At 59.8% G+C, this 111,874-nt stretch carries 125 protein-coding genes (1 of these 125 cut by a window edge); 56 read left to right on the top strand and 69 right to left on the bottom strand.

Going from position 1 to position 111,874, the window contains the following annotated elements; translation table 11 throughout:
* On the bottom strand, positions 1-123 hold a 123-nt coding region (locus V8J85_RS15685), incomplete at its 3' end, for a GTP-binding protein (protein WP_339954888.1).
* Positions 124-308: 185 nt separating this feature from the next.
* Here V8J85_RS15685 and V8J85_RS15690 point away from each other — a divergent pair.
* Entirely contained in the window at positions 309-683 is a 375-nt protein-coding gene (locus V8J85_RS15690) for a VOC family protein (protein WP_339954709.1), read from the top strand.
* 307 nt (positions 684-990) lie between these two features.
* The gene (locus V8J85_RS15695; protein ID WP_339954710.1) at positions 991-2,079 is read left to right on the top strand and encodes a CAP domain-containing protein; all 1,089 of its coding nucleotides are present in this window, start codon (positions 991-993) and stop codon (positions 2,077-2,079) included.
* A 43-nt stretch (positions 2,080-2,122) separates the two neighbouring features.
* On the opposite strand, the gene V8J85_RS15700 is transcribed toward V8J85_RS15695, so the two are convergent.
* The 4 genes from V8J85_RS15700 to V8J85_RS15715 form a co-directional block, all read right to left on the bottom strand.
* On the bottom strand, positions 2,123-4,012 hold the full coding sequence (locus V8J85_RS15700) for a PhoX family protein (RefSeq protein WP_339954711.1): 1,890 nt from the start codon (positions 4,010-4,012) through the stop codon (positions 2,123-2,125).
* A gap of 136 nt (positions 4,013-4,148) precedes the next feature.
* Complete coding sequence (locus V8J85_RS15705) at positions 4,149-5,453, bottom strand: PepSY-associated TM helix domain-containing protein (RefSeq protein ID WP_339954712.1); 1,305 nt, start codon at positions 5,451-5,453, stop codon at positions 4,149-4,151.
* A 41-nt stretch (positions 5,454-5,494) separates the two neighbouring features.
* Complete coding sequence (locus V8J85_RS15710) at positions 5,495-5,866, bottom strand: hypothetical protein (protein ID WP_339954713.1); 372 nt, start codon at positions 5,864-5,866, stop codon at positions 5,495-5,497.
* A gap of 36 nt (positions 5,867-5,902) precedes the next feature.
* Positions 5,903-8,242: a DNA topoisomerase IV subunit A gene (locus tag V8J85_RS15715; RefSeq protein WP_339954714.1), complete on the bottom strand. Its 2,340-nt coding sequence runs from the start codon at positions 8,240-8,242 to the stop codon at positions 5,903-5,905.
* 151 nt (positions 8,243-8,393) lie between these two features.
* Between V8J85_RS15715 and V8J85_RS15720 the strand changes: the two genes are divergently transcribed.
* The 6 genes from V8J85_RS15720 to V8J85_RS15745 all read left to right on the top strand — a co-directional run bounded on the left by V8J85_RS15720 (position 8,394) and on the right by V8J85_RS15745 (position 12,902).
* Positions 8,394-8,885: an SH3 domain-containing protein gene (locus tag V8J85_RS15720; protein WP_339954715.1), complete on the top strand. Its 492-nt coding sequence runs from the start codon at positions 8,394-8,396 to the stop codon at positions 8,883-8,885.
* 40 nt (positions 8,886-8,925) lie between these two features.
* Complete coding sequence (locus tag V8J85_RS15725; protein WP_339954716.1) at positions 8,926-9,753, top strand: SDR family NAD(P)-dependent oxidoreductase; 828 nt, start codon at positions 8,926-8,928, stop codon at positions 9,751-9,753.
* Positions 9,754-9,813: 60 nt separating this feature from the next.
* Entirely contained in the window at positions 9,814-10,020 is a 207-nt protein-coding gene (locus V8J85_RS15730; protein ID WP_339954717.1) for a twin transmembrane helix small protein, read from the top strand.
* 3 nt (positions 10,021-10,023) lie between these two features.
* Positions 10,024-10,596, top strand: a complete 573-nt coding sequence (locus V8J85_RS15735) for a cob(I)yrinic acid a,c-diamide adenosyltransferase (RefSeq protein WP_339954718.1) — start codon at positions 10,024-10,026, stop codon at positions 10,594-10,596.
* A 3-nt stretch (positions 10,597-10,599) separates the two neighbouring features.
* Positions 10,600-11,487 carry a sulfotransferase domain-containing protein gene (locus V8J85_RS15740; protein ID WP_339954719.1) on the top strand — a complete coding sequence of 296 codons (888 nt, stop codon included), beginning with the start codon at positions 10,600-10,602 and terminating at the stop codon, positions 11,485-11,487.
* A 203-nt stretch (positions 11,488-11,690) separates the two neighbouring features.
* Complete coding sequence (locus V8J85_RS15745) at positions 11,691-12,902, top strand: C4-dicarboxylate ABC transporter substrate-binding protein (RefSeq protein WP_339954720.1); 1,212 nt, start codon at positions 11,691-11,693, stop codon at positions 12,900-12,902.
* A gap of 259 nt (positions 12,903-13,161) precedes the next feature.
* Here V8J85_RS15745 and V8J85_RS15750 read toward each other — a convergent pair whose 3' ends face one another.
* Positions 13,162-15,012, bottom strand: coding sequence for an extracellular solute-binding protein (locus V8J85_RS15750; protein WP_339954721.1), 1,851 nt, complete (start codon positions 15,010-15,012; stop codon positions 13,162-13,164).
* Positions 15,013-15,235: 223 nt separating this feature from the next.
* Between V8J85_RS15750 and V8J85_RS15755 the strand changes: the two genes are divergently transcribed.
* Together V8J85_RS15755 and V8J85_RS15760 are read left to right on the top strand one after the other, a co-directional pair.
* Positions 15,236-15,994 carry an electron transfer flavoprotein subunit beta/FixA family protein gene (locus V8J85_RS15755; protein WP_339954722.1) on the top strand — a complete coding sequence of 253 codons (759 nt, stop codon included), beginning with the start codon at positions 15,236-15,238 and terminating at the stop codon, positions 15,992-15,994.
* Positions 15,994-16,920, top strand: a complete 927-nt coding sequence (locus tag V8J85_RS15760) for an electron transfer flavoprotein subunit alpha/FixB family protein (protein ID WP_339954723.1) — start codon at positions 15,994-15,996, stop codon at positions 16,918-16,920. Before V8J85_RS15755 ends, V8J85_RS15760 begins: the two co-directional genes overlap by 1 nt.
* A gap of 50 nt (positions 16,921-16,970) precedes the next feature.
* Here V8J85_RS15760 and V8J85_RS15765 read toward each other — a convergent pair whose 3' ends face one another.
* On the bottom strand, positions 16,971-17,819 hold the full coding sequence (locus V8J85_RS15765; protein WP_339954724.1) for a DUF6473 family protein: 849 nt from the start codon (positions 17,817-17,819) through the stop codon (positions 16,971-16,973).
* 157 nt (positions 17,820-17,976) lie between these two features.
* On the opposite strand from V8J85_RS15765, the gene V8J85_RS15770 reads away from it, so the two are divergent.
* From V8J85_RS15770 to V8J85_RS15805, 8 genes are all read left to right on the top strand, one after another.
* Entirely contained in the window at positions 17,977-18,852 is an 876-nt protein-coding gene (locus V8J85_RS15770) for a 3-hydroxybutyryl-CoA dehydrogenase (RefSeq protein WP_339954725.1), read from the top strand.
* A 149-nt stretch (positions 18,853-19,001) separates the two neighbouring features.
* Positions 19,002-19,334 carry a hypothetical protein gene (locus tag V8J85_RS15775; protein WP_339954726.1) on the top strand — a complete coding sequence of 111 codons (333 nt, stop codon included), beginning with the start codon at positions 19,002-19,004 and terminating at the stop codon, positions 19,332-19,334.
* Positions 19,331-19,534 carry a hypothetical protein gene (locus V8J85_RS15780; RefSeq protein ID WP_339954727.1) on the top strand — a complete coding sequence of 68 codons (204 nt, stop codon included), beginning with the start codon at positions 19,331-19,333 and terminating at the stop codon, positions 19,532-19,534. Before V8J85_RS15775 ends, V8J85_RS15780 begins: the two co-directional genes overlap by 4 nt.
* 309 nt (positions 19,535-19,843) lie before the next feature.
* A complete protein-coding gene (locus V8J85_RS15785) occupies positions 19,844-20,221 on the top strand; it encodes an HNH endonuclease (RefSeq protein ID WP_339954728.1) in 378 nt (125 codons plus the stop codon).
* A 15-nt stretch (positions 20,222-20,236) separates the two neighbouring features.
* The gene (locus V8J85_RS15790; protein WP_339954729.1) at positions 20,237-20,755 is read left to right on the top strand and encodes an SMI1/KNR4 family protein; all 519 of its coding nucleotides are present in this window, start codon (positions 20,237-20,239) and stop codon (positions 20,753-20,755) included.
* 44 nt (positions 20,756-20,799) lie between these two features.
* A complete protein-coding gene (locus V8J85_RS15795) occupies positions 20,800-21,078 on the top strand; it encodes an HNH endonuclease (protein WP_339954889.1) in 279 nt (92 codons plus the stop codon).
* Between the two features lie 39 nt (positions 21,079-21,117).
* The gene (locus tag V8J85_RS15800) at positions 21,118-21,636 is read left to right on the top strand and encodes an SMI1/KNR4 family protein (protein ID WP_339954730.1); all 519 of its coding nucleotides are present in this window, start codon (positions 21,118-21,120) and stop codon (positions 21,634-21,636) included.
* Positions 21,637-21,639: 3 nt separating this feature from the next.
* Positions 21,640-22,380, top strand: coding sequence for a hypothetical protein (locus tag V8J85_RS15805; protein WP_339954731.1), 741 nt, complete (start codon positions 21,640-21,642; stop codon positions 22,378-22,380).
* Positions 22,381-22,468: 88 nt separating this feature from the next.
* Here V8J85_RS15805 and V8J85_RS15810 read toward each other — a convergent pair whose 3' ends face one another.
* The 10 genes from V8J85_RS15810 to V8J85_RS15855 all read right to left on the bottom strand — a co-directional run bounded on the left by V8J85_RS15810 (position 22,469) and on the right by V8J85_RS15855 (position 29,969).
* A complete protein-coding gene (locus V8J85_RS15810) occupies positions 22,469-23,179 on the bottom strand; it encodes a hypothetical protein (RefSeq protein WP_339954732.1) in 711 nt (236 codons plus the stop codon).
* A complete protein-coding gene (locus V8J85_RS15815) occupies positions 23,179-24,054 on the bottom strand; it encodes a Tox-REase-5 domain-containing protein (RefSeq protein WP_339954733.1) in 876 nt (291 codons plus the stop codon). The genes V8J85_RS15810 and V8J85_RS15815 overlap by 1 nt, the downstream gene beginning before the upstream one ends.
* A 70-nt stretch (positions 24,055-24,124) precedes the next feature.
* Complete coding sequence (locus V8J85_RS15820; protein WP_339954734.1) at positions 24,125-24,319, bottom strand: hypothetical protein; 195 nt, start codon at positions 24,317-24,319, stop codon at positions 24,125-24,127.
* Positions 24,320-24,612: 293 nt separating this feature from the next.
* Complete coding sequence (locus V8J85_RS15825) at positions 24,613-25,491, bottom strand: lysophospholipid acyltransferase family protein (protein WP_445285914.1); 879 nt, start codon at positions 25,489-25,491, stop codon at positions 24,613-24,615.
* Between the two features lie 31 nt (positions 25,492-25,522).
* Positions 25,523-25,792 (bottom strand): HPr family phosphocarrier protein, encoded by a 270-nt coding sequence (locus V8J85_RS15830; protein WP_339954735.1) that lies wholly within the window; start codon positions 25,790-25,792, stop codon positions 25,523-25,525.
* Positions 25,789-26,184, bottom strand: a complete 396-nt coding sequence (locus V8J85_RS15835) for a PTS sugar transporter subunit IIA (protein ID WP_339954736.1) — start codon at positions 26,182-26,184, stop codon at positions 25,789-25,791. The genes V8J85_RS15830 and V8J85_RS15835 overlap by 4 nt, the downstream gene beginning before the upstream one ends.
* A complete protein-coding gene (gene rapZ / locus V8J85_RS15840) occupies positions 26,181-27,098 on the bottom strand; it encodes an RNase adapter RapZ (RefSeq protein WP_339954737.1) in 918 nt (305 codons plus the stop codon). Before rapZ ends, V8J85_RS15835 begins: the two co-directional genes overlap by 4 nt.
* Positions 27,095-27,565, bottom strand: a complete 471-nt coding sequence (locus V8J85_RS15845; protein WP_339954738.1) for an HPr kinase/phosphorylase — start codon at positions 27,563-27,565, stop codon at positions 27,095-27,097. The genes rapZ and V8J85_RS15845 overlap by 4 nt, the downstream gene beginning before the upstream one ends.
* Positions 27,531-29,264, bottom strand: a complete 1,734-nt coding sequence (locus tag V8J85_RS15850; protein WP_339954739.1) for a sensor histidine kinase — start codon at positions 29,262-29,264, stop codon at positions 27,531-27,533. Before V8J85_RS15850 ends, V8J85_RS15845 begins: the two co-directional genes overlap by 35 nt.
* 3 nt (positions 29,265-29,267) lie before the next feature.
* Positions 29,268-29,969 (bottom strand): response regulator transcription factor, encoded by a 702-nt coding sequence (locus tag V8J85_RS15855; RefSeq protein WP_339954740.1) that lies wholly within the window; start codon positions 29,967-29,969, stop codon positions 29,268-29,270.
* Between the two features lie 294 nt (positions 29,970-30,263).
* On the opposite strand from V8J85_RS15855, the gene V8J85_RS15860 reads away from it, so the two are divergent.
* Together V8J85_RS15860 and V8J85_RS15865 are read left to right on the top strand one after the other, a co-directional pair.
* Positions 30,264-31,862 (top strand): phosphoenolpyruvate carboxykinase, encoded by a 1,599-nt coding sequence (locus tag V8J85_RS15860; RefSeq protein WP_339954741.1) that lies wholly within the window; start codon positions 30,264-30,266, stop codon positions 31,860-31,862.
* A gap of 63 nt (positions 31,863-31,925) precedes the next feature.
* On the top strand, positions 31,926-32,465 hold the full coding sequence (locus V8J85_RS15865) for a DUF3859 domain-containing protein (protein ID WP_339954742.1): 540 nt from the start codon (positions 31,926-31,928) through the stop codon (positions 32,463-32,465).
* Between the two features lie 76 nt (positions 32,466-32,541).
* On the opposite strand, the gene V8J85_RS15870 is transcribed toward V8J85_RS15865, so the two are convergent.
* The gene (locus V8J85_RS15870) at positions 32,542-33,312 is read right to left on the bottom strand and encodes a sulfite exporter TauE/SafE family protein (protein ID WP_339954743.1); all 771 of its coding nucleotides are present in this window, start codon (positions 33,310-33,312) and stop codon (positions 32,542-32,544) included.
* Positions 33,313-33,456: 144 nt separating this feature from the next.
* Here V8J85_RS15870 and V8J85_RS15875 point away from each other — a divergent pair, with 144 nt between their 5' ends.
* Both V8J85_RS15875 and V8J85_RS15880 read left to right on the top strand, forming a co-directional pair.
* A complete protein-coding gene (locus V8J85_RS15875; RefSeq protein WP_339954744.1) occupies positions 33,457-35,142 on the top strand; it encodes an acyl-CoA dehydrogenase family protein in 1,686 nt (561 codons plus the stop codon).
* Between the two features lie 47 nt (positions 35,143-35,189).
* A complete protein-coding gene (locus V8J85_RS15880) occupies positions 35,190-36,215 on the top strand; it encodes an NAD-dependent epimerase/dehydratase family protein (RefSeq protein WP_339954745.1) in 1,026 nt (341 codons plus the stop codon).
* On the opposite strand, the gene recO is transcribed toward V8J85_RS15880, so the two are convergent.
* The 13 genes from recO to V8J85_RS15945 form a co-directional block, all read right to left on the bottom strand.
* Positions 36,207-36,935, bottom strand: coding sequence for a DNA repair protein RecO (recO, locus tag V8J85_RS15885; protein ID WP_339954746.1), 729 nt, complete (start codon positions 36,933-36,935; stop codon positions 36,207-36,209). The two genes, V8J85_RS15880 and recO, sit on opposite strands and share 9 nt — an antisense overlap.
* A gap of 261 nt (positions 36,936-37,196) precedes the next feature.
* Positions 37,197-37,523, bottom strand: a complete 327-nt coding sequence (locus V8J85_RS15890) for a DUF1491 family protein (RefSeq protein WP_339954747.1) — start codon at positions 37,521-37,523, stop codon at positions 37,197-37,199.
* A gap of 42 nt (positions 37,524-37,565) precedes the next feature.
* The gene (gene era, locus V8J85_RS15895; protein ID WP_339954748.1) at positions 37,566-38,480 is read right to left on the bottom strand and encodes a GTPase Era; all 915 of its coding nucleotides are present in this window, start codon (positions 38,478-38,480) and stop codon (positions 37,566-37,568) included.
* Positions 38,477-39,157 (bottom strand): ribonuclease III, encoded by a 681-nt coding sequence (gene rnc, locus V8J85_RS15900; protein WP_339954749.1) that lies wholly within the window; start codon positions 39,155-39,157, stop codon positions 38,477-38,479. The genes era and rnc overlap by 4 nt, the downstream gene beginning before the upstream one ends.
* Positions 39,154-39,990, bottom strand: a complete 837-nt coding sequence (gene lepB, locus V8J85_RS15905) for a signal peptidase I (protein WP_339954750.1) — start codon at positions 39,988-39,990, stop codon at positions 39,154-39,156. The genes rnc and lepB overlap by 4 nt, the downstream gene beginning before the upstream one ends.
* 54 nt (positions 39,991-40,044) lie before the next feature.
* Positions 40,045-40,446, bottom strand: a complete 402-nt coding sequence (gene acpS, locus V8J85_RS15910; RefSeq protein ID WP_339954891.1) for a holo-ACP synthase — start codon at positions 40,444-40,446, stop codon at positions 40,045-40,047.
* A 109-nt stretch (positions 40,447-40,555) separates the two neighbouring features.
* Positions 40,556-40,864, bottom strand: a complete 309-nt coding sequence (locus tag V8J85_RS15915; protein WP_339954751.1) for a Dabb family protein — start codon at positions 40,862-40,864, stop codon at positions 40,556-40,558.
* Positions 40,861-41,343 (bottom strand): nucleoside deaminase, encoded by a 483-nt coding sequence (locus V8J85_RS15920; protein ID WP_339954752.1) that lies wholly within the window; start codon positions 41,341-41,343, stop codon positions 40,861-40,863. The genes V8J85_RS15915 and V8J85_RS15920 overlap by 4 nt, the downstream gene beginning before the upstream one ends.
* A 37-nt stretch (positions 41,344-41,380) precedes the next feature.
* The gene (locus V8J85_RS15925) at positions 41,381-41,857 is read right to left on the bottom strand and encodes a hypothetical protein (protein WP_339954753.1); all 477 of its coding nucleotides are present in this window, start codon (positions 41,855-41,857) and stop codon (positions 41,381-41,383) included.
* A gap of 176 nt (positions 41,858-42,033) precedes the next feature.
* Positions 42,034-42,660, bottom strand: coding sequence for a LysE family translocator (locus tag V8J85_RS15930; RefSeq protein ID WP_339954754.1), 627 nt, complete (start codon positions 42,658-42,660; stop codon positions 42,034-42,036).
* Complete coding sequence (locus tag V8J85_RS15935; protein ID WP_339954755.1) at positions 42,657-43,412, bottom strand: pyridoxine 5'-phosphate synthase; 756 nt, start codon at positions 43,410-43,412, stop codon at positions 42,657-42,659. The genes V8J85_RS15930 and V8J85_RS15935 overlap by 4 nt, the downstream gene beginning before the upstream one ends.
* A complete protein-coding gene (locus V8J85_RS15940) occupies positions 43,402-44,040 on the bottom strand; it encodes a DUF2062 domain-containing protein (RefSeq protein WP_339954756.1) in 639 nt (212 codons plus the stop codon). Before V8J85_RS15940 ends, V8J85_RS15935 begins: the two co-directional genes overlap by 11 nt.
* Entirely contained in the window at positions 44,021-46,180 is a 2,160-nt protein-coding gene (locus V8J85_RS15945; RefSeq protein WP_339954757.1) for a RelA/SpoT family protein, read from the bottom strand. The genes V8J85_RS15940 and V8J85_RS15945 overlap by 20 nt, the downstream gene beginning before the upstream one ends.
* 470 nt (positions 46,181-46,650) lie before the next feature.
* On the opposite strand from V8J85_RS15945, the gene V8J85_RS15950 reads away from it, so the two are divergent.
* A complete protein-coding gene (locus tag V8J85_RS15950; RefSeq protein ID WP_339954758.1) occupies positions 46,651-48,285 on the top strand; it encodes a phosphate ABC transporter substrate-binding/OmpA family protein in 1,635 nt (544 codons plus the stop codon).
* Positions 48,286-48,364: 79 nt separating this feature from the next.
* Here the strand turns inward: V8J85_RS15950 and rpoZ are convergent, their stop codons facing one another.
* Positions 48,365-48,718: a DNA-directed RNA polymerase subunit omega gene (rpoZ, locus tag V8J85_RS15955; protein WP_339954759.1), complete on the bottom strand. Its 354-nt coding sequence runs from the start codon at positions 48,716-48,718 to the stop codon at positions 48,365-48,367.
* Positions 48,719-48,800: 82 nt separating this feature from the next.
* Positions 48,801-49,391, bottom strand: coding sequence for a 2-amino-4-hydroxy-6-hydroxymethyldihydropteridine diphosphokinase (folK, locus tag V8J85_RS15960; protein ID WP_339954760.1), 591 nt, complete (start codon positions 49,389-49,391; stop codon positions 48,801-48,803).
* 113 nt (positions 49,392-49,504) lie between these two features.
* Between folK and V8J85_RS15965 the strand changes: the two genes are divergently transcribed.
* Positions 49,505-50,083, top strand: a complete 579-nt coding sequence (locus V8J85_RS15965) for a LabA-like NYN domain-containing protein (protein ID WP_339954761.1) — start codon at positions 49,505-49,507, stop codon at positions 50,081-50,083.
* Positions 50,084-50,100: 17 nt separating this feature from the next.
* Here the strand turns inward: V8J85_RS15965 and V8J85_RS15970 are convergent, their stop codons facing one another.
* Entirely contained in the window at positions 50,101-50,832 is a 732-nt protein-coding gene (locus V8J85_RS15970) for a class I SAM-dependent methyltransferase (protein ID WP_339954762.1), read from the bottom strand.
* A gap of 181 nt (positions 50,833-51,013) precedes the next feature.
* Between V8J85_RS15970 and ispH the strand changes: the two genes are divergently transcribed.
* The 8 genes from ispH (at position 51,014) to V8J85_RS16010 (ending at position 56,003) form a co-directional block, all read left to right on the top strand.
* Positions 51,014-51,964, top strand: coding sequence for a 4-hydroxy-3-methylbut-2-enyl diphosphate reductase (ispH, locus tag V8J85_RS15975; RefSeq protein WP_339954763.1), 951 nt, complete (start codon positions 51,014-51,016; stop codon positions 51,962-51,964).
* Positions 51,965-52,077: 113 nt separating this feature from the next.
* Positions 52,078-52,692, top strand: coding sequence for a LysE family translocator (locus V8J85_RS15980; protein WP_339954764.1), 615 nt, complete (start codon positions 52,078-52,080; stop codon positions 52,690-52,692).
* On the top strand, positions 52,689-53,141 hold the full coding sequence (locus V8J85_RS15985; RefSeq protein WP_339954765.1) for a YdeI/OmpD-associated family protein: 453 nt from the start codon (positions 52,689-52,691) through the stop codon (positions 53,139-53,141). The genes V8J85_RS15980 and V8J85_RS15985 overlap by 4 nt, the downstream gene beginning before the upstream one ends.
* Positions 53,138-53,587 (top strand): DUF3429 domain-containing protein, encoded by a 450-nt coding sequence (locus tag V8J85_RS15990; RefSeq protein WP_339954766.1) that lies wholly within the window; start codon positions 53,138-53,140, stop codon positions 53,585-53,587. Before V8J85_RS15985 ends, V8J85_RS15990 begins: the two co-directional genes overlap by 4 nt.
* A complete protein-coding gene (locus V8J85_RS15995) occupies positions 53,587-54,183 on the top strand; it encodes a class I SAM-dependent DNA methyltransferase (RefSeq protein WP_339954767.1) in 597 nt (198 codons plus the stop codon). Before V8J85_RS15990 ends, V8J85_RS15995 begins: the two co-directional genes overlap by 1 nt.
* Positions 54,176-54,619, top strand: coding sequence for a ribonuclease HI (gene rnhA / locus V8J85_RS16000; protein ID WP_339954768.1), 444 nt, complete (start codon positions 54,176-54,178; stop codon positions 54,617-54,619). Before V8J85_RS15995 ends, rnhA begins: the two co-directional genes overlap by 8 nt.
* Positions 54,616-55,311 carry an alpha/beta fold hydrolase gene (locus V8J85_RS16005; protein ID WP_339954769.1) on the top strand — a complete coding sequence of 232 codons (696 nt, stop codon included), beginning with the start codon at positions 54,616-54,618 and terminating at the stop codon, positions 55,309-55,311. Before rnhA ends, V8J85_RS16005 begins: the two co-directional genes overlap by 4 nt.
* Entirely contained in the window at positions 55,296-56,003 is a 708-nt protein-coding gene (locus V8J85_RS16010; RefSeq protein WP_339954770.1) for an RraA family protein, read from the top strand. Before V8J85_RS16005 ends, V8J85_RS16010 begins: the two co-directional genes overlap by 16 nt.
* Positions 56,004-56,092: 89 nt before the next feature.
* Here the strand turns inward: V8J85_RS16010 and V8J85_RS16015 are convergent, their stop codons facing one another.
* The 3 genes from V8J85_RS16015 to V8J85_RS16025 all read right to left on the bottom strand — a co-directional run bounded on the left by V8J85_RS16015 (position 56,093) and on the right by V8J85_RS16025 (position 58,295).
* Positions 56,093-56,554 (bottom strand): NUDIX hydrolase, encoded by a 462-nt coding sequence (locus tag V8J85_RS16015; protein WP_339954771.1) that lies wholly within the window; start codon positions 56,552-56,554, stop codon positions 56,093-56,095.
* Positions 56,555-56,558: 4 nt separating this feature from the next.
* Entirely contained in the window at positions 56,559-57,530 is a 972-nt protein-coding gene (locus tag V8J85_RS16020; protein ID WP_339954772.1) for an NAD(P)H-quinone oxidoreductase, read from the bottom strand.
* 66 nt (positions 57,531-57,596) lie between these two features.
* A complete protein-coding gene (locus V8J85_RS16025; RefSeq protein ID WP_339954773.1) occupies positions 57,597-58,295 on the bottom strand; it encodes a COQ9 family protein in 699 nt (232 codons plus the stop codon).
* A 104-nt stretch (positions 58,296-58,399) separates the two neighbouring features.
* Between V8J85_RS16025 and rpsU the strand changes: the two genes are divergently transcribed.
* The gene (gene rpsU / locus V8J85_RS16030) at positions 58,400-58,606 is read left to right on the top strand and encodes a 30S ribosomal protein S21 (protein WP_008231221.1); all 207 of its coding nucleotides are present in this window, start codon (positions 58,400-58,402) and stop codon (positions 58,604-58,606) included.
* A gap of 303 nt (positions 58,607-58,909) precedes the next feature.
* Here rpsU and V8J85_RS16035 read toward each other — a convergent pair whose 3' ends face one another.
* Positions 58,910-59,455, bottom strand: coding sequence for an acyloxyacyl hydrolase (locus tag V8J85_RS16035; protein WP_339954774.1), 546 nt, complete (start codon positions 59,453-59,455; stop codon positions 58,910-58,912).
* Positions 59,456-59,910: 455 nt separating this feature from the next.
* Here V8J85_RS16035 and V8J85_RS16040 point away from each other — a divergent pair, with 455 nt between their 5' ends.
* The 6 genes from V8J85_RS16040 (at position 59,911) to V8J85_RS16065 (ending at position 67,209) form a co-directional block, all read left to right on the top strand.
* Positions 59,911-62,133 (top strand): glycoside hydrolase family 9 protein, encoded by a 2,223-nt coding sequence (locus V8J85_RS16040; protein WP_339954775.1) that lies wholly within the window; start codon positions 59,911-59,913, stop codon positions 62,131-62,133.
* A gap of 183 nt (positions 62,134-62,316) precedes the next feature.
* Positions 62,317-62,706: an adenosylmethionine decarboxylase gene (gene speD / locus V8J85_RS16045; RefSeq protein ID WP_339954776.1), complete on the top strand. Its 390-nt coding sequence runs from the start codon at positions 62,317-62,319 to the stop codon at positions 62,704-62,706.
* A gap of 12 nt (positions 62,707-62,718) precedes the next feature.
* On the top strand, positions 62,719-63,999 hold the full coding sequence (locus V8J85_RS16050; RefSeq protein WP_339954777.1) for a rhomboid family intramembrane serine protease: 1,281 nt from the start codon (positions 62,719-62,721) through the stop codon (positions 63,997-63,999).
* Between the two features lie 48 nt (positions 64,000-64,047).
* Complete coding sequence (locus V8J85_RS16055) at positions 64,048-64,635, top strand: hypothetical protein (protein WP_339954778.1); 588 nt, start codon at positions 64,048-64,050, stop codon at positions 64,633-64,635.
* Between the two features lie 81 nt (positions 64,636-64,716).
* Complete coding sequence (locus V8J85_RS16060; RefSeq protein ID WP_339954779.1) at positions 64,717-66,282, top strand: polyamine aminopropyltransferase; 1,566 nt, start codon at positions 64,717-64,719, stop codon at positions 66,280-66,282.
* Between the two features lie 60 nt (positions 66,283-66,342).
* Complete coding sequence (locus tag V8J85_RS16065; RefSeq protein ID WP_339954780.1) at positions 66,343-67,209, top strand: mechanosensitive ion channel family protein; 867 nt, start codon at positions 66,343-66,345, stop codon at positions 67,207-67,209.
* A gap of 1 nt (position 67,210) precedes the next feature.
* Here the strand turns inward: V8J85_RS16065 and V8J85_RS16070 are convergent, their stop codons facing one another.
* The 4 genes from V8J85_RS16070 to V8J85_RS16085 all read right to left on the bottom strand — a co-directional run bounded on the left by V8J85_RS16070 (position 67,211) and on the right by V8J85_RS16085 (position 73,225).
* Positions 67,211-67,498 (bottom strand): hypothetical protein, encoded by a 288-nt coding sequence (locus tag V8J85_RS16070; RefSeq protein ID WP_339954781.1) that lies wholly within the window; start codon positions 67,496-67,498, stop codon positions 67,211-67,213.
* A 130-nt stretch (positions 67,499-67,628) separates the two neighbouring features.
* On the bottom strand, positions 67,629-70,487 hold the full coding sequence (locus V8J85_RS16075) for a DNA translocase FtsK (protein ID WP_339954782.1): 2,859 nt from the start codon (positions 70,485-70,487) through the stop codon (positions 67,629-67,631).
* A gap of 12 nt (positions 70,488-70,499) precedes the next feature.
* Positions 70,500-71,702 carry an aminotransferase class I/II-fold pyridoxal phosphate-dependent enzyme gene (locus tag V8J85_RS16080; protein WP_339954783.1) on the bottom strand — a complete coding sequence of 401 codons (1,203 nt, stop codon included), beginning with the start codon at positions 71,700-71,702 and terminating at the stop codon, positions 70,500-70,502.
* Between the two features lie 194 nt (positions 71,703-71,896).
* Positions 71,897-73,225: an amidase gene (locus V8J85_RS16085; RefSeq protein ID WP_339954784.1), complete on the bottom strand. Its 1,329-nt coding sequence runs from the start codon at positions 73,223-73,225 to the stop codon at positions 71,897-71,899.
* A 44-nt stretch (positions 73,226-73,269) separates the two neighbouring features.
* Between V8J85_RS16085 and V8J85_RS16090 the strand changes: the two genes are divergently transcribed.
* Positions 73,270-74,517, top strand: coding sequence for a UbiH/UbiF/VisC/COQ6 family ubiquinone biosynthesis hydroxylase (locus tag V8J85_RS16090; RefSeq protein ID WP_339954785.1), 1,248 nt, complete (start codon positions 73,270-73,272; stop codon positions 74,515-74,517).
* A gap of 65 nt (positions 74,518-74,582) precedes the next feature.
* Entirely contained in the window at positions 74,583-76,010 is a 1,428-nt protein-coding gene (locus V8J85_RS16095; protein WP_339954786.1) for an FAD/NAD(P)-binding protein, read from the top strand.
* Here V8J85_RS16095 and V8J85_RS16100 read toward each other — a convergent pair.
* The 3 genes from V8J85_RS16100 to V8J85_RS16110 form a co-directional block, all read right to left on the bottom strand.
* A complete protein-coding gene (locus V8J85_RS16100) occupies positions 76,007-76,453 on the bottom strand; it encodes a MarR family winged helix-turn-helix transcriptional regulator (RefSeq protein WP_339954787.1) in 447 nt (148 codons plus the stop codon). The two genes, V8J85_RS16095 and V8J85_RS16100, sit on opposite strands and share 4 nt — an antisense overlap.
* Positions 76,446-77,549, bottom strand: coding sequence for an Acg family FMN-binding oxidoreductase (locus V8J85_RS16105; protein ID WP_339954788.1), 1,104 nt, complete (start codon positions 77,547-77,549; stop codon positions 76,446-76,448). The genes V8J85_RS16100 and V8J85_RS16105 overlap by 8 nt, the downstream gene beginning before the upstream one ends.
* Positions 77,550-77,627: 78 nt before the next feature.
* A complete protein-coding gene (locus V8J85_RS16110; RefSeq protein WP_339954789.1) occupies positions 77,628-78,053 on the bottom strand; it encodes a MarR family winged helix-turn-helix transcriptional regulator in 426 nt (141 codons plus the stop codon).
* 139 nt (positions 78,054-78,192) lie between these two features.
* Between V8J85_RS16110 and hmgA the strand changes: the two genes are divergently transcribed.
* Genes hmgA through V8J85_RS16135 form a run of 5 tightly spaced genes read left to right on the top strand, consistent with a single transcriptional unit; the run spans position 78,193 to position 83,185 of the window.
* A complete protein-coding gene (hmgA, locus tag V8J85_RS16115; protein WP_445285916.1) occupies positions 78,193-79,479 on the top strand; it encodes a homogentisate 1,2-dioxygenase in 1,287 nt (428 codons plus the stop codon).
* Positions 79,480-80,442 (top strand): fumarylacetoacetate hydrolase family protein, encoded by a 963-nt coding sequence (locus V8J85_RS16120; RefSeq protein ID WP_339954791.1) that lies wholly within the window; start codon positions 79,480-79,482, stop codon positions 80,440-80,442.
* Complete coding sequence (locus V8J85_RS16125; protein WP_339954792.1) at positions 80,439-81,389, top strand: MBL fold metallo-hydrolase; 951 nt, start codon at positions 80,439-80,441, stop codon at positions 81,387-81,389. The genes V8J85_RS16120 and V8J85_RS16125 overlap by 4 nt, the downstream gene beginning before the upstream one ends.
* Before the next feature lie 5 nt (positions 81,390-81,394).
* Positions 81,395-82,999 (top strand): FAD-dependent oxidoreductase, encoded by a 1,605-nt coding sequence (locus V8J85_RS16130; RefSeq protein WP_339954793.1) that lies wholly within the window; start codon positions 81,395-81,397, stop codon positions 82,997-82,999.
* A gap of 3 nt (positions 83,000-83,002) precedes the next feature.
* A complete protein-coding gene (locus V8J85_RS16135) occupies positions 83,003-83,185 on the top strand; it encodes a DUF2783 domain-containing protein (RefSeq protein WP_339954794.1) in 183 nt (60 codons plus the stop codon).
* A 9-nt stretch (positions 83,186-83,194) separates the two neighbouring features.
* Here V8J85_RS16135 and V8J85_RS16140 read toward each other — a convergent pair whose 3' ends face one another.
* Genes V8J85_RS16140 through V8J85_RS16150 form a run of 3 tightly spaced genes read right to left on the bottom strand, consistent with a single transcriptional unit; the run spans position 83,195 to position 84,951 of the window.
* Complete coding sequence (locus tag V8J85_RS16140) at positions 83,195-83,374, bottom strand: Trm112 family protein (protein WP_339954795.1); 180 nt, start codon at positions 83,372-83,374, stop codon at positions 83,195-83,197.
* Positions 83,371-84,012: an LON peptidase substrate-binding domain-containing protein gene (locus V8J85_RS16145; RefSeq protein WP_339954796.1), complete on the bottom strand. Its 642-nt coding sequence runs from the start codon at positions 84,010-84,012 to the stop codon at positions 83,371-83,373. Before V8J85_RS16145 ends, V8J85_RS16140 begins: the two co-directional genes overlap by 4 nt.
* Positions 84,013-84,039: 27 nt before the next feature.
* Entirely contained in the window at positions 84,040-84,951 is a 912-nt protein-coding gene (locus V8J85_RS16150; protein WP_339954797.1) for a co-chaperone YbbN, read from the bottom strand.
* A 103-nt stretch (positions 84,952-85,054) separates the two neighbouring features.
* On the opposite strand from V8J85_RS16150, the gene V8J85_RS16155 reads away from it, so the two are divergent.
* Positions 85,055-85,477 carry an NUDIX hydrolase gene (locus tag V8J85_RS16155; RefSeq protein WP_339954798.1) on the top strand — a complete coding sequence of 141 codons (423 nt, stop codon included), beginning with the start codon at positions 85,055-85,057 and terminating at the stop codon, positions 85,475-85,477.
* Here V8J85_RS16155 and V8J85_RS16160 read toward each other — a convergent pair.
* Genes V8J85_RS16160 through rbfA form a run of 3 tightly spaced genes read right to left on the bottom strand, consistent with a single transcriptional unit; the run spans position 85,474 to position 86,914 of the window.
* Positions 85,474-85,749: a hypothetical protein gene (locus V8J85_RS16160; protein ID WP_339954799.1), complete on the bottom strand. Its 276-nt coding sequence runs from the start codon at positions 85,747-85,749 to the stop codon at positions 85,474-85,476. The two genes, V8J85_RS16155 and V8J85_RS16160, sit on opposite strands and share 4 nt — an antisense overlap.
* Positions 85,750-85,799: 50 nt before the next feature.
* A complete protein-coding gene (locus V8J85_RS16165; RefSeq protein ID WP_339954800.1) occupies positions 85,800-86,522 on the bottom strand; it encodes a phosphodiester glycosidase family protein in 723 nt (240 codons plus the stop codon).
* Positions 86,522-86,914 carry a 30S ribosome-binding factor RbfA gene (gene rbfA / locus V8J85_RS16170; protein ID WP_339954801.1) on the bottom strand — a complete coding sequence of 131 codons (393 nt, stop codon included), beginning with the start codon at positions 86,912-86,914 and terminating at the stop codon, positions 86,522-86,524. Before rbfA ends, V8J85_RS16165 begins: the two co-directional genes overlap by 1 nt.
* 97 nt (positions 86,915-87,011) lie before the next feature.
* Here rbfA and dapB point away from each other — a divergent pair, with 97 nt between their 5' ends.
* From dapB to V8J85_RS16185, 3 genes are all read left to right on the top strand, one after another.
* Entirely contained in the window at positions 87,012-87,821 is an 810-nt protein-coding gene (gene dapB, locus V8J85_RS16175) for a 4-hydroxy-tetrahydrodipicolinate reductase (protein ID WP_339954802.1), read from the top strand.
* A 70-nt stretch (positions 87,822-87,891) separates the two neighbouring features.
* Positions 87,892-88,251 carry a dihydrodipicolinate reductase gene (locus V8J85_RS16180; protein ID WP_339954803.1) on the top strand — a complete coding sequence of 120 codons (360 nt, stop codon included), beginning with the start codon at positions 87,892-87,894 and terminating at the stop codon, positions 88,249-88,251.
* A 227-nt stretch (positions 88,252-88,478) separates the two neighbouring features.
* Positions 88,479-88,868, top strand: a complete 390-nt coding sequence (locus V8J85_RS16185; protein WP_339954804.1) for a hypothetical protein — start codon at positions 88,479-88,481, stop codon at positions 88,866-88,868.
* 36 nt (positions 88,869-88,904) lie between these two features.
* On the opposite strand, the gene V8J85_RS16190 is transcribed toward V8J85_RS16185, so the two are convergent.
* The 10 genes from V8J85_RS16190 to V8J85_RS16235 form a co-directional block, all read right to left on the bottom strand.
* Positions 88,905-90,035 carry a Gfo/Idh/MocA family protein gene (locus V8J85_RS16190; RefSeq protein ID WP_339954805.1) on the bottom strand — a complete coding sequence of 377 codons (1,131 nt, stop codon included), beginning with the start codon at positions 90,033-90,035 and terminating at the stop codon, positions 88,905-88,907.
* Positions 90,035-91,090: a sugar phosphate isomerase/epimerase family protein gene (locus tag V8J85_RS16195; protein WP_339954806.1), complete on the bottom strand. Its 1,056-nt coding sequence runs from the start codon at positions 91,088-91,090 to the stop codon at positions 90,035-90,037. Before V8J85_RS16195 ends, V8J85_RS16190 begins: the two co-directional genes overlap by 1 nt.
* A 23-nt stretch (positions 91,091-91,113) precedes the next feature.
* A complete protein-coding gene (locus V8J85_RS16200; protein WP_339954807.1) occupies positions 91,114-92,262 on the bottom strand; it encodes a LacI family DNA-binding transcriptional regulator in 1,149 nt (382 codons plus the stop codon).
* A complete protein-coding gene (locus V8J85_RS16205) occupies positions 92,168-93,787 on the bottom strand; it encodes a dihydroxyacetone kinase subunit DhaK (RefSeq protein ID WP_339954808.1) in 1,620 nt (539 codons plus the stop codon). The genes V8J85_RS16200 and V8J85_RS16205 overlap by 95 nt, the downstream gene beginning before the upstream one ends.
* Positions 93,788-93,802: 15 nt before the next feature.
* Positions 93,803-94,795, bottom strand: a complete 993-nt coding sequence (locus V8J85_RS16210) for an ABC transporter ATP-binding protein (protein WP_339954809.1) — start codon at positions 94,793-94,795, stop codon at positions 93,803-93,805.
* Positions 94,788-95,882 (bottom strand): ABC transporter ATP-binding protein, encoded by a 1,095-nt coding sequence (locus tag V8J85_RS16215; RefSeq protein WP_339954810.1) that lies wholly within the window; start codon positions 95,880-95,882, stop codon positions 94,788-94,790. Before V8J85_RS16215 ends, V8J85_RS16210 begins: the two co-directional genes overlap by 8 nt.
* Before the next feature lie 2 nt (positions 95,883-95,884).
* Positions 95,885-96,073 (bottom strand): hypothetical protein, encoded by a 189-nt coding sequence (locus tag V8J85_RS16220; RefSeq protein ID WP_339954811.1) that lies wholly within the window; start codon positions 96,071-96,073, stop codon positions 95,885-95,887.
* The gene (locus tag V8J85_RS16225; RefSeq protein ID WP_339954812.1) at positions 96,070-97,032 is read right to left on the bottom strand and encodes a carbohydrate ABC transporter permease; all 963 of its coding nucleotides are present in this window, start codon (positions 97,030-97,032) and stop codon (positions 96,070-96,072) included. The genes V8J85_RS16220 and V8J85_RS16225 overlap by 4 nt, the downstream gene beginning before the upstream one ends.
* Positions 97,029-97,976 carry a carbohydrate ABC transporter permease gene (locus V8J85_RS16230; RefSeq protein ID WP_339954813.1) on the bottom strand — a complete coding sequence of 316 codons (948 nt, stop codon included), beginning with the start codon at positions 97,974-97,976 and terminating at the stop codon, positions 97,029-97,031. Before V8J85_RS16230 ends, V8J85_RS16225 begins: the two co-directional genes overlap by 4 nt.
* Positions 97,977-98,054: 78 nt before the next feature.
* Entirely contained in the window at positions 98,055-99,374 is a 1,320-nt protein-coding gene (locus tag V8J85_RS16235; RefSeq protein ID WP_339954814.1) for an ABC transporter substrate-binding protein, read from the bottom strand.
* A 261-nt stretch (positions 99,375-99,635) separates the two neighbouring features.
* Between V8J85_RS16235 and V8J85_RS16240 the strand changes: the two genes are divergently transcribed.
* Positions 99,636-99,968, top strand: coding sequence for a hypothetical protein (locus V8J85_RS16240; protein ID WP_445285915.1), 333 nt, complete (start codon positions 99,636-99,638; stop codon positions 99,966-99,968).
* 106 nt (positions 99,969-100,074) lie between these two features.
* Positions 100,075-101,217 (top strand): succinyl-diaminopimelate desuccinylase, encoded by a 1,143-nt coding sequence (gene dapE / locus V8J85_RS16245; protein ID WP_339954815.1) that lies wholly within the window; start codon positions 100,075-100,077, stop codon positions 101,215-101,217.
* On the opposite strand, the gene V8J85_RS16250 is transcribed toward dapE, so the two are convergent.
* Positions 101,205-101,645: a hypothetical protein gene (locus V8J85_RS16250; protein WP_339954816.1), complete on the bottom strand. Its 441-nt coding sequence runs from the start codon at positions 101,643-101,645 to the stop codon at positions 101,205-101,207. The two genes, dapE and V8J85_RS16250, sit on opposite strands and share 13 nt — an antisense overlap.
* Before the next feature lie 108 nt (positions 101,646-101,753).
* On the opposite strand from V8J85_RS16250, the gene V8J85_RS16255 reads away from it, so the two are divergent.
* The gene (locus V8J85_RS16255) at positions 101,754-102,503 is read left to right on the top strand and encodes a helix-turn-helix domain-containing protein (RefSeq protein WP_339954817.1); all 750 of its coding nucleotides are present in this window, start codon (positions 101,754-101,756) and stop codon (positions 102,501-102,503) included.
* A gap of 31 nt (positions 102,504-102,534) precedes the next feature.
* Positions 102,535-104,778 (top strand): ribonuclease R, encoded by a 2,244-nt coding sequence (gene rnr / locus V8J85_RS16260; RefSeq protein WP_339954818.1) that lies wholly within the window; start codon positions 102,535-102,537, stop codon positions 104,776-104,778.
* Here rnr and V8J85_RS16265 read toward each other — a convergent pair.
* The 4 genes from V8J85_RS16265 to V8J85_RS16280 all read right to left on the bottom strand — a co-directional run bounded on the left by V8J85_RS16265 (position 104,759) and on the right by V8J85_RS16280 (position 106,795).
* Positions 104,759-105,091 carry a hypothetical protein gene (locus V8J85_RS16265; protein ID WP_339954819.1) on the bottom strand — a complete coding sequence of 111 codons (333 nt, stop codon included), beginning with the start codon at positions 105,089-105,091 and terminating at the stop codon, positions 104,759-104,761. The genes rnr and V8J85_RS16265 overlap by 20 nt on opposite strands.
* Positions 105,092-105,238: 147 nt before the next feature.
* On the bottom strand, positions 105,239-105,472 hold the full coding sequence (locus V8J85_RS16270) for a hypothetical protein (RefSeq protein WP_339954820.1): 234 nt from the start codon (positions 105,470-105,472) through the stop codon (positions 105,239-105,241).
* A 76-nt stretch (positions 105,473-105,548) separates the two neighbouring features.
* Positions 105,549-105,920, bottom strand: a complete 372-nt coding sequence (locus V8J85_RS16275) for a rhodanese-like domain-containing protein (RefSeq protein ID WP_339954821.1) — start codon at positions 105,918-105,920, stop codon at positions 105,549-105,551.
* A gap of 188 nt (positions 105,921-106,108) precedes the next feature.
* Positions 106,109-106,795, bottom strand: a complete 687-nt coding sequence (locus V8J85_RS16280; RefSeq protein ID WP_339954822.1) for a response regulator transcription factor — start codon at positions 106,793-106,795, stop codon at positions 106,109-106,111.
* Positions 106,796-106,951: 156 nt separating this feature from the next.
* Between V8J85_RS16280 and ribA the strand changes: the two genes are divergently transcribed.
* The gene (ribA, locus tag V8J85_RS16285) at positions 106,952-108,028 is read left to right on the top strand and encodes a GTP cyclohydrolase II (protein ID WP_339954823.1); all 1,077 of its coding nucleotides are present in this window, start codon (positions 106,952-106,954) and stop codon (positions 108,026-108,028) included.
* Between the two features lie 3 nt (positions 108,029-108,031).
* Here the strand turns inward: ribA and V8J85_RS16290 are convergent, their stop codons facing one another.
* Genes V8J85_RS16290 through clpS form a run of 3 tightly spaced genes read right to left on the bottom strand, consistent with a single transcriptional unit; the run spans position 108,032 to position 110,185 of the window.
* The gene (locus tag V8J85_RS16290) at positions 108,032-108,835 is read right to left on the bottom strand and encodes an SDR family NAD(P)-dependent oxidoreductase (protein ID WP_339954824.1); all 804 of its coding nucleotides are present in this window, start codon (positions 108,833-108,835) and stop codon (positions 108,032-108,034) included.
* A gap of 14 nt (positions 108,836-108,849) precedes the next feature.
* On the bottom strand, positions 108,850-109,821 hold the full coding sequence (locus V8J85_RS16295; RefSeq protein ID WP_339954825.1) for a class I SAM-dependent methyltransferase: 972 nt from the start codon (positions 109,819-109,821) through the stop codon (positions 108,850-108,852).
* 22 nt (positions 109,822-109,843) lie between these two features.
* Entirely contained in the window at positions 109,844-110,185 is a 342-nt protein-coding gene (gene clpS / locus V8J85_RS16300; RefSeq protein ID WP_339954826.1) for an ATP-dependent Clp protease adapter ClpS, read from the bottom strand.
* Between the two features lie 347 nt (positions 110,186-110,532).
* Between clpS and V8J85_RS16305 the strand changes: the two genes are divergently transcribed.
* Positions 110,533-111,874, top strand: partial view of a serine hydrolase gene (locus V8J85_RS16305; protein ID WP_339954827.1) — the 5' portion only. Its footprint extends 92 nt past the window's final position; only the first 1,342 of its 1,434 coding nucleotides appear in the window; it begins with the start codon at positions 110,533-110,535; its stop codon lies beyond the right edge, outside the window.

A 111,874-nucleotide genomic window follows, 5' to 3' on the forward strand; every position in this document is an offset into this window, starting at 1 on the left:
CGCCTTGAAGTCGCCGAACTGCTTCGTGATCGCCGCCGTCAGCGTTGTCTTCCCGTGGTCAACATGGCCAATCGTGCCGATGTTCACATGCGGTTTGTTTCTCTCGAACTTTTCCTTAGCCATAGCGTGCGGACCCTTGCAGTTACCGGGCCTTTGCGGCCCATTTCCATATCGCGGGCGATGTATTTGGAAAGCAGGGGGAAATCAAGGGGTGGATCGCATCAATCGGGCGCATGCGACCCCGGCTATTTCACGACAGCGCATGATACCGCTATGCTGACCACATAGATCAAAGAAAGGATTTTATCATGCCCGCACTCGGCGCATTTTCGGTCAGCCTGAACGTCAAAGATATTCAGGCCTCCCAGGATTTTTATGGCAAACTTGGTTTCACCCCCATGGGCGGTGATGCAGCGCAGGGTTGGGTCATGCTGCGCAACGGCGAAACGGTGATCGGTCTCTTCGGTGGATTCATCGAAAAGAACACGCTGACCTTCAATCCCGGCTGGGACCAGAACGCGCAGAACCTCGACGACTTTACTGATGTGCGCGACATCCAGAAAGAATTGAAAGCCGCGGGCGTGGAATTCTTCAGCGAGGCGGATGAGACAACCACCGGCCCGGCAAGTTTCGTCGTGATCGACCCCGACGGGAACCCGATCCTTGTCGATCAGCATCGCTAAACGGGAAACAATTACCCGACGATAGTGGCCATAAGCGCATTTTTGCGAACAGTAAGAAACCGCCGAGCCGCTGGGCAGGCACAAGCTGTTCGTCGCCGGCGCCCCCTTGCATCCGCTCCGGGCGGTTGATCGCGTCCGCAGACCGTCACTAGGGTCCGCCTTGCGACGCATCGTATCAATCTGATGCGTCGGCTTCCGGGCCCTTTTCCCAACACCACAGGGCTTTCCAATGGCAGCGCGTCCGCGCTGCCACACCACTCACTGCGCCCAGCCGCTGGCAGGGCCGAACCGACGAAAAGGATACGACATGAGCGAGGCAAGTGACGTCGAACTGTTAATGCTCGACCTGATCAACGAAGAGCGGACATCGCGCGGGCTGGATCCGCTGCAGATCAACAACGCGCTGAACACAGCCAGCGAGGATCACAGCCAGTGGATGCTGGACACGGACACTTTCAGCCATACCGGTGCAGGCGGATCAAGCGCGACCGACAGGATCGCCGCTGAATATCCGCTGGAAGGCAGCTGGCGCACGGCGGAAAACATCGGTTGGCAAAGCGAACGCGGCGCGCCGGGCATCGAAGACGATGTCGCGCAAATCCACGATAGCCTGATGGACAGCCCGGGCCACCGGGCGAACCTGCTGAATCCCGATCTGGAGGATATCGGGATAGGCATCGAGGTTGGTGATTTCACGACCCAGGGCCGCGAATGGGAGGCCGTGATGATCACCCAGAACTTCGGCAGCAGCGACGCGGTGCAGGCGCCGCCGCCCTCTGTGTCGGATGATCAAGATGCACCCACAGAGACACCGGTCGTACCACCGGAAGAGGAAACTCCATCTGACGATGGCCCGGACATGGCGGACAACGACACCGACGACGTCACACCTCCGGCCCCGGATATGCCGGAACCCGGCCCGGTGCCGGAAGATGATATGGATATTCCCGACGAGACCGATGAAGATGACGATACGGACGTGGCCGAGGATGACACGCCCGCAGGCGACGATGTTCCCGATACGACCGACGACGACATGCCGGACGACGATGACGAAACCGATGTTGCCGATGACGACGACGCGGACGACACCGCCGACCAAGGCGAGGACGAAGTGCCACCGGAGGACGATACCGATGTCGCCGACCTGCCGGATGATCTATTCGATTGTCCCGTCGGTGACGGCACGACAATCCTGTCGGCAGGGCGACTGACCTTCGATTTCGTCGATATGTTCGTCTTCGACGATATGGGCGACGGCACCGACACCTTCACCGGAACGGTCGCGGGTCCGGACGGCACGACCACGACTGCCGATCGCGCGGAATTCAACGATCTGATCACCGACCTCTTCGCCGATTTCGGGCCAGGCCGTTACGACATGGACTTTGGCTGACGCCAAAGGAAAAGGGCAGCGCCAGCGCGCTGCCCTTACCCATTCAGCCCACAGGTAAGTTATCCGCGCGTTTCACCGCAATCACGGTCGACCGCGGCAGCTGACCTTCACCATCCGGGAATGGCGCCGCCGGGTGCTGGATCCCCACGAACATCGTGCGGCGATCGGCAGACCATGTCAGGCCCGTCACCTCGGACCCGTTCGGCCCGGTCAGGAACCGCTCGATCTGACCCGAGACGGGATCACCCGCCAGCATCTGGTTATTGCCCATGCCGACGAAATCCTCTTCGTTGCTGTCGTCGCCATCCGTCTGGATCCAGACCAAACCGGTCGAATCGAACATCATTCCGTCAGGCGAATTGAACAGGTTGCCTTCGTTGATGTTGTCCGATCCGGCATAGGCATCGTCATGGACCTTGGGGTTACCGGCCATCACATACAGGTCCCATTCGAACTTGGTTTCGGCATGATCGTCATTGACGGGACGCCACCGCACGATCTGACCATAGCGGTTGGCATCGCGCGGGTTAGGCGAATTTTCCACCGCAAAGGCAGGATCACCGCCGGCATTCGTGAAATCAGGCCCGCGGCGCGAATTGTTGGTCAGGCAGCAATAGCCCTCGACCGCGATCGGATTGACGGCCACCCATTCCGGCCGGTCCATGGTGGTCGCGCCAACAGCTGATCCTGCCGCACGGCTGAAAATCGCGATTTCGGCTTCATCCATACCCGTCGCTTCGGGCGTCAGGGCAACCCACTCCCCGGTCTGGTCGGTGTCGAACCGGGCCACGTAAAGTTGACCATCATCCAGCAATTCCGACGTTGGACCACCCGGTGTGTAGGCGCCGTTCGAGACGTATTTATACATGAACTCGCCCCGTTCATCATCGCCCATATAGACGACGACACGGCCATCGGGGGCCAGAACGGCAGCCGCATTTTCATGCTTGAACCGGCCCAGCGCGGTATGCTTGATCGGCTGCGACGTCGGATCGGTCGGGTCGATCTCGACGATATAGCCGAAACGGCGCGGCTCGTTCGGATTCTGCGACACGTCAAAGCGGGCGTCGAACTTTTCATAGCCATAGCGGCTTTCTGCACCGATTCCGTAGCGGACGTAATCTTCTGGCAGTGCGGCCTCTGGATCGGTTGAACCGAAATACCCGTTGAAGTTCTCTTCACAGGTCAGATATGTCCCCCAAGGCGTCTTGCCCGAACCACAGTTATTCATCGTGCCCAGCGCCGTCGTGCCATCCGGATCATCCGGCGTCTGCAGCAGCGGATGCCCGGCAGCAGGCCCGGCAATGGTCATCGGCGTGTTGTGGGTGATCCGGCGGTTCAGATCACTGTCCACCACAATGCTCCAGCCATCCTCACCTTCGGCGACCTCCATGACGGTCACGCCCTGCATGTTCTGCAGGGTCAACACGTCGTCGGCGCTGGTCGTCTCACCCTCGGTCAGCGGCAGGTTGATGGCAGGGTTCACATATTCATGGTTCACCGCGATCACCTGACGGCCATCAACAACGAACGACTCCATCCCATCGGTGTTTTCGCCGAACACGCGGTCGGAACTATCGACGCTGATCGCACTCTCCTGGCTCAACGGCTCGGCATCTGAAAACAGCGGATCACCCCAACGGGCGACAGAATGCCAGGTGTAACCCTCGGGGACATGCACCGTCCCATCGGTCTGGATCGGGATTGGGGTAAAGCCGAAACGGCTGGCAGCCTGCGCTTGGGCAGACGTGCCGGACAGCAGGCCCGTCCCCATCACAGCGGCACCGGACCCGAAGGCCACAACACCTGTTAGAAAACCGCGGCGCGAAATCGCCGCTTCGACAACGGCGTCGAATTCCACACTTTCAGGCGCTGGGCGCTGCAACTCGTCCCAATCGTCCCATGACAGGTCTGACGTATCGATATCTTTCATTTTCACTGGCTCCTTGCTGGTAATGCAGACATCCGGGAGCCTAGGATCGGTATTTTTCAAGTTTGTGACAGAAACAGATACTGGTTCAAAAAATGCGGGAAAGGGCGACCTTTCAGCCGCCGACCTCCCCTTTGAGTCAGGCCCCCCTATGACTCTGAAACCATCCAAGCCTGCGGAACAGCAACCAGTCAAGCAAAAGCGCAAGCACAAGTGACGCACCCACTAGCGGAAACAGCAGGCTCAGACCTATGACGAGAACGATCATCCCTGTGCCCAGCGACGCCTCGGGCGCGGCGGGTACGCCCAGTGATCCGGCAGGACGGCGCATCCACCAGGCGACGAAACCCGAGACGGAGAGAATAAGCGCAAGGATCGCAGCAAGCGTATTCTGTGCGAGGTTCAGCCAACCATAAAGCTCACCCTGGTGGAACGAAATCCCCTGCGACACCACCCGTGCAAAGCCCGGATTGTCCGCAAAACCATGCCGTTTCAGCACCTCACCGCTATACTGATCCACAATCAATTCGGTCTGTTCCGATCGGTTGATACTGGCCGACCGAACCCAATATGCAGCGTCGGCGTTCTTCGGCGGTCGGGTCTCGTATGGCGCCACAAGCCCCTCGGCCCGAGCGACCGCAAAGACCTGTTCATAGGTGATCGGCGTGCCCTCGGCGATCGTCGAATTGGGCACATCACCACCAAAGCGCAGGCTCTTAGACTTTGTATCGGTCTGCTCTTGCACGTAAGTCAGGCCACCGCCCCAGACATCCGTCCATGGCAGGCCCGAAACGATGATGGGCACGACCAGCACGGCGGCGAGGATGCCGGTGAACAAATGCGTCTCGCGCCAGAAGCTGCGGCCTTTGCCCTTGGGCGGGGTCAAGGCCGTGGCGAGCGTTCGCTGACCGCGTGGCCACCAGAGGTACAAACCAGTGATAAACATCACGATCGCCCAGTGCGCGGCAAGCTCCACGAACTTGGTGCCGAAATCGCCCAGCAGCAATTCTCCGTGGAATTTCCGCAGGATACGCATCGCCGTCTCATCGCGCGGTTGGGTTGCCAAAACTTCAGACGTGTATGGGTCGATCCACGCATGGGTCCGAATCTTGTCGGCGTCGTCATAGGTGACCAAGGTCGCGCGACCGGGTTGATCTTCGATCTCGATCCCCCGAATGCGGGTCACTTCGGCGACCTCGGATAAGGCGGCCAGCTGCGCCTCATAAGGTTGCCGCGCATCGCCGACGGCGACGTTCAGGCGATCGGCATAGATCACCTCTTCGATCTGCGGTTTGTAAAGGTAAATTCCCCCGGTAATGGCGAGCATGGCCATGAAGGGCAGCACGTAGAGAGAGGCGAGAAAGTGCCATTTCCATACGAGCCGATAGAAGGCACCGCCGGTCGTTTGCGACGCGGCCGATGCCGATGCAGTTGCATCAGTCATGAGTATTATCCTGTCTTTTGAGTGATTTGAGTGGTTAAGGCTCAGGTCACGACAGGCGGTGCGCGGGTCAGCGCAAGCCGGATCAGATGGTCGTCAAGGATCCGGGTGTTTTCGCGAATGGCGAAGGCGTGGAAATAATCAGCGGCCAGTTTTTGCCAGAACGGGATGGCGACGGTGGCGAAGGTCACGCCCTCGGACATCACGCAAGGATGCTGCTGGTTTTCGACGACTTCGATCGGTTCGCCCTCCGGCCCGATGGTCAGGGTGATCAAACCTTCGCCGGTGCAGATGACCATCGTTTGGATGCTCGGAATGACATCGGCGATCACGGCGGACATACGCGGGATCAGCAGCCCGGCAATCAACAAAAGGACAAGCACACCACGTACACAAAGCGTGCACATGCTGTACACACAGCGTACACACGATCTGCGCACGGCCCGTTTCAATTAGCTAAACTTGTTGTTCTTGGGAAAGCCGTAAGGGGGCCGCTTCCCGACGCCTGCCCGCGCCGCTTTCCACTCGGTCATGTCCGGCTCGGTCCGGGTCTTGCCGCCGCCCATGGGCCACGACAGGCCGTCGCCCCACTGGAACGTCGTCAGGTCCGACAAACCGCCGTCAAGTTCCAGCATCCCCTGCCGCCCGGTAGCCTTTTTATACTTCTGAATGCGGACGCCCTTGCCGCGGTTCATCTCGGGCAATTCTTCGACCGGGAAGACGAGAAATTTGGCATTCTCGGACACCACGGCGATATGATCGCCCGCGACGCGGGTGCAGATTTTCGCGACAGTATCCTTCACGTTCAGCACCTGTTTTCCCGCACGGGTCTGCGCCACGACTTCCTCTTCCGGCACCACAAATCCGTTCCCCTCAGCCGAAGCAACAATCAGCTTCTGGCCTAATGTATGGATTAAGATATCCACTATTTCCACATCATTTGGCAGATCGATCATAAGGCGCAAAGGTTCGCCCATACCGCGACCACCGGGCAGGTTGGCGGCTGAGACAGTGTAGAACCGGCCATTCGCGCCAAAGACCAGCAGTTTGTCCGTGGTTTCGGCATGGAAGATGAAACGCGGCCCGTCGCCGTCCTTGAATTTCAGTTCGCGGGTCAGGTCGATGTGACCGGTCATCGCGCGGACCCACCCCATTTTCGAACAAACGACGGTGATCGGCTCCTTTTCGATCATCGCCTCCAGCGGGACCTCGACGACTTCTTCGGCTTCCTCGATCGCCGTGCGCCTTGCACCGCCTGGACCGGTTTTGCCGAACGCCTTGCGTGTCTCCTTCAACTGTTCCGCGATCTTGGCCCATTGCAGGTCATCGCTTTCCAGCAGGTCCTCGATCCCGGCCCGCTCTTCCATCAGCGTGTCGCGTTCTTTGATCAGTTCAAGCTCTTCCAACCGCCGCAAACTGCGCAGGCGCATGTTCAGGATCGCCTCGGCCTGCACCTCGGACAGTGACACTTCGGGATCGTCGCCAACCGGCGAGACGTAGTCTTTCTCGGATGTCGCACGCACGTGATCCTTGGACCAATCTTCGACCATCAGTGCCTGTTTGGGATCGTCGTCATAACGGATGATGTCGATCACGCGGTCCAGATGCAGGAAGGCGATGATGAACCCTTCGAGGACCTCAAGCCGATGGTCGATCTTTTCCAGCCGGTATTTGCTGCGCCGGACCAGCACATCGCGGCGGTGATCGAGGAAGGCACGCAGGACCTCTTTCAGCGAACAGACCTTTGGCGTCAGCCCGTCGATCAGGACGTTCATATTCAGGCTGAACCGCGTTTCCAGATCGGAATTGCGGAACAGCATGCCCATCATGACATCCGCATCGACGGTCTTGGCCCGGGGCTCGAGGATGACGCGGATATCCTCGGCGCTTTCATCCCGCACATCGGCAAGGAGTGGCACCTTCTTCGTTTGGATCACCTCGGCCAGCTTTTCGATCAGCTTTGATTTCTGGATCTGATAGGGGATTTCGGTGACGACGATCTGCCACTGACCCCGGCCCAGATCCTCGACCTCCCATTTCGCGCGCAGGCGGAATGATCCGCGCCCGGTCCGGTAAGCGGTCGCGATGTTTTCTGGCGGCTCGACGATCACACCGCCCGTTGGAAAATCAGGGCCGGGAATGTCGTTCAGCAACGTGTCATCCCGTGTATCCGGCCTTTCGATCAGCCGCAGACAGGCCTTGATCAGTTCATCCAGATTATGCGGCGGAATATTTGTGGCCATGCCCACCGCAATCCCGCTGGAGCCATTGGCGAGGAGATTGGGAAAGGTTGCGGGTAAAACTGCCGGCTCGGTCAGCCGCCCATCGTAATTGTCGCGAAAATCGACGGCATCTTCGGACAGACCTTCCAGCAGCGCCTCGGCCGCCACCGTCATCCGCGCCTCGGTATAACGGCTGGCCGCCGGGTTATCCCCGTCGATATTGCCGAAATTCCCCTGCCCGTCCACCAGCGGGTAGCGCACGTTGAAATCCTGCGCGAGGCGGGCCATCGCGTCATAGATCGCCGCATCCCCATGCGGGTGGAAATCCCCCATCGTGTCGCCGCTGATCTTGGCCGATTTCAGGAACCCCCCGGTCGGCGACAGGCGCAGCCGCGACATCGCATAGAGAATCCGCCGATGCACCGGCTTCAGCCCGTCCCGTGCATCGGGCAGCGCCCGGTGCATGATCGTGGACAAGGCATAGGTCAGGTAGCGGTCGCCAATGGCGCGCCGCAGTGGTTCTGTGATGTCGTTCGGGCCGGTTTCCGGCGCACTGCTCTGATCGCTCATGGATTTGGTTTAGCGACGGGCGGGCAGACGGTAAAGGCATGACGGAACTGATCGGCAGATCGGGCGTTCACTCTCCCATACAACCACATTCGGTAATGTTTCACGAATGTGATATACACTGAGTCGTTATCAGGGGATCGGAGCTGCCACCATGCCCAAGTTGATTATCGTGACGAGTCTTATGCTCTTCTGGGCCTTCTACGAAATGTCGGGGGGCGCAGATTTCCAACCGCTGGAAAGAGAGCCTGCCGTTGCACGGTCCAAGGCGATTGTGCCGCCGTTGCCCGAAGCCGAGGAAACGGTCGTGACCTTCGTCGCCGAACCTCAGGTCACGCCACAAGTCGTCGCTGAACAAGAGGCAGCGATCGAACGTGTCGGTTATGAACGCGAGCCAGTCCTCATCAGCACAGCAGCGCCCGTTTCCGCACCCGAACCAGCCGATCCGCGTGATATTCGTCTGGTCACAGGCGACTGGGTGAACATGCGCGACGGACCCAGCACCGCGTTTGACGTCCTGAATACATTGCCAAAAGGCACCGAGGCCGAAATCATCGCCAGCAACAGCGACGGTTGGGCGCAAATTCGCCTGCTGGACAGCGGGCAGACCGGCTGGATGGCCGAACGGTTGCTTACCGACGGATGACGCTATTGCCTGATTTGTGACACGCAGGCACAAAGCGGGCATGACACAGAAATCCATCCTGATCACCGGATCTTCGTCGGGCATCGGCTATGACGCAGCGAAGGGTCTGCACGCCGCCGGATGGCGGGTGTTCGCAAGCTGCCGCAAACCGCAGGACTGCGCGCGCCTGCAGGCCGAAGGGTTCGACAGCCCCCTGATCGACATGGCCGACCCCGACAGCGTCGTGAACGGTCTGGCCGAAACGCTCGAGGCGACGGGCGGCACGCTGGATGCGCTTTACAACAACGCGGCCTTTGCCTGCCCGGGTGCTTTGGAAGATTTGCCCGTCGCTGGCCTGCGCGAAATCTTTGAGACCAACCTGTTCGGGCTGCACGAACTGACCCGGCTGGTGATCCCCGTCATGCGACAGCAAGGGCATGGGCGGATCGTGAATTGTTCCTCTGTCCTGGGTCTTGTCGGGATGAAGTGGCGCGGCGCTTACGTGTCGACAAAATTCGCGCTGGAGGGGCTGACCGACGTGTTGCGGATGGAAATGGCGAATACGCCGATCAAGGTGATCCTGATCGAACCGGGGCCTATCACATCGAATATCCGGCAAAACGCAATCCCGCATTTTGAGAAGTGGATCGACTGGGAAAACTCAGCACGACGGGCCGAGTATGATGACGTCAAGGATCGTTTGTACAAGGACAGCGGGCCAGACAAGTTCGAGCTTCCCGCCCCTGCAGTGACGAAAAAACTGCTGGACGCGCTGACATCGCCGCGCCCGAAGCCCCGATACTACGTCACCACGCCGACCTATCTGATGGGTTTTCTGCGGCGGGTGCTGCCGACGCGGCTGCTCGACGCGATCATTTTGAAAGCGTGAAGGCTTTCCTTCACCGCATGGCCTGCTACATCGCGGGGGACGTGAAGGAAAGGACCGCATATGGCCGATGATCCGCTGTTCTGGCTTGTCGCCGTCGCCGTTCTGATCGTGTTGGGGATCCTGCTATTGGGGATCGGCGGCTTTGGTCGGGGCGGGGATTTCAACAAGAAATACGCCAACAAAATCATGCGCTGGCGGATCGGGGCGCAATTCGTGGCAGTGATCCTGATCCTGATATACGTGTTTCTGCGCAGGCAAGGGGGTTAAGCCATGGTTGTTCTGAACAAGATTTACACCAAGACCGGGGACCACGGGGAAACCGCGCTGGGCAATGGCAGCCGGGTGGCGAAGCATTCGATGCGGGTGACGTCCTACGGCACCGTGGATGAGACCAACGCGACTGTCGGCATGGCCCGCCTGCATGCGACGGGCGATATGGATGCACAACTGGCCATGATCCAGAACGATCTGTTCGATCTCGGCGCAGACCTCTGCCGCCCTGACATGGAAAAGGATGATGAGGCCGAATACCCCCCCCTGCGCATGTCCGACGCGCAGGTCGAACGGCTGGAAGGCGAAATCGACGCGATGACAAAGATGGTCGAACCCCTGCGCAGCTTCATCCTCCCCGGTGGCTCCCCCCTTGCCGCGCATCTGCACCTGTGCCGGACGATCTCGCGCCGGGCCGAACGGTTAACGGTTGAACTGGCGACGATGGAGTCGGTCAATCCCGCAGCGGTGAAATACCTCAATCGCCTGTCCGACTGGTTTTTCCAGGCGGCGCGGATCGCGAACGACAACGGCAAGGATGACGTGCTTTGGGTGCCGGGCGCGAACCGGTAGGGCATGGCCGACCGCAAGCTCTATCTTGGGCCGCTGACGGACAACCGGCGCTGGGATATGGTCAAGATCCGCCCGGATGACGTGTTCGTCGTCACGCCGCCCAAATGCGGCACGACATGGATGCAAACCATCGTCGCCCTGTTGCTGTCAGGCGATCCAGAGGTCGACACGGAGTTGTCGGTAAAAATGCCGTGGGTCGATATCCGCATCCGCGAAATGTCAGAAGTGGCAGAGCGGCTTGACGCCATGACCCACCGCCGCAGCATGAAAAGCCACACGCCGATGGACGGGCTGCCTTTGGATGATCAGGCCCAGTACATCTGCGTGTTCCGTCACCCGCTTGATGCACATTTTTCGTTCCGGCAACATGTGCGCAACGTGCCGCTGCCGTGGTTCGACCATTGGTATCCCGAGGGCGATACGACAGGCATCGCCTTTCGCCGATTTCTGGACGGCGGTGCAGAGGGGTTCGATACCGATGCCATGCCACTTGCCCATATCATTCAGCATTACAAGGCGGCCAATGCGCTTTCCGACCGGCCGAACGTCTCCTTGTTTCACTACGCCGACATGAAGGCGGATCTGGCAGGCGTCTTTGCCAAGGTTTCGGCATTGTTGGGTCTATCCCATTCCCAAGCGGTGATGGAACGGCTTATCGCAGCGGCGACGTTCGACCATATGAAGCAAAATGCGGAACGCTATGCGCCGTCGGGCGGGAAGGGCTTTTTCAAATCGGATTCGGCGTTCTTTGACAGTGCGACCAGCGGGAAATGGCACGGTAAGCTGACAAGTGACGAACTGGCCGCCTACGCATCCATGATGGACGCACATTTGGACCCGGCAGACCGCGCATGGCTGGAAAATGGCGCTGCGGGGAAAGCGGAAAGGTAACGTCAGGACCGGGATTTACCATTCGTGGTTTTCTGCCCCTTCGGTGCGTTAGAGGGCAAATTTGTAAAGGTCGGGTTAATTCTTTAATTTTGGCTAATTTTGGCCCAATTCGGCTGAGATACGCCGATTGTTGACCTGAAGGCAAACAGCACAACATCTGTACTACCCAAGCCCCGTCACCGAAATGTGGAGAGAACGAAACGATGAAATCGACGATCCTGCGCCGCATGCGCACCCAGACCGCAGCCGCATTGACAGGCGTCGCACTGTTGGCCGCTTTCCCCGCAAATGCCGAAGAGGTCACGCTTCGCTCCAATAACGGACAATCGTTCGAACTGACGGGCGAATTCGTGTCGTTCGAAGGTGGCATCTACACGATCAACTCACCGCAGATGGGCATGGTCAACATCCGCGCCGACAATGTTGACTGCATCGGTGATGGCTGTCCGGGGGCCATTGTTGAGGAAGGTCCAATCGTCTGGGACGTGTCGCTATGGGGTTCGCGCCGGGCCTTCACCGAACATGTGGAAAAACTGGCCGAACTGGTCGAACAGAACACAAATGGTGAATTCACCCTGAACATTTCGTACGGTGGCCTCGCACCAAGCCGCGAAAACCTTGATGGGATCGCAGCTGGCACGTTCGAAATGGCGCAATTCTGCGCCGGCTATCATCCGGAAAAGAATCCGTCGATCACGGTTCTCGAACTGCCGTTTCTTGGCGTCACGTCGATGGAACAGGAACGGGCCGTATCACAGGCGGTCTACAACCACCCTGCCGTTATCGCCGATCTGGCGCGCTGGAATGCGACGCTATTGATGCCCACACCGCAACCGCAATACAACATCGCAGGGGTCGGAACGCCGCCAACGACACTGGCCGCATTCCAAAATATGACCGTTCGCGCCACAGGCGGCGCAGGGGATGCGATCAACGCGCTCGGAGCATCCACGATCAACCTCCCTGCCCCGCAGGTCAAAGATGCGCTGTCCAACGGCGAAATCAACGCCGTGGCCTTTGCCCCGCATGCGCATATGGCGTTCGAGACGGTCAATAACGCGCTTTGGTGGACGACCAACCTGAACCCTGGCACCGCGAACTGTCCGGTCGTCGTGAACACCGACGCGCTGAACGCGCTGCCGACACCCAGCCGGGTGGCGCTTCTATCATCGGTTGATGAGGCGCTTGATCACTTTATCACGAACTATGAACAATCGACGATGGCGGCCTGGGACAATACACTGCGTGATCGCGGAATTATTGAGATCACTATCGACCAGGGGATCCTCAGCGCCATCAATTCCGAAGTGGCCGCGCCAACGGCGAATGAGTGGGTCGCCACCAACACCACTTTGGGCCTTCCCGCGCAAGAGCTGTACGATCTGGTGTCGGACACGCTGCAGGATAGTCAGTAAAAGATAGTCGGCCCCTCGCACAGCGATGGGGCCGACTATTTGCACGCAAGGCAGTCGTCGGACCTTTACCCTTTCTCGACTTTCTGACCGCACGGTGCGTTAACGGCGCGATTTGCCGTATGAAGGTCCGATGGAATTCCGATGAAAGTCCGATGATTTTCAGATGGCCCAAATCGCCTGTTTTTTCTGCGTTAACACATGATTCGCGGGCGCGTGAGCCGACGCATCGTTTGTCACCCGCCGAACGTTGCGCGATCGGTCAAATCTGTGGGTCGAGCGCGCCTTCGGCCACCAGCGCGTCGTGTTTTTCCTGGTCCAGCCACCAGAAATCCACACCGCGGTTGAAATCATAAGGCGCCGGTTCCTCGGGCCTGCCGAAAATGTCCCAGACAGCTACCCAATGCGCCCCCAGATGCCATGTGCCGATCCAGATATTCTTGGACCGCAACACCCGGTCCAGCGCCCGCGCCGCTGTCACCACCTCTTCGCGACTTTCGGCCGCGACGGCCTTTTCGATAAGGGCATCGACGACCGGATCGGCGAGACCCGTTAGGTTGTTGCTGCCCTCGGACGCCGCAGCGGCAGAGCCGTAGAACGCCCGCAGTTCGGCACCCGGGTTCGTCTGGACGGCCCAGGCGATAAAAGCCAGATCGAAATCAAAGGTCTGGCGCCGTTCGGTCCAGGTGCTTGGATTAACCACATCGAAGGTCGCATCCACCCCGATACTGCGCAGGTTTTCGACAAAGGGCGTTATGATCCGACCCAAGCTGGCGCTGTCGTCGACCAAGGCAAGGGTCAGCAGCTCACCATCCGCGTTACGGCGCATACCGTCATCACCCGTTATCCACCCCGCTTCGTCCAAGAGACGCGACGCAGCGCGCAGACCGCCCCGGTCGCGCGGATTGGGGCCACCGGCATAGGGCTCATGCGGTGGTTCATCAAAGACCTCAGGGGGAAGCTGATCGCGAAATTCCTCAAGCAGGGCAAGCTCTTGGCCCTCGGGCAGGCCTGTCGCCTCCATATCGGTGTTCTCGAAAAAGCTGTCGGTGCGCTTGTAGCTGCTGTAAAACAGCGTTTCGTTCGTCCATTCCCAGTTGAACGTGTATTCGATCGCCTGCCTGACCCTGATATCCTGCAAGGCAGGCTGGCGCATGTTGAACCAGATGCCCTGCGCACGTGCCGGGCGGCTGTCGGGCAGGATCGTCTTTTTGACATGGCCCCGCTCGATCGCCGGAAAATCATAACCGGTCGCCCACTGGGTCGACCGGTTTTCGACCCGCATGGTGTATTCGCCCGCGGTGAACGCCTCGAACCCGACTGTGTCATCGGCGAAATATTCGTAGGCGAAACATTCGAAATTGTTGCGCCCCACGTTCACCGGCAGATCAGCTGCCCAGTAATCGGGATCCTTGCAAAAGGTAATCGTCCGGGGTGCGTCGATACCCGTCAGTTCGTAGGGGCCGGAACCCAGGGGCGGGGTCATCCAGCTTTCGTCGAATGGGTTCGCCTCGTAAAAGTGTTCCGGCAGGATAGCGAGTTCCGCGATGTCACCCGGCAAGGCACTGCCTGCGCCCGGCGCCAGATCGAACCGCACGCGCAGGTCACTTTCGGCCGTGACGTTTTCGACATCCGACAGAAGGTTGCGGTAGTAGGGATGCCCTTCGGTTTTCAGTGCGTCGATGGTGAAAACGACGTCTTGCGCGGTGACAGGTTCGCCGTCATGAAATCGCGCCTCGGGCCGCATGTCGAAGGCGATGTATGACAGATCTTCGGGGTATTCGATCGTTTCGGCGACCAGACCATAAAGCGCATCGGGTTCGTCGAAAGCGCGCACCATCAGGCTGTCATAGACATGGTGGCTGACCTCGGGGGCGGAGTCGCCCTTGATGATGAAGATATTCATGCTGTCAAAGGTCGTGGCCCCGTAGAGCTGGCGCTGCCGGATCGTCCCGCCTTGCGGGGCATCGGGATTGGCATAGGCGAAATGTGTAAAGTCGGGTCCGTACTTCAGATCGCCAAAGGCGGAATAGCCGTGGCTGATCGTCACCTCGGCCCAAGCTGCGCCGCCATAAAGGACGGCGATGAGTGTCGCTGTGATAGGTCGCTTCATTATTTCCCCCGGATTGCCTGACACCAAGTCACGCGCAGCCATCGTCCCCTGTCAAGGTGGCTTGCGCCCATGACGACGAAATGCTGCACACTTGACGTTATGGTCAAAAACGTGGCGTCGGTGGCGTGCGCCGCGTCGATTTTGCACTGTTTTTGACCTGCCGCGCACGATAACAACGGCCCGAGAACGATAATTGTCAGATTCTTTTGGGAGAGATACGCAAATGAAGGTCCTGGTGCCGGTCAAGCGCGTGATCGACTACAACGTGAAGGTTCGCGTGAACGCGGACGGTTCGGGTGTCGATCTTGCCAACGTCAAAATGTCGATGAACCCGTTCGACGAAATCGCCGTCGAAGAGGCGATCCGTCTGCGTGAAGCGGGCAAGGTCGAGGAAGTCGTCGCCGTCTCCATCGGCGTCGCGAAGGCGCAGGAAACGCTGCGTACCGCGCTTGCCATGGGGGCTGACCGGGCGATCCTGATCGAGGCTGCCGATGATGTGCACACCGATATCGAGCCGCTGGCTGTCGCCAAACTGCTGGCCGCCGTCGTCAAGGAAGAGGGCCCCGATCTGGTCATCTGCGGCAAGCAGGCGATCGACAACGACATGAACGCCACTGGTCAGATGCTGTCGGCGCTGCTGGGCTGGTCGCAGGCCACGTTCGCATCCGAGGTCAACCTGGAAGACGGTCATGCCGTTGTGACCCGCGAGGTTGATGGCGGTTTGCAGACCATAAAGGTGACGATGCCGACGATCATCACCGTCGACCTGCGCCTGAACGAACCGCGCTATGCATCGCTGCCCAACATCATGAAGGCCAAGAAAAAGCCTTTGGATACAAAGACACCGGCCGATTACGGCGTGGATGTCAGCCCGCGTCTGGCCATCGTGAAAACGACCGAGCCAGAGACACGCAAGGCCGGTATCATGGTCGGATCGGTCGATGAACTGGTCGAGAAACTCAAAGAAGCGGGGGCTGTGTAATGGCTGTTCTTCTGATTGGTGAAGTGACCGACGGCGCATTGTCGGTCGATGCGACGGCCAAGGCCGTGACTGCGGCGAAGGCGTTGGGTGACGTGACCGTGCTGTGTGCGGGTGCGTCTGCGAAGGACGCCGCTAATGAGGCCGCCAAGATCGACGGCGTGGCCAAGGTGCTGTGCGCCGAGGATGCTGCGCTGGGTCATCGCCTGGCCGAAGCGACGGCGGACTTGATCGTGTCGCTGGCCGGTGACTACACCCACATCGCCGCCCCTGGCACGACGGACGCCAAGAACGTGATGCCACGGGTCGCCGCCCTGCTGGACGCAATGGTCATTTCCGAAGTGACGGGGATTGTCGATACCGACACGTTCGAACGCCCCATCTATGCGGGTAACGCCATCCAGACGGTAAAATCGTCCGACGACAAGAAAGTGCTGACAATCCGGACGGCAAATTATGATGCCGCCGCCATGGGCGGGTCTGCCGCCGTCGAAAGCATCGGCGCTGCTGGCGATCCCGGCCTGTCGGAATGGGTCGAAGACAAGGTCGCAGCCAGCGACCGTCCAGAGCTGACATCGGCCGGTGTCGTCGTGTCTGGCGGCCGCGGTGTCGGGTCGGAAGATGACTTTGCCCTGATCGAGAAACTGGCGGACAAGCTGGGTGCGGCTGTTGGCGCGTCCCGTGCCGCCGTCGACAGCGGCTATGCCCCGAACGATTGGCAGGTCGGTCAGACCGGTAAGGTCGTGGCACCTGATCTATATGTCGCTGTCGGTATCTCGGGTGCGATCCAGCACCTTGCCGGGATGAAAGACAGCAAGATCATCGTCGCGATCAACAAGGACGAAGAAGCCCCGATTTTTCAGGTGGCTGACTATGGTCTGGTGGCCGACCTGTTCACCGCGGTGCCCGAACTGACGGAAAAGCTGTAGAGCCAACTCAAACCGATGAGGGCCCGTGGCACTGCTGCGGGCCCTTTCGTTCAGGCCACCTGCCGCATCATGGTTTGAACGGTTGCGATGATCGCATCGGCGGCTTCTTCATGGCAGGCCACCCCCATCAATTCGGATGCGGCATTTTCCTGATCCGGCAGGAATGTCATCCCCGCCGTCCCAGTGGCCAATGCCGCGCGTGACGGATTGACGATCACGATATCCTGCACCATCGGTCGCAGCTCATTCAGCATGGATTTCGTGATGAACAGCGGATCGACCTGCAACTGCGCGTGTCGGTCCGACCAATGCCGGTCGCTAACCTCTTCTTCGGAAAACCACATCAGGATCGAGCGTGTCCCGATCTGGCCCAGCATGTTTTTCATTCGTGCGGTCCATGCCTCGCGCACTTCACCGACGACGGTTTCGAACCGTTTCGGCGATGTCGTGTGCAGATCGCCCAGCATATGCCGCACGAAAGTGAAGTCCGAGAAATCGACATCGCCATAGATCGCCTGCAACACACTCGATGCTTGCACGAACCGGTCGTTTCGCCGCGGATGAACGGAATAGAACCGGTTGGACAGATAATTCGCCCCCATGACCTGAACGACCGTCATCTCGGCATCATGACAGATCTCCATCAGGGCGGGGTCGTTGACGAATGCATCGATTCCGCCATTCACGCAGCCCAGGTTGATGCAGGGCCGGTCGAGCGCGTGTTCGACCATGGTGGGATAAGGCCGCTCAAGAAACTTGCCATAGGTTTCCGTTCCGCCGATGAAGGCCAGATATGGCTGGTCGAGCCGTCGACGCGGCCCCCGAAACACCATGCGCGACCCGCCATAGCGGCACGGCGCGTAATCCAACCTGTCCTGTTCACATGAATCCTGTGTCATCCGTCCACCATTTCAATTCACCCAGGACACAGATTCGGCGATCGAGTTTGAAAATTTCCTAACGGCGCAATTTGAGACAATCTTTACCGCTTGACCCGGCTTGAAGCCCGCCCCCGCCGGGGCCTATGGTGCGCTGAAACCAGCGAGGACATGGATCATGACAATCGAGCGTGTAGGCATCGTGGGCGCGGGCCAGATGGGTAACGGGATTGCCCATGTCTTTGCGTTGGCGGGCTATGAGGTGCTGATGACCGACATCAGCGAAGACGCCCTGAACGCCGCCATGAACATGATCGACAAAAACATGGACCGGCAGGTCAGCCGCGATCTGATAAGCGCCGATGACAAGGCGGCGGCGATGGGGCGTATCGGCACCACAGCCACGTTGACCGATCTGGGCCAGACCGACCTGATCATCGAAGCCGCAACCGAGCGCGAGACGATCAAGACCGCGATTTTCGAGGACCTTGTCCCGCATCTGAAACCCGATACGATCCTGACGTCCAATACGTCGTCCATTTCGATCACCCGGCTCGCGTCAAGCACGGATCGCCCGGAAAAGTTCATGGGCTTTCACTTCATGAACCCGGTCCCGATCATGCAACTGGTCGAATTGATCCGCGGGATCGCCACGGATGAGCCGACCTTTACCGCCTGTGAAGAGGTCGTGGAGCGGCTGGGCAAGACAGCCGCCACCGCCGAGGATTTCCCGGCCTTCATCGTCAACCGCATCCTGATGCCGATGATCAACGAAGCGATCTATACGCTTTATGAAGGGGTGGGGTCGGTCAGATCCATCGATACATCGCTGAAACTGGGGGCCAACCACCCGATGGGCCCGCTGGAACTGGCCGATTTCATCGGGCTGGATACCTGTCTGGCCATCATGAACGTGCTGCATGACGGGTTGGCGGACACCAAATACCGGCCCTGCCCGCTTTTGACGAAATACGTCGAGGCCGGATGGCTGGGGCGGAAATCGAAGCGCGGGTTTTATGATTATCGCGGGGAAGAGCCGGTGCCGACGCGGTAGTGGTCAGGCTTGAATTATTTTGACTGTTCTGATCAAAATTTGATCGTCATTTCGATGGAGAACTTGTGGTTTTTCGCGTCTCGAACGATTTTTTCACGAAACCCATTCAATCGGATAAAGGTTTTTGCGATTGGTATGTGAACGACTTCATGAAAACGCATCTTCCCGAACAGTTCTATTCCTTGTCCGATGAAGGAAAACGGGAAATGGTTGTAAACGGTCGGCGATATGCTGAAAGCCGGGACCTGACCGATCCTCAATCACAGGCGCATTTCATCACCTTGATGTGGCAAATCGGCGCAAACTTTTTCATTCAGAAAGGTTTTGCAGAAATCTTTGCTGATGACGCTCTGACAGGACCCCAGAAAATCGATCGTTGCTACGATGTTCCCAAAGAAAGCGCCGTTGCAGCCATCATGAACGCAGATGCGGTCTATTGGTATCCTGATATGGTGAAGCGGCGTGAGGAGTTGAGACAATGAGTGCTTATCTTCGAGAAGATGGAATTGATGTTGCGCAGCAGCGGACCGCCTATCAGGAGCTTCAGCAACTCAGCAACGAATACGGAGATTTAGTTGCTGATGGCGTTCTCACCGGGGCCAGCATGGCACCTCCACCGGCGGGCACCGCTGCAGATCTTGTTTCCATCGGAAAATCGCTTTTGGGGTGGAACACGGGGTGATGTGCTGTTCGATGTTGTTGGTCTGGCTCCGCTGGCCGGGGACGGTATCAAGGCGGGGCGGCTGGCCAATAAGGTAAACGACCTGCGCCGTGCGCTTGACGTCGGTCGCACGGCGATCGGAGAGTCTTTAAAGCGCACCAAGGATGCGGCCGGGCGATATTGCGACGATATCATCAGACGCAACCGCGCACGTTATGACGAGGCGATTGCAAAGTGCGGCACCGACCGGCGTTGCATGGATAAGAAGGCGACCCTGAAAGGTCCGCAATACGCCAATGCCCCCGGGAATTCGATGACAACGGCAACAGATTGGGCCAATGGCTGGACAAGGATGGCAATCCCGCCGAGCGCGGTGATGGTGTTTGGCATCCGAATGGAGGCACGGACACCCCGATTGAGTACAAGAACGGATTTCCGGATTTTTCCGGGGTGTCAGAGGGGTCGGTCGAGATACCCATGCGAGGTAATAGGTTAAAGAATCCAGAAACCGGGGATTTTGGTTTGGCTGAAAGAGCCTACAAAGAAAAGTACGGTGAAATGCCAGATGGTTATTACGATGGAGACTTTACGTGGCACCATAAGGAGGATGGCGCTACAATGGAGTTGGTCCCCTTTGATATTCATGACAACAACAAACATACAGGCGGTGTATCGCTGTTCGAAGGACAGCATGCTGACAACTTTTGATTACAGGAGCTGGCCTTGAAGATAATTCCCAAGACGCCCGTCGAACCTGCACAGGTTGATGAATTACTGCAGGGGCAAGATGGGGCGACGCTGAAGCCTTACAAAGCCTTTTTGCGCAAGTACGGCGGTGGGCAAGTATTTCCAAATAGCGTGCGATTGGACGAGCCGGTTAATCTAGAGGGACCTTTAAGAGTATTTTCCATTCAGTCCATTTATGATCCGAAGAGGATTTTGAAGAGAGCTAGCATGGACATAATTGCGCGCGACTTTGAACAACCCTTTATTGCCATAGCAGCCGTCAGTGGAGGCGATGAAGTGATACTATCGCTCGATCCATCGGATATGGGCGCAATCTGGTTCTGGTCATCATTCACGACCGATGGCATTCACGGAACAACGCGCCGGATCACCGACAGTTTTGCCGATTTGCTCCAGTCCTTTGCCTACTACGAGGATGAAGGAAAAACGCCGCCATGGAATGACATGGCATCTGTCGATGATGATCCGGCGGTCGATCTTGTACTGGATCTATAGCGCGTGTTTTTCCCAGATGCCCTACGGGCGACCTTTCCCGAAAACTGGCCCGAGTTGAGTATAAAAACGGATTTCCGGATTTTTCCGGGGTGTCAGAGGGGTCGGTCGAGATACCCATGCGAGGGAATAGGTTGGAAAACCCGGAGACTGGCGATTTCGGTTTGGCTGAGAAAGCATACATCGACAAGTATGGCTCTCTACCGGACGGATACGACAGAAAGGAATTCACATGGCACCACAAAGAAGACGGCGTGACAATGGAATTAGTGCCGGAAGAAATCCACGCAGCCAACCGGCATACCGGGGGGGGTGTCTCTTTTTGAAGGGCAACATGCTGACGCTTTCTAACCAGGAGAAATATAGTGAAGATCATACCGGAAAGCCCAACTGATCCTGAGACTTTGACAAAAATTCTTCAAGGCAACGAAACCCCTTCGTTGAAGCATTATAAGCAGTTCATGTTGAAGTATGGCGGCGGACACATTTTCCCAAATACCGTCAAGCTGAAAGAATCGATCATACTTGAAGGTCCTCTGCGCATGTTTGCTGTGCAGTATTTTCACACCGCTGATCGTATTGAGACAAGGAGCGGCCGCGATCTTATAATGCGTGATTTTTCTGCTCCCTTCATTTGTATAGCTGTAGAGGGTGGTGGTGATGAAATCATAATATCGCTCGATCCATCAGACATCGGCGCAATCTGGTTTTGGTCATCTTATGGCACCGACGGCATTCATGGCACCAAACGACGGATAGCCGACAGCTTTGCACATTTACTCAAATCCTTCGCCTACTATGAAGACGAAGGGAAAACCCCACCCTGGAACAGGATGGCATCTGTCGATGACGATCCGGCGGTCGATCTTGTACTGGATCTGTAGCGCGTGTTTTTCCCAGATGCCCTACGGGCGACCTTCCCCGAAAACTGGCCCGACGCACTGAAAGAGTTGAGCATTCCGGGTGTCGAGGTCGCTTTGACGTCCGAGGATGTCACGGTTCTTGGGCACTTCAACGCATTCTACATGAAACACCACGTCTATTCCGGTCAAAGCACCCTGTCGGAGGAGGCACAAGAAGCCATCCACGCAGCTTTGGACAAGTACCCTGACGGCGTCATGCCTCGGTTGGGTCTGTGCAGTTGGAAAGCATCAACCCTGGTTCATGAACCGGCACGGAATTTCGGTGATGTCATGCGGACCATCACGCAAGATGATCGGCGCATTGGTCGGGCTTTGTCGGCATGCGCAGTGGCCGATGAAGGCGCGGTTCTGCACCTTCGCAAATGGGTCGATATTCCGCCCTGGTCAGAGTTCCGGATTTTTGTCAAAGCCGGAAAAATCCAAGGGATTTCCCAGTACTTTTACAAAGAACGGTTCGTAGAGATCACCGACAATATCGTCAGGATTAATGCCGCGCTTTATGAATTCGCTCAGTCCCATATCGCCAAGCTACCTTTGGATACCGTGATTGCGGACGTGTTTGTAGGCGCTGAACCGACACGAGATCTGACCGGGTCGGACGTTGTCCTGATTGAACTGAACCCCTTCGGCGAGGGAACGGATCCGTGCCTGTTTTCGTGGAGAGACCCCGAAGGCTTTGACGGGCGGCTGCGGTATCTGAACTAATTCTGCTGAGGACAAAGATCGGTATGGTGCCGATCATTGTTTAGTTTTTGTTCCTTATAAAATGGCCCGGCGTCAATCTGCATCGCATTCAGCGCGCTGCAGGCCATATCCCCTGCCGCAGCGCCTCCATCGTTGGCAGCATGCCGAGGTTGTTGAGCCGGATTTCTAGGTCTTGCGCACGTTTGACGGCGTCTCGGTCGGTCGTCTCCCAGTAGGTTTCCTGCGTGGCGAGGAATGTGCCGTTGCCAAGGGGGGCAAGTATCTGCGCCTCGGGGACTTGTGCGGGTGTCAGTTGAAACGGCACCCAACCCGCCCAGCCGATCCCGGCGCGGTTTGTGGGGTCCAGCGGGCGGTCGTATTTGGCGTAGAAGGGATCGTCAACGTGGACGTGTTGGAGGGGCCACCAGTCGTGGAGGATTTTGATGATGTCTCGGAAGAGGGTGGCGGAGGACAAGTGAGGAACGATCTTCAATCGAAAGCTCAGTTCACCTTCTTCACGATCGAACCGAAGGGTTGCGAGGTACTGACCCGCAACATGACTTTGCCCATCTGAGGACCGCGCGTTTTCTGCCATCGCAAATGAAAACGATCCTTCTGGCCCGTCGGGGTCGTTCGCATCACGTAAGATCGAACGCAAACCGTCAGGATCAGTGCTGAGTGCATGACCATCGCCTTCCCAGCCCAGACTGAGAGGCCGTAAAGACTGAAGCCGTGTTAGTAGTTCGAAGAATTCCGACACACCGTCATCGAATTGCATGGGGCGATACTGAAAAAAAGCATTGAGTTCGATGTATGTCATCACCCCCTTCCTGACCAAGGTATGTAAAAGGTCCGAAACTTTGGAGCGACGCCAACACCACCTCCACCATTCCAGAAAAAGTAGTCTTGCGTATAAAAACTAGAGAAAACCCAGAGAAGTTTCGCCTCCTCAACACCGGATATGTACCGCAGCTGTCGGCGCGCCTGTCGGATCAGGGCTTCGAAGGTCATATCAACTACGAATTTGCGTTCTGGATCAACGACGGTTTCCATGCGCGCATCTTCCTGTCCATCGGAACCGATAACGGATTTGAAGCCATCCGTCAGCCCTGTGTCATACCCATATTTACACTCAATCAGCGTGCACGACCCGCTTTCGAACCCGTCCCATGGATAAGGCTGGCCACGGTCATCGGTCAGGTAGATGAATTCCTTGATCCGCCCGTTCGCCGGATCATTCGGGAGGCCGCAGATATAGGCCTGGTAACCCGCCCACATGTAATCGCCGCTATTCGTCTCATTCACGCCGCTTGAGATATAGGTGCGCCAGTCCACGACCCCTTCGATCCGTGGTGGGCATTGGTCGCAGTCTTCGACGCATTCGTCAGGCTGCCGATCCGCGCGGATCTTTTCAGTTACGTCGGTATGCACCGTGGGCAAATCAGGAGGCGGCAATGGCTCACCCGCTTCGTTGGCGAGGCTGCCGGGCTCTGGCACCGTATCAACACCGGTCGTGTCGCTGGTTGGCGGGATGATGGGCCCGACGATCTGCCCCTCTTCCGGGTCGTCGGTGATGTTGTCGTCACCGGGGGTGCCAATACCGGGGATATCGATTTCCGGGAGGTTGATGTCTTCGGGCATGGCCTCAAGAAATGGTGCCGTCCACCATGGGCAGCTATATATCGGGTAGATCAAGCCGTTTGGTCCCTGCAACGCGCGTCCGGTGGGTGTACAGAATGCCTGCGCTATCCAGTCCGACATCGCTCTACCACCAAATCTCGGCCGCGCGGCCATTGCTGCGCAGCGTCACCTTGATCATCTGGATCAGGTCGCGCGCCTTCGTGTCGGGGTCGCCGTAAGTGTCGCGGAAATGCGCGACTGCCTCGGGCAGCGCGAAGAACCCCGGTGTCAGCAATGCCTCGACATAAACCCAGTGGCGAACCGTCGCGGAGTCACGCACCCCGAAATTACGCGCTGCTTTGCGGGACCGCGCGATCACCCAAACGAGTTGTTTGTCGGTCAGGTTCTACACGGATTCGGGGCGGAACGCCCGAGTTTCAGCGGCCAGGCGCGCGTTGGTGGCAGCTTCGTACGGCGCGTTGCCGACATCGCGCATGCGTTGGGTGAGTTTGAAGGTCAATGGTGTGGTTGGTCATAGATCATTTGCACGACCAAGTTGCCGTTTCAAAATGACATTTTCAAGCGAAGAAGCCCGAAGCGGTACAACTTTGCCGAGATCAATGCGCTACTGCTTTACCGCCCCAGCCCCAGCGTCTTTTCCCTCAACCACGCCATGAATGCCCGTGGTTCCTTGATCCGTTCAGCCACTTCGCCCTCTTCCATCACGCGGCCCACGACCGGTTTCTGCGGTTTCCCGCAGGCCTTGACGATTTCGTGGAGCAGAAGGCTTTGCCGGAGGGTTGGGGACAGCTGGTTGGCGATCTGGTACCAGCGCGAATTGGCGCCGGGGAAGAACAGCGGCACGACCCGGGCGCCGGATTTGCGGATCATCTTGGCCGTGAAGATGTTCCATTCGGCCTCGATCACCGGGCCGAACATCGTGTCGGACGATGCCACGACACCCGAGGGAAATAGCGCGATCAGCCCGCCTTCGGCCAGGTGCGCCATGGCCTGACGCCGCATTTCGACCATCTTGGCCTGCGCGTCTTGCTCGTGCGGGAAGGGAACGGGGATCATGAAACTGCCCGCCTCTTCGTCGATATCGGTCAGGAAAGCCCGCGTCAGGATGCGATAGTCAGAGCGGCGCCGCCCGATCAGGTCGGCGAGGATCATGCCGTCGACCATCCCGTGCGGGTGATTGGCGACCAAAACGACGGGCCCTTCCGCCGGGATACGATCAAGCTGTTCCTGCGGTGTCACAAGGTCGATCCGCATCACGTCGAGCGCCGCACGCCAGAACGCGGTGCCACGAAACTTACCCTTCCGCTCGAACTTGCGGATCATACGGACGATCTGCACCTTACCGGTGCACCACTCGATCGTGCGGATGATGGTTCGTTTAACGGGGCTGTCGAAGGTATTGGAGTAGGTCAGGCTGCCGCGGTCATAGACCTTGGGCGGATCATCGTCGGACACGACAGGTGTCACGATATGGCGTGTGGTTTCCGACACTGCGCTTTTCCCCGTCCCCATATCGAAACCGTCAGTCACCTTCCCCGAACTTGTCGGCGACAAGCGCTTTGATCGCCGTGGCCAGCTCTTCCGCCTGGGGTCCACTGGTCGTCACGTCAATATAGGTTCCGATAGAAGCTGCCAACATCAAAAGCCCCATTATGCTATCGCCGCTGGTGCATTCGCCATCTTTGCAGATCGTCGCATCGGCATCGTGTTCTTCGACGACCTCGACCAATTTGGCCGAGGCGCGCGCGTGCAGGCCCTTGATGTTCTCGATCTTCAGTCTTTGGGTATTCATGCGGGGGGTCCGCCATTATGGCAGTTGATGTATTTGTGCGCGGCGGCGATGGCCGCATCCACCGCATCCGGAACGGACCGTTTGCGCGATTTCGCGAGCTTGATCAGCATGGGCAGGTTCGCCCCGTAGAGGATTCGCCGATTATCCGGATTGCAGGCCAACAGCGAAAGATTGGATGGTGATCCACCGAACATGTCGGTCACGATCACGACCCCGTTGCCCTGATCGACTGCATCGGCGGCATTGCAGATTTCGGTCTGCTTGGCAGCGCGGTCGTCTTCGGGTTCGATGGCGATGCTGCGCATGCCGGGCTGTTTGCCCACGACGTGTTCGACAGCGGCAAGATATTCGCGGGCCAGCCCACCATGGGCCACAATCACAATACCAATCACGCGCCTTGTCCCTTGTCCAACGGCCCCTTGCCATCACGCCGTTCCATTTCCCGATGTCGTTTAGACACAGGCCAGCCGTCCTTCGCAAGTGCAGAAACGAGGCGTTCGGTCACGGCTACCGACCGGTGTTGCCCACCGGTGCAGCCGAAACCGATCGACAGATGCGCCTTGCCCTCGTCCTTATGCGCGGGCAGCAGCAAGTCGATCAGTGATTTGACCCGGTCGAAGAACGGAGTGAAACGTTCATCCGCGGCGACATAGGCGTCTACGTCCGGGTGCCTGCCGTCCAATGCGCGCAGACGCTCTTCCCAATGCGGATTCCTGAGGAACCGGCAATCGATCACGATATCAAGCCCCCGCGGCAGCCCGTGTTTGTAGGAAAAGGAGTGGATCGTCACGCCAAGCACCCGCCCTTCGCCGGTCGCGAACCAGCGGTCGATTTCGGCCCGCAGATCATGGGGAGACAGCCCCGTCGTATCGATCAACACATCCGCCCGCGCGCGGATGGGCACGAGCAGGTCACGCTCTCGCGCGATCCCAGCCATCGGTGGTCCGGCAGGTGCAAGCGGGTGCCGGCGTCGTGTTTCGGAATAACGCCGCACGAGTTCCTCTTCATCCGCGTCCAGATACAGGACCTGCGCCCGCTGATCCGGCTGCGCGGCGAGCCTGTCTATCATTTCAATCAAGGCGATGGTGCCGAAATCCCGGTTGCGTACATCGACACCCAACGCCAAGGGCCGGTTGACGGGTGGTCCGTCCAGCAGGCGGGGTAGAAGAGACAACGGCAGGTTGTCGATGACCTCGTACCCGAGGTCTTCGAGTGCGTTGATCGCGGTTGAACGCCCAGCCCCGGACGGGCCGGTCACCAGCACGATGGTCGGCTTATGTACGTCATGGCTGGCATCATCTGTCATCGCTGGCTCCATCCTGCCTTGAGAATCTGCAAGATCGACGAGGCAAGATGTGGACCTTCAATGTGGCGAATCAAGGGAATTTCCGTTCTCAAGAGCATGACTTGGCGTCGTTCCGGTAGGCGCCGCGTTTCGGTGTGATCAAGGTCGACGGTAAGTACGACCCGCGCCCGATCAACGCAATCCGCCTGCAGAATGCCGACGCCTCGCGCCTCAATTATGCCGCGAATGGTTGCGGGCGCGCGTGCGATCAGATCACCCCCTTCACGCAACAGAAGCACCCTGTCATCCGCCACAAGCGTGCATCCCATACCCATCAAAGACAGACCGAGTGCCGACTTTCCGCGTCCGGCAGCGCCCTGGATCAGAACGGCTGCGTCATCCCATGCAACGCAGGTGGCATGCACGGTCTGCTCTTCGGTCATTGCGGCGGCGTCAGACAGGCAGGCCGACCACGAAGCGGGCGCCAAGTGGCTCCGAGGTGGCGTCTGCATCGGTCGGGCGGATATTCTCAGCCCAGATCACACCGCCATGCGCCTCGATGATTTGCTTGGAAATCGCGAGGCCAAGGCCGGAGTTGTTGCCGAACTGACCTTCGGGCCGTTCAGAGTAGAAGCGCTGGAAAATCTTGGTCAGCGCCTCTTCGGGAATGCCGGGACCTGTGTCTTCGACCACGACAAGCACGCGATTCTGCCGCGTCCGTGTCCAGACCCGGATCGCATCACCGCTTTCGCAGAATGAAATCGCATTGGTGATCAGATTGACGAAGACCTGCGCCAGGCGCCCTTCGAGCCCGGTGACCATGATCGGCTCTTCCGGCATGTCCGAAATGAAATCGATACCGCGTTGAGAGGCATCCTTGCCGAGGAAGTCGATGATGTTGCCCAGCATCTTCAAGAGGTCGAAACTTTCTTCTTCTTCCTTGACCAATTCACTATCGAGGCGCGAGGCATTCGAGATATCGCTGACCAACCGGTCGAGCCGTTTGACGTCATGTTCGATAACCTCGAGCAGCTTTTCGCGCTGGTCCTCACGCTTGGCCACCCGCATCGTGCCCACGGCAGAGCGGAGCGAGGCGAGCGGGTTCTTGATCTCATGCGCGACGTCGGCGGCAAATTGTTCGTTGCCTTCGATCCGTTCGTATAGGGCCGATACCATGCTGCGCAATGCGCCGGACAGGCGGCCGATTTCGTCGGGCCGCGCCGTCAGATCGGGGATACGCACCTTGACCGGCGACATGCGGCGCGCGTTCTTTTCGTGGCTGGACTGTGCGGCTGCAGCCAGATCGGCCAGAGGGTTGGCGATCGTCGAGGCCAGCACGAGGCTCAGGCCGATACTGACCATAATCCCCACAAGAAACAGGCGCAGGACCAACTCACGCTCTTGCCGGACAAGGCTGTCGACCTCACCCGCGGCGGTCGTTACCGCGATCACGCCGATCACCTCTTCGCCACGGCGGATCGGGGTCGTGACGATAAAGGTCGTCACCCCGCCGATATAGGATGCCCGGAGCAGCGTACCCTTCTCGGTAGACTCGGATACATTGCCCTGCGCCAATTCGAAAAGCTGCTGTTCCGCGGTCTTGAATTCCTGGTTGGGTTGCAGAAAGCGCGATGCGCGGAACCAGACATCTGCGAAGAAATCGGTGATGAACGCGCCGCTGGTCGTCTGGACCAGCTGTGCGATCTCGTTGGTCGCCAGACTGCCGGTGGCCTGCGCCACCAGCGTGGCATCAGGTGAAAATACCGAAACCTCTACACCGCCGCGCAGGTTCAGACCGGCCAGCAAGGCCGTCGGATTGATCCCGTCGGCAGTGACCAGGTTGACGGGTGCGATGGTCGGCAGCTGCGCTTCGAATACGTTGGCGATCAACTGGGCCTCGTTCACGACACCTTTGGCGCGCTGAAAGGCAAGGTTGTCGCGGGACGGGTTCAGGTACAGCACGCCCGCGATCAGCAAAATCAAGGCGATCAGATTGAACGTGACGATCTTGCGGGCCAGCGGCGAGGCATGTAGCCCCAGCAGACCGCGGGGCCGCGCCGTCCTGGCTGCATCGTCGTCGAGGTGATCCGGGGCGATCCAATCGTCACCCAAAAGAAGATCGGGTTCGCGCGCAGCCGCACGAACCGAGCGCAAATCGCGCACGTCGACCTTCGGCGCTGCGGTCATAGATTACTCTTCGTTGTAGCGGTATCCGATGCCGTACAGCGTTTCGATCGCCGAAAACTCGTTATCGGTATTCCGCATTTTCTTTCGCAGCCGCTTGATGTGACTGTCAATCGTTCGGTCATCCACATAAACCTGATCATCATAGGCGACGTCCATCAGCTGATCGCGGCTTTTGACGAAGCCGGGACGTTGGGCCAACGCCTGAAGCAGCAGGAATTCGGTCACGGTCAGCGACACATCCTGCCCTTTCCATTTTACCGCATGGCGTAGCGGGTCCATTACCAGTTCCCCACGCACCATGATCTGCGTATCTTCCGTTTCTTCGATCTCCTCTCCGGCGATCGCATCCTGCCTGCGCAACAATGCGCGGATGCGTTCGACCAAAAGGCGCTGCGAAAACGGCTTTTTCACATAGTCGTCGGCCCCCATGCGAAGGCCAAGCACCTCGTCGATCTCATCATCCTTGGACGTCAGGAAAATGACGGGCATCGACGTTTTCTGCCGCAAGCGCTGCAGCAGATCCATACCATCCATCCGTGGCATTTTGATGTCCAACACGGCCAGTTCCGGCATCCGTTTGTTAAAAGCCTCCAGCGCGGCCTGACCGTCATTATATGTTTCGACCTCGAACCCCTCGGCTTCGAGCGTCATCGACACGGAAGTGAGGATGTTTCGATCATCGTCAACCAATGCAATTCTCGACATAGTATCAATTCCCCCAAATGACTTTGCTTTTGTGCCCGTTTCTCCCAACTTTTCATCGTTTTGTCGCGACGAATCAATCCCAAAGTCGTCATCGCGGCATTTGATCTATCCTTTGGTTCAAATTTGTCATTCCGGTCAGCCCGCTTGGCGAACGTATGCGCTGCCGGGATTTGGTTGCGCTAACACCAAATTGGTTGCGCTAACTGTGACGATCCGGGCTATCCCGCCGCAAAAGCATGGTGTTAATGAAACCTGTGGTCGATCACGATCGCCAACATATAAAGGAGCGAACCCATGGACCAAGGCTTGGTCAACCCACAGATGAAACTTGAGCATCAAGGCATCACGGGGCTGGGTTATGTGTATTACAACCGCTCCGCAGCCGAATTGCAGGACGCCGCCGTCGCCGCGGGTGAAGGCGCAAACGGCAAGGGCGGCACGTTCCTTGTCAGCACCGGCAAGCATACGGGTCGTTCGCCGAAGGACAAATTCGTCGTCCGCACCCCGTCGGTCGAGGACACGATCTGGTGGGACAACAACCCGCCGATGGAGACCGCCAAGTTTGACACGCTTTACGCCGATATGCTCGCCCATATGCAGGGCGGCACCTACAACGTGCAGGATCTGTTCGGCGGCGCCGATCCGGCCCATCGCCTGGATGTGCGGGTCATCACCGAACTGACGTGGCACGGCCTGTTCATCCGTCACATGCTGCGCCGTCCCGATGCGTCAGAGCTTGAAACCTTTGTTCCCGATTTCACCATCATCAACTGCCCCAGCTTCAAGGCCGACCCGGAACGGCATGGCTGCCGGTCCGATACGGTGATCACGCTGAATTTCGACAAAAAGCTGATCCTGATCGCGGGCACCGAATATGCGGGGGAGAACAAGAAGTCGGTCTTTACCCTGCTGAACTACCTGCTGCCCGAGAAAGGCATCATGCCGATGCACTGCTCGGCCAACCACGCGCCGGGCAATCCGGTCGACACGGCAGTGTTCTTCGGCCTGTCCGGTACGGGCAAGACGACCCTGTCCGCTGATCCGACCCGCACATTGATCGGTGACGACGAACATGGCTGGTCCGACCGGGGCACGTTCAATTTCGAAGGTGGCTGCTATGCCAAAACCATCGGGCTCGACCCCGAGGCCGAGCCGGAGATTTACGCCACCTGCTCCATGCCGCATACGGTGATCGAGAACATGGTATACGATCCCGATACGCTGGAGCTGGATTTCGATGATGACAGCCTGACCGCCAACATGCGCTGCGCCTATCCGCTGAACTATATCTCGAACGCTTCGGATACTGCGCTGGGTGGGCACCCCAAGAACATCATCATGCTGACCTGCGATGCGTTCGGCGTCCTACCCCCGATCGCGCGATTGACGCCAGCCCAGGCCATGTATCACTTCTTGTCCGGATTCACCGCCAAGGTCGCTGGGACAGAGCGTGGGGTAACGGAACCGCAGCCGACCTTCAGCACCTGTTTCGGCGCACCCTTCATGCCGCGCAGGCCCGAAGTCTACGGCAACCTGTTGCGGACCAAGATCGCCAGCCACGGTGCGACCTGCTGGCTGGTGAATACCGGCTGGACCGGCGGAGCATATGGCGTAGGCTCGCGGATGCCGATCAAGGCGACGCGCGCGCTGTTGTCCGCCGCGCTGGACGGCACGCTGATCGAAAGCACGTTCCGCAAGGATGCGCATTTCGGATTCGAGGTTCCGATATCGGTCGACGGTGTCGACGATGGTCTGCTGAACCCACGTGACACATGGGCGGACAAAGCCGCCTATGACGCGCAGGCAGAGAAGCTGGTCACGATGTTCAGCGACAATTTCGAAAAGTACGTCCCTTTCATCGACGATGACGTGAAAGCGGCTGCGATCGGCTGAAACAGCTAGGGTGGGTTCAAACCCACCTTACGCCTCGGCACCGGGTTCGCTAGGGTGAAGCGTATGAGACATGCCCTAAACGCCATACCGTTCGCCCTGGTCGCAACCATCGTGGTTGCCGCCCCAAACACCAAACTCTCGCCCGAAATCGCGAGCATCGAGACAGGCATCATCTGCCCGCCGGAACCCGTCGGGACCCGCCCGGCGCCCGGCACTGTCGCCGGCACGACAAATGTGATCGGGGATGAACCACCTTTCGTGTCGAACTCGCACCGTGTTCCAGCCGTCCTTGGTATCGGCTTTGGCGCGAAATCCCTGTCCGAAAGCGCGTTTGGCCTTGATAACGTGACCATGGTGGTCACCCATCCGCCGATGGGTGATGGCGCAGTGGAAAGCCAGAATTTCCTGACATCCATCAGCGGCGCGGACCCATCGCTGACCTTCTATCAATTCGATTATGACTACGAATTGCTGATCGGCACATGGCGGATGACGGCGATGCACAAGGGCGAGGTCCTTTATACGACATCTTTTGAAGTGGTCCCACCTTCACAGGTGCCTGAATTGGCCAGTGTGTGTGGGTACGAGGCACTGCTCTCATAATAGTACAACGCAGTCCCGGACGTGATCGGGGATCTCTTCGCCAAGATTGAGGCCCCGGATCACGTCCGGGGCTATGTTACCCCATCACCCCCCGCCGGATCAGGTTGATCCCGGCCACGATCAACACCAGCAACGTGACCTGCCGGAACCGATCCTGATCGAACCGGTCCCCGAGTTTGAACCCCAGCCACATGCCCAACAGCGCCGGAATCACGAGTGACGCCGAGAAAACCCATGTCTCGGCGTTCAAAATCCCGGACCGCAGATGACCCAGAAACAGCATCACCGAGCCCAACCCATAGATCACACCCTGCACCGCCATCTGCCGTTCGCGCGGCGTCTCGAGCGCCAGTAGATACAGCACGGTCGGCGGCCCCCATGTGCCCGCCAACCCGCCAAGGGTCCCTGACATCAGCCCGGCGGTCCATTCGAAGGGCGTTCGCCAGGTCGGGCTGATCCGCGGTCGCCAACCGGCCAACTGGATCGCGCACAGCCCGACAACGGGCACGCCCAGCACGATGAACATCGCATCCGCCGGGATCATGCGCACGAATTGCGCGGCGATCAGAATTATGATGCAGACGATGCAGATATATCGCCAGTGTTCGGCCACGGCCTCCCGCGCCTTACCCAGCCCCGCGCGCGCGACCTGCAGCCCGTTGCTGATCAGGATGGGAATGACGATTCCGGCCACGACGATATCCGGCGCGATCAGGATGCCCATGCCCGAGATCATCACAAGCGGCATGGCGAAACCGACCGCCCCTTTCACGAATCCTCCAATCAGGGTGACCACGCAGGCAAAAACGAATAAACTCGGTGAAACAATGCTGAAAATGTCGGTCATATCTTTTCATATCTTGGGAAAGCGTGCCCTGCACTCTAAATTGGTTGCGACACTTTTATTCACCATGCGTCATTTCGTTGAATTATTATTGCGCTGCAACTGCAAAGTCGATATCTCTGCACCTGCAAAAAAAGGAGTCACCCAATGCCCCATGATGGTCAGGACATGCCGATGACGCATAAGCCGCTTTTGGCGGATTTGTTGACCCTGACCGGGGCGTCGCTGCCCGCCGTCGATGCGGTGCTGGCCAAGGCAAAAGAGTCTGTGCGCGGGACGGTGACCGCCGATGGTCGTGTGTCGGGCGCTTTGATTGAGGAACACCAGACAGCGGCCCATGGCTTTGCCTGGCTCGCGACCTATGCGCAATCGCTACACCAGATGCAGGATTGGGCGACCAAGTTGGATGCGAATGGCCAATTCGGCGAGGTCGAGCAACTGATCCACCAAATCGCCTTTGGCGAATATCTCTGGCAGATCTATGGTGGCATCCAGATGAACCAGACCGAAATCGTGCGTTTGCAGGATATCGGCCTTTCGCAGGACGATATGCGCGACCTGATGGCCCCTGCCGTCATGACGCTGACCCAGTCGGGCAATACGCAGGCCGCGCGGACACGACTGGTCGAACTGATGCGCGAACAGGCGGCGAATATCACCATCGGTGCGTCGGGTCTTGATGAAGAGCTTGAGATGATCCGCGAACAATTCCGTCGCTTCAGCGTCGAAAAGGTGGAGCCTTATGCGCATGAATGGCACCTGAAGGACGAATTGATCCCGATGGAGGTCATCGACGAGATGGCCGAACTGGGCGTGTTCGGCCTGACGATTCCGGAAGAATATGGCGGTTTCGGCCTGTCCAAGGCATCCATGTGTGTCGTGTCCGAAGAACTGTCGCGCGGATATATCGGCGTGGGGTCTTTGGGCACACGCAGCGAAATCGCCGCCGAACTAATCCTCTGCGGCGGCACGGAAGCGCAGAAGGAAAAGTGGCTGCCCGGTCTGGCCAGCGCTGAAATCCTGCCGACAGCGGTGTTTACCGAGCCCAACACCGGGTCCGACCTCGGGTCGCTACGCACGAAAGCCCGGAAAGACGGCGATGACTGGATCATCAACGGCAATAAGACATGGATCACCCATGCCGCCCGCACCCATGTGATGACGGTACTGGCCCGGACGATCCCGGACACGGACAATTACAAGGGTCTGTCCATGTTCCTTGCCGAAAAGACGCCCGGTACGGATGAAGAACCTTGGCAGGATCCGGGTATTTCTGGCGGCGAGATCGAGGTGCTCGGCTATCGCGGGATGAAGGAATACACGCTGAACTTTGACGATTTCAAAGTGAAGGGTGAGAACCTGCTGGGCGAGACCGAGGGCCAGGGTTTCAAGCAGCTGATGCAAACCTTTGAGAGCGCGCGCATCCAGACCGCCGCCCGCGCCATTGGCGTCGCGCAATCGGCGCTGGACGAAGGGATGCGCTATGCCGAGGACCGCAAGCAATTCGGCAAGGCGCTCATCAACTTCCCCCGTGTGGCCAACAAGCTGGCCATGATGGCGGTCGAGATCATGGTGGCGCGGCAACTGACGTATTTCAGCGCGGCAGAGAAAGATAACGACCGGCGCTGTGATCTTGAGGCCGGGATGGCCAAACTGCTGGGCGCCCGCGTGGCATGGGCCTGTGCGGACAACGCTTTGCAAATCCACGGCGGGAACGGTTTCGCGCTTGAATACAAGATCAGCCGAATCCTTTGTGACGCGCGCATCCTGAACATCTTTGAAGGGGCCGCCGAGATTCAGGCGCAGGTGATTGCGCGACGGTTACTGGACTGAGCCCGCGACCCTCCTATCTGAACTGATGCGTTTAGACAGGAACCCCGATGCCACAAACCGTTCTGCTGACCGGCGCGACAGGTTACATCGCCAAGCACATTGCGTTGCAGCTGCTCAACGCAGGATATGACGTGCGCGGGACTGTGCGCAGCATAAGTCGCGCTGCCGAAGTGGCCGACGCGGTTCGCCCGCATCTGAACGGCACGACCGATCTGGACACGCGCCTGACCTGCGTCGCCCTTGACCTGTCCAGGGATGACGGCTGGGACGAGGCGATGGCTGGCGTGGATATCCTGATGCACACCGCCTCTCCCTTTCCGCTCGTTCAGCCCAAGGACGCGGATGATGTGATACGCCCCGCTGTCGATGGCGCGTTGCGTGCGGTCAAAGCGGCGCATAACGCGGGTGTGAAACGCATTGTCATGACGTCCTCAACAGCGGCGATCAGCGGTTGTGCGCTATCCACAGGACAAACGGCCTATGACGAAAACAACTGGACCGATACAACCGACGACAGGGTCAACCCCTACGGCAAGTCCAAGACGCTCGCTGAGCGCGCCGTGTGGGACTATGCCAAGGAGTACCCCGAACTGAAGGTGACGATGATCAATCCCGGCTTTGTGGTCGGCGCACCGCTGGACAAGACATTCGGCACTTCGGTCGAAGTCATCGCCCGTATCCTGCGCGCCAAGGATCCCATGGTGCCGCAATTCGGGTTCACCTGCGTGGATGTACGCGATGTTGCAGAGACGCATGTGACGGTGATCGACAAGCCCGAGACACACGGCCAGCGGATCATGATTGTGGACCGGTTCATGTGGTTCGTGGATATGGCGAAGGCGATCAAGGCCGCCTATCCGAACCGCAAGGTCGTCACGCGGGTCGCACCGAATTTCTTTGTCCGGCTTCTGGGGATTTTCGATCCCGCGGTCCGGTCCATCGTGCCTGATCTCGGCAAGCGGCAAGCCATGGACAATGCGCGCGCCGCGGCGACACTTGGGCGACCCATGCGGCCTGTGCCAGAGGCCGTGGTCGACACCGCGACCTATCTGATCGACGAAGATCTAGTCTAAGCGCGCGATCGCATCCAAAAGACGCTGGCGGGCGGGTGGCATCGGACGGTCACCAAGGCTTGGAATAAGACGCTGGGCGATGAAATACCCCGTGGTGCCCAGTGCCACTGCGATCTGCGCGTTATCAGCCTCACCCTGCCCGGCGAGAACCGGAGGCAAGGGCAGCATACGGTCGGACCATTCGCCTGCCCCGTCCCGGCTGACGGCACGACCGGACTTCGGGGACACATAAATCAGCTCTTCATTGACACCGCGCACCGCGCAAGCGGACAGGTCCAACCCAAAGCCCATCTCTTCCAAAAGCGCCTGTTCCCACCGCAGATAGGCGAGCGGCCAGATGTCGGTCTGGCCCAGCAAGTCCAACAAACCAATGGTCCGATCGTAAAGCGCCGGGTGGGCCTCTCGCTCGGGCAGCACGTGTGCCAGCAAGGCGCAAACCGCGTTCAGCCCGGCAAGCGACAGGCGATCCCCCATCGCAGCTGCGGCCCGGCTGCGCAGGGGTTCGACCGTGAACGACCCGAGATGATCGTCCAGCCGCGCCTTCCATGTGACGGAAAGCTGCGCACCGGGCTGCAGATGCGGGGCGATCTTGCGGCTGGTGCCACCGCGCACGACGCCCGCGTGGCGGCCATGGGAGGCGCTGAACACCTCGATGATCACCGACGACTCACCTAAGGGCCGGGCGGCGAGCAGCGCCCCTTCGTCGGTCCATTCGATCATGCTCGGATCACCCTCACCATGCCGTGCAACTTCAAGGTCGACGCTTCAATATGCAAGCGGCTGCACTTGTGGAACGCTTGGATGCCTCCGGCGGGAGTATTTTTGGCGAAATGATAAGACAAATTTAACCAAGCCGCGCGAATATCATGTCACGGTACAGGCTGGAGAGCCGATGGCCGTGCGAGGTGATGAGCGAAAGTTTATCATCGGGGCAAGGTGCTTATCATCTTGCCCCAAATACTCCCGCCGGAGGCATCAAATCTATTCAAGCCCCGGTTCATCCAAAAGATGCCGTCCGGCCCTGTCCTCCACCTCGATCACCCAGAGATCGGGGTCAAAACTGCGTTGCTTGGCGATTGAGGCATCCACGTCGCCCTCATCCCCCTCTGTCAGCACTACCCATTGCCGCTCACCCGTCATCAGATCAAAGCTGCGCTGATAACAACAGGCCTGCCCATCCAGCGTGTTCAGTTTCACCAGCACCGCACCGGCGGTCCCGTCACCGCGTTTGACCACGAAAGCCGGGATATCGGCGAGACGCAGGCGTGTCAGATAGGCGGATACCCAGATTTCAGCCGTCAGCCGCATGCGCAACGCCGTCCCGGACCTGATCCGGGACCTCCACCGGGATCAAGCATTCCCGTCCTTGAAATCGAGCCCCATTTCCGAATAACGCTCGCTTTCCTCCAGCCAGTTGGGCCGCACTTTCACCTTCACGAACAGATGGACCTTGCGGCCCAGAAACTCCTCGAGCTCCAGCCGCGCGGCGCGGCTGACGGCCTTGACCGTTTCCCCGCCTTTGCCCAGCACGATCCCCTTATGTCCGTCGCGCGCGACATAGATCAGCTGATCGATCCGGGCCGATCCGTCATCGCGTTCTTCCCAGTTTTCGGTCTCGACCGTCAGCTCGTACGGCAATTCCTGATGCAGGCGGAGGGTCAGTTTCTCGCGCGTCATTTCAGCCGCGATCATCCGCATCGGCAGATCGGCGATCTGATCTTCGGGATAAAGATATGGCCCTTCCGGTACTTGGGTGACCAACCAATCCCGTAGCGTGTCACAGCCATGACCCCGTTCTGCAGAAATCATGAACGTCTCGGCGAAAGCAAACGCCGCGTTCATCTCTTGTGTCAGCGCCAGCAGGACCTCTGACTTTACCTTGTCGATTTTGTTGATGGCCAGCGCCACGGGGCTTTTGCCAGCCCGCCCTTCCAATGTCTCGAGGATCGCGCGGACACCGTCGGTGATGCCGCGATGCGCCTCGATCATCAGCACGACGACGTCTGCATCCGCGGCCCCGCCCCAGGCTGCGGCCACCATCGCCCGATCCAACCGGCGGCGTGGCTTGAACAGCCCCGGCGTATCGATAAAGATCAGTTGCGCATTGCCCGCCATCGCGACCCCGCGGATACGGGCGCGGGTGGTCTGCACCTTGTGCGTCACGATGGACACCTTCGCGCCCACCATGCGGTTCAGCAGCGTGGATTTCCCCGCATTCGGTTCGCCAATCAAGGCCACGAAACCGGCTTTGGTCGTCTCGGTCATGCGCTTACCTTTTCCAAAAGGGCTGTGGCTGCTGCCTGTTCGGCCTGCCGTTTCGACCCGGCGGTGGCTTGCTCGGACGGGCCGGATGCCAAGCGGACCTCGATGGTGAAAATCGGCTGGTGGTCTGGGCCCGTCCGGGCAACCTCGATATATTGCGGTGGTACCTCACCGCGGGCCTGCGCCCATTCTTGCAGCGCGGTTTTGGCGTCGCGTGCGTCTTCGGCGACGTTGTGGATACGGTCACCCCAGAGGATCAAGACGATTTGACGCGCGGCATCGAAACCGCCATCCAGATAGACCGCCGCGATCACTGCCTCCATCCCGTCGGCCAAAAGCGCCTCTTTCCGGCGCCCGCCAGATTTCATCTCGGACCGGCCGAGTTTCAGGACGGCGCCCAGATCGATCTGGCGGGCGACATCGGCGCAGGTTTCCTTGCGCACCAGCGCGTTGAACCGCGGGGCAAGCAGACCTTCGGTAGCGACTGGATCGGCCATGAACAAGGCTTCGGACATCACCAGCCCCAGGACCCGATCACCCAGAAACTCCAGCCTTTGGTTATCGTCGCGATGGACGCTGGCCATCGAGGAATGGGTCACGGCGCGCACGAGAAGTTCGGGCGTCTCGAACCGATACCCCAACCGCTGCGCAAAGGCGGAAAGGTCGGCAGAGAGTTTCACTCCAGCGCCTTGAAATAACGGTCACTTCGCCAGGTCCAAAACGCCAGCATCGACCGTCCGGCGGATGAAAACATCACCCGGTCTGCCCGCCCGACAAGGTCCTTGCGGTCGACGAAACCGACGCCACCAGCGGCCTGCGGAAAGCGGCTGTCGGTGGAGTTGTCACGGTTGTCACCCACGAAAAAGAACTGGTCGGCGGGGACGGTGAAGACGCCGGTATTGTCGGCGGAACGCCTTCCGATATTCAGGATGGAATGGCTGACCCCATTGGGCAGCGTCTCGATCGCCTTTTCCTTTTCGCAGGTCGCGCCCTCACCAACCGCGCCATTGGCACATTGCGGGCGCAGGCCCAGCGGGCCCTGGGGGGCCATGACCTCGGCGAAGATACCTGCATCTTCGATCTCGACGGGCGTATCGTTGATATGGAGCAGGCCGTCTTTCATCTGGATCCGGTCACCGGGCAACCCGATCAGCCGCTTGATGAAATCGCGCCCCGTGACCGGGTGGCGGAAGACCACGATATCGCCGCGTTCGGGCTCGGACCCGAAGAGCCGCCCATCGCGATCTTCGAACCAGCCGCAAAAGTCGTCAGGGCCCAGATCGATGCCGATCCGCTCAATCCGGATCGCGGGGCATGAGGCGTAGGAATAGCCGTAAGCCATTTTATTCACGAACAAAAAATCGCCGATCAGCAGCGTGTCTTTCATCGAACCGGATGGAATCCAGAACGGTTGGAAGAACAGTGTTCTGAAGATGCCGGCGATGACCAAGGCCCAGAACACGGTCTTGACGGTCTCGACGATACTGCCGATGAAGCCTTGATTTTCGGCCATTTTCAACGATCCTTTGCGCGGTTTGGGGCTACATGATGGGGCCGGGCTGCGCTGTCAAGCGACGGGCCGCGCCTCGATCACGACAAAGGCCTGTGCCCATGGGTGATCGTCGGTCAAAGTCACATGAATGATGGCCTCGTGCCCCGGTGGTGTCATCTTGTCCAGCCGCTCTTTCGCCCAGCCGGTGACATGCATAACCGGTTGACCTGATTGCATATTTGTCACCGACATGTCTTTCCACGAGATGCCCATGGCAAGGCCGGTGCCAAGCGCTTTGGAGCATGCCTCTTTCGCGGCCCAGCGTTTGGCGTAGGTGCCTGCGATATCTTTCCGCCGCTCGGCCTTGGCCTGTTCGATGTCGGTGAAAACCCGGTTGCGGAAGCGGTCGCCGAACCGGTCGAGGACCCCTGCGATCCGGTCGATATTGGCGAGGTCGGTGCCGACGCCGAGGATCATGAAAAGCCCCGAAAATCGCGATCGGAATTCCATCGGAATTCCATCGGAATTCCATCGGACCCTGGCGTTCGGTCGTATGAAGGTTTGGTTAAGGTTTGGATGTCCGAAATCACGATGAAATCTCCAGATCGATCACCATGATTCCGTCCGCGCCGCATATCTCGACCAGCCGTTGGCCCAACGCACTGTGGCGCGCGTCATGGGCATAGATGCGCAGGGCGTCCGCGTCCGTGAACGTGCCGATGAAACCATAGGGATAACGCCCCGATTTATCTTCATAGTCGCGGTTGGGGCCGTGTTCGAACGCTTCCAACCCGGGGAGGTGATCCACCAGCGCGGCCAGTTCACCCATGACCGACTGTAGCTCTGCCGCGTCGTGGTTGGTGGGGAGCGCGAGCATGACGATGTGTCGGATCATGCGTCGTCCTCCTGCGCATAGATATGCGCGACCCGGTCTTCGTCCAGACCGCCGTGCCAGTCAAAACACCCGTCGCAGGCGGCGTGGTAGTCGGTGATCTTGAGACCCGGAAAGCGGAAGAATTCCGGTTTCGTGTTTTCCTGTTGTGCCGCGAAGATGACCCTGTCGATACGAGCCCAGCGCATGGTGGCAAGGCACATCTCGCACGGTTGACAGGAGGTAATCAGCGTTGCGCCGGACAGGTCGCGGGTTGCAAGGGCATCGGTGGCCCTGGCGATGGCCACGACCTCGGCATGACGGCTGACATCGTTGGTGTCGGCCGCTTCGTTGCGTGCCTGAGCGATAATCCTGCCGTCCTTGACGATGGCGGCGGTGAAGATGATGTCGTGGCCTTCTTCCGCCAGCTGGCGGGCGTGGTCTGTCACCGCGCGCATGGCCTGGCGTTCGAGGTCTGTCGGGGTGAGGTTGCCGGTATTCATCGGGCGGACGATAGCTTGGGCGGCATGGCTTAGAAAGTCATTTCGATGCGGCTGAGGGCGCGATTAAGCTCGATACCGCGCCGCCCCAATCGATGTGCACAGGTATGCCGTCATTTAGCCCGAAGCGTCGCAGCACCTGCCCATCGCGCGTTTCGATGACCACATCGTCGCTGCGGGCCATTCTGTGGTGGGCGGGCTGCCGTTGGCCCTCCAAATCAATGCAGAGGTAGTCGAAGTCTTGGCGCAGGGCCCGCGCGATCAACAGCGGATAGGCGCAGTCGGGAAAAGCGTCGTCAGACAAGTCTGTAAAGTCGACCCAGTCCAAGGGTGCCTTGCGTGCACGATGGATGCGGCGATCTTTGTGGTAATAGGCGAAGTCCGAAACGACATGCCCGAACGCCGGCGTTTCGAAATCGGTCACGGATCTGAGATATCCGTCAGAGCGGTAGACGTCCATTTTGCCGCATGTGATGCCGTCGATTTCGAAAGTGTAGCTGAGGGTCGGATGGGTCATGGATGTTCCTGTAGACGTCGCATAGCTACGGAGTGAACGGACGCCTTCGACTATGCGATTTGTCGCAATCTGCCACCAATTCCTTTCAGGGCATCGCGTATTCTAGCCTGATTTGGCTTAAATATGCCTGCAACGTGCGGATCAGCGCCGATCCGGGTCGCGCGGCATGGTCAACGTCATGCCACGACGCGGGTCGTCAGAATTTTCAAACCCGCTGCCCCGAACAGCAGTGCGAATGCGCCTTCAAACGAGCGGCGTGCGCGGGTGTAGCCCTGCACCACCTTTTGCGATGAAAAGAGGAACGCATAGCTGATAAACACGACCACTCCACCGGAATAGAGAAAGCAGAACATGAAGGCGAGGTCGCTGCCGCTGGCATCCGGCGGCAACGCGATGGCATAGATCGCACCCCAGCTGAGGATCGCCTTGGGATTGGTCAGATGGACAAGAACACCCTTGGTGTAGATGCGCCAAGGCGTGCCGGATCGTGCCTTTCCGGTGAGGCCCGGTTTGTCGGACATGGCCGAGTGGAGCGATTTGGCCGCGAGATATATCAGGTAAGCTGCACCGACATAGCGCAGCACCTCGAACACCCAGGCATTGGCCATCATCAGCGCGCTCATGCCAAGCGCGGCGGCGATGCCCCAGGTTGCGCCGCCTGTCAGAATGCCCAGCGCAAAGAGAAGTCCGGACCGTCTGCCATGCGCCATTGACGTGCTGGCGATGCCCAATGTCGCGGGGCCGGGGCTGGCCCCCGCGAGCGCCCAGGCGAACCAGAGCGCGGCGAGTTCGAAGCCGCTCACGCAGCTTCCCCGGCGCGGGCTGCGTCCATGATCCGCCGCATCTCGGCAATCGCAGGGCCGAGGCCGCGGAAGATCGACTCTCCGATCAGGAAGTGGCCGATGTTGAGTTCCTTGACCTGTGGGAGTGCGGCGACCGGACCGACGCAGCCGTAGGTCAGGCCGTGGCCTGCGTGGACTTCGAGCCCGAGGTCATGGGCGAATGCGGCCATGTCGGTGAGTTTCCGCAGTTCCTCATCGCGTTCTGCGAACCGCTTTTCGGCATGGGCGTCGCAATAGGCGCCTGTATGCAGTTCGATCACTTCGGCGCCGATCCGGTGCGCGGCCTCGATCTGGCGCTGGTCGGCGGCGATGAAGATCGACACCCGGCAGCCCGCGTCGCGCAGGGGCGCGATGTAGTGGGCCAGTGCGTTTTCTTCGCGCGCGACCTCGAGCCCGCCTTCGGTCGTCCGCTCTTCCCGCTTTTCTGGGACGATGCAGACGGCGTGGGGTTTGTGGCGCAGGGCGATTTTCTGCATTTCCTCGGTCGCGGCCATTTCGAAATTCAGTGGGCCGTTGAGCGCTTCCATCAGCCCTTCGATATCGGCATCCGAGATGTGCCGCCGGTCTTCGCGTAGATGGGCGGTGATGCCGTCGGCGCCCGCTTCCTCGGCCATGACGGCGGCGCGGATGGGATCAGGAACGGCCCCGCCGCGGGCATTGCGTACCGTCGCCACGTGGTCGATGTTTACACCCAGCCGTAAGTCATTGGTCATGCTGCACCTCTGGTGGCGTCTTTTGTTTAAGCTGCGCGAGCTTGGCCCGCAGGATTTTCTTACGCCGTTTTTGATGGGCGGAAATGAGTGGTAGTGCAAGGTAATAGGAACAGCTGGCAAGGATCAGGCCCGGGATCAGACCGCCGATCGTATAGGGCAGGAAGACGTCGTCGAAAAAGATTTTAAGACCGGACCATTCCGCCTTGCCCGGCCCGAAGATCGCTTTGACGTTATGCCAAAGATCATTGCCCGCCGTCACGAATTTCTGCCCGAGATTGTAGACGACGGCCCGGGGCATCCCCAGCATCCAGGTCCCGATATTCAGACTGACATAACCGATCACCGGGAAGCTGAGCGGATTGCCGACGAACGTCGCCAGCAGTGCGGCCAGTATGTTGCCGCGCATGACCAGCGCGATGATCGCAGCGATGAGGAAATGCAGCCCGAAGAACGGGGTGAAGGTGGTAAAGACGCCCGCCGCGATCCCGCGCGAGATTTTCTCGGGCGTGTCGGGCAGACGCCGGATCCGGTGTTTGACGTATTGTGCCGCGCGGGACCAGCCGCCGCGAGGATAAACGATGCTGGCAACGATCTGCCAGACCGGTCGTCTATCCCTGCGTTTGAACACCAAAACTCGTCTTCCTTCCCGTACTGGCGAGACCGGGGTCCCGATGCCGCGCGATGGTCGACACGTTTGTTTCCGCCTCGAGCGCGGTGATCACGTGATGCAGATGTTCGGCATCGCGCAAATCCACGTCGATCAGTAACCTAAAATAGTCCGGTTTCCGGTCGATGAATCGCAGGTCAGAGATATTGGCGTTCTGTTCGCCGATCAATGTGCAGATTCGTCCCAACACGCCGAAATCATTTGTGATTGTTGCATCGAAGCTGACGGTGTTGACGGGGCTGTGCGTGCCTTCATGCCATTGCAGGTCGATCCAGCGGTCGGGCTGGTCTTCGAAATCGGCCAGTGCTTCGCAATCGATGGCATGGACCATGACCCCCTGCCCCCGTGTCGTGATGCCGAGGATCCGTTCGCCGGGGACGGGCTGGCAGCAGGGGCTGCGTTGCTGGTATTGGTCGGGGCCGAGGCCGACGACGGCACGTTTGGCGTCGACCACATCGGCGTCACGCTCTTTTAGTTCGGGATAGATCGCGCGCACGACCTCGCGCCCGGTGATCTCGGCGCTGCCGAGTTGGGACAAGAGTTCGGGGAGGTTTTCGATGGCCATGGCCTTGGCTGCGGTGCGCAGAGCCTTATCCGTCGCCTTTTTGCCGACGTTTTCGAACGCCACGCGCGCCAGTTCGCGGCCCAACCGGATGAACCGCTCGCGGTCTTCTTCCTTGAGGCTGCGCCGGATCGCCGCCTTGGCCCGTCCGGTGACGGCGATGTCGATCCAGGTGGCCTGCGGGGTTTGCCCCTCGGCGGTGATGATGTCGACCGATTGCCCGTTCTTGAGCCGGGTCCAGAGGGGGACGCGCAGCCCGTCGACCTTGGCCCCGACGCAAGCCGAACCGATCCGCGTGTGGATCGCGTAGGCGAAATCGATAGGCGTGGCCCCGCGAGGGAGCTTGATCACGTCGCCCTTGGGCGTGAAGCAGAAGACCTGGTCGGTATACATTTCCAGCTTGACCGCTTCGAGGAATTCGTCGTGGTCCTGGTCGTCTTCCAGACGTTCGGTCAGCGACGAGATCCAGTGGACGGGATCGACGGCAAAGCGGTTTTCGACACGTTCGCCGTTTTTGTAGGACCAGTGGGCCGCCACCCCGGTTTCGGCGACCTCATGCATTTCGCGGGTCCTGATCTGGACCTCGACCCGTTTACCGTCGCGCCCCGAAACGGTGGTGTGGATCGAGCGGTAGCCGTTGGATTTGGGTTGGCTGATGTAATCCTTGAACCGCCCGGGGACCGCCCGCCAGCGTTGATGGATGGCGCCCAGCGCGCGATAGCAATCGGCCTCGGTCGCGGTGATGATGCGGAAACCGTAGATGTCGGATAACCGTGAGAACCCCTGATCCTTTTCCTGCATCTTGCGCCAGATCGAATAGGGTTTCTTGGCGCGGCCATGCACCTCGGCCACGATATTGGCCTTTTCCAGTTCGACCCGCATGTCGGCGGTGATCTTTTGGACCACGTCCCCCGCCTCGCGTTGGAGCGTGATAAAACGGCGGATGATCGAATTGCGGCCTTCGGGGTTGAGGACGCGGAAGGACAGGTCTTCCAACTCCTCGCGCATCCATTGCATCCCCATCCGGCCTGCAAGGGGGGCAAAGATATCCATCGTTTCGCGTGCCTTTTGCGCCTGTTTGTCAGGGCGCATGGATTTGATCGTGCGCATGTTGTGCAGGCGGTCGGCGAGTTTAACGAGGGTCACGCGGAGGTCGCGGGAGGTCGCCATGAACAGTTTGCGGAAGTTTTCGGCCTGTTTTGTCTGGGTCGAGGTCAGTTGCAGGTTGGTCAGCTTGGTGACGCCATCGACCAGTTCCGCGATCTCGCGCCCGAAGCGTTTTTCGACCTCGGTGAAAGAGGCCTTGGTGTCTTCGATCGTGTCGTGCAAAAGGGCGGTGACCAGCGTTGCGTCATCCATTTGCTGCTCGGCAAGGATTTCGGCGACGGCGACGGGATGGGTGAAATAGGGTTCGCCCGAGTGTCGGAATTGCCCTTCGTGCATCTGCGCGCCAAAAGCATGCGCATCACGCAAGAGGTCTTCGTTCAGGCGCGGGTTGTAGGTGCGGACCAGTGCGATCAGATCATCGGCAGTCGTCATCCGGTCATGCGCCTTTCATATTGGGCCCTTCGTCGGACCGAGGTGGAAACGTTGGCGGGGCTTGGCCGCCTGTGCAGGTCCAGGATAGTCAATCACGAGAGAAAAGCGCAGTCCGACCGACATGTTCAAGGGCTTTCCCGGAATATATGGCGGTTTCGCATGAAATGGCCGTGGGAAATGCCACACTTTCATCGGTATTCGCGCCGGGCTCTTCCATGACCCGGATCTCTATGTTCAACTTTGGTCATCAGCGGGTGTGGGTAGCTGCGACCTAAACAATCAGACTTTAAATGATACGTTGTGGCCATTTCTTTGTCTAACGTCGCGTCATCCTCAACAATGTCATGGTTTAGGCCCAATTAAACCCGAAAAACAGGTAATTGTCGGGATTAGAGTAACAGTCGCTAATACGTTAAGTCTTTGCATGCCCTTGGGTGGTGCGCATGGCTATAGGGTAAGGGAAAACGGGAATGAAACGGAAACTTCTATCAACGACGGCAAGCGCCGTTTGTGTGCTGTCGATGATTGCCAGCGTAACCGTGCCGAGCATGGCCGCCGCGCAAGAGGTCACCCTGCGATCGACAGACGGGAATGTCAGCCTGACGGGCGAATTGCTGGGCCTTGAAGGTGATTCATACATCATCCGGACGGCACGCGGAGAGCTGCGGGTCGCCGCATCGCGCGTCGAATGTATCGGGTTGGCATGTCCAACGACGCAGATCGAAACCGTATCGGAGTCGACCGCCGTCGCAGAAGCGCCAGCCGCCGCTGCATCCGAAACCATCGCGATCGCCGGTTCCGAGACCATCGGTCTGGGCCTGATGCCTTTGTTGATGGAGGGCTATGCCGCACATATCGGTGGTGAAGCGCTGGCCAGTGAGCTGAGCGACAACCGCCTGAGCGTCACCTCTTTGGTGTCCGAAGACGGGTTCGGTGACGAAATCGGCCGCTATGTCGTCGATATTTCGAACTCCAATACCGCTTTCGACGCATTGATCAACAAGTCCGCGCAAATCGGCATGTCGGCACGCCGTATCGTTCCGGACGAGGCGCGCGCATTGCGGGCCGACGGGGCCGGCAACATGGTCAGCCCGTCGCAGGAACATATCGTTGGTGTGGACAGCCTTGTCGTCGTGACGCATCCGGACAACCCGGTCGACGCCTTGTCGCTGGAACAGCTGGGTCAGATCTATTCCGGTGTGATCAAGAACTGGTCCGAAGTCGGTGGCAAAGATCAGAATATTCTCGTCATCGACCGCCCTGAACGGTCGGGCACACGTGACGTTCTGGCCGAAGTGTTCGAGGCCCAGATCGTCGCCACGCTTTCGCCGCTGGAAGTGCGCATCGCCAACGACAGCAACAAAGCCGCCGAACTGGTGCGCGAGAACGAAAACGCGATCGGTTTCCTGGGTTATGCGTTCCAGCGCGGAACGAAGGCAGTGACACTGGTCAACGAATGTGGACTGCCGATGGTACCGGATTCATTCTCGGCCCGGACGGAAGAGTATCCGCTGCAGCGCCGTCTGTATCTGTATAATCGGGCCGACCTGAGCACCGACCAGATTCAGGATTTCGTCGATTTCGCAGCGTCGCCCGAGGCTGATCCGTTTATCGCAAAGTCCGGCTTTATCGGCCTGGGGATTGAGCGACGTTCGTTTTCGTCCGATGCCGAGCGTACCGCGATGCTGACCGATCCGGCCGTGGATCAGTACGAAGCGCCGTTCATGCAAGAGATGCTGGATACGATGGCAAGCTATGATCGTCTGTCCACGACGTTCCGCTTTGGTACCGCGTCATCGCGGCTGGACGAGCGTGGCCGCGCGGATATGGCCCGCCTGGTCGATTATCTGGAAGAGCAGCCAGCCGGAACCGAGGTTTTGCTGGTCGGCTTTACCGATGATGTCGGGCCGTTCGACAACAATCTGGGAATCTCGCAGCAGCGGGCCGAGGATGCATTTGCGGCACTGAGCGACGCGGCCGGTGACCGGATCAGCGACCTGAACATCAGCACCGCCGGTTACGGCGAGATTGCCCCGACCGGATGTAACCTGGATGCCGATGGTCGCCAGATCAACCGGCGCGTCGAGGTCTGGGTCAAATCCTGATAAATTCTAATAATCGAGCAGAAAAAAAGCCCCGGTCAGGTTGATCCAGACCGGGGCTTTTGTTTCGTCTGGCAGTGACCTAGCGCTGGCCCTGGGCGTCCATGAGGGCGCGCAGCAGTTTTTCCTCGGACATGTCGTCTTCGGCTGGCTTGTCGGTTTCGGCACCCATCAGCAGCGACATGCTGTCTTCTTCGGGTTCGTCAACCTCGATCTGGGTCTGGTTCGCCTCTATCATGCGTTCGCGCAAGTCATCCGCCTGCTGGGTTTCCTCGGCGATCTCGCGCAGCGACACGACGGGATTCTTGTCGTTGTCGCGGTTCACGGTGATCGGGGCGCCGGACGAAATTTCGCGGGCCCGGTGCGCGGCGAGCATCACAAGCTCGAACCGGTTGGGAACTTTATCGACGCAGTCTTCGACGGTGACGCGGGCCATTGGCGATCTCCAGCATTGGGGCGATTAGAAGTGGCGTGTTTAGTGGCCAGAAAGGGGATTGACAAGCCCCGTCGCGGCCCCTTCAGAGGTTTTCTGGGGCGTGGTTCAGTGGCGTCACCTCGGCCCGTTCGGCGGCCGGACGGTCGGACAGCATCTGCGCGATTGTCCTGTTCAGGATCGGATGCATCCAGTCGGGTGCGACATCGGCGAGCGGGACAAGGGCGAACGCCCGGTCCTGCAGCCGCGGATGCGGCAGGATAAGCTGGTCGGGCGTTTGCGATTGTTGCTGTTCAGGCGATTTGTCGCGCCATGTTGTCTGGGTTTCGACGTCGGGGTGCACCTGGACACCCAACGCGATGAGGTCCAGATCAAGGGTGCGAGGTGCCCATCGTGTGGTTCGGACACGGCCAGCGGCGGCTTCGATCCGGTGTAATTCCTCAAGCAGGGCGGGTGCATCCCGCGGGGTCCGAAAGGCGATCGCCGCGTTCACGAAATCGGGACCGGCACCCGGTGGAAAGGCCGGTGTACGGTAAAGACCACTGTATTTGGCGGGCCCGGTGGCTGAATTCGCCAACAATTCCATAGCCCTTTGGACAGTTTCCTCCACGTCACCGAGAGGCGAAATTTTGTTGCTTCCTAACAAAATAAGCGCCTGTCGGCCATTGTCCGCCATTTTCGACACTTGCCTCACACCGATAAAAACGTAAATTATCGTGAAGTCTTGCGAAATAACAATACCACTCGCTATCGGACACCACAGCAAGGCTGATATTGGAAGGACATTTGATGTTTTATCGGGACGAGCGATTGGCGCTCTTCATCGATGGATCGAACCTTTATGCCGCGGCTAAGTCGCTTGGGTTCGACATCGATTACAAGTTGCTGCGGCAAGAGTTCATGCGGCGCGGGAAAATGCTGCGTGCGTTCTACTATACCGCACTTCTGGAAAATGACGAGTATTCGCCGATCCGCCCGCTCGTGGATTGGTTGCATTATAACGGTTTCACCATGGTGACCAAACCGGCCAAGGAATATACCGACAGCATGGGTCGGCGTAAGGTCAAGGGCAACATGGACATCGAGCTGGCCGTCGACGCGATGGAGCTGGCCCCGCATGTGGATCATGTGGTGCTTTTTTCCGGCGACGGTGATTTCCGCCCGCTGATCGAGGCGTTGCAACGCAAAGGCGTGCGTGTGTCGGTCGTGTCGACGATCCGCAGCCAACCGCCGATGATCGCGGATGAGTTGCGCCGTCAGGCGGATAACTTCATCGAACTGGATGAGTTACGTGATGTCGTCGGACGCCCTGCGCGCGAACCGCGAGTGGAAGATCGCGCGCAAGAACAGGTTACCGAAGAAAGCTAAGGGCCTTTGGCGATGCGCTAATGCGTGTCGCCTTTCCAGCCGACATAGGCCACGGAGAGCCGCGACAACCCGCCGCCGCCTTGAGCCATGGGGATGACCCGCACGCCCGTCAGTCCGTTTTCGCTGAGCCAGCGCCGTCCGACCTGCGCGCTGACCCGGTGTGTGTGCCATTTGACCTGAATGTACGCACCCAGAAGGGATGTCTGGGTGACGCAGGCCACCATCATGCCACCCGGGCGCAGCACCCGCACCAATTCGCGGATCGCCTGTTGAGGCCTGTGCAGATGTTCCAGCGTGTGCGCCGTCATCACCACGTCAAAGCTGTTATCGGCGTAGGGCAGCGCGGTCATGTCAGCCTGCCGCAGGTCAAGATGGCAGCGCGGCACCCCAAGCCGTTCGCGCGCCCGCGCCAGCATGCCTGCGGACAGGTCCACGCCCGACAGATAGAACGAGCCGTCGATCACATTGGACAATGCCACGGAAAGAGCCCCTGTCCCGATCCCGGCATCGAGCACCTCGGGCACCGGATGATTGCGCGGGAAAACCTGCCGCAACACCTGTTCGTAGCCGACCCCCACACCCAACCGGGCGAGTTTGCTATCCCAGGTGGCCGCCTCTGCATCATAGAAGCGGGCGAGTTGCCGGGCGTCCAGCGGCCGTCTTTCGACGGACACCCGCCAGGTTCCGAACCAGCGGGCAAAAACCGGGATGGCCGCGTCATGCGTATGTGGCAGAGGGTGAACAGACATCGTGGGCTCCTTTCTGGTGTTGTTGTCGTGTCTGCTGCCTTTTGGCTCATACGTGAATTTATGAAAATCCGCTGAAATTGCAGGATAGATATACGGATTTGCATGGCGCACCGCGGCATCGCCGCCACTGGACCTTGGCCCTGCGACCCCATACCTATGGGGTGAAGACCGGAGAAGCCTGATGTCCAAACCACCTTTGACCCTATACCTTGCCGCGCCGCGCGGGTTTTGCGCGGGCGTTGACCGCGCGATCAAGATTGTTGAGATGGCGTTGGAGAAGTGGGGCGCGCCGGTCTATGTCCGCCACGAGATCGTACATAACAAGTTCGTCGTGGACGGTTTGCGCGACAAGGGCGCGGTGTTCGTCGAGGAGTTGGACGAATGCCCTGATGATCGCCCGGTCATCTTTTCCGCGCACGGCGTGCCGAAATCCGTACCTGCCACGGCGGCCAAGCGCGAGATGATATACGTGGACGCCACCTGCCCCTTGGTCAGCAAAGTGCATATCGAGGCACAGCGCCATGCGGATAACGGGCTGCAAATGATCATGATAGGCCATGACGGCCACCCGGAAACCGTCGGCACGATGGGCCAGTTGCCACCCGGTGAGGTGCTGCTGGTCGAGACTGTAGATGATGTCGCGCGGGTGCAGGTGCGCGATCCGGACCGGCTGGCCTTTGTTACGCAGACGACGCTGTCGGTCGATGACACGGCGGATATCGTCGCCGCGTTGCAGGCCCGGTTCCCTGCCATTGTCGGCCCGCATAAGGAAGACATCTGCTATGCCACCACCAACCGGCAAGAGGCGGTCAAGGCGATGGCCCCGAAATGCGATGCAATGCTGGTTGTCGGCGCGCCGAATTCGTCGAATTCGAAGCGACTGGTCGAGGTCGGTGCGCGGGCCGGTTGCGCCTATGCGCAGCTGGTGCAGCGGGCGACGGACATCGACTGGCGCGCGCTGGAGGGGATCGGGTCGGCCGGGATCACGGCGGGGGCTTCGGCCCCCGAGGTGCTGATCGATGAGGTGATCAATGCGTTCCGCGATCGGTTTGACGTGACGGTCGAGATGGTGGTGACCGCGGAAGAGAACGTGGAGTTCAAGGTGCCGCGTGTGTTGCGGGAACCGGCTTGAGGGGGCAGATTTTTCTACGAAAAATCCGGGGCCAAATCCGCGATATGCGGATTTGGGAACAATTCTTAGGATAAGAATTGTATGCGCTGCGGAAACCGCGTTAGGCTTTGCCTATGATATCTTTGCAGTTTCTCATCACCGCCATCGTCGTTTGTATCGCCCCCGGAACGGGCGTGATCTACACGTTGGCCCTCGGTCTTGGCCAAGGCCGCCGCGCGGCGATTGCTGCGGCTGTAGGTTGCACCTTTGGGATCGTGCCGCATTTGGCGGCGGCGACACTAGGGCTGGCTGCGCTTTTGCATACCAGCGCGCTTTTGTTCCAGGTCGTGAAATTCGCGGGGGTCGCCTATCTGCTGTATCTTGCCTGGCAGGCCTTGAAGGCTGACGGCGCGCTGGCCGTGCGGAGTGATACCCGCGCGACGCCGATGGGTAAAATCGCCGTCCGTGGAGCGCTGATCAACATCCTGAACCCCAAGCTGTCGATCTTTTTTCTTGCCCTGCTGCCGCCATTCCTGTCGGGCGATCCGGCAACCGTGACATCGGAGATGATCCTGCTGGGTACCGTGTTCATGGCGCTGACATTCGTGATCTTCGTCCTCTACGGGGTCTTTGCGGCCTTTGCCCGCGACTGGCTGTTGCAAAGCGAGAGGGTCATGCTTTGGTTGAACCGATCCTTTGCGGCGATGTTCGCGGCCCTTGGTCTGCGGCTCGCCTTTGAGAAGGCATGAGCGATTATCATACGTTCGAGGGCCAAGTCGTACCGATGAAGTGGGGCAAGTCGACCTATACGGTACTGCCATTGCCGGATGATGTCGCCGATGCTTTGGCCGCCGAGGGTGCCCGGCGCGTGGAGGGTGAGTTCAACGATCACCCGGTGAACCTGGCCCTGACCACGGCACCGGTTATCGACAGCGTGTTCCTTTGGGCTGGCAAGTCTTTGCTGGATGAGATGGGCATTGCACCGGGCGACCCGCTGGAGGTGCGCCTGCGTAAGGCCGATGATACGGTCGAAACACCGGAAGATGTGATGCTGGCCCTGCGACGGGCCGACGCGACCGCGGTCTGGGGGGCCTTGACCCCGGGCAAAAAGCGGGGCCTTTTGCATCAGGTGAACTCTGCCAAGCGGGCCGAGACCCGCGCCAAACGCATCGCCAAACTGATCGTCGACATCACATGAATGCCATCCCACGCTCTGCCCTGATTCTTAGCCTTGCCGGGTTGATCCCGTTTCTGTGGGGCGCGGCGACTGTGATGCGGCCGGAACTGGCCGCGTGGGGTCTCAGCAATATCGGACCGCGTTTTGTGGGGCCTTATGTGCAGCTGTTTTACGGCGCGGTTATCCTGTCGTTCATGTCGGGTGTGTTGTGGGGGTTCGCGACGAAGGCCACGGGTCGGACGGCGACGGCAGGCTATGTCCTTTCGGTGGTACCCGCATTGTGGGCATTTTTCATGACGGGCGGTGGGCCGACCGCTGCCGCCGTCAATCTGATCGTCGGTTTTCTGGCGCTGCTTTTGCTGGACTGGCATTTTTGGCGGCTTGCGCTTGCGCCGCCTTGGTGGATGCATTTGCGTGTTATTTTGACGGCTGTCGTCGTTTTTTCCTTTTTCCCGGTGGTATTCTGATGGTCGATCGAAAGACAATCGCCACTTATGACGCAAAGGCCGGGGATTATATCAAGCTGACAAAACAGGATGGACCGGATGCCAGCCTGCAGGCCTTTATCGATCTGATGCCCAAGGGTGGTCGTGTGCTCGACCTTGGTTGTGGCCCGGCCACGTCTTCGGCGCATATGCGTGCGGCGGGGCTTATCCCTGATCCGGTAGATGCTTCGCAGGGGATGGTCGATCTGGCGAACGGGACACATGAGATCGGTGCGCGTCTTGGCACTTTCGACGACATCGATACCGTTGCGGTCTACGACGGGGTTTGGGCCAACTTTTCCTTGTTGCACGCTCCGCGCGACATGCTTCCCACCTACCTTGCCGCCCTCAATCGTGCTTTGGTCACAGGCGGCGTTCTGCATGTCGGGATGAAAACGGGCCAAGGTGATCTGCGCGATACGATCGATCGCTATTATACCTTTGTCACCGTTGCCGAACTGCGCGGCCTATTGCGGGACGCCGGGTTCACAGTGAATTTTGTGAAAGAAGGTGAAGAGAAGGGCATGGCAGGCACGATGGATCCGTTTGTGCTGATGCGGGCGCGCAAGCATGGCTGAGTTATTCGCCTATACCGATGGTGCCTGTTCCGGCAACCCCGGCCCCGGCGGCTGGGGCGCGCTATTGATTGCGCGGGACGGCGCCCGGGTGGTGAAGGAGCGCGAGTTGAAGGGCGGCGAGCCCGAGACGACCAATAACCGGATGGAGTTGATGGCGGCGATCACGGCGCTTGAGACGCTGGATCGCCCGACAAAGCTGACGCTGGTGACCGACAGTTCTTATGTGAAGGACGGCATTACGAAGTGGATCCATGGCTGGAAAGCGAAGGGCTGGAAGAAGAAAGGCGGGTTGAAAAACGTGGAGCTGTGGCAGCGCCTTGATGCCGCCGCCGCCCGTCATGATGTGACGTGGGAATGGGTCAAGGGCCATGCGGGTCACCCGGAAAATGAGCGCGCGGATGAATTGGCCCGCGCGGGGATGGCGCCGTTCAAATGAGTGAACCGCTGGTCCTTTTGCCCGGTATGATGTGCGATGCGCGGTTGTATGGGCCGCAGATCGATGCGTTTTCGCACGAGCGCCCGGTGATGGTGGCCCCGTTCGGTCTGCATGAAAAGGTCAGAGAGATCGCTACGGATGTTCTGGCCCACGCCCCGCCCCGCTTTGCCTTGGCCGGTCTATCCATGGGTGGCATCGTCGCGATGGAGGTGATCCGGCAGGCGCCGGAGCGGGTGACCCGGCTGGCACTGCTCGATACGAACCCCAAGGCCGAGGCCCCCGAGATCGCAGCGCGGCGGGAGCCGCAGATGGATAAGGTCCGCAAAGGAGGCCTGCGCGCGGTCATGCGTGACGAGATGAAGCCGAATTACCTGACGGACGGCCCGAATACGGGCGCGATCCTTGATCTGTGCATGGCGATGGCGGAAACGATTGGGCCGGAGGCGTTCATCGCGCAGTCGCGCGCCTTGCAGTCGCGCCCGGATCAGCAAGAGACGTTGAAGCGGGTGACCGTGCCGACCCTGATCCTGTGCGGTGAGGATGATGCCCTGTGCCCGCTGCATCGCCATACGCTGATGCACGACCTGATCCCGGGATCGACCCTGACCGTGATCAAAGGTGCGGGACATCTGCCCACGCTTGAACAACCTGATGCAACGAATGAGGCTTTGGCAGCATGGCTGACCCGATGATCCCCGATGACCTGCTGGCGCTGCTCAAGCGGGTCGATACGCCAACGGTCTGTAACGCGATCGAGGTCGCGCAGGGCAAGCGGGGGTTCGATGCGTTTACCAAAGGGACGATGCAATGTTCGGCCCCGGGCGAGGTCATGGTGGGTTTTGCGCGAACCGCCAAGATCGCGGGGCGCGAACCGCCGACGGAGCCGCCCGAGGTGATCAAGGCCCGCCGTTTGGATTACTTCCGCGAGATGGCGGCCGGGCCGCGCCCTGCGGTGGCGGTGCTGGAGGATGTCGACTATCCCAACTGCGTCAGCGCCTGGTGGGGTGAGGTCCATACGAATGTGCATAAAGGCCTTGGCCTGAACGGCGCGCTGACCAATGGGGTGATGCGCGATCTGGGTGATCTGGCCGAAGGGTTTCCGGTGGTGGCCGGGTCCATTGGGCCATCACATGCGTTTGTGCATGTGCGTGAGTTGGGGACGCCGGTGAAGGTTTTCGGGATGGAGGTGCGTCAGGGCGACCTTGTGCATGCCGACCGGCATGGTGGGCTGGTGATCCCGCCCGAGGTGATCCCTGACCTGAAGGCCGCGATTGAGAAGATGTGGGCGGGGGAGCAGATTATCCTAGGGCCTGCGAAAGAGCCGGGGTTTGATTTGGATAAGTTGTTGGAGGCGTGGGCGGCGTTTGAGAAGGCGCGGACTTGAACCCAGAATAATGCACGCCCCGGACTTGATCCGGAGCCTGTTGCCATGCCCGCGAGATCCCGGGTCAGGCCCGGGACGTATGGGTGAGATCAGAATTCGATCCTTAACCACTCGCTCGGGTCCCGGACCGCGAATTCCTGTTTCACATGCCGCAGCACGCGCCTTTGGCCGCCGAAGGTCACCATGTCCTCGGCCCAATCGAGGCTGATCCATTTGTGGTCGCTGTGCTCTTCGTTCAGCACGACCTCTGCCGCATACTCCACAAACGCCACGAAGACCGGGACCAGCGTGATGGCGTTGCGGTGCGCCTCGTAGAATTGTTCGCAGATGTCGCCGGAATAGAGCCGCGTTGGTGTCAGCCCGGTTTCTTCGTGCAGTTCGCGCAGGGCGGTTTGCCATGCCGTTTCGCCCTCTTCGATGCCACCCGCGATCTGACACCATTCGCCCTGTAGACTGCGGTTGCGACGAAGCAGCAGCACCTCGACCTCATCCGCGACTTCGCGCAGGACGATGACCGAGACAGAGAATGAGCGGATGGGGATATCAGTCATTGGGCTAGTCGATTTTCAGCACGATCTTTCCGATATGGGCGCTGCTTTCCATCCGGGTGTGGGCGCCCGCCGCATCGGCCAGCGCGAATTCCTGATCCATGACCGGCGCCACCTGCCCGCTGGCCAAGAGCGGCCAGACATGTGCGCGGAGTTGCTCCGCGATCCGCGCTTTGGCGAGGTCGGATTGCGGGCGCAGGGTTGATCCGGTGAAGGTGAGGCGCCGGGTCATGAGTTGGACCATATTCAATTCGGCCTTCATCCCTTGCAGAAATGCGATCTGGACCAGGCGACCGTCATCGGCGAGGGCTTTGAGGTTGCGTTGCATGTAGGGGCCGCCGACCATGTCGAGGATGACATCGGCGCCGCCTTCGGCTTTCACCTTTTCGACGAAATCATCCTCGCGATAGTTGATCGCGATTTCCGCGCCTAGATCGCGGCAGGCGGCGCATTTTTCATCCGATCCGGCGGTGGTGAAAACGCGAGCGCCCTTGGCCCGGGCCAGCTGGATCGCTGTCGTGCCGATACCGGAAGAGCCGCCGTGGACGAGGAACCGTTCGCCCGCCTGCAGCCCGCCGCGCATGAAGACGTTGGACCAGACGGTAAAGAAGGTCTCGGGCAGGCAGGCGGCTTGTTTCAAGGTCATCCCATCGGGGATGGGCAAGCAGTGGGCGGCAGGGGTGGCGACGTATTCCGCATAGCCGCCGCCGGGAAGCAGCGCGCAGACCTCATCGCCGACCTTGGGCCATGTGACGCCTGCCCCAACGGCGGTGACTTTGCCCGCTGCCTCGAGACCCGGCAGATCGCTGGCACCCTTCGGCGGGTCATAAAGACCTGCCCGTTGCAGCGCGTCGGGGCGGTTCACACCGGCATAGGCCACCTTGATCACCACCTGATCGTGGGTCGGTTCGGGCATAGGCCGATCGGTCAGGGCCAGAACCTCTGGTCCACCCGGCGTCGTGATTTCGATGGCTTGCATTGCCCGTATCCTTCGCTTTGTTCCAGCTATGGAACAAGCGGTGATCAAGGGCAATTCGCTTTTAGTCTAAGTCGGGTCGCGCCACATGCCGGGCAGATCGACATCCGGTACTTTGGGCGGGGCCTTGATGCCCGACAGCATCTTGTCCAAAGGGCCGATAAATGGCTTGAGAAGCGGATTGCCCTTGACCCTCGCCTTGACCTTTTCGAACTGCATCACGTCATCGATGCGCCGGTCGATGAATGCGTCGGTCGCCTGCGCCTCGAAACTGTCATCGCCCAGCCAGTAGAGGACGACCGAGGCATAAACCCCCGACAGCGTGACGCGCTTGGTGTACCAGTTGATGTCGCGGGAGGGGTCATCAAGTGCGTCCCAGATTGCATCCGCGGTGCCCCAGATCAGTTTGGAGCCGTCTGCCGCCATGTGCGGCAGCGAGAACAGCGCCGTGCCACGCCTGACGGCCTCTTTGTCGTCGATCGCCTTGATCCGCAGCCGGAGCGCATGAGCCACCTTGTCGCGAAAGCGCATTTCGGACAGATCGGCCTTTTTTAACGCGGCGACCATCGCGGCATCGCCGCGTTCGTGGTAGGCGACCGCCAGATCGACCGCGCCACGAGGACAGAGCGTTTTGGCAGGGGCCGGGTCGATGCCTACCTCGGTGACCGCTGCATCAAAGGCGGACGGCGACCAACCGTCGAAGGCCACATGCGGCAGGATGGCGTCAAGAAGCTGATTTTTGACGGGATCGATCGGCGGATTGGGCATGGGCGGGTCTCCTTCGTCGGTGCTGGACAAACTAGCGCGCCTTTGCTATCTGCCCACTTCCTGCAATTTTTGCAAATCCAACTTAGAAAGGTGGTGTATACCACATGCAGGTTAGTGTTCGTGATAACAACGTCGACCAGGCGTTGCGGGCTCTGAAGAAGAAACTTCAGCGCGAGGGCGTTTTCCGTGAAATGAAGCTCAAGCAGCATTTCGAAAAGCCTTCCGTGCGCAAAGCGCGCGAAAAAGCCGAAGCGATCCGCCGTCAGCGCAAGCTGGCGCGCAAGAAGCTCCAGCGTGAAGGGCTGCTGTAAGGCAGACTTCGACGTGACGATCAAAAGGCCCCCGTCCGAGCGATCAGGCGGGGGTTTTTCGTTTGGTGCGCTGTCTTCTGAGAAGTCTGGTTTGAACCTAAACCTACCACACTCAAAACCGAAAACGCTGCAACTGCATTTGGCGGCTCCGGAGGAGACATTGGATGAACGTATCAACCACCTCGTGCGTTCCGTGCCAACGTCTGCATTGAAGGTGAAGATTGCCGATTTGACCGACAACAGAGCCCCAGTGCGCCCGGCATGACGGTCGAAAGACGAGGCTGCCTTTCTCAGGTGTCGCTCTCACCAACCCATTCTTGAACGAAGGCTTGGTCCCTCCCAGTTGGTCGACCAACGGATGGCGAGCGTTTCGCGGCTCGGGCTTCCATCGCGAAAATCCGCGTTAGACATGCTATCATAGCTGATCGTCACTTTACTGCCGTTGTCAAACGTATAGCCAATACCAAGTGCGGATCGAAATTGCAGCGTTCCATCAAGGTCAGCGCCGTCACCTTGCCTATAAACACCAGGCATCATTGAGGTTTCGATGAACAATGGGCTGTCGTAGACGTATTGGGTGCTCCATTTCCAGCCGATCCCGAACCATGCAGCCCCATCGGTTGTGAGCGAAAGACCGTAAGTGGGGCGAAAGGGGCCGCGTCGACGATGACTGTCGTAGCCAAGGTAGGCCTCATACTCACCCTGAAATCCATCAGATTGCAGGTTTCCTAGCTGATAAAGCAGCTGTGGTTCTTGCTTTTCGGTACGAAGGCAACCGTTGGGGCAATCATTGAACGTCATATCTGTGAGACTTGTCAGTAGCCAGATCAGACCAAGTGTACCGTCCATAATGTCATCCTATTTTGTGTGGCCGGGTGGAGTCTCTCGCCAGAGGTGCTAAGGATAGATAAAACCAAGGCGCATATGCAGATCAAGTCGCCCGCACGGTTGATAACTCATGATGCGACAAGTGCCGTTAGTCCAAACTGATCGTGTAGGAGGGCTGCGACCGCAGTATCGTGACCGGTCTGCGAATGATTGGTTTGGGCCGGAAGCACCCAGCGAGCGCCCGAAATTTTGCAACTTTGCAGTGTCCGCTTCCTGCACGATGCTGATGTTCTGCTAGGGATTTGCCGAGTGACAGCGAATTGCCACTTCGTCCGCCAAACCGTCTTTAGGTCGCTCATGCAAACCCACCCGCCTGACGCGATCGGCCTCCTTTCGCGCACCGTAAAAAGAGACGTGACTCTCGCGCTGATACCGCTAACGTAATCGTGTACGTAAACTGGGAGGAGGCTTGCGCCATGCGCAGAACCATACCGTTTGTTGTCACGATTGCGATGTCCACCCCGACCTATGCCAATGAGAATGTCATCAACGGGGATTTTTCGGATGACATGAACGGGTGGTGGGCCACCGACAACGTGACCCCTACCGCTACAGACGGTCAGCTTTGCACTGATATCCCTGGCGGGACGCAGAACCCTTGGGATGTGATCGTCGGCCAGAATGATCTGACCCTGACCGAGGGAGAGGGCTATGCCTTTACCTTTACCGCGTCGGCCAACGCGCCAAGTGTCGTTCGTGCCGTGGTGCAGGAAGGTCAGGACCCATGGACAGCGTTTGGGTCGGTTGTGCCGACCGTCACCGCCGAGGCTGATACGTATGAGGTAACGTTCGAGTCGGGCGCGAGCATGGATAACGTGCAGGTCGTATTTCAGGTCGGTGGCGCGGCAGAGCCATGGTCGCTTTGCCTGCAACAGGTGTCGCTGATTGGTGGGGCAGAGATCGAAGCCTATGCGCCCGATACCGGCCCGGCGGTACGGGTCAATCAGGTGGGTTACCTGCCCGATGGGCCGAAACGGGCGACGATGGTGAGTGATGCGAAAGAGGCTTTGGGTTGGGCTTTGATGCGGGGTGGTAAGGTCGTCCTGGAAGGCCAAACGGCACCCCAGGGCGTCGACCCGAGTTCTAGCTTGGGCACGCATCTGATCGATTTTTCGGAATATGCCGAGGCAGGGGATGACTTCACCTTGGCCGTGGGTGAACGGGAAAGCCATCCGTTCCGGATCGCGGACGATGTTTTTGCCCCGCTGTTGGGTGATGCATTGGCCTACTATTACCCCAACCGCTCCGGCATCGAAGTCGATGGTGCGATCGCGGGTGAAGCCTATGCCCGCCCCGCAGGGCATATCGGGGTCGCCCCCAATCAGGGCGACACGGCGGTGCCGTGTCAGGCGCCGGAGAGTTCGCAGGCGGCGTATGGTGAGCCGTGGACCTGTGACTATACACTCGACGTCACCGGCGGTTGGTATGATGCGGGCGATCATGGGAAGTATGTGGTCAATGGCGGAATTTCCGTCGCGCAGTTGATGACGGCCTATGAGCGTGCGCCGGACCGCTTTGCTGATAGTGACATGGCGATCCCCGAGATGGGCAATGGCGTGCCGGATATTCTGGATGAGGCCCGTTGGCAGTTGGAATTCATGCTGAAAATGCAGGTGCCGGAGGGGCAGCCGCTCGCTGGGATGGTCCATCACAAGATCCATGACAATGAATGGACCGGCCTGCCGCTGATGCCGCATCTGTCGGATAAGCTGCGGGAATTGCACAGGCCCTCGACTGCGGCGACGCTGAATTTGGCCGCTGTCGCAGCGCAAGGGGCACGGTTGTTCGCGGAATATGATGCGGCCTTTGCTGATCGTTTGCTGGACGCTGCGCTGACCGCATATGCGGCAGCAGAGGCGACGCCTGATCTGTTTGCGACGCCGGAGGATGGCCAGTCGGGCGGTGGCCCCTATGATGATGATACCGTCGGTGATGAGTTCTTTTGGGCCGCGGCGGAGTTGTTCATGACCACCGGTGATGCACAATGGCTGACTGCGATGGAGACGCATCAGCCGCCTATGGATGTGTTGTTCGGTGATGCGGCGTTCGATTGGAAGAATACCGGCGCTTTGTCCTATATCTCGGTCGCTTTGCGTGCCGAAGGCCTGCCGGACGACCAACGCGCAGCGATGCGAGAGGCAGTCATGACGGCGGCGGATACTTATGTCGCGGTGCAAGAAGCTGAGCATTTCGGGCAGATATATGCGCCAGAAGGGTATGATTACGATTGGGGATCAAACCACCTGCATTTGCAGAATGCGCTGGTTGTGGCTGCAGCCTATGACTTGACCGGTGAAGACCGTTATCGCGCGGCGGTGGTCGAGGCCATGGACTACATCTTTGGCCGCAACGCGCTGAATATCTCATACGTGACGGGTTATGGCACGCATTATGCCAAGAACCAGCATTCGCGCTGGTTGGCCAATCAGCTGAACCCCGACCTGCCCAACCCGCCGAAAGGGGCGCTGGCCGGAGGGCCGAATTCGTCGATCCAGGACCCCGTGGCGCAACGGCTGTTGAAAGGGTGTGCGGCGCAGTTCTGTTATGTTGATGATATCGACAGTTGGTCGACGAATGAGATCACGATCAACTGGAACGCGGCACTTGTGCAAATCGCGGCGATCCTCGCCGAATACTAGGCCCAACTCTGCCATTTTTTGGTCTTATCCCTGTGTGAGAAAGCCACAGATCGCGGTGGTTTTGCTGAATGATCAGTCGGGGGTGGTGTGTTGCCGCCTGCATGCCTAAACGGGATGTGATTGATTGGGGCCGATTGTCCGCACACCGTATTTGAGCGCCTGACCTGAAAGGACTGCGAGACCGTGAATATTTTGACGACCGAGGATTTGCGTCCGGCCCCGTTGGGTAAACATGTGATTGCAGATTTTTATGGCGCGACAAAACTGTTCGAATGTGCGCCGGTCGGGGCTGTTCTGGAAAAGGCTGCGAAAGCCGCTGGCGCGACCGTTCTGGGTGTCGACATGCATGATTTCGGGGATCGTTGCGGCTTTACCGGCGTCGCGGTTTTGGCGGAATCGCATATTTCGATCCACACATGGCCGGAACACGACTATGCTGCCATCGACATTTTCATGTGCGGCGATGCCGAGCCGATGAAAAGCGTCGCGATCTTGCGCGAATTCTTTGCGCCTGCCCGCGAGGACGTGCAGTTGCTTCAGCGCGGGATGGCTGCGCACGCGGTGACCGCATGATCCGACACACGCATGGATGAGCTACGCAGTTGCTTTGTCACACTGACCACCTGCCTTCTATTGGTCGCCGCCTATGCGGTGACCGGCGCGACGTTGAGCGCGGGGTTTCTGGATACGTTCGGCGAAAGCCTGACGGGTGTGCTGCGCCATGGCAGTTTGATGCATCTGTCGGGCAATATTCTGGTGATTTTTTTCGGCGGGCTTCTGGCCGAGGCGCGGCTGGGCCCCACCCGCTTCGCGCTCTTGATACTGGCCTGCGCTTTGGGCGGCACTGTGGCGCAGTACCTGATCGAAGGCCCCCGGTTTATCGGGGCGTCGGGCGTGTCATACGGGCTCTTGGCCTATGGCGTTATCGTGGGCCGGACGGAGCGGGGCGTGTATTGGGCGGCACTGGCCGTGGCCACGCTGATCTTCTTGGAAATCATGACGCTGTCGCAGCACATCGCCGTCTACGTGCACGCGGCGGGCGCCCTGATCGGAGGATCGCTGGCCATGTTTGAAACGCTTTTCGGCGGCAAGGACCCGACGCTGAAACCGATGCAACCCGCCCATATCGCGCGGGTGGTCGAGATCATTGCACAGACAGATGATGACGATGCCGAAGAGGCGGAGGAGAACTTCCTCGAAGATGGCCTCGAAGGCATGTTCGTTCTGATGCAGAAAGGCGAGGTGCTGGGCTGCATCGGCTATAGCGTCGATGATCAGGTGCCCGATATCGCCTGGCTGTCCTGGACCTATCTGGACAAGAAAAAGCAAAGCCAGGGTCTGGGCGGCAATATGATGAACGACCTTTTGGGCAAGCTGAAAGGGTACGGCGTTCGCAAATTGTTCATCGCAACCAGCGATTACGAGGAATTCGGGCGCAAGATTTATGCCGATGCGCACAAGATGTACGCGGATTTCGGGGCAAATGTCGAACTGACGATTCCCGATTATCACAATCCGGGTGAGGCCAAGATCGTCTATGGCCTCGACAACCCCGAATTCGTGGCACCACCCCCTGCCCCGGCCAGCGAGCAGACGGGAATCGCCATCACCGATATCGGGAAAGAGCCCGAGACGAAAAAGGTATACGGCCTGCGATGGGAAGAACGGCCGGTCGGCGTGGCTGGCTTGGAATACGCGCTGGGCAAAGCGCGCGACAAAGGCGCGCGGATGACCGTTTTGGCGCTGCCGAGCGATCTGTCCGACGCCAATGCCGTTGCATTGGAGTCGCACAACTTCAAAAGATGCGGGGCGTTGAAAAACTACTACAATCCTGCATTGCATCAGGTATGGTGGGTATGTTTGTAGGGGGCATATTAATCTAGTGCGGTCTGACCGCATGTCAAAGGAGAGGCTATGCTTCAGAATATTAAGTTAATCGGCGCGATCGCCGTTGTTGGTTTTGTTGGCTATTCGATGTTGTCCGGGTCAAGCTCGGAACAGACGGCTGATCTGGGGCAGGTTCTGGACCGCACGGAATTCGTGATGGTGAATTATCAGGAATATCTTGGTGAAGCCGGTGTGACCGAGATCACCGACGCGGAAATGGCCGAATTCAAAGATTTCTATGTGACCGTCCTGAACACGGAGCCACGGTTCTACAACAAGCCACTTGGCCTTGAAGTCATGGATGACGCTATGTTTCTGGGCTTTGCCGATGAAAACGCGAACGGCGTACAGGATGCCAATGAAGGCAAGGTGTTCACCGTTGAAATCGACGAAGAAAACCGCCGCCTGATCGCCACGGACGTGGCCGGCAACGCATCCGGCCTGCAGTTTTCCGCCACCGGTTTTCTGGCTGGCGCCCTTGTCGGCAGCCTGATCAACCGTCAACGCGCCGCTGGCATCACGCGGTCGAGCTTTAACAACCGCAACGCCACGCCGCGCAGCAACTATCGCGCCCCATCCAGCGCACGTTCGGGTGGTCCACGTTCGGGCAAGTAAACCCGCAGAAATAGAGGGGCCCAGCCGCGCGCGCAGCGGGCTGGGCCTTTTTTATTGATCCCAACCAAAGGGAATTTCGCCGTGTCTGACAGCGCAATGTCCACCGAGAAGACCTATAATTATAGTGATCTGCCACGGAAGAACGCCGTTCTTTTGTTGGGCTCGATCTTGATCGTAGCGATGTGCGGCATCGTCTACGAGCTGATCATCGGCACCGTGTCCAGTTATCTGCTAGGTAACTCGGTCTATCAGTTTTCGCTGACAATCGGGTTTTTCATGTTCGCGATGGGCGTTGGGTCGTATGTGTCCCGTTTCATCAACGGCAACCTGCTGCAGGCCTTTGTCTGGGTGGAACTGCTGTTGGCCTTTGTTGGCGGGATGTGCAGCATCTCGCTTTTCATGCTCTTTCCTTATGCGCCTTGGTTCTATCAGGTCGGCATGTTTACGTTCATTTCCACGATCGGTTTTCTGGTCGGGTTGGAAATCCCGATCCTGACACGGGTTTTGTCGGAACGGTCGACGACCAGAGAGTCGCTTTCGGATGTGCTGTCTCTTGATTACATCGGCGCGCTGTTCGGGTCGGTCGCCTTTCCGTTGCTGCTGTTGCCGTCGCTGGGTCTGATCACCGCATCCTTCGCGATCGGGTTGACCAATGCCGCTGTCGCCCTGCTGAACGTGATCTGGTTGCGCGACTATCTGGATAATTTTCAGCGCATGCTGACCTATGCCATCGGCACGATTGTCCTGCTGTTCGTCCTGACCCTGTCGGCTGGCAAGATTACATCCTTCGCACAGGATCATCTGTATTTCGACCGCATCGTCTGGCGCGATCAGTCGCCTTACCAGAACCTCGTCGTGACCAATACGTGGAAGAACAACGACATTCGCCTGTTCATCGACGGGCACCTGCAATTCGCCGAAACCGACGAATACCGGTATCACGAGGCGCTGGTGCACCCGGTTCTTTCATGGGGTGATACCGCCCCCGAAACCGTGCTGATCCTGGGCGGCGGTGATGGGCTGGCGATCCGCGAGGTGCTGAAGCATCCGTCGGTGACCCGCATCGATCTGGTGGATCTGGACCCGGAAATGACGCGGCTGGGGTCTGAATTCGCCCCCTTGGTCCGTCTGAATGGCGGCAGCATGCAATCCGATATTCTGACGGTCTATAATCAGGACGCCTTTGTCTATGTGAAGGACACCGACCAGACCTATGACCGGATCATCATCGATTTTCCCGATCCGCATAATGAGGCACTGGCCAAGCTCTATTCCGTCGAATTCTACGCCATGGTCCACGCGATCCTGAACGATGGTGGGACGCTGGTGACCCAAAGCTCCTCCCCCTTTTTTGCGCCGCATTCCTATTGGACCATCGCGCTGACGTTGGAGGAATTGTTCCCCGACGTGATCAGCTATAACACCCCGATCCCGTCCTTCGGCATCTGGGGGTTTCATATGGCCAGCAAGCTGCCTGACGGTGCGCTGGGTCCTCTGCCTGACGGGCTGCGGTCATTGACGCCTGATAGCTTTGCCGCCGCCCGCAGTTTCACGACAGACTTGCGGCCGAAGCGGAGGCTGGAGGTGAATTCCATCTTCAATCCGACGATCTACGAACAGTACAACACCGATATCAGCCGCATCTGACCCGCGGAACCATCGCCATAGCTGGTTGTTATCTTTCCAACGTTTCGCGGAGGTCAACCAGTGGAGCCAGTTCAGATCCTCGTGACGCAGCTGCGCGACATCGCGCGCGCATCGATCGAGTTGCTGCCGCAGATCGCAGTGGCCTTTGTGGTCATCCTGCTGACGTGGGGATTGAACAATCTGGCGAGTTACATCCTGCGTCGCATCCTTGATCGCACCCGCCTGCGCCGTAGTCTGAAAGAGCTGTTTTCGCTTCTGCTGTCCATATTCGTTTGGGTTCTTGGCGTTATGATCGCCGCCGTGATCGTCTTTCCGGGCCTAACCCCGGCAAGTATTCTGGCGGGCCTGGGGATCGGATCCGTCGCCATCGGTTTCGCATTCAAGGACGTGTTCGAGAATTTTCTCGCTGGGATCATCATTCTGTTCCGCCGCGAGATGCGGATCGGTGATCATATCGAATGCGAGGGGATCGAAGGTGAGGTCACCCAGATCGCAATTCGCGAAAGCCACATCATGCAAACCGACGGGCAACTCGTGATCGTGCCCAATTCCATCCTGTTCAAAAACCCTGTGACGATCCGGACGGACAAGGATATCCGCCGTGTCACTGTCATTTGTGGTGTGGCTTATGACGAGGATGTAGATGCCTCACGCGATGTCATCGAAGACGCGGTGAAAGCCTGCGACACGGTCCATCAGGATGGCAAACCCGTGCAGATTTTCGCGCAGGAATTCGCGTCTTCTTCGATCAATTTCGAGGTGACGTGGTGGACGGGTTCAAAACCGGTCGAGGTGCGAAGGTCGCGCGATCAGGTGGTCGCCGCGGTCAAACGCGCCTTGGATGAGGCAGGGATCGAGATCCCGTTCCCCTATCGCACGCTGACCTTCAAGGAAGCACTACCATTGCAGGGTGCGGGAGATGGCTGACTTATGATGGTGGATCAGGGCAGACAAACTTGCCCTCGGTTTCGACGGCAGCTGCATAAAGCGCGCCTTGATCGTCGAAGCACACGATCGTACCGGGCGGGTATGGCCCTTCTTGCCGTTGCAACCGTTTCGCGCCCGCGGCCGCGCCACGCACGACTAGGCGGCTCGCCCCGAAGACACCTTTGACTGCAGTCGACCCAACAAAGACGACCGCATCGGTGGTGTTGTCAAATATCTTTTCGCGCGAACAGGATGCCAGCAGGATCAGACCTGCCGCGGCAATGAGCATTGGGTTTATGTGAACAGACAAAGCAATTCCCCCTCTTTCATGATCACGATGATAGCGGTGGAGTGGTCTTGTCGCAACAAAGGTTGCCTTTCAGCGTGTTACCACATCCGATCATCCGGAGCGTCTGATCTTACCCCTGCTCTGGTACCAGAATCTCGCGCTTGCCCACGTGGTTGGCGCTGCTGACCACGCCTTCGTCCTCCATCTGCTCGACCAGACGTGCGGCCTTGTTATAGCCGATCGCCAGTTTCCGTTGGATATAACTGGTCGAGCATTTGCGGTCTTTGATCACGATGGCAACTGCGGTGTCATAAAGTGCGTTTTCGCTGTCTGATCCGTCACCAAGACCAAGGACGAGGTCGATATCGCTTTCCTTGTCTTCGGACGGCCCGTCGACGACACCGGACATGTATTCCGGCGGGCCGTAAGCCTTGAGGTGGTTCACGATTTCCTCAACCTCTTCGTCGCTGACGAAAGGACCATGCACGCGGGTGATTTTGGAGCCGCCGGCCATGTAGAGCATGTCACCCATGCCAAGCAGTTGTTCCGCCCCCATTTCGCCCAGAATTGTGCGGCTGTCGATTTTCGACGTCACTTGGAAACTGATGCGCGTGGGGAAGTTCGCCTTGATCGTCCCGGTGATCACGTCCACCGACGGTCGCTGGGTCGCCATGATCAGGTGGATACCCGACGCCCGCGCCATCTGGGCGAGGCGCTGGATACAGGCCTCGATCTCCTTGCCCGCGACCATCATAAGGTCGGCCATTTCGTCAACGATGACGACGATGTAGGGCATCGCTTCGGGGGCGAACTCCTCTGTCTCGAATACCGGATCGCCGGTTTCGTCGTCAAAACCGGTTTGCACGGTGCGGCTGAACATCTCGCCCTTGGCAAGCGCGTCTTTCACCCGGCCATTGTAGCCGTCGATGTTGCGGACGCCCATCTTGGACATCTTGCGATAGCGCTCCTCCATCTCGCCCACGACCCATTTGAGCGCGACGACCGCCTTCTTCGGGTCGGTTACAACGGGGGACAAGAGGTGCGGAATGCCGTCATAGACGCTGAGTTCGAGCATCTTGGGGTCGATCATGATCATCCGACATTCGTCGGGCGACAGCTTGTAAAGCAGCGACAGGATCATCGTGTTGATCGCGACCGACTTACCCGAACCCGTCGTACCCGCGATAAGCAGGTGAGGCATCTTGGCCAGGTTCGCGACGATAGGCTCGCCTCCGATATCCTTGCCCAGCGCAAGCGGCAGTTTGTGGTTACCGTCGCCGAAGTCACGGTGGGACAGGATTTCGCGCAGGACGACCTTTTCGCGGTTCTCATTCGGCAGTTCGATCCCGATGACCGAGCGGCCCGGTACGGTCGAAACACGCGCCGATAGGGCCGACATGGACCGGGCGATGTCATCGGACAGTCCGATCACGCGAGAGGCTTTGAGGCCCGGGGCCGGTTCCAGTTCGTACATGGTGACCACAGGGCCGGGGCGGACGCTGACGATGTCACCTTTGACGCCGTAATCGTCCAGCACGCTTTCCAGCATGCGGGCGTTTTCGGCCAATGCCTCATCGCTGAGGTGATGACGCTGGATGTTGACGGGGCTTGTCAGCAACCCCAATGGCGGATTTTCATAATCGGCGTGCTTGTCTTCGAACCGCAGCTTGGGCTGCGCTTCGGCCTTTGCCTGCGTTGACGGTTGCGGGGCCTTCTTGGGCGGGTGCTGGACCACATTGCGCGGCTCGGGCGTGAGCGACGGCGCGGGTGGGATATTGACCGGTGGGATCGGTGTATGCGGGACGGCCATGACCGGTTCATCTTCGACCAATGCGTCTTCGTCAGGCACGTCGTTGTAGACGAGCGGTTTGGGTCCGCGACCAGCCGTTAGCGTGGGCTCGATCCGCACACCTGTCGGTGAAGGCGGTGCCGCACGGTTCTTGATCACGTCGGCGATGCGCGCGCTGACGCTTTCGGGGCTGCCGGGGATCGCATCGCTTGTCGGCTGCGGTGTGACCAGTTCCGGTTCCGGCATCGGGTCGTTGCGGCGCAGAAGGCCCGACAGGAAGCCGCCTGATGGCTCGACAGGTTCGGGTTCAGGGCGCGTCGGCGCGGCCAGGGCCGGTGCGGGTGGCATCTTCCGCTCACGGCTGAGCGGTGGTTCGTCCATTGGCATGACAGGGTTCGAACGAACGACAGCCGCAGCCCGCGCCCGCAGATCGGGCTTGGGTGTCTCGGTCAGGAGGACATCACCGCTTTCGGCACGGGCAGCCGCGGCCTGCGCACGCTTGTCGCGTACAGTGGCGAACACGCCCTGCCCCGCCTGTGCCGACAATGCGGCACCACGGCCGACGATGCCCAAGATACCCGCATATAGCATGACCGTGCCCAGCCAGATAAAGCGCAGACCAACCTTGATCTCGGGTTTGGTGAAGCCCAGCACAACGGCCATCAGCGCAATGAGGGCACCGAAGGTAATCAGCGACAGGAGTTTGATCCCGAACGCCGTGCCGAACGGTACGATCGTGAGGATCACGCCCAGAACCGTGTCACCAAACAGACCGCCAAAACCGAAATTTGCGGGCCAGTCCGGACCGGGCGTCACCGTCGCGGCATGGACAGAGGCCAGTACGACGGCCACCGGTGCAAAGATCAGGCGCCCAATGGCGCGTTCCTGCCCGTAATGCAGCACGAACCGCGCTGCCCAGGTGAGCAGGATCAACGGCACGACCCAGGTTCCCAACCCGATCACCATCATCAGAGGTGCGGCGATCGACGCGCCCATATGCCCCAGCCAGTTCTGAACAGGCGCGTCGGTCGCAGAAATCCAGCTTGGATCATCGGGGCTGTAGCTACCGATCATCACGGCGAACAGCAGGCCGACGACGCCCAGCCCGAGCCCCAGCAATTCCTTGCCGCGCTTTTCGATCGCTGCCTGTGTCGTGCTGTCCAGAAGCGGGTCGCGCTGCCGTGTCTGATATGATGCCATGATGCTCGTTCCTTAACCGTAGAGACAGTCGCGGATCAGGGTCAGCCCGCGCTGCATTTCTTGTGTTGGGGCCACCATGGCGACCCGAATGTAACCTTTGCCGGGATTGTCCCCGTGGACCTCTCGGCTGAGGTAAGCGCCGGGAAGCGTGCGCACGCCGGTCTCTTGCCAGAGCTTCACGGCGGCCTCTTCGCCGTCATCGATGGGGAGCCAGAGAAAGAAACCTGCCTGCGGTGACTGGTAGCCGGGGATATGGCCCAGCACATCATCTGCGATGCCGTATTTGCGGTGATAGAGGCTGCGGTTTTCGACCACGTGGCCTTCATCTTCCCAGACCTTGGTGGCGACGGTCTGGAGCGGCCCCGATAACGGCGATCCGGCGAAAGCGCGTAGTTGGCGCAGGCGGGCGATGGATTTCTGGCCGCCAGCGGCGAAACCACAGCGCAGGCCGGGGAGGTTCGACCGTTTGGAGAGCGACTGGAAGATCAGCACCCGATCCGGGTCGGCGCCCAGGCGGGTGGCGACCTCAAGCCCGCCGGGCGGTGGCGTGTCGCGATATATCTCGGAATAGCATTCATCGGCGAAAATCTTGAAATCGTGCTTTTCGGCGAGCGTGATGAGGTCGCGCCAGTAGTCCTCGCTCGCCACGGCCCCTTGCGGGTTGGCGGGGGAGCAGAGATAGGCGATGGCGGTTTGATCCAGCGTTTCTGCGGAAAGACTCGTGAAATCAGGCAGATGCCCGGTTTCGGCTGTCGCGGGCACATAGACCGGCTCTGCGCCCACCGACAGGGCGGCAACGGCATAGACGGGATAAAACGGGTTCGGTGTCAGGACCAGCGGCTGTTTGCGATTCTTCGTCTCGGGGCAAAGCGCCATCGCGGCGTTGTAGAGACCTTCGCGCGTCCCGTTCAGCGCGATGATGTGGTCATTGTCGACATCCAGATCATAGCGGCGCTTGAGAAAGCCGCCCATGGCGCTCAGAAGGTCCGCCTGCCCTTCATTGCTGGGGTAATTATTGAAGCCAGCCAGGTTTTCAGCCAGCAGATCGCCCACGAATGGCGGGAACGCATGGCGCGGTTCGCCAATCGTCATATTGATCACGTCCGACGCCTTGCTGGGTACGTCTAACAACGCACGCAGACGTGGCCACGTCGCAACCGGGAGGTTCGAAAACCGCTCGGGAAACACCATAACTGCCTCAATATGCGGGATCATTTCGTCCCGCTTTCTTCCAAACTAGCGCGCGGAGTGGCGGGCTGTCCAGAACAAGGGGGTGGTGCCGACGATATTGTGGCTTTTTGGTCAGGTGGGTTTGAGCAAGAGGTCCTGAATCGATACTACGCAGCCCCGGACTTGCTCCGGGGTATCAACGTTCGGTCATGAGATCCCGCATCTAGTGCAGGAGTGCGTTACGTCAAAGCCGCCTCAACCGCGGCCCCGAGCCGCAGCAATGCAGCCTCACCACCCGCCGGACCGTTCAGCATGAACCCACAGGATGGCGTGTCGGTCGGCAAGGTCAGTCCGCAGGTCCCCATGAGGTTGGCCACCCGCGTATTCCGCAGCGCCAGCAGGTTCTCTGCCTTGTAGTAGGCGTCGTCATGCAAAAGGCGTTCTGCATTGGGTGGCATGATCGGGGCGGTGGGCATGATCACCGCGTCAAAGCCTGCGGTGACGTCCGCATACGCTTTCCGCACCTCGTGGATGACATTCCAGCCCGCGACGAAGTCGACGCCACTCACATCGCGGCCGCCCCGGATACGCTCCAGTATTTGCGGGAACATCTTTTCCGGATGCGCCTCGACCAGATCGCGCCAGTAGCCATAACTGTCGGCGGCAAACAGCGGCCCGCCCACGTCAAAGGCCTTTTGCAGCGCCCGGAAGGGCTTGCGGATTACCTGTGCCCCGGCCTGCTGCAACTGTTTCACGGCGCTGTCGAAGGCCCGCGCGGGGGCATCGCGGATGTTGTCGAACACCACGCTGTCGAGCACCATCAAACGTGCGCCCGCAAGCGACACACCATTCAGGTCGATCGCTTTCCCACCGTCCAACGCGGCGAACAACAGGTTGGCGTCCTCGACCGACCGGCAGAGCGGGCCGATCGTGTCGAAGCTCAGGCAAAGTGGGACGACGCCGTCCAGTGGCAATCGCCCGTGGGTCGTCTTGAACCCGACCAGATCGTTCCAGGCCGAGGGGATGCGGACCGATCCGCCCGTATCCGTCCCGATGCCTGCCGCCGCCAAACCGAACGCAACCGAAGCCGCCGCCCCGGAGGATGAACCACCGGGCACCACATTGGGATCGTTCACATTGGGAGATGTTGCCGTGATCGGGTTCAGGCCCAGCCCGGAAAAGGCGATTTCCGACATATGGGTTTTGCCCAGGCAGACGAGACCCGCTGCCGTTGCGTCTGCCAAAACCTTTGCATCGCGGTCGGGCACCCGACCCTCCAGCAGCTTTGTGCCTGCCTCGGTCGCGATGCCCGTCGTGTCGAACAGGTCCTTCCATGAAACCGGTACGCCGTCGAGCGGCCCCCTCCGCTGGCCTGTCTTGGCCCGGGCAGAGGCCCCCGCCGCCTCGGCCCGCGCCCTGTCATATGTGACACGCGCATAGATGCGGTCGCGATATTCATGGGCGTCGATGGCGGCCAGATAGGTTTCGGTCAGGTCGACCGGATCAATCTGCCCCGCGGCAATGCCTCTGCCCAGATCTGCCGCGCTCATCCACCGCCAATCGTCCATCTTGACCTCATGCTTTTCGGGTGACGGTAGCGGCCAAGCGGCACATGGACAATCCCGGTTCCATGTCCATATTGCGAGGCATGACAAACGACATCATCATCGTTGGCGGCGGTCTGAACGGACCTGCCTTGGCGTTGGCCGCAGCGCAGGCCGGGTTCACCGTCACGATCATCGACAGCCTACCAGTGGACCGGCGCAAAAAACCGGGCTTCGACGGACGCAGCTATGCGCTGGCGCTTACCTCAACGCGGTTGCTGCAGGGGATCGGTGTTTGGGATACAATCGCCGACGACGCCCAGCCCATGCTGGAGATCAAGGTTACCGATGGGCGCGCGGGGGAAGGCCCGTCCCCCTGGATGATGCATTTCGACCATGCCGAGATCGAGGAAGGCCCAATGGGCTATATGGTCGAGGATCGGCATTTGCGGCGCGCGTTTCTGGATGCGATGGCGGCGGATGACCGGATCACGCATCTGGCGGGTGAAACGGTCGTCGGACAGGAAGTGCACGGCGCCGAGATCAGCGTGACCCTGGGCACGGGCAAGACACTTTCCGCCGTCCTGTTGGCTGGTTCCGACGGCCGACAGAGCGGCACCGCCGCCCGCGCGGGGATCAAGCGCACAGGTTGGGGCTATGGGCAGACTGCGGTTGTTTGTGCGGTGGAACACGAAAAACCGCATGGCGGTGTCGCGCATCAGTTTTTCATGCCGGGCGGACCGCTGGCGATCCTGCCATTGACCGGCAACCGGTCATCCATCGTCTGGAGCGAGACGGCCGCGCGGGCTACAGAATTGGCCGCGATGACCGACGCAGACTTTCTGGAGGCGCTGAAGCCTGCCTTTGGCAGTTTTCTGGGCCCGATCAGTCTGACGGGTGCGCGTTATACCTATCCGCTGGGTCTGTCGCTGGCGCAGAGCTTTTTCGCGGAGCGGGTCGCGCTTGTCGGTGATGCGGCGCATGGCGTGCATCCGATCGCGGGCCAGGGGCTGAATGCCGGGCTGCGGGATGTAGCCGCGCTGGCGGAGGTTCTGTCAGAGGCGCGCGCCCGCGGCGAAGATATCGGCACGATCCAAACGCTGATGCGATATCAGCAATGGCGGCGGTTCGACACCGCGACGCTGGCACTGGCGACCGATACGTTCAACCGGCTGTTTTCCAACAATAACCCGCTTATCCGTGCGGCACGCGACATTGGCATGGGTTTTGTCAATGCCGCCCCGCAATTACGCCGAGGCTTTATCCGAGAGGCGGCGGGGCTGACAGGTGACCTGCCAAAGCTGATGCGTGGTTAAGGGCTGTTGACGCCGGACGGGTGGTAACGCTAACCCGGAATGGTGAATAACGAGCCAGGAATTTCATGAACGCACCGTCAACCGCGCAGACTGCAACACATGTCATCGTCGGTGACGGCATCACCGCACTTGCCTTCCTGGAACACTGTGATCTGCGCGCGGGCGAAACATTGATCATTCTTGGCAAAATGGTCAGCCGGTTCGGACGCGGCATGGCTTATGCGAAGGGCGACCCCGACACGCCATGGCGTTATGCCTACCTGCTCAACTCGCCTGCCGATGACATCGACCCGGCCTTTGCGGCATGGTTGTCTGACCGCTGGGACAACGTGTCCGACACCATGTCGGGGCGATCGCCGGATTGGCTGCACGCGGCGGCCCCTCTGGTGGCGGCGGGTGATATTTATGGTGTGAATGCACCGCGCGAGTTTTACGGCGATTTCATGGAGGAACTGGCCCGAATCGCCCTGTCGCGGCTTGAGAAGCGAGGCGTGCGGATCGTGACCCTGAACGATTGTGTGACCTCTATCGCACCCGCCGAAAACGGTGTCGTTTTGAAAACGGAAAAGGGCGCGCAAATCAGCGCTGAATCCGTGGATATCGCCCCGGGCGGCCCGTCGACCATGCGGCTAGCCGGTGATGATGGCACGTTTGCAGCCCCTTCAGTCTTTGGCCAGGAACCACGGATCGCCGAGCACATCAGGGCGGGCGCCGAGATTTTTTGTATCGGTGGCAATGCTGCGATGCTGGATGTCTTGCGCCTGTGTCAAAGCCTGATCCCAAACGAAGATATCAAGATGGTCGTCTGTGCGCCGGACGGTGATATTCCCGCGCCCCTCGTGCCCCGTTTGCCACGCAAATTGACGAAACCGACGCTGACACGGGGCCACGACACCGCAAAGAGTTTCCTGTCCGAGATCGAGGACGAGATCGCATCGGCCAGACGCAACGGTGATGAGATGCGCGAAATCCGTGCGGGGTTCCGGGCGCATTTCCTTGCCAACCCGCTTAACCTTTACCTCGCTGACCTTGATGAGGCGCGCCAGGTCCCGTCCAAGCTGCGCTTTTGGCTGCGGGGCGGCACCCGCGACACGATCCTCGATATGCACCGGCTGGTTGGCGAAGGCCGCGTCAAGGTTGTTCCGGGTCTGGTCAAATCGGTCGAACACGGAAAGGACGGGGCAACGGTTTATATGCGCGATCCCTCGGGTGGTGAATTCACGCATAACACAGGCTTTGTCGTGAATTGCGCTGGGGCGGGGCCGAATTCACGCTACGATCCGCTGACCGCGGACATGTTGGCGAAATCCGTGATCGAGATTTGCCCGGTCAGCCGAGGGATCAAGGTTGGTGCAGTTTGCCAGACAACGCTGCCTGGTGTCCGCTACCTTTCTCCCGCCGTCACCGAGATCGGGGAGGAGCCGATCGCCATGCCGCTTTATGATGCGCATATGCTGCGGACCTATGCGGCACGGGCGAATGGATTGGGCTAATCCCGCTGCTGATCCATGATCTGCCGCAGTTGCGTCAGGTGCGGCAAAAGTGTTTGGACATCGTCGACGCTGTACCTTTTGGATAGTTCCGCAATATCGGGACCCAGTGACTGGATGGCCTGATCACGAAACTCGCGACCAGCATCAGTAATCCAGACCTGTTTTGATCTTTTGTCATCGGGGTTTGGCCGCATCTGAACAAAGCCATGCCGTTCGAGGATCGACAACGTGTGCGTCATCGTGGTTTTCGGGACCTGAAACGCGCGGGCAAGTGTAAGCGGTGTTGGGCCGTCACCCACGCGGATCAGATGATTCAGGACCGAAAAATGCGAGACCAGCAAACCATCCGGCAGCCGCGCCTCGAAAAGGGCGCGGCTAAGTTGGGCGATGATCCCAATCTCGTTGAAAAGCTGGAAGAATATCGCGTTTTTCGTATCAGGCATTCCGCATCCGGTCAGGCAACGGCCAGCGCGGCGTGCGCGGCGTTCGCTGACCGTAGCCGAGAAGGCCCAGCATTTGAACCGTCTCGCCATTGGGGGCGAAGCGGGAATGGATTTCATCGTAGAGCGGCTTCATTTCCGGGTATTCCTGCAGCGCCTGACTGACCGGGCGCAGGGCGAGGCCAGCTTGCGTCGTGGCAAGGTTCAGCCGCAGCCAATCCCGCCCAGCGGCGATCTGATCTTTACGGCTGTTGCCTGCAGTCAGGCTGACGGTCATCGCGGGCGCGCCCATGATCGCGTTCGCCGTCTCTTCGATTGCGCTACGTGTGCCGGGGTTGTCGCGATCTCCGGCTGCATCATGTGTCAGCAAACCGACCAAGGCGAGGCTTTCCATCATCGGTCCGCCAATGTCGATCCCGTCTGGCTGCGCGTTGATCTCGGCCTTGCCGATACGCAAGAGGTCAATACTTTCCTGCCAGGCGTCCTGCGTTTCGATTTCCTTGTACCAGGCATCATGCGCGATGCGTTTGAGCATGTCGCGGTCTTCGCCGCCAACATAGATGTCGGCATGGGCGCGCAGCGGCGCTGCAACGGCCTTGGTGATGGGTGTGTCAAGGAAAGCCTCTTTATGCGACCGCCTATCCATCACATGGGCAAAAAGCGGGTCGGGCGCGCCGCCTTCGGTAAACATGCACTGGGCGACGGGGCCGTCCTCTCCTTCCGGAAACAGGTCCGTCTGCACGGCATAGCCCTGTTGGGCTGCAGCCATCTGCATCAGTTCCAGAAAACAACCCATGCCAATGGTCAACTGACGCGCGAACGGGTCGGTCACTGGCAGATCACGCGCCGGGTCGCGCCAGATGGTGACGCCGTCGTCACCGATCAATTCGGCCTCCCAGGGCTGCCGATTATGCGGGTTTGGGGCCAACAATGCATAGGACAGCGCATTCATACGCGGGTCGACATAGGTACCAGCTTGGTCCCACGGGGCGAGCGCCTTGGTCGGGGTGCGGGTGGACAGGAATGCAGCGGACGGGATCGCGGCGGCGACGACGCCACCGCCGACGAGTGAAAGGACTTTGCGACGTGATAAGGACATAAGGATCTCCAATATGATACGATATCGCACTATATAGTACGATATTGCACCAATCAAGTTCCATGCCCGGTAATCCGCTTAGAGCCCTGCAATTTTGATCAGACAGTTTTTCAGGATCGCCTGCTCTTCCTGTGTAAAACCGGCGACAAGCGCCGCATCGAAGCGGCGTGCTTCTTGGACGAGGTCATCGAAAACCGCCCTGCCCGCCCGCGTCAGCGACAGTTTCTCGTGACGCCGATCTGCGCTGACTTCTTCACGGGTCAAAAGGCGTTTCCGCTCTAGCGCCGCCACCGCGCGGCTGACTTTGGTTTTATGGATGCGGGCCCTCGCGCAGACCTCTTTGGCGTGCATCGGCCCGTATTGGCCAAGGTGAAAAATCACCCGCCACTCGGTCCGCAGCATCCCGTATTTTTCCTTGTAGGAACGCTGGAACCCAAGGCTCGACGTCTCGGCGGCCATATTCAGCAGATAAGGGGTGAAATCCTTGAGGTCATAATCGGTCATGTTTGCGACGGTGTCGGTTGTTAGTTACAAAATCAACTATTATCCCGGACCAAGCACAATGGAGGCCATCGTGAACGACCAGTCGCACCCGACCACCCTGATCCAGGCGCCGTCGATCCCCGGCCCGCATGAAGGGTACATGCCCGGCTTCGGCAATGATTTCGAAACCGAGGCCCTGCCCGATGCGCTGCCGCAAGGCATGAACTCACCCCAGAAATGCAATTATGGGCTCTACGGGGAACAGCTATCCGGGACGGCCTTCACCCATGAACGGCCCGAGCGGACATGGTGTTATCGTATCCGGCCCTCGGTCAAGCATTCGCATCGCTATGCGCGGATCGACCTGCCCTATTGGAAATCGGCACCACATGTCGTCGATGATGTCACCAGCCTTGGGCAATACCGCTGGGACCCGATTCCGCACTCCGAAGAGCCGCTGACCTGGCTGACCGGCATGCGCACGATGACGACGGCGGGGGATGTGAACACGCAGGTCGGGATGGCGGCGCATATCTATCTGGTAACCGAAAGCATGGTCGACAGCTACTTCTACTCCGCGGATAGCGAACTGCTGGTCGTCCCGCAGGAGGGGCGACTGCGCTTCGCGACCGAGTTGGGGATCATCGACATCGCCCCCAAGGAAATCGCGATCCTCCCACGCGGGCTGGTCTACCGGGTCGAGGTACTGGAAGGCCCCGCACGCGGGTTCGTGTGCGAGAATTACGGGCAGAAATTCGAACTGCCGGGGCGCGGACCGATCGGGGCGAACGCGATGGCCAATCCGCGCGACTTCAAGGCCCCCGTCGCCGCGTTCGAAGATCGCGAGGCGCCTTCGACCGTCACGATCAAGTGGTGCGGACAGTTTCATGAAACCAAGGTCGGGCATTCGCCCTTGGATGTGGTCGCATGGCACGGGAACTACGCACCGCTGAAATACGACCTGCGCACCTATTGTCCGGTCGGCGCGATCCTATTCGATCACCCCGATCCGTCGATTTTCACCGTCCTGACCGCACCGTCAGGCGTGCCCGGCACCGCCAACATTGATTTCGTCCTGTTTCGCGAACGCTGGATGGTGGCGGAAAACACGTTCCGCCCGCCCTGGTATCATAAGAACGTCATGTCAGAGCTGATGGGCAATATTTATGGCCAGTACGACGCCAAGCCCAAGGGCTTTGTCCCCGGGGGGATGAGCCTGCATAACATGATGCTGCCCCACGGCCCCGACCGGAATGCGTTTGAACGGGCGTCGAACGCGAACCTTGGGCCGGATAAGCTGGACAATACAATGTCGTTCATGTTCGAAACCCGCTTTCCGCAGCACCTGACGGCCTTTGCGGGGCAAGAGGCGCCGTTGCAGGACGATTACATCGATTGCTGGACGTCGCTGGACAAGAAATTCGACGGGACACCGGGGCAGAAATAAATGCAGCGATTGGCGAGTATTGGGGATGGCAGCCCGGACGGGCGACTGGTGATCGTTTCCGAGGATGGCAAAGGGTGCTGGCCAACCTTTGAGGGTTCATTTCGCACCATGCTCGACTCGCATGATGGTGCCACGCTGGACGGACCTCCGGAAGCCTTTGATCCGGACCAATGCTGCGCGCCTTTGCCACGCGCCTCGGCCTTCCTTGACGGATCCGCATACGTCAATCACGTGGCCCTCGTCCGGCAGGCACGCGGGGCCGAAATGCCGGAACGGTTCTGGACAGACCCGCTGATGTATCAGGGCTGCTCCGACCGGCTGTTGTCCCCCCACGACCCGATCGAAGGCAAGCCGGAATGGGGTATGGATTTCGAGGCCGAGATCGGCGTGATCACCGACTTTGTTGACATCGGCGCCTCGGTCAATGAGGCGGCTGCGGCAATCCGTTATATCGTCCTGCTCAACGACATATCGCTGCGCGCGCTGATCCCGGATGAGCTATCCAAAGGCTTTGGCTTCGTGCAGTCCAAGCCGCCATCGGCCTTTGCGCCCATGGCCATCCGCGCCGAAGATTGGCCCGGCTGGGACGGCCGAAAGCTGACGGGCACGGTCTGCGTTGATCTGAACGGTCAGCCCTTTGGGCGCACCCGGTCAGAGGACGAGATGACCTTCGATTTCGCCGAACTGATCGCCCACGCAGCCAAGACACGTTATTTGGAACCCGGCACGATCATCGGGTCGGGCACCGTGTCGAACCGCGACGCGGACGGCCCGGGCAAAACCATCGCCCAAGGCGGGCGCGGCTATTCCTGCATCGCCGAGCAACGCATGGTCGAAACGATCCTGAACGGACGCGCCAGCACACCGTTTCTGCAGGCGGGCGATCAGGTCGATATCTGGTTCGAAGACGACAACGGGAACGATATCTTCGGCCGCATCTCACAAAAGGTGGAATTGATATGACCAAGGCCTTCGCCTCGCAGGGCGACATGACGGAAAAGACGATCACCTTCGATGAAATCGGTGATGGCCTATACGCCTTTACCGCAGAGGGTGACCCGAATTCCGGCGTGATCATCGGCGACGACAGCGTCATGATCATCGAGGCACAAGCGACGCCGCGCCTCGCTGCCAAAGTGATCGAGAAAGTGCGCAGCGTGACCGATAAGCCGATCACCCATGTCGTGCTGACGCACTATCACGCGGTGCGGGTGCTGGGCGCGTCGGCCTATGGCGCGGATCAGGTCATCATGTCGGACAAGGCGCGCGCTATGGTCGTTGAACGCGGGCAAGAGGATTGGGATAGCGAATTCCAGCGCTTTCCGCGCCTGTTCGAAGGGCATGAAAGCATTCCGGGTCTGACCTATCCGACGACAACATTCAGCGACGGCATGACCGTCTATCTGGGCAATCGCCGCGTCGATATCAGACATCTGGGTCGTGCGCATACCGCTGGTGACGCGGTGATCCATGTGCCGGACCAGAACGTGATGTTTACTGGTGATATCGTCGAATACCGCTCGGCCTGTTACTGCGGCGATGGGCACTTTGCCGATTGGGACCGGACCTTGGATGCGATCGAAGCCTATGATGTCGATGCTATCGCGCCGGGGCGCGGTGATGCGCTGGTGGGGCGTGAGATGGTGGATAAGGCAATCGAATCCACACGTGATTTCGTGCAGTCGACTTATCGCCCTGCCGCCCGCGTCGCCGCACGTGGGGGCACGTTGAAAGAGGCGTGGGACGCCGTCCGCGAAAGCTGCGACCCGAAATTCGCCGACTACGCGATCTATGAACATTGCCTGCCCTTCAACGTGGCCCGCGCCTATGACGAGGCACGCGGCATCGACACACCGCGCATCTGGACGGCAGAGCGTGATCTGGCGATGTGGGATGCTTTGCAAGGCTAATCGTCATGGCTGCATCGCGCTATCAGACCGCTTTCACGCTGTATCCTTACGCAAAACACCCAGATCAATCCGCCACACCGCGCCGCCATCCGGTGGTGATCGTCGGGGCGGGACCTATTGGCTTGACCCTCGCGCTAGACCTGGGGCGGAAGGGCACGCCGGTTCTGCTTCTGGACGATCATGAGGGGCCCGGCGCCGGGTCAAAGGCGATCTGTTTCGCCAAGCGCACGCTGGATATCGCACATCGGTTGGGTGCGGGTGAACAGATGATCGAAAAGGGGGTGGTGTGGAACACGGGCAAGGTGTTCCATGCTGACAACATGGTCTTTTCCTTCGATCTGCTGCCCGAGGCGGACCACCGGAACCCGGCCTTCATCAACCTGCAGCAGCCCTATTTTGAGAAGTTTCTGGTTGAAGCGATCGACGCGGCGAAGGCGAATGGCGCACCCATCGACATTCGGGGGCGGAACCGGGTTACGGGGATTGTCGAGAAAGATGATCATGTGCAGGTCTCTGTCGATACACCAGATGGTGCTTATGATCTTGAAACGGACTGGCTGGTCGCCTGCGATGGCGCGCGGTCCCCGATACGCGACATGCTGGGGCTGGGTTTCGCGGGCCGCGTGTTCGAGGATAATTTCCTGATCGCCGACGTCCGCATGAAAGCGGACTTTCCGACCGAGCGCTGGTTCTGGTTTGCCCCGCCTTTCGCTGCCGCGCAATCGGCGCTTTTGCACAAGCAGCCGGATGATATCTGGCGGATCGACTTTCAACTCGGTTGGGATATCGACCGCGACAAGGAACTGGACGAGGTTCGCATCCGGGGCCGGGTTGACGCCATGCTGTCCAGCCAATCGGGCGCGGTGCCGCCCTATGATCTGGTCTGGACGTCCATTTACACCTTTCAATGCCGCCGGATGGATACGTTCCGAAAAAACCGCGTGTTCTTTGCCGGTGACAGCGCACATCAGGTGTCACCGTTTGGCGCGCGCGGGGCGAATTCGGGCGTGCAGGATGCCGAGAACCTGGCGTGGAAGCTGGATGCGGTGCTGAAAGGGCACGCACCCGAGCCATTGCTGGACAGTTACGATCACGAACGTGGCTTTGCCGCGGATGAAAACATCCTCAATTCCACACGTGCGACGGATTTCATGACGCCGAAATCAGAGATGTCTCGGATTTTCCGGGACGCCGTGCTGGATCTGGCCAACCGTCACGACTTTGCCCGGCCACTGGTCAATTCCGGACGGTTGTCGGTGCCGTGTGCGTACGCGGACTTCCCTTTGTTCGGTGAGGACGCGCTGAATGGCCCGCAGATCACCCGACCCGGCGCCGCCTGCACCGACGCGCCGATTGGCGACGGGTTCCTTTTGGACCTGCTTGGGGACGACTTTATTTTGTTGGCGATCGGCGACGACGCACCGCCCGAAGGTGCGGTGCGGATTTTACACGTCGCCGAACCCTCGCCCGAATTGGCAGCGCGATATCTGGGTGAGGCAAAGACCGCGATCTATCTGATCCGACCTGACCAGTATGTTGTGGCCCGCTGGCCGGGTTTCGACGCTGTCAACGTCGATGCCGCACTGAAAACCGCCTTGGGAAAGGGCTGAGATATGGGATTGAACCTTACACCTAACCTGACCGACCCAGACGGGTTCTATGACGATCTGGTCGTTGCCCATGACGGGCTGTCAAAAGATGAAAGCGATGCACTGAATGCACGCTTGATCCTGATCCTCGCCAATCACATCGGTGATCGGTCAGTCCTGCGCGCCGCGCTGAGGGCGGCCAAATAGCAACTTAGCCTAATCCAGCTTGCGCGCCTCATCCATCAACATCACCGGGATACCGTTGCGAATGGGGAACGCCAGATTGGCGCGCTCAGACACCAGCTCCTGGGCGTCGGCATCATAGCGAAGCGTCGTCTGCGACATCGGGCAAACCAACGCCTCGAGCATTTTGGGATCGAAGGTCGTATCGCTCATTGCATGACCTCTTCGCCCGATCCGCCACGCAGGGCGAATTCGATCAGGGTGGTCAGCGTCTCTCGTCGTGTGGTCAAAGACGGCGCCTCGAGCAGCGCTTGCTTATCTTCGGGCTCAAAGGGGCATAGCATCGATAGCGAGTTGATGAGCAGCTCATCCTCGACCTCGCGCAGGCTGTCCCAATCGGTCGACAACCCGCGATCCTCGAGGAAGCGGTTCAGGGCCTCCATGAAAGACTTTCGATCGAAATTCGGGTCTTTTTCAACCGCGCCCAGATCACGCTCAAACCCGTCCCATTGAACCTTACAACGCCGATAGGGCGTGAAGCCTTCAACCTCTTCGATGATACGAAATCGGGACGCACCGGACAGGGTAATCATATAACGCCCATCCTCAGTTTCCGAGAATGCCGTCAATCGGCCAGCGCAACCGATCGTGTGCAGCTTGCCGCCGCCGCCCGGTGCCTCATACGGTTGCACCATCCCGATCAACCGGGTGGACGTCTTGAGCACATCGTCCAGCATTGCCAGATAGCGCGGCTCAAACAGATGCAACGGAAGCGGCGACCGGGGCAGCAAAAGCGCGCCGGGCAGCGGAAAGACCGGGATGACGTCGGGCAGGTCGTTCGATGAAATCATAATCATCGAATTAGTCCGCTGATCCGTTCAGGCAAATATCATCGACGACAGTTTTCGCCGACCGTTCAGGACAACCGGATCCTTGGGGTCGCTGGCGTCGAAAATCTTGAAAAGCTGGGCTTTGGCCGCGCCATCATTCCATTCGCGATCACGGCGGAACAATTCCAGCAGTTCGGTCACCGCTTCCTCTGCCTTACCATTGGCATGCAGGGCAACGGCAAGATCGAAACGGGCCTGATGATCATCGGGGGTCTCGGCAACCTTGGCCTGCAGTTCAGCCACCGGCCCGGCATTCGCCGCCTCGCGGGCAAGCGTAATTTGGGCATGCACCGCCTCGAGCGCGGGATCATCGGAAATCTCGGCGGGCGCCCCATTCAGGATGGCCTCGGCCTGATCCACGTCATCCAGCGCCAGATAGGATCGGACAAGACCCGCATAGGCAACAGCGTTGTTCGGCTCTTCCTGCAGGATCGCGGCAAAGGTTTCGGCCGCGTCTGCTGCCGCACCGTCATCCAGCATCTGCTCTGCCGCTTCGATCGCGGCGCTCAGCCCTTCGGCCTCGGGGTCACCGCCCACGGCTGCGATCTTTTCGACGAACGCATCGACCTGTGACTGTGGCAACGCCCCCTGAAAGCCGTCGACGGGCTGCCCTTTGAAGAATGCGTAGACCGTCGGGATCGATTGCACCTGCAACTGGCCCGCGTAGATCTGGTTCGCGTCCACGTCGATCTTGACCATCTTGACCCGGCCACCTGCCTTGTTCACCGCCGCTTCCAGCGCCGGGCCCAATGTCTTGCACGGGCCGCACCACTGCGCCCAGAAATCCACGATGACGGGTGTCGTCTGCGAGGCTTCGATCACGTCTTGCGCAAAACTGGCATCGGTGCCGTCTTTCACCAGATCAGCAGCGGGGGCTTGTGTATCGCCGAGTTCCAGCATGGGTCTCTCCTTTGTGGTTGACGCTTATATGTGCGCAAGTTGGGTGAAGGCCAAGAGGTAATCTGGGTTTACGATCTGCCGACGTGGGACTAGCGTCCGCGATATGAGCCAGATCAGACCAAAACTCGGCGCCATCGCAGTGGTGATACATGACGGAAGGGCACTGCTCGTCCGACGCAAGAATGAACCCGATGCGGGCAAATGGGGATTTGCCGGCGGGCATGTGGAATGGGGCGAGACAGCCTTTGATGCAGCAGCGCGCGAATTGGAGGAAGAGACCGGAGTTCTGGCCACGGCTCTGCGATATCTGACCAACGTCGACGTCATCCTCAGAGACGACGCTGGCGACGTGACATTTCACTGTCTGCTGGCCGCTGTGGAGTGCCGATATGAAAGTGGGACGCCCTTTGCCGCCGATGATGTCAACGACGCGGCTTGGTTCGCCATCGAAGATGTGGCCGCGCTGGACAAAAGCGACCGCGTCGACGAGATGATCAGATTGGTCAGCGGATCGAACGCGCCTTAGGTAGCCGCCTGACGACGCTGGATGTCCTCGATGACAAACCTGTCGATACACGCCTGATGCGCAAACGCAGCGCGTGGATCGCCTTGTGCCGCGGCCTCTTCAATCGTCAGCTTCGGGATACCCCGTTGCGTACAAACGGCACTGTAAAATGCAACAACCTCTTCGGCGCTGGCACTCTCTGGCGGGGTTGGTGTGGGGAGTGTCGTTGTTTCTGTGCATGCGCCAATGCCGATTACGAAGATCGGATAAATTGCTATGTTTTTCATGTTCATACGGTCTTTTCCTTGTTTCTTAGTGGTTATGTTCTCAGTTCGCCAGTAAGTCAGCGTCGATCCTCATCATCCAACACACCAACAATAGGACCGAGCTGAAATCCGATGTCTTCCCGCCCCAGTGTCGGGGCATAAAGTCGTGATACTTTCCCATCAAAATAGAGCGCGTTCGGAAGTTGTAGAAAGTCCCGGAAGAACGTTCCAAAATCGTAAAAATTCACTGGATCATTCGAGATGACAAACACCGCTCGGTCGCCGTCTGCCGTTGTCCCCACCCCGTTGCGGACGTGGCGCGACGTGCCCTCTGCCAGAAACCGCGGATGCAGCGCCCCATCAATCACCAGCATCGGCCCCGATTGCGTCGCGTCGCGACATGCCGGGCGGCGTGCGACGTAATCCAGTGTTTCGAACACCCAGGCGGCATCATCCTGGATGCAGAACACACCATTCGGCAGCAGCCCGAAATTTCCGGGCCCTTCGCTGGTCACGACCCGCATCTTTTCAACGCCGCGTTCCAGATAATGACCAACCGGCGCGCGGTTGTCGTGATACATACCGGCATTCATCGCGAAAGAAAGCGGACCTATCGTGGTCTCGATCGCATCGAAACTGCCCAATACCTCGCCCGCTTCATCGCTATGGAACAGACGTAGATCCTCAGCCGCGACATCGACTGTGCAAGTTGTATAGCTGGCCCCGGCATAGTCAACGTTTTCGCACGTCACCGCCACCGCGGGCGTGGCCCACAGAACCGCAAACCACAGCCAGCGCATTATTCGAGGTCTCGCCGCACGTGATCTTCGGCCAAAAGCGCCCGGGTCGCATCCATCTGGTCGAACGTTCCGTCGATTTCGAACCGTAGTTCCGGCGCGTATTTCATCGACCCGCCCTTGACGACAAGATGGCGAATTTCGTGCTTGTTGCGGCGCAAGGCCTCGAGCGCTTCGTCCTTGCCCTGCCCGCCTAACGGTAGGACGAACGCGGTCGCGATCCGCAGATCGGGCGACATACGGACCTCACCAACGGTGATCGACATGCCCGACAGATCGTCGTCATGCACATCGCCGCGCTGCAGGACCTCGGACAGGATGCGGCGAAATTGTTCGCCCACACGCAGCATCCGCTGGGTCGGCGCTTTGCCATCGCGATGAGAGTGTTTTGCCATATGTTCCATTTAAGCCCTGACACGCCCCTTGCCAAGCAAGGCTTTGCGTCACCCGTCGCACGCGGCTAAGACTGCCGAAACAAAAGGGATACCGAACATGACCAACCTTCCAGGGATCGTGATCACCGGCGGCTCGGGCCGGATGGGGCGGATGCTGATCAAAACCGTGCTGGCCTCGGATAAGTGCCGGTTGGTTGGGGTGTTGGTTTCGGACGGACACGATTGGATCGGGCAGGATGTCGGGCCATTGGTTGGGCTACCGGCATCGGGTGTCATGGTCAGCGACGATCCGCTTGAAGCCTTTGCCAAGGCGCAGGCGGTGATCGATTTCACCGCCCCTGCGGCGACGGTCGCCTTTGCCGGCCTGGCCGCACAGGCGCGGGCGGTGCATGTGATCGGGACGACGGGCCTGTCTGATGATGACCTGAAAGCCATCGACGCCGCGGCCCGCCATGCCGTCATCGTGCGCGCGGGAAATATGTCGTTGGGGGTTAACCTGTTGGTCCAGTTGACGAAAAAAGTCGCGGCGGCGCTGGACGAGGACTTTGATATCGAGGTGATCGAAGCCCACCACAATCAAAAAGTCGATGCACCTTCGGGCACCGCCTTGATGCTGGGCGAGGCAGCGGCGGCGGGGCGTCAGGTGACCCTCGACGACATGAGTGATCGTGCACGCGACGGGATCACCGGTGCGCGGGAAAAGGGCCGTATCGGCTTCAGCGCGATCCGCGGCGGCGACATCGTGGGCGAGCACGACGTACTGTTCGCCGCGCCGGGCGAGCGGATCGTCTTACGCCATATCGCGACCGACCGCGCCATCTTTGCCCGCGGCGCGTTGAAGGCTGCGTTGTGGGGGCAGGACCAGGACCCGGGCGCGTACGACATGATGGATGTGTTGGGCCTATAACCGCCGATTGCGTGAACCATTTGCGGGGGTTTCGCGTAGTAAAGTTAAACTAGGATAAAGGAGGTGCCCGATGAAACGGCTCATTCTTGCGATTGCTTTGACGCTTGGCGCGGCCCCTGCCGCTGCAGACAGCTATGTACCCGTTTCTGATCAGGCGACGTTTCTGTCGCTGGTCGATGGCAAATTGCTGCGTAATCGTCTGTATGGTGTGCGGCTTAACGTGTTGAATAATGGACAAATTCAGGGCTCTGCCATCGGTTGGGATATCTCCGGGACGTGGTCTTGGGAGGATGGCTATTTCTGCCGCGAGATGGACTGGGGCGGTGAGGCGATCCCGTATAACTGCCAGCTGGTCGAATGGGATGGCAGCCTGATACGGTTCACTGTGGACCGGGGTGCTGGCGATTCTGCGTCGTTTCGGGTGCAGTGATCCAGCGGCGATCACGGGTATTTGAAGTCGCTTCCACACAGTCGCTATCCAATGGTTAACGTGGCGAATCGGGCCGGATTTCACGTGTCGGAAAAGCGTCGGACAAACGTCGGACTTTCATCGGACCCTTGCGGGCGGTTCGGGGCCTATTAACGCAACGCGCGGTGTGATTGTTAGCGATGTGTTAATTGTAGGCTGCGTATCGTACGCACTTGGAGAGTGTCGGGATGGCCAAGCCATTCAACTATGAAAAAGACTTCATCAATGGTCTGATCGCCATTCGCGCCCTGGGCGCGCCGGTGCCTGATGACACTAGGGCCGGGCACATCTTTACGCACGTCGATGCCGATGGTGGGAATTTTCGCGAAGTCGGTGGCTGGTGGTTGGAACATGAAGATGCAGATCGCGCCAAGTTCATCACTTGGCTGTTGCCGGGGGATGATATTGAAGAAGAGGCCCTGGACAGCAAAGAGCGCTACTGTGCCATGCTGGTCGCCATTCGGCTTTTGATCGATGAAGTCACGATCACCCGCACGGGGCGGGTGATCAATACGAAGGCTTCAAACGACAAACTCCGCGCGCATCGTAAGAGGCTGCTGGCAAAGCGGCGGTCTTGAGTAGCACGTGCCGCCTTGCGCCCGGATCGGCGGAACCTACAACTTTACCCACGCCGCGTTTCGCGCTGAACTGCGCACGCAAGCGTCTACGAATTCCACACCTTTCAGACCGTCCTGCACGGTGGGAAAGACCACCTCTGGTGGGATGGGATCGCCTTTGCGGTGGGCGTGGATCGCATGGGCGGCCTCGGTGTAGATGTTGGCGAAACCTTCCAGATACCCCTCGGGATGGCCCGGGGGAATCCGGCTGACCCGGGCGGCGGCGGCGCCTGCCCCGGCCCCACCGCGGGTGATCAGCCGTTTGGGTTCGCCGAACGGTGTGTGCCAGAGGTAGTTTGGATCCTCTTGCGCCCATTCCAGCCCGCCCTTTTCGCCATAGACCCGGATGCGCAGCGCGTTTTCGTTGCCGGGTGCGACCTGGCTGGACCACAGCATGCCCCGCGCCCCGCCATCGAACCGCAGCATCACATGGGCGTTGTCGTCAAGTTCACGCCCGGACACAAAAGCCTGCAGGTCAGCGGCGAGTTCAGTCGCCGTCAGCCCGGTGATGAAGCAGGCGAGGTTGTAGGCATGTGTGCCGATGTCGCCGGTCGACCCCCCTGCCCCCGAGCGTGCCGGGTCCGTCCGCCATTCTGCCTGCTTGATGTCTTGTGCGACCGTCAGCCAGTCCTGCGGGTATTCGACCTGCACGACGCGGACCTTGCCGATCTCACCCGCTGCGACCATCTCGCGCGCTTGGCGGACCATGGGGTAGCCGGTGTAATTGTGTGTGAGGACAAAGAGCGCGTCGGATGCCTCGGCCGCTTTGACCAGTTTTTTGGCATCGGCCAGTGTCGAGGTCAGGGGCTTGTCACAAATCACGTGGATGCCGCGTTTGAGGAATTCGCGCGCGGCCTGATAATGCACGTGGTTCGGCGTGACGATCGCCACGGCCTCGATCCCGTTTTTCAACCGCGCCTCGCGGATGGCCATTTGTTTGAAGTCATCGTAGATGCGCGGCAGGCCCAGCGCCTCACCACTGGCGCGGGATTTCTCGGGCGTGGACGAGAGCGCGCCAGCGACCAGTTCGTAATGATCGTCGATCCGGGCGGCGATCCGGTGAACGCCGCCGATAAAGGCGTCATTGCCGCCGCCGACCATGCCAAGCCGAATACGTGTCTGTGCCATCAGTCGATCCCCAGCATTTTGCGATTTGCGGCCTCATCGGTGCCGCTGCCTGCGAAATCGTCGAAGGCGACCTCAGTCGGGCGGATGATGTGATCGCGGACGAAGGCCGCCCCTTCGCGTGCGCCGTCTTCGGGATGTTTGATCGCGCATTCCCATTCGACAACCGCCCAGCCGTCAAAGCCGTGCGCGGTGAGTTTGGAAAAGATCGCGCTGAAATCGACCTGCCCGTCGCCCAATGACCGGAACCGCCCGGCGCGGTCGACCCAGCTTTGATAGCCGCCATAGACGCCCTGCCGCCCTGTCGGGTTGAATTCGGCGTCTTTGACGTGGAACAGCCTGATCCGGTCTTTGTAGATGTCGATATGGTCGAGGTAGTCGAGGCATTGCAGGACATAGTGCGACGGGTCGTACAGCATGCAGGCGCGGGCATGGTTGCCGGTGCGTTCGAGGAACATTTCATATGTCACCCCATCGTGCAGGTCTTCGCCCGGGTGGATTTCATAGCCGATATCGACGCCGCAATCCTCGGCATGGTCGAGGATTGGCTTCCAACGGCGGGCGAGTTCGTCGAAGGCGGTTTCGACAAGCCCGGCGGGCCGCTGTGGCCATGGGTAGACATAAGGCCATGCCAGCGCGCCCGAGAATGTCGCGTGCGCGGTGAGGCCGAGGTTTTTGGAGGCGGTCAGCGCCTTTTTGACCTGATCGACGGCCCATGCCTGACGTGCCTTGGGGTTGCCGCGGACCTCCTCTGCCGCGAAGCCGTCAAAGGCGGTGTCGTAGGCGGGGTGGACGGCGACGAGTTGTCCCTGGAGGTGCGTCGAGAGTTCCGTGACTTCGACCCCGTTGGCGGCGGCGACGCCTTTGAATTCGTCGCAATAATCCTTGCTTTCCGCCGCTTTGGCGAGATCGATCAGCCGCCCATCCCAGCTGGGCACCTGCACGCCCACATAACCGCAATCGGCGGCCCATTTGGTGATGCTGTCCCATGAATTGAACGGTGCCGTGTCCCCGGCAAATTGTGCCAGAAACAGCGCCGGGCCTTTGATGGTTTGCATGTGATCCTCCCCTTTTTGCTGCCTTAGGGCAGCATGTTTTCCTTTATATAAATATCGATGCGTATACGTTCCTGTGCGGGATTGTAAGGCGCGCTGTCGGCGGTCGCCCGCAAGAGACGGGCGCAGGATCGCACGAGGTGTCCGCTGTCCTGGTTGATGACCGCGTCGAAATAGCCATCCTGCAGGGCGGCGCGGCTAAGCGGGGTGAGTTCATGGCCGATCACCACGATATCGTCCGCTGCCTTACGATCTTTCAGATGGCGGATCAGCCCTTCGTTCCCCGCGGCGCTGGAATAGATGCCGCAGATGTTGGCGTGATTTTCGAACACTTCGGGCAAGAGGCGGTGGATCAGGTCGGGATCGTCCCGCCCTTCGAAGGACGCGACGACATCGAGGTCGGGGAATTGGTCGTTCATGACCAGATCGAAACCCTGCCGCCGTTCAAGGTGATCGCGGGCAAAGCGGGAACCGGCGATGAACAGGATCTTGCCCGGTCGCCGGATGAAGCGGCCCATCAGTTGTGCGGCCGTCCTGCCAGCGGCCACGTTGTCGATGCCGACGAAATGGTCGCGGTCGGATGATGGCAGGTCGGACACCAGCGTGACGACGGCGATGCCCTTGTCCCGGACCCTGTTGATGGCGTCGCGGACCGATGGGGTTTCGGGGCTGAAGATCGCGACGCCATCGGTTTCCTGCGGATCAATCCGGTCAAGCACCGCGACAAAATCCTGCGCGTCGAAAGGCGCGGCGAGCGCGAGCGACAGTTCGGTGCGTTCGTTCGCCAGTTTCTCGGCCTGTTCGGTGATCTGATGCCGCAGCGCCTGAACGAATTCGTTGGTGGTGTCGGGCAATACAAATAGCAGGTTATAGACCCGCCGCCGGGCGAGGTTCGCCGCCGCCGTATCGCGTATATAGCCAAGCTCGGCGATTGCCGCGTGGACCTTATTGATCGTGGCCGACCGAACGCCGGGCCGTTCGTTGAGCACGCGATCGACCGTCGCCAGGCTGACCCCGGCTACGCGGGCAATGTCATTGACCGTTGGTTTCGTGACGATTTTGAGCCCGGTTTTGTTCAGTTCAGTCCACCATTTCCTGTTCCAGCGCCCCGAAGAGCAGCGCCACGGCCTCGGCCCCTGGGTCGTTGTGCCCTTTGAGATTCTCTTCGGGTACATACGCGGCGCGCCCGGCTTTGGCACGGTGTATCGATGCGGTGCTGTCGGCCCCTTTGCGCGCGGCGGCGGCAGCGGCGGCGATCCCTTGGGGTAAGGCGTCAAGCGCCGGGGACAGCGCGTCGATCATCGTGCGGTCGCCGATGCCCGCGCCGCCGACCTGGCTGACGCGGTTCAAACCTTCGCGCAGGGCCTTTAGCACGGATGCGCCGTTTGCGCAGGCGTCGCCCGCGGCGTTGAAATAAATGGCGAGGATCACGCCGGACGATCCGCCCATCGTCTGGCTAAGTTCGTTGCCGATGGCCGGGAAAAGCTGGGTCAGATCGGCCAGCGGCATCCGGTCGAGGCTGGACTTCAGCGCGCGCGCCGCCGTCGCCAGCGTGCTACCGGTATCGCCGTCGCCGGATTTTGCGTCGAGTGTGTTCAATGCCCCCTCGGATGAGATCAGGAGGTCGGTGACCCGCTCGATAATCTCGCGTGTCTTGGCGTTTTGCGATGGGATCGGTTCGATTGGCGTCAGCCCGTCGGGGAGTGGCACGATGGGCGGCTTGGCCAGTTGTGCGAGGCCGGGCCAGGCGGGCAAGGCGACGGGCTGCGCCAATGCCGCCTGTTCGTCGGGCGTCGCGTCCATGATCGAGACGGAAAAGCCGTGCATGTCGAGTGACGTCATCAAGGGCGCGGGTCCGATGATGTGCTTGACGAGGCCAGAGGCGGCCAAGGCATGCGTCAGCACTGACATCTCAAGCGGTGTGGTGGAGCCGAGATTGTTGACGATGGCAACGGTGTTGCCCCCGGCATGGTCCCTCAGTTTGCTGACGACGGTGCCCATCGCGTCCATCGCGGTGCCGAAATCGACCTGTTCCACGCCCGGTTCGCCATGGATGCCCAGCCCCAGTTCGGCCTTGCCCGCGCCGATCCGGTTTTCCTTTTGCGATCCGGGGATGGTGCAGGTGTCAAGGCTCATCCCGATGGAGGCGACTTTGCCGATGACCGTGCGTGCAACTGCGGTCACGGCATCGAGGTCGGCGCCGTTTTCGGCCATGGCACCGACGATCTTGTGTACGAAGAGGGTGCCTGCGACGCCGCGCGGTTGCGGCAGGTCGGGCAAGGCGATGTCGTCATCGACGACGACCATTTCGACCTTGCGACCCAAGGCCCGCGCCCGTTCGGCGGCGAGCCCGAAATTCAGGCGGTCACCGGTGTAGTTTTTCACGATCAGCAGGCAGCCTGCTTCGCCCGTGACGGCTAGGATCCCGGCCAGGACGGCCTCGACCGATGGTGACGCGAAGACCTCACCACAGACAGCCCCTGTCAGCATGCCCTTGCCCACGAACCCCGCATGGGCGGGTTCGTGGCCCGAGCCGCCGCCCGAGACGAGCGCGACCCTGGATTTGTCCCAGTCGCTGCGAAAGACGACCTTGATATGCGGATAGCCGTCCAACCGTGACAGCGCGCCGCCCGCGGCGGCAAGCACACCGTCGATCGCCTCGGTCACGAGATCCTCTTTGGCGTTGATGAATTGGGCCATGGTGTCCCCTCCCTTTTAAGCCACGCGCCCGCCTGTGGCGTCGAAATACAGCGGATCGCGCGGGCTGATCTTGATGGTTGTGTTGTCGGCGTAATCCTGATGCGGATCGGTCAGCGTGGTGATCGCGTGGCCTTGCAGATCAAGGTGTAGCCGCGTCTGGTCGCCCAAATGTTCGGACCGGATGATTGTCGCCTCGATCCCGTCGCCCTGTTGGATGTTTTCGGGGCGCAGGCCGATCTGGTCGCCTTTGTGATTGCCCGGAAACAGGGCCGCGGGCAGGATGTTGATCCGGGGTGAGCCAAGGCGGCTCGCCACATAAATGCTGGCCGGGTCTTCGTAGACTTCCCGGGGCGTGCCGTATTGCACGAGCCGCCCGTTTTCCAGGACGCCGATATGGGTTGCCATCGTCATCGCCTCGACCTGATCGTGGGTGACATAAAGCAGCGTCGCGCCAAGATCGGCGTGGATGCGTTTGAGTTCGACGCGCAGGTCAGCGCGCAATTTCGCATCAAGCGAGCTGAGCGGTTCGTCCATCAGGTAAATCTGCGGGTCGCGCACGAGGGCGCGCCCGATGGACACGCGCTGCATTTCACCGCCTGACAGTTCCGTCGCCTTATTGTCCAGCTTGTGCGGGATCTGGAGCGTTTCGGCGATGGTCTGGACCTTTTGCGCGATGACATCCTCGGGGGTTTTCAGGATCGGGGAGCGGAGCGGAAAGGCGAGGTTGTCGCGCACGGTCAGGTGCGGGTAGAGCGAGTATTGCTGGAACACCATCGCCACGTCGCGTTGTGCGGGGGTGTCGTCGCCCACGTCGCGCCCGCCGATATGGATGCTGCCGCTATCCAGCTTTTCAAGGCCCGAGATCAGGCGGAGGGTTGTGGTTTTTCCCGCACCCGTGGGGCCGAGGAGGACGACGAAAGCGCCGTCTTCGATCGTCATCGAGATGTCGGCGACGGCCTGGGTTTTCCCGTACGCCTTGGAGACGTTGTTGAGCGTGACTTCAGCCATGAAGCACCCCTTCGTTCAGTTCGGATTTCAGGGCGCGCCCGGTTTGGCGGTCGAACAGGGTGATGGTGTTCGGGTTGAATTGCAGGCCGACCGTGTCGCCGGTTTTTGCGGGGTGTTTGGCTGAAATGCGGGCCTTGGCCTCACCCCCTGCGGTTTTCAGCGTCACGATCTGGGTCGTGCCCAGATATTCGGTGGCGATAATCTCCGCCCGGAAAGGGGCATCGTCGGACAGCGTGATGTGTTCGGGGCGCACGCCAAAGGCCATGTCGCCCTCAAACGGTTCGCGGGTTTGGGGGATGGCGAAGGTGTTCTGGTGCATGGCGACATCGGCGGAGCCGCTGCCGACCTTGCCGTGGAAATTGAGGAAGTTCATCGACGGAGAGCCGATGAAATCGGCCACGAACATGGTGGCCGGTTTGTCGTAGATTTCCTGCGGCGTGCCGAATTGTTCGACGACGGCGTTGTTCATCACGACGATCTTGTCGCCCATCTGCATCGCCTCAAGCTGGTCGTGGGTGACGTAGACGGTTGTCGCCCCCATCCGGTCGTGCAGCGCGCGCAGTTCTTCGGCCATGTGTTCGCGAAACTCGGCATCGAGTGCGCCAAGCGGTTCGTCCATCATGAAGGCCTTGGGTTCGCGCACGATGGCGCGGCCAAGGGCGACGCGCTGTCTGTCGCCGCCGGACAGGCCACCGACGGGGCGGTCGAGGATGTCTTCGATGCCGAGGATTTTCGCGACCTCGGCCACCTTTTCCCTGACCTTGGCGCGCGGCATGCCTTGGCTGACCAATGGATAGCTGATGTTCTTGCGCACGTTCATATGCGGGTAGAGCGCGAACATCTGGAAAACGAAGGCGATGTCACGCTGGGACGGGGGGCGTTGGGAAATCTCTTCCCCGTCGAGGAAAATCTCGCCCGAAGTGGGCAACTCCAACCCCGCGATCATGCGCAGCGTCGTCGTCTTGCCGCAGCCGGAGGGGCCGAGCAACATGAAGAATTCGCCGTCTTCGATGGTGAATGAACTTTCGCGGACGGCGGTGAAATCGCCGAATTGCTTTTTGACGTTTTTGATGACGATCTGCGCCATGCTTACTCCGGGAAATGGCTGACGACGATGAACATCACCGTGCCGATCAGGGTTGTGATGAAGGAATAGGTGAAGGCCCAGATCGCGAAGGGTTGCATCAGCATAAAGACCCCAAGCGCGATGATGATGGTGGCCAGCGCCTCCCATGGGCCGCGGCGCAGGCGGAGGAGGCCTGTGAAGAACCTGGTCATTTGCGTACCGCTCCGAAGGTGATCCCGCGCAGCAGGTGTTTGCGCAGGAGGATGGTGAAGATCATGACCGGCAAAAGGAAGATCGTGACACCCGCGGCGATGGCGGGCCAGTCGAGGCCGCCGACGCCGATGATCGTCGGGATGAAGGGCGGGGCCGTCTGTGCGTTGGCCGTGGTGAGCAGCACCGCGAAGGCGTATTCGTTCCAGGCGAAGATCAGGCAGAAGATCGCGGTGGAGGCGATGCCGGTGGCGGCCTGTGGCAGGACGACCTTGTAGAAAGCCTGGAACCGCGTGTAGCCGTCGATCAGCGCGGCCTCTTCATATTCCATCGGGATGCCGTCGATGAAACTTTTCAAGAGCCACACGGCGAGCGAGATGTTCACGGCGGTGTAAAGCAGGATCATCCCCAGATGCGTGTCGGACAGCCCCAGTTGCCGGTACATCAGGAAGATCGGGATGGCGACAGCGATGGGGGGCATCATCCGGGTGCTGAGGATGAAGAACAGCAGATCGTCCGCCAGCGGTATCTTGAACCGGCTGAACGCATAGGCGGCGAGTGTGCCGAGAAAGACGCTGAGGAAGGTGGACCCGAACCCGATGATGACCGAATTCATGAACCGTTCGCCAAACTTCGACGGGCCCACGATGACCATGCCGTATTGGCGCACGATCTCGTCCGCCCAGTTTTCGGGTGGGTTGGCGTTCAGGAATTCCTGTGTTTGCCGGGTGCGCGTGGTGAAGAGGTTCACATAGCCTTCGAGCGTGGGTATGAACCCGGCCTCGCTGTCCGATCCGATGATGTATTTCGGCGGGTAGGCGATGGCGTCAGAGGGGCTTTTGAACCCGGTGATCGCGATCCAGACCAGCGGGATCATGGTGATCAGGGCGTAAAGTATGACCAATGTGCCCGCGAACCATTTGGTCCGGTTCGAGGGTTCGGTGACGGAAAAGCTGCTCATCTTTCTTTCACCTTGTTCAGGGCTTTGACGTAGATGCTGGCAAGGCCGAACACCGTCACGAAGAGAATGATCGCGTAGGCCGAAGCATAGCCCGTCCGCCATTTTTCAAACGCTTCGCGTTTGAGGTTGATCGATGTCAGTTCGGTCACCGATCCGGGGCCGCCGCCGGTCAGCTGCACGACAAGGTCAAACATCTTGAAATTCTCGATGCCCCGGAACAGGACCGCCAGCATCAGGAAAGGCAGCACCATCGGGACGGTGATGGTAAAGAATTGCCGGATTTTGGAGGCACGGTCGATTTCAGCGGCCTCGTAAATGTAGTCGGGGATGCTGCGGAGCCCGGCGAGGCAGATCAGCATCACGAACGGCGTCCACATCCAGGTGTCCACGATGACGATGGACCAAGGGGCAAGGTCGACCTGCCCCAGCATTTCAAAGCTGGACGGGTCTTTGCCAGTGAAGAAGGCCACGATGTAATTGAACAGGCCGATCTGCGGCTGGTAGAGGAATTTCCAGAAATTGCCGACGACGGCAGGGGACAGCATCATCGGCAGGACGATGATCGTGGTCCACAGATCGTTGCCCTTGAATTTCTTGTTGATCAGCCAGGCCAGCGTGAACCCGATCAGCACCTGAAAGACGATCGTCCAGAACAGGAAATGCGCCGTGGCCTGCATGTTCAGCCAGATATCGGTGTCTGTCAGGATGCGTTCGTAATTGCGAAGGCCGATGAATTCGGGTTCGCGGTTCAGACGGTTGGCGCGGTAGTTGGTGAAACTCAGCCGGATCGTCCAGATCAGCGGAAAGATGTTGATCGCGAGCAAGAGGAAGATCGTCGGGGCGACGAATATCCAGGCGATCGCGCGGTCGGATAAGCCCCTGATCTGGCGTGCAACTTTCGGCGGCGTTGCGCTGGCAACGCTGGTGGCGAGTTTGTCTGTCATTGGCCTGTCCGGTTGTAAGGCGGGGTTGCGCCCGCCCTACGGGTTGCGGTTTGCGGCGGGCATGTGCCCGCCACACGCTTAGAGCTTGCCTTCGTCCTCGAAGACTTCGGTCCAGTCCTCGATCAGTTTATCGAGCGCCTCTTGCGCGGTGCCCTGATCGGCGACCACATAGTCATGCACCCGCTTTTGCATCGCGAGGAGGAGTTCGGCATAAGCCGGTTCCTGCCAGAAATCCTGCACGGCATCCATGGCTTCGAGGAAGTCACCGGCGAAGGGCTGGCTTTCGACAAAGCCCGGGTCTTGCAGCACGGCGTTGTGGGCTGAATAGCCGCCCAGCTCCCACCATTTGGCCTGCACATCGGGTTGCGCGAACCATTTGATGTATTCCAGCGCCGCATCCTGTTTGTCGGAATAGCTGACCACCGAAATCCCCTGACCGCCAAGGGTCGACGCCGCGATGTTCTGCGGTGGGTTCACGAAAAAGTCGATCTTGTCCCCGCCGGTGGCCGGGTCGGCGTAGAGGCCGGGGAAGAAGGCGAACCAGTTCATCGCCATCGCCACCTGCCCGGATTTGAACGCATCGAGCGACTCACCCATGTAGGAGTTCGTGTAGCCCGGCGGCGTCGCAGTTTCGTAGAATTCTTTGTAGAATTCCAATGCCTCGACGGCCTCAGCCGAGTTCACCGCGCCGACCATGTCGTAGGATCCGGGTTCGTTTTCGTATTTGAAGCCCCAGGTATAAAGCGCGCCGGTCACGCCCATGGTGATCCCTTCGGAGCCCCGTTCGGTAAAGATAGCCGCGCCGTAGACGGTTTTGCCGTCGATCTCGCGTTCCTGGAAGAATTGGGCGATTTGCAGCAGTTCCCGTTGTGTCTGTGGTTCGCGCAGTTCTTCGCCAGTCGCCTCCTGATAGGCGGCTTTGATATCGTCCCGTTCGAACCAGTCCTTGCGGTAGAACCAGCCGTTGGCGTCACCCATCGCTGGCAGAGCGTAGTAATTGGGCGTACCCTTCGGCCATGTCGAATAGGCATAGACGGTCGCCGGTGCGAAATCGTCCATGGAAATGCCTTCGCTGTCGAAGAAATCGTTCAGTTTGACGTAGTGGCCGTTTTCCGCGCCGCCACCGATCCATTGGCTATCACCGATCAGCAGGTCGCAGAGTTGGCCACCCGCATTCAGTTCGTTCAGCATCCTGTCCGCGAAATTGGGCCACGGCACGAATTCGAAATTCATCGTGTGGCCGGACTCGGCCTCGAAATCTTTTGACAGTTCGACCAAGGCATTGGCCGGATCCCAGGCGGCCCAGCAGAGCGTCAGGTCATCGGCGTATGCTGTCGATGCAGCCCCTGTTGCCGCGATCGCAATGGCGCTGGCGCCAGCCAGTTTCAAATAAGACATAAATTCCTCCCCTTCATGCGCCAGGTTCATTTTTTGCGAATCGTGGCGTGGTTTGAGGCTATATGAGGTGCGTACCTCAAGTCTATGCATTTCTGAGGTGCGTAACTCAAAAACTTAGAAAGCGTAATTTTATCAGATGTTTAGGTCTTTCATGATTGTTGACTTTAATCCCCTCGTGTTGCGCAGGCCATCCGTCAAAGTGCTTATATTGACACCTGCACGCGTTCACCTCATCCAGAGGCGGCGCGAAGAAATGGGCGGATGATGTCGAAGGCGAAGTCGAAACAACAGGTCTATACCTTGCTGGTCGAAGTAGGCCGCAACGCCGGGGATGGCCTGCCCCAAGAAGCCACGGGCGGCGCATTGGTGTGCTATGCCAGCGGCGTGGACGAGGCCGAGGCGGTGCGCGAAACCGTGGCGATCCTGAAGCAGGCCGATTTGGCCCCGCTGGACGTGTCCGGCTATGGCACGCTGGAGGAACGGTTGGCAGAGGGGCACGACATCTCGGATGAGGAAAAGGCGCTGATGCAACGGGCGCTGGAGGAAAACAGCGTGATCGTGGCGCAGATGACGCCGTTTTTTGATGAGGGGTGAGTGGGTGGCAATGAGAACAAGATCAGAACAGGAAGAACGGCGCTAACACTCCAAAAATTGCATCCCCCGTCCCTTCCCGATAGCCATGCGGGAAAAGGAGCCGCCCATGCCCACCGATCCTGTTGTCCTGACCGCTGAACTGATCCGTTGTCCGTCTGTCACCCCTGCAGAAGGCGGGGCGTTGGTTCTTCTCGAACGGAAACTCAGCGCCGCCGGTTTCGATTGCACCCGGGTCGATCGAGGTGGTGTCGCCAACCTTTTCGCGCGCTGGGGCCGGAAAGGAGCGAACCGCACGTTCGGGTTCAATGGCCATACCGATGTGGTGCCCGTTGGCAATGAAAACGATTGGTCGGTGCTGCCGTTCGGGGCGGAGTTGAAGGACGGGTATCTTTACGGGCGCGGCGCGACGGATATGAAATCGGGCGTAGCGGCGTTTGCTGCTGCCGCCATCGATTTCGTGAACGATACACCGCCTGACGGCGCCATCGTTCTTGCTATCACGGGGGACGAAGAGGGCGACGCGCTGCATGGCACGACCGCCCTGCTGGACTGGATGGTGCAGGAGGGCGAGGCGATGTCGGTTTGTCTGGTGGGCGAACCCACCTGCCCGAATGAGATGGGCGAGGCGATGAAGATCGGGCGCCGTGGGTCGCTGACTGTTTGGGTCACCGTGCGGGGCATTCAGGGCCACTCCGCCTATCCGCATCGGGCCAAGAATCCTCTGCCCGCGATGGCGCGTCTGATGGATCGGTTGGCATCGCACGAGTTGGATCAGGGAACGGATCATTTCGATCCTTCGACCCTTGCCGTCGTCAGTATCGACACCGGCAATCCGGCGACGAATGTCATCCCCGCATCGTGTCAGGCCGCGGTCAACGTGCGTTTCAACGACGCCCATACCAGCCAGTCTATCGTCGATTGGATCGGGGATGAGGCGGGCCGCGTCACTGACGAGTTCGACGTCGACGTCGATATCAAGGTGAAGGTCTCGGGCGAGAGCTTTGTCACCCCGCCCGGCGAATTGTCTGATCTTGTGGCGCAAGCTGTTGAGGCCGAGACGGGGCGTAAGCCCGCGCTCTCGACCTCGGGCGGGACGTCGGATGCCCGGTTCGTCAAAGATCACTGCCCGGTGGTTGAATTCGGCCTTGTCGGTAAGACCATGCATCAGGTCGACGAACGGGTTGCCGTGGATCAGGTGCATCAGCTCAAGGCCATTTATGGGCGGATTTTGCGCGATTATTTTGCGTAATGCGCGTTGGTTTCACCCACCCTACGCCAGAGCGGGCCGATGGCGACCAGCAGGATCAGGATGTTGAACAGAACATTCGATGGATTGCCCGATAGCACCGACCCGGCGCTGTCCAGCACGAACCATGCCAATACCCCGACGACGACGCTGCGCCGCACGCCCTCGGGCGCGTGATCATAGACCTGCGTGGCGAGGCACCAGATCGTCACGCCCCATCCCAACAGGAAACCGCCGGTGAGAGCCGAGAGGAAACGGGTTGTGCCGTCGTCGAAGCTCTGCACCCCATCGAGTGGCCAGGCGATCAGATCAAGCGTGAACCGTGCCGGTTCTGCCGTAGGCAACATCGTGGCGAGGAAGAACACAGGCCCGAACGATCCGATGACGATCGCCGTAATCTTGAGCCAGAATTTGTGGAAATCATGGGTCATGTGGATGCTCCTGTTTCGTGTTGGGGCATGGATAGGACCGACCGCCGCGGCAAAACAATTACCTTGGAGGTAACTGACCTGCGCCGATCCATCGGTTAGGGTGACGGTATGAGTGCATTCCCCGAGACCCTGAAAACCTGGCGCAAGACGCGCAGGCTGAGCCAGCTGGACCTGGCGTTGGAGGCTGACGTGTCCTCCCGCCATATCAGTTTTCTGGAAACCGGGCGGGCGCGGCCCAGCCGCGACATGATCGGGCGGTTGTCGGATGTGATGCAGCTGCCCCTTGCGGCCCGCAATCAGATGCTGACCCATGCCGGTTTTGCCGCCCAGTACAGCGCGCGTGATTGGGATGGCGCCGATATGGCGCCGGTGCGGATGGCCATCGATCACATGCTGGACCGCCACGCGCCTTATCCGGCGCTGGCCTTGGACCGGTTATGGATCCTGCACAAGATGAATGGCCCCGCCCGGACCTTGTTCGCGGGTCTGAACGTAACCGAGGGCGACAGCCTGCTGGACCTGATGATGTCCGATCATCTGCCACCACTGATCGAGAATTGGCCCGACGTGGCCCATCACGCAGCCCAACGCTTGCGGACGGAAAGTGTCGCGCAAGGCGGCATCGCCATGCTTGACCGCGTGGCGGCGCATCTGGCGCAGGTGCCGGGCCGTTCCGATACGGCGCTGGCCCCCGTCGTTCCCACGATTTATCGGCTGGGCGAGGCGCGCCTGTCCCTTTTCGCGACCATCGCACAATTCGGCACGCCCGAGGATCTGGCGCTGAACGAATTGAAGATCGAGTTGTACTTTCCCGCCGATGAGGCGTCGCGCGTGATCCTTGAAAACCTGACGGGATGACGGCCCTGTCTGCCCATGTTAGGGCAGTCCCATGACACGCGTTCCTTCAAAATCCGAAATTCTGTCATGGATCTCGGACAACCCCACCAAGACCGCGAAACGCGATATCGCCAGGGCCTTTGGCATCAAAGGTGCGGCGCGGATCGAGCTGAAACGGTTGCTGCGCGAATTGCAGGATGACGGCAAGCTGACCAAGCGGCGATCGTCCTATCGAGATACCGAGGAATTGCCGCCTGTGGCCGTGCTGCAGGTGGTCGGGCCGGATGAGAACGGCGATCTGTTTGCCCGCCCGCTGGAATGGAAGGGCCAAGGCGCCGAACCCCGCATCCTGATGATGCTGCGCGACAGTGACCCCGCCTTGGGCGAAGGCGACCGCATCCTCGCCCGCCTGACGGTCGACGCGACCGAGGATCACAGTCATACGGGCCGCATGATCCGGCGGATCGGGACGAACCCGCGGCGCATTCTTGGCGTGTACCGTGCCGGGTCCGAAGGCGGGCGCGTGATGCCCATCGACAAGGGGTCGGACAAGCAATGGACCGTCGCCGCAGGCGCGACAGGCGGCGCGAAAGACGGCGAGTTGGTCGAGGCGGAACAGGCCGGACCGAAGGGCCGTATGGGGTTGCCGAAGGCGCGTATCATCGCGCGCCTCGGCGACCCGACCGAACCGCGCGCCGTGTCGCTGATCGCGATCCACCAGCACGGCATCCCTGATCATTTCCCGGATGAGGTCATTGCAGAGGCTGATGCGGCGAAACCCGCGGGGCTGAAAGGCCGCAAAGACCTCCGCGACCTCCCCCTTGTAACGATCGACCCATCTGACGCCCGCGACCACGACGATGCCTGCTATGTCGAAGCCCACGACGACGGCACCTTCACCATCTGGGTCGCTATCGCCGATGTGGCCCATTACGTGTGCCCGAACAGCGCTTTGGACCGCGAGGCGCGCAAACGCGGCAATTCCACCTATTTCCCCGACCGGGTCGTGCCGATGCTGCCCGACCGGCTGTCGGGCGATCTGTGTTCGCTGCATGAGGGCGTCGAACGGGCCTGTATTGCTGTGGCGATGAAGATCGACGGGAGCGGGAACAAGATTGGCCATGAATTTCACCGTGGGCTGATGAAATCAGTCGCATCGTTGAACTACGAAGAGGTACAGCAGGCCGTCGATGGACGACCCAATGCCAAGACCGCGCCGTTGATGGATGACATCATCCAACCGCTTTACGCGGCCTATGCCGCGCTGAAGAAAGCGCGCGCTGCGCGGCAACCGTTGGAATTAGACCTGCCGGAGCGACAGATCAAGCTGAATGACGATGGCAAGGTCACGTCGGTCGCGGAAAAGGAGCGGCTCGACGCGCATCGGTTGATCGAGGAATTCATGGTCCTCGCCAATGTTGCTGCTGCCGAGATTCTAATTGCCAAGAAGTCGCCATTGCTATTCCGGGTCCACGAGGAACCCAGCCCCGAAAAGCTGGACGCGCTGCGCGAGGTCGCGCAGGCGTCGGGATTGGTTCTTGCCAAGGGGCAGGTCCTGAAAACGGCGCACCTGAACCGGCTGCTGACCGGGGCGGCGGATACGGAAAATCAGGAACTGATCAACATGGCGACCCTGCGTTCCATGACGCAGGCCTATTACAGCCCCGACAATTTCGGGCATTTCGGGCTGGCCCTTCGGGCCTATGCGCATTTCACATCGCCCATCCGCCGTTATGCCGACCTGATCGTGCATCGGGCGCTGATCGCGGTGTATGGCTGGGATGATGATGGGCTGAGCCCGTGGGATATCGAACACCTGCAAGCGACGGCCAAGCAGATCAGCGACACTGAACGACGGTCGATGCTGGCCGAGCGCGACACGACTGATCGGTATTTGGCCGCCTTTCTGGCTGACCGGGTGGGCGCGGAACTGACCGGGCGGATCAGCGGGATCGCGAAATTTGGGTTGTTCGTGAAGCTGGATGAAACCGGTGCGGATGCGATGGTGCCACTACGGACATTGGGCAACGAATATTGGGGTTATGATGCCGACAGTCAGACCTTGATGGGCAGCGATAGCGGGCTGGTCATCGGGTTGGGCCAGCGGGCGACGGTCAAGCTGGCCAAGGCGGCGCCGGTAACCGGGGGGCTCATCGTTGAATTGCTTGAGGTCGATGGGAAGACATTGCCCAAAGGGCCTGCGCGGGGCCGGGGAAAACCGGTACGAAGACGTGCCGGAAGCGCGCGCAAGAAGGCAGCGGCCACGGCGCGCAAGGTCAAGCGACGGCGGAAGTGAACCGCTTTCGCCACAACTCGCACCGTGCAGCGTCGCGGGCGCCATAGGCCGCAAGCGCCTCGGGCACGGCCATATCGAAGCGATCCTCGGCGTCTTCACCCAAGGCTGTCAACCGCATGGAATACCAAGCTGTCACTCCACCCGGTGGTGTCTCTGTAAAGCGCGGGAAGGTCGGGCCTTCTGGCCCCGCCAGCCACTTCGCGGGGAGGTTCGGGTCCAGCGCCATCGCGCGGGCCAGACCAACCGCATCCGCCGCGCCTTCGCGCAAAAGCGCGTGCGCCTGATCCCGCGTCCGTATACCGCCTGTCAGCATAATCGGTATATCGGTCAGCGTCTTCGCCTTCTGTGCAAAGTCAGCGAAATAGGCGCCGTCAGATACACCGTCCGAACTGGCAGGCGCACCCGGGAAATACGTACCGCCACCGGTGTCGATCAGATCGACCGAGTTCAGATCGAGCAGTCAAACGACATGCAGCGCATCTTTGGGCGTCAGGCCACTTTCCAAACGATTGGTCGCTGCACTGCGCCAGCCCAGCGGCGCGGGTAACAAAGGTTCGGCAGGGCTTGAATATCCGCAAGTGACATCCCCTCGCACCGCAATCCGGCGATATCCGATGGCGACGGCCCAGCGTTCGTCCAATCGGATCTGCGCGGCGGTCGGGTTGCACGCCCCGACGCCCAAAGAGTCGGACATGGCAGATTTGATCAGTCGATTTTTCAGACGTGTGCCACAGGGCAGGTCGAGAGGTTGACCAAGAGTGTCTATCGCATCATTCCTCCATCGGGCCGTTTGCGTCCTTCCACTCACCGATACCGCCGATATTGGTCACGTTTTCGTAGCCCATGTCCTTGAGTGTCTTGCCAGCAAGCGCCGCCTGTCCGCCTGCCCCACAGACCAGATAGATATTCGCGTCTTTCTGCAGCGCCTTGTTGTGAAAATCAGTCGCCGGGTCGGCGGCGAATTCCATCATCCCACGGGGTACACGCACGGCACCGGCGATCGTGCCCGTTTTGGCGATCGACGCGCTGTCACGGACATCGACGAACACCGCATCGGTCCCGTGTTTCGAAATCGCCTCGCCACCCGGAATGCGGGTCACGGCGGCGTTGGCCTCTTCCATGTAGTCCTTGGATGATTTCATTGTATTGCTCCTCTCCACCATGATGTTCGCCCTCAGCCTAACGTTCATAATGGCAAGCGCCATAAAAAAAGCCCGGGCACGAAGCCCGGGCAAGTCCAACAGGGAGGTGGAGATATGACCCGATCTCCGGCGGGATTCTGTTGCGTTTGACGGTCAGGCTTGGGAGGCTGACCCGACCGCCAAATTTACTACGCCACTAATCTATAGCCACCGGATTCGGTCACAAGAAGGCGGGCATTGGACGGATCTGGTTCTATTTTTTGACGAAGACGGTAAATATGTGTCTCCAATGTGTGCGTCGTCACGCCCGCATTGTACCCCCAAACCTCGTGCAGCAGCACGTCGCGGGCCACAACACCTTCGGTCGAACGGTAAAGAAACTTCAAGATATTGGTTTCTTTCTCGGTCAGGCGGACCTTTTTGTCGTCCTCGGTCACCAGCATCTTTTGGGCAGGTTTGAATGTGTATGGCCCAAGCTGGAATACGGCATCTTCGGACTGTTCATGGGTACGCAGCTGGCTGCGAATCCGTGCGAGCAATACAGGAAATTTGAACGGCTTGCTGACGTAGTCATTCGCGCCGGCATCGAGGCCGAGGATCGTATCCGCGTCGCTGTCTTGCGCAGTCAGCATAACGATCGGGCATTTCACGCCCTGCTTGCGCAATACCCGGCACAGTTCCCGCCCGTCCGTATCCGGCAGACCCACGTCGAGGATCATCAGGTCATAGATTCCCTCTTTCGCCTTGACCATCGCGCTCGCGCCGTCATCGGCCTCGAACACGTCGAAATCTTCGGTCATGAGAAGCTGTTCGCCCAGCGCTTCGCGCAGATCATCATCATCATCGACCAACAAAATGCGTTTCAGTTGTGCCATTACATGCTCCGTCGTTTCGTGATTAGAAATGTGATGAACGGGCGGCTGCGGCAAGGTTTCCTGAAATATTTCACACGGACGTGTCCCCTGCCCGGCAAATGTTTCACTTTCACACTGAAACCGACTATCTGCTGTAACAAAGGAAGGCAGCCAGACATGGGTTTTTCCCCCGACATCACCGAACGGATCGCCCGCGCCCGGGCCGATTTGCGTATGGGTGTGCCGGTTGTGTTGGAGGGTGGGCTGGTGGTTTTGGCCGCCGAGACGCTGGATGCGGCCCGGTTTGCCGACCTGATGGCACTGGATGAGCCCGCCGTTTTGGCGATCACCGACTGGCGTGCGCGCACGTTGAAGGTGCATGTCTATGACGACGACATCGCACGGATCACCGTTCCCAAAGATGCGGGTCCAGCCTGGGTGAAGGCGGTCGCGGACCCGGCGGATGACCTGCAGAACCCGATGAAGGGGCCATTTCATGCGGTGCGTGACGGCGATGCCGCCATGCATCGCGCCGCCATCGCGCTGGCCAAGGCCGCCCGGCTGCTGCCTGCCGTGTTGACATGCGCGGTGTTGGACGGGGCAGCGTTCGCCACAGCGCATAATCTGACGCTATTGCCCGTTGAACCGTTCACCGACACGACCCTTTCGCCAATGCAAGCCGTCGTACATGCCCGCTTACCGCTGTCCGTGTCAGAGGCGGGTCAGCTGCATGTGTTCCGCCCCGATGACGGCGCGGAAGAGCATTATGCCGTCGAGATCGGACAGCCGGATCGATCCAAACCCGTCTTGTCCCGTCTGCATTCGGCCTGTTTCACAGGCGACCTGCTTGGGTCGCTGAAATGCGATTGTGGCCCGCAGTTGCGTGGGGCGCTTGCGCAGATGGGCGCGGCTGACGAAGGTGTGCTGCTTTACCTTAATCAAGAGGGCCGCGGGATCGGCCTCGCGAACAAGATGCGGGCCTATTCGCTGCAGGATCAGGGGTTCGATACTGTTGAGGCAAACCACCGGCTGGGGTTCGAAGATGATGAGCGCGACTTCCGGATCGGGGCGGATATTCTGAAACGGATGGGGTTTTCGCAGGTGCGCCTGCTGACCAACAACCCGGCCAAAGTCGCCCGGATGGAAAGCTGCGGGATCACCGTGACAGAGCGGGTGCCGCTGCAGGTCGGTGAGAACGCGCATAACGCGGCCTATCTCGCGACCAAGGCCGCGAAGTCGGGGCATTTGCTGTGACTTCTAGTGCGCCGACACCGCTGCCGGATCCAACAACGTTCTACCCCCATCCACCGTGATGATCTGACCGGTCACGAAACCCGAGGCGTCGGACGCCAGGTATTGCACGGCGTCTGACACCTCACCGGGGCTGGCGATCCGGTGGAGGGGGGTGTTTTCGACGATGGCCTCGCGCGCCTCTTCATGATCTTTTAAGGATCCTTTCAGACTTGCGCTCATGACGCTGCCGAAAGCCACGGCATTCACCCTGATCCGTTTCGGCGCGAGTGCCACGGCCATGGACCGTGTCATTTGGTCGAGTGCTGCGGAACTGATCGAATAGGCCAGAAGATCGGGATGCGACCGGCGTGCGGCGATGGAGCTGATGTTCACGATTGACCCGACCGGCCCTTCGTCCTGTCCCTCGGCCTGTTTGATCATTCGTCGGGCCGTTGCCTGGCTCATCCGAAGGGCGGTCATCATGTTTTGTTGCAAAAGCTCTTCGACGGAATTGTCGTCGGGGTTCAGAGGGTCGGTCGTCATCACCTGACGCGAGGCATTGACGAGGATATCGACACGCTCGAACGCATCGACCGTCGCCGACAGCAGGTTGGCGATCGTCAGCTTCTTGCGCATATCGCCTGCAAAAATGCGGACGTTCGTTTCGCCCTCGGCGGCATCGCCCATCTGATCTTCCAGCGTTTTTTCATCCATATCGGCAAAGACGACATTGGCGCCCATCTTGACGAATTGTCGCCCGATGGCGAGGCCGACGCCATTGGCGGCCCCGGTCACGATGGCGGTTTTGCCATCAATCGAAAAAGACATGTTTGGGCTCCTTCTCAGCGCTTGGGCCGATTGGCGTGGAAAACCTTGAACGCATTGGTACTGGCGATCATGTCCACGTTGCGAAACGTATCGGATAACGTGGTTTCATAGGGAAGATGGCGGTTCGCGACCATCCAGAGCTTACCGTTCGGTGTCAACAAACGTGCGGCGGCGTGGATAAAGGCGCGCCCCAACGCCGGATCGGGTGTGCGGCCGGTGTGGAAGGGTGGGTTCATGACGATGCCGTCGAAGGCCGCGTCAGGTGTGAAATCCGTCGCGTCGGCCCAGTGGATCGTGGCGCGGGGGTCGGTCACGTTTTTACGGGCGCAGGCGACCGACAGCGCCTCGGCCTCGATCAGGTCGAGCGATATGACGCCCTTCCGTTCCAGCACCGGACCGGCGAGATAACCCCACCCCGCCCCCAGATCAGCCATGCGGGCAGGCAATTTCGCAGGCAGGTGTTCGGCAAGAAGGGTAGAGCCTGCATCGATCGCACCGTCCGAAAAGACACCGGCATTCGTGTAGAAACCGTGCGGGCCCATTTGCGGGGGGCCAGCGGCCCAATCCGCGAAGGCGTCGGTTTTGTCGAACCAAAACAGCCGCCCATGTCCTTTGGTGATGGATGACAAATCGCCCAGCCGCTTGCGGCAGTCCTTGAACAAGCTATCCACGCCGTCGGTCTTCTGACCGTCGACGATGATAAGGTCGGCATTCGTGCAGGCCCGTGCGATCATGTCGCGCGCCAGGGCCTTGGCCCGCGGGACAACGACGATTGCGACGGATGCGGCGCCACCTTCCTGTCCGACCGGATAGCCTGCACGTTCCCAAGCGATATGATCCGGATGGAACCCCTGCATGATCTGCACGGCCTCTCGCGGCAGGGCGACCACATCATACGTTGCCGAGGGCCGCATCACGCAGATGTTGCCTGCGGGCAACGCCAAAAGGCCGTCATTCAGTGCGGTCGCGAGGCGGGATTGGGGCATCAGGGGGAATAGCGACGAGTCGCTATTCTTTCTCCATGGTGCATTGCAGCGGGTGCTGATGACGCTGGGCGAAGTCCATGACCTGCGCCACTTTCGTCTCGGCGATTTCGTGGCTGAAGACACCGACGACGGCCACACCTTTCTTGTGCACCGTCAACATCAATTCGAACGCCTGCGCATGGGACAAGCCGAAAAAACGCTCTAAAACGTGCACCACAAATTCCATCGGCGTGAAATCATCGTTCAGGATCAATACCTTATAAAGAGGCGGACGCTTTGTCTTTGGTTTGGTTTCGAGTGCGACGCCAACATCACCGTCGTCATCTTCGCGCTTGTCCGCCATCATGATCCAGTCAGTGAGCATAAAAAGGTCCCGTTCGCTACGTGGTATATATAAAACACGAGGTGGTGCTGAAAAGGCCCTTGATGCAGCAATGCGTCGTCTTCGCACCAGCGCTGGATTTTTGACGATCTTGGGGGCGATCCCGGTTGTGCCACAACATGTTGCAAGTGGTGCCTCATGAACACCCCGAAAGTCTTTGAAATTAGGGTATTTTCCGAGAATTAAAGCTGTGTTAGCGTTTGATCATAACAATAAGGTCACCGGAAAAATCCGGGGCCAGAGGCAGATAAAGAGGCAGCGACGTGGCAAGTCGTCCGGGACAGGCGGCCCTGAAGGGGCTATTTTCATGTATTTTGTTGATCACTTTGATGTTGGCGCCCGTGCGTATGGCGGCGGCGCCTTATGCGGCGATGGTGATGGATGCCCGCACGGGGGAGGTGCTGCATTCGCGCAACGCCGACACGCGGCTGCACCCAGCCTCGCTGACCAAGATGATGACGCTTTATATCGCGTTTCAGGCGATCCAGCGGGGCGAGATCACGCTGGACACAGAGGTCACGATCAGCCGCCATGCGGCCAGCGAGCCGCCCTCGAAGCTGGGCCTGCGCTCCGGACAAAGGATTCGTCTACGTTATCTGTTGCGTGCGGCGGCGGTGAAATCGGCCAATGATGCCTCGACCGCCATTGCCGAGGCGATCTCCGGCTCGGAAGAGGCGTTCGCAACACGCATGAACCGCACCGCCGTCGCCATGGGTATGCGCAACACGACCTTCCGCAATGCCCATGGGCTGACGCAGAACGGACATATGTCGACCGCCCGCGACATGTCGATCCTGGGACGGCACGTGATCTATGACTTTCCGCAATACTACAACCTGTTCTCGCGTCGGACCGCCGATGCCGGCATCGCCCGCGTGCGCCATACGAACCGCCGCTGGCTGGACAGCTATCAGGGTGGCGACGGGATCAAGACAGGCTATACCCGCGCGGCGGGTTTCAACCTGACGGCTTCGGCGCAGCGTGGCCAAGAACGGATCATCGTGACGATGTTCGGTGGGTCCTCGACATCCGCCCGCAATGCCCGCGTGACCGAATTGATGGATATGGGCTTTAACCGCGCGCCGGATCGCGCGCGCATCCGGCAACCCAACCCACCCGTCGCGATGGTTTCGTCGGCGCCCAGCGCCCGTGCCGGTACGTCGGGCAGCGCGGGCAAGATCGTCCGCGTGAGTGGTCTGGTAAACACCAGTATGCGGCCGATCGCACGACCCGTGCCTGATACAGCGCCTGCCGAAGACCTTCTGATCGCGGCGGTGGATCCAAGCGTGATCGATGCGGCAGTGGCGAGTGCGGTAGATGCCGCTGTGGCCGAAGCGCTCGCCGGTGCGTTGGAAGCAGAAACACCGGCACCGGTTCAGGTCGCGACGACGACGCCGGTGGTGACACCGGCCGCGCGACCCGCCCCACAGGCGGAAACAGTGGTCGTCGCGGCGGCGGACCCGCTGGCAAATGCCCCGGTCGAAACCGGCCCCGAAGTCGTCACCCGGATATCAACCTCTGGCGGACGCCATTGGGGGGTCAATGTCGGGCGCTACAATTCGCGGCACGAGGCCGAAAAGGTACTGCTGCGGGTTGCCCTGAACGAGATGAGCACGCTTGACGGTTCCCTTCGCCGGGTCGTGCAGCGGTCGGGCGGCTTCGACGCGAATT

Origin of the sequence: Yoonia sp. 2307UL14-13 (genome assembly GCF_037572755.1) — a bacterium.
Classification (GTDB): Bacteria; Pseudomonadota; Alphaproteobacteria; order Rhodobacterales; family Rhodobacteraceae; genus Yoonia.

Coding starts and splice junctions, on each gene's coding strand:
- V8J85_RS16210 (WP_339954809.1), bottom strand. CDS start 94,795: ATGGCTGAAGTCACGCTCAACAACGTCTCCAAGGCGTACGGGAAAACC.
- lepB (WP_339954750.1), bottom strand. CDS start 39,990: ATGGCCGAAAATCAAGGCTTCATCGGCAGTATCGTCGAGACCGTCAAG.
- V8J85_RS15750 (WP_339954721.1), bottom strand. CDS start 15,012: ATGAAGCGACCTATCACAGCGACACTCATCGCCGTCCTTTATGGCGGC.
- V8J85_RS16020 (WP_339954772.1), bottom strand. CDS start 57,530: ATGCAAGCCATCGAAATCACGACGCCGGGTGGACCAGAGGTTCTGGCC.
- V8J85_RS16080 (WP_339954783.1), bottom strand. CDS start 71,702: ATGATCCCGCATATTGAGGCAGTTATGGTGTTTCCCGAGCGGTTTTCG.
- V8J85_RS16100 (WP_339954787.1), bottom strand. CDS start 76,453: ATGCCTGATACGAAAAACGCGATATTCTTCCAGCTTTTCAACGAGATT.
- V8J85_RS16140 (WP_339954795.1), bottom strand. CDS start 83,374: ATGAGCGATACGACCTTCGATCCCAAAATGCTCGAGGCGTTGGTTTGC.
- V8J85_RS15690 (WP_339954709.1), top strand. CDS start 309: ATGCCCGCACTCGGCGCATTTTCGGTCAGCCTGAACGTCAAAGATATT.
- V8J85_RS16280 (WP_339954822.1), bottom strand. CDS start 106,795: ATGGCACAACTGAAACGCATTTTGTTGGTCGATGATGATGATGATCTG.
- V8J85_RS16025 (WP_339954773.1), bottom strand. CDS start 58,295: ATGCCCAATCCGCCGATCGATCCCGTCAAAAATCAGCTTCTTGACGCC.
- V8J85_RS16220 (WP_339954811.1), bottom strand. CDS start 96,073: ATGACCAGGTTCTTCACAGGCCTCCTCCGCCTGCGCCGCGGCCCATGG.
- V8J85_RS15870 (WP_339954743.1), bottom strand. CDS start 33,312: ATGACCGACATTTTCAGCATTGTTTCACCGAGTTTATTCGTTTTTGCC.
- V8J85_RS15810 (WP_339954732.1), bottom strand. CDS start 23,179: ATGACATACATCGAACTCAATGCTTTTTTTCAGTATCGCCCCATGCAA.
- V8J85_RS15995 (WP_339954767.1), top strand. CDS start 53,587: ATGGTCGATCGAAAGACAATCGCCACTTATGACGCAAAGGCCGGGGAT.
- V8J85_RS15950 (WP_339954758.1), top strand. CDS start 46,651: ATGAAACGGAAACTTCTATCAACGACGGCAAGCGCCGTTTGTGTGCTG.
- rapZ (WP_339954737.1), bottom strand. CDS start 27,098: ATGACAGATGATGCCAGCCATGACGTACATAAGCCGACCATCGTGCTG.
- V8J85_RS15985 (WP_339954765.1), top strand. CDS start 52,689: ATGAGCGATTATCATACGTTCGAGGGCCAAGTCGTACCGATGAAGTGG.
- V8J85_RS16110 (WP_339954789.1), bottom strand. CDS start 78,053: ATGACCGATTATGACCTCAAGGATTTCACCCCTTATCTGCTGAATATG.
- V8J85_RS15765 (WP_339954724.1), bottom strand. CDS start 17,819: ATGACACAGGATTCATGTGAACAGGACAGGTTGGATTACGCGCCGTGC.
- V8J85_RS16235 (WP_339954814.1), bottom strand. CDS start 99,374: ATGTCTTATTTGAAACTGGCTGGCGCCAGCGCCATTGCGATCGCGGCA.
- V8J85_RS15990 (WP_339954766.1), top strand. CDS start 53,138: ATGAATGCCATCCCACGCTCTGCCCTGATTCTTAGCCTTGCCGGGTTG.
- V8J85_RS15830 (WP_339954735.1), bottom strand. CDS start 25,792: ATGAATACCCAAAGACTGAAGATCGAGAACATCAAGGGCCTGCACGCG.
- V8J85_RS16250 (WP_339954816.1), bottom strand. CDS start 101,645: ATGACCCATGATTTCCACAAATTCTGGCTCAAGATTACGGCGATCGTC.
- V8J85_RS15695 (WP_339954710.1), top strand. CDS start 991: ATGAGCGAGGCAAGTGACGTCGAACTGTTAATGCTCGACCTGATCAAC.
- V8J85_RS16135 (WP_339954794.1), top strand. CDS start 83,003: ATGGGATTGAACCTTACACCTAACCTGACCGACCCAGACGGGTTCTAT.
- V8J85_RS16185 (WP_339954804.1), top strand. CDS start 88,479: ATGGCCAAGCCATTCAACTATGAAAAAGACTTCATCAATGGTCTGATC.
- V8J85_RS15880 (WP_339954745.1), top strand. CDS start 35,190: ATGCCACAAACCGTTCTGCTGACCGGCGCGACAGGTTACATCGCCAAG.
- V8J85_RS15915 (WP_339954751.1), bottom strand. CDS start 40,864: ATGATCCGACACATCGTCATGCTCGCGCTCCCCACCAACCACGACGCG.
- clpS (WP_339954826.1), bottom strand. CDS start 110,185: ATGCTCACTGACTGGATCATGATGGCGGACAAGCGCGAAGATGACGAC.
- hmgA (WP_445285916.1), top strand. CDS start 78,193: ATGCCCGGCTTCGGCAATGATTTCGAAACCGAGGCCCTGCCCGATGCG.
- V8J85_RS15850 (WP_339954739.1), bottom strand. CDS start 29,264: ATGACCGCAGCGCCGAAGGTCGACGTGCGCGATTTGCGCTCGGTTCGT.
- rnhA (WP_339954768.1), top strand. CDS start 54,176: ATGGCTGAGTTATTCGCCTATACCGATGGTGCCTGTTCCGGCAACCCC.
- V8J85_RS16145 (WP_339954796.1), bottom strand. CDS start 84,012: ATGATTTCATCGAACGACCTGCCCGACGTCATCCCGGTCTTTCCGCTG.
- ribA (WP_339954823.1), top strand. CDS start 106,952: ATGGGTTTTTCCCCCGACATCACCGAACGGATCGCCCGCGCCCGGGCC.
- V8J85_RS15920 (WP_339954752.1), bottom strand. CDS start 41,343: ATGAATACCGGCAACCTCACCCCGACAGACCTCGAACGCCAGGCCATG.
- V8J85_RS15780 (WP_339954727.1), top strand. CDS start 19,331: ATGAGTGCTTATCTTCGAGAAGATGGAATTGATGTTGCGCAGCAGCGG.
- V8J85_RS15755 (WP_339954722.1), top strand. CDS start 15,236: ATGAAGGTCCTGGTGCCGGTCAAGCGCGTGATCGACTACAACGTGAAG.
- V8J85_RS15875 (WP_339954744.1), top strand. CDS start 33,457: ATGCCCCATGATGGTCAGGACATGCCGATGACGCATAAGCCGCTTTTG.
- V8J85_RS15720 (WP_339954715.1), top strand. CDS start 8,394: ATGCCCAAGTTGATTATCGTGACGAGTCTTATGCTCTTCTGGGCCTTC.
- V8J85_RS15855 (WP_339954740.1), bottom strand. CDS start 29,969: ATGTCGAGAATTGCATTGGTTGACGATGATCGAAACATCCTCACTTCC.
- V8J85_RS16190 (WP_339954805.1), bottom strand. CDS start 90,035: ATGGCACAGACACGTATTCGGCTTGGCATGGTCGGCGGCGGCAATGAC.
- V8J85_RS16295 (WP_339954825.1), bottom strand. CDS start 109,821: ATGCCCCAATCCCGCCTCGCGACCGCACTGAATGACGGCCTTTTGGCG.
- V8J85_RS16090 (WP_339954785.1), top strand. CDS start 73,270: ATGGACAATCCCGGTTCCATGTCCATATTGCGAGGCATGACAAACGAC.
- V8J85_RS16215 (WP_339954810.1), bottom strand. CDS start 95,882: ATGGCGCAGATCGTCATCAAAAACGTCAAAAAGCAATTCGGCGATTTC.
- V8J85_RS16270 (WP_339954820.1), bottom strand. CDS start 105,472: ATGTCCGACTCTTTGGGCGTCGGGGCGTGCAACCCGACCGCCGCGCAG.
- V8J85_RS15745 (WP_339954720.1), top strand. CDS start 11,691: ATGAAATCGACGATCCTGCGCCGCATGCGCACCCAGACCGCAGCCGCA.
- V8J85_RS16150 (WP_339954797.1), bottom strand. CDS start 84,951: ATGCTGGAACTCGGCGATACACAAGCCCCCGCTGCTGATCTGGTGAAA.
- V8J85_RS16040 (WP_339954775.1), top strand. CDS start 59,911: ATGCGCAGAACCATACCGTTTGTTGTCACGATTGCGATGTCCACCCCG.
- rpoZ (WP_339954759.1), bottom strand. CDS start 48,718: ATGGCCCGCGTCACCGTCGAAGACTGCGTCGATAAAGTTCCCAACCGG.
- V8J85_RS15860 (WP_339954741.1), top strand. CDS start 30,264: ATGGACCAAGGCTTGGTCAACCCACAGATGAAACTTGAGCATCAAGGC.
- V8J85_RS16130 (WP_339954793.1), top strand. CDS start 81,395: ATGGCTGCATCGCGCTATCAGACCGCTTTCACGCTGTATCCTTACGCA.
- dapE (WP_339954815.1), top strand. CDS start 100,075: ATGCCCACCGATCCTGTTGTCCTGACCGCTGAACTGATCCGTTGTCCG.
- rbfA (WP_339954801.1), bottom strand. CDS start 86,914: ATGGCAAAACACTCTCATCGCGATGGCAAAGCGCCGACCCAGCGGATG.
- V8J85_RS16265 (WP_339954819.1), bottom strand. CDS start 105,091: ATGCTGACAGGCGGTATACGGACGCGGGATCAGGCGCACGCGCTTTTG.
- V8J85_RS16015 (WP_339954771.1), bottom strand. CDS start 56,554: ATGACTGATATCCCCATCCGCTCATTCTCTGTCTCGGTCATCGTCCTG.
- V8J85_RS16255 (WP_339954817.1), top strand. CDS start 101,754: ATGAGTGCATTCCCCGAGACCCTGAAAACCTGGCGCAAGACGCGCAGG.
- V8J85_RS15965 (WP_339954761.1), top strand. CDS start 49,505: ATGTTTTATCGGGACGAGCGATTGGCGCTCTTCATCGATGGATCGAAC.
- V8J85_RS15980 (WP_339954764.1), top strand. CDS start 52,078: ATGATATCTTTGCAGTTTCTCATCACCGCCATCGTCGTTTGTATCGCC.
- V8J85_RS15945 (WP_339954757.1), bottom strand. CDS start 46,180: ATGACGACTGCCGATGATCTGATCGCACTGGTCCGCACCTACAACCCG.
- V8J85_RS15925 (WP_339954753.1), bottom strand. CDS start 41,857: ATGACCCATCCGACCCTCAGCTACACTTTCGAAATCGACGGCATCACA.
- V8J85_RS16070 (WP_339954781.1), bottom strand. CDS start 67,498: ATGCTCATTGCCGCGGCAGGTCTGATCCTGCTGGCATCCTGTTCGCGC.
- V8J85_RS15970 (WP_339954762.1), bottom strand. CDS start 50,832: ATGTCTGTTCACCCTCTGCCACATACGCATGACGCGGCCATCCCGGTT.
- V8J85_RS16125 (WP_339954792.1), top strand. CDS start 80,439: ATGACCAAGGCCTTCGCCTCGCAGGGCGACATGACGGAAAAGACGATC.
- V8J85_RS16290 (WP_339954824.1), bottom strand. CDS start 108,835: ATGTCTTTTTCGATTGATGGCAAAACCGCCATCGTGACCGGGGCCGCC.
- V8J85_RS16160 (WP_339954799.1), bottom strand. CDS start 85,749: ATGAACATGAAAAACATAGCAATTTATCCGATCTTCGTAATCGGCATT.
- rpsU (WP_008231221.1), top strand. CDS start 58,400: ATGCAGGTTAGTGTTCGTGATAACAACGTCGACCAGGCGTTGCGGGCT.
- V8J85_RS16105 (WP_339954788.1), bottom strand. CDS start 77,549: ATGTCCTTATCACGTCGCAAAGTCCTTTCACTCGTCGGCGGTGGCGTC.
- V8J85_RS16155 (WP_339954798.1), top strand. CDS start 85,055: ATGAGCCAGATCAGACCAAAACTCGGCGCCATCGCAGTGGTGATACAT.
- V8J85_RS16180 (WP_339954803.1), top strand. CDS start 87,892: ATGAAACGGCTCATTCTTGCGATTGCTTTGACGCTTGGCGCGGCCCCT.
- V8J85_RS16240 (WP_445285915.1), top strand. CDS start 99,636: ATGATGTCGAAGGCGAAGTCGAAACAACAGGTCTATACCTTGCTGGTC.
- V8J85_RS15725 (WP_339954716.1), top strand. CDS start 8,926: ATGACACAGAAATCCATCCTGATCACCGGATCTTCGTCGGGCATCGGC.
- dapB (WP_339954802.1), top strand. CDS start 87,012: ATGACCAACCTTCCAGGGATCGTGATCACCGGCGGCTCGGGCCGGATG.
- V8J85_RS15730 (WP_339954717.1), top strand. CDS start 9,814: ATGGCCGATGATCCGCTGTTCTGGCTTGTCGCCGTCGCCGTTCTGATC.
- V8J85_RS16075 (WP_339954782.1), bottom strand. CDS start 70,487: ATGGCATCATATCAGACACGGCAGCGCGACCCGCTTCTGGACAGCACG.
- V8J85_RS16120 (WP_339954791.1), top strand. CDS start 79,480: ATGCAGCGATTGGCGAGTATTGGGGATGGCAGCCCGGACGGGCGACTG.
- rnr (WP_339954818.1), top strand. CDS start 102,535: ATGACACGCGTTCCTTCAAAATCCGAAATTCTGTCATGGATCTCGGAC.
- V8J85_RS16225 (WP_339954812.1), bottom strand. CDS start 97,032: ATGAGCAGCTTTTCCGTCACCGAACCCTCGAACCGGACCAAATGGTTC.
- V8J85_RS16085 (WP_339954784.1), bottom strand. CDS start 73,225: ATGGACGATTGGCGGTGGATGAGCGCGGCAGATCTGGGCAGAGGCATT.
- V8J85_RS15715 (WP_339954714.1), bottom strand. CDS start 8,242: ATGAGCGATCAGAGCAGTGCGCCGGAAACCGGCCCGAACGACATCACA.
- V8J85_RS16200 (WP_339954807.1), bottom strand. CDS start 92,262: ATGTACCCGAAGAGAATCTCAAAGGGCACAACGACCCAGGGGCCGAGG.
- V8J85_RS15770 (WP_339954725.1), top strand. CDS start 17,977: ATGACAATCGAGCGTGTAGGCATCGTGGGCGCGGGCCAGATGGGTAAC.
- V8J85_RS15890 (WP_339954747.1), bottom strand. CDS start 37,523: ATGCGGCTGACGGCTGAAATCTGGGTATCCGCCTATCTGACACGCCTG.
- V8J85_RS15760 (WP_339954723.1), top strand. CDS start 15,994: ATGGCTGTTCTTCTGATTGGTGAAGTGACCGACGGCGCATTGTCGGTC.
- V8J85_RS16010 (WP_339954770.1), top strand. CDS start 55,296: ATGGCTGACCCGATGATCCCCGATGACCTGCTGGCGCTGCTCAAGCGG.
- V8J85_RS16165 (WP_339954800.1), bottom strand. CDS start 86,522: ATGCGCTGGCTGTGGTTTGCGGTTCTGTGGGCCACGCCCGCGGTGGCG.
- V8J85_RS15775 (WP_339954726.1), top strand. CDS start 19,002: ATGAAAACGCATCTTCCCGAACAGTTCTATTCCTTGTCCGATGAAGGA.
- V8J85_RS15700 (WP_339954711.1), bottom strand. CDS start 4,012: ATGAAAGATATCGATACGTCAGACCTGTCATGGGACGATTGGGACGAG.
- V8J85_RS16050 (WP_339954777.1), top strand. CDS start 62,719: ATGGATGAGCTACGCAGTTGCTTTGTCACACTGACCACCTGCCTTCTA.
- V8J85_RS15740 (WP_339954719.1), top strand. CDS start 10,600: ATGGCCGACCGCAAGCTCTATCTTGGGCCGCTGACGGACAACCGGCGC.
- folK (WP_339954760.1), bottom strand. CDS start 49,391: ATGGCGGACAATGGCCGACAGGCGCTTATTTTGTTAGGAAGCAACAAA.
- V8J85_RS16195 (WP_339954806.1), bottom strand. CDS start 91,090: ATGCAAACCATCAAAGGCCCGGCGCTGTTTCTGGCACAATTTGCCGGG.
- V8J85_RS15705 (WP_339954712.1), bottom strand. CDS start 5,453: ATGACTGATGCAACTGCATCGGCATCGGCCGCGTCGCAAACGACCGGC.
- V8J85_RS16055 (WP_339954778.1), top strand. CDS start 64,048: ATGCTTCAGAATATTAAGTTAATCGGCGCGATCGCCGTTGTTGGTTTT.
- recO (WP_339954746.1), bottom strand. CDS start 36,935: ATGATCGAATGGACCGACGAAGGGGCGCTGCTCGCCGCCCGGCCCTTA.
- acpS (WP_339954891.1), bottom strand. CDS start 40,446: ATGATCCTCGGCGTCGGCACCGACCTCGCCAATATCGACCGGATCGCA.
- V8J85_RS16275 (WP_339954821.1), bottom strand. CDS start 105,920: ATGAAATCATCCAAGGACTACATGGAAGAGGCCAACGCCGCCGTGACC.
- V8J85_RS16205 (WP_339954808.1), bottom strand. CDS start 93,787: ATGGCCCAATTCATCAACGCCAAAGAGGATCTCGTGACCGAGGCGATC.
- V8J85_RS15865 (WP_339954742.1), top strand. CDS start 31,926: ATGAGACATGCCCTAAACGCCATACCGTTCGCCCTGGTCGCAACCATC.
- V8J85_RS15935 (WP_339954755.1), bottom strand. CDS start 43,412: ATGACCAATGACTTACGGCTGGGTGTAAACATCGACCACGTGGCGACG.
- V8J85_RS16095 (WP_339954786.1), top strand. CDS start 74,583: ATGAACGCACCGTCAACCGCGCAGACTGCAACACATGTCATCGTCGGT.
- V8J85_RS16230 (WP_339954813.1), bottom strand. CDS start 97,976: ATGACAGACAAACTCGCCACCAGCGTTGCCAGCGCAACGCCGCCGAAA.
- V8J85_RS15735 (WP_339954718.1), top strand. CDS start 10,024: ATGGTTGTTCTGAACAAGATTTACACCAAGACCGGGGACCACGGGGAA.
- ispH (WP_339954763.1), top strand. CDS start 51,014: ATGTCCAAACCACCTTTGACCCTATACCTTGCCGCGCCGCGCGGGTTT.
- V8J85_RS16005 (WP_339954769.1), top strand. CDS start 54,616: ATGAGTGAACCGCTGGTCCTTTTGCCCGGTATGATGTGCGATGCGCGG.
- V8J85_RS16035 (WP_339954774.1), bottom strand. CDS start 59,455: ATGGACGGTACACTTGGTCTGATCTGGCTACTGACAAGTCTCACAGAT.
- era (WP_339954748.1), bottom strand. CDS start 38,480: ATGACCGAGACGACCAAAGCCGGTTTCGTGGCCTTGATTGGCGAACCG.